The 109,031-nt window shown below is 67.3% G+C and carries 114 protein-coding genes, 1 tRNA gene, 1 pseudogene and 1 riboswitch (2 of these 117 only partly in view); of the genes and pseudogenes, 56 read left to right on the forward strand and 60 right to left on the reverse strand.

What is annotated here, in order from left to right:
- Window positions 1-101, forward strand: the 3' end of a protein-coding gene (locus tag ACSQ86_RS17995) for an endonuclease/exonuclease/phosphatase family protein (protein ID WP_436309358.1). It extends 727 nt beyond the left edge of the window; the window shows 101 of its 828 coding nt (coding positions 728-828); the start codon falls outside the window, past its left edge; it ends in the stop codon at window positions 99-101.
- Between the two features lie 12 nt (window positions 102-113).
- Here the strand turns inward: ACSQ86_RS17995 and ACSQ86_RS18000 are convergent, their stop codons facing one another.
- The 7 genes from ACSQ86_RS18000 to ACSQ86_RS18030 form a co-directional block, all read right to left on the reverse strand.
- Window positions 114-1,049: a tripartite tricarboxylate transporter substrate-binding protein gene (locus ACSQ86_RS18000; RefSeq protein WP_436306316.1), complete on the reverse strand. Its 936-nt coding sequence runs from the start codon at window positions 1,047-1,049 to the stop codon at window positions 114-116.
- A 90-nt stretch (window positions 1,050-1,139) separates the two neighbouring features.
- Complete coding sequence (locus tag ACSQ86_RS18005; RefSeq protein WP_436309359.1) at window positions 1,140-2,000, reverse strand: HpcH/HpaI aldolase/citrate lyase family protein; 861 nt, start codon at window positions 1,998-2,000, stop codon at window positions 1,140-1,142.
- Window positions 1,997-3,352 carry an MmgE/PrpD family protein gene (locus ACSQ86_RS18010; RefSeq protein ID WP_436309360.1) on the reverse strand — a complete coding sequence of 452 codons (1,356 nt, stop codon included), beginning with the start codon at window positions 3,350-3,352 and terminating at the stop codon, window positions 1,997-1,999. The genes ACSQ86_RS18005 and ACSQ86_RS18010 overlap by 4 nt, the downstream gene beginning before the upstream one ends.
- Before the next feature lies 1 nt (window position 3,353).
- The gene (locus ACSQ86_RS18015; RefSeq protein WP_436304587.1) at window positions 3,354-4,535 is read right to left on the reverse strand and encodes a CaiB/BaiF CoA transferase family protein; all 1,182 of its coding nucleotides are present in this window, start codon (window positions 4,533-4,535) and stop codon (window positions 3,354-3,356) included.
- A 13-nt stretch (window positions 4,536-4,548) separates the two neighbouring features.
- Window positions 4,549-5,718 carry an acyl-CoA dehydrogenase family protein gene (locus tag ACSQ86_RS18020; RefSeq protein ID WP_436304588.1) on the reverse strand — a complete coding sequence of 390 codons (1,170 nt, stop codon included), beginning with the start codon at window positions 5,716-5,718 and terminating at the stop codon, window positions 4,549-4,551.
- Between the two features lie 7 nt (window positions 5,719-5,725).
- Window positions 5,726-6,616 carry an FAS1-like dehydratase domain-containing protein gene (locus ACSQ86_RS18025; RefSeq protein ID WP_436309361.1) on the reverse strand — a complete coding sequence of 297 codons (891 nt, stop codon included), beginning with the start codon at window positions 6,614-6,616 and terminating at the stop codon, window positions 5,726-5,728.
- Between the two features lie 4 nt (window positions 6,617-6,620).
- Window positions 6,621-7,598: a tripartite tricarboxylate transporter substrate binding protein gene (locus ACSQ86_RS18030; protein ID WP_436304590.1), complete on the reverse strand. Its 978-nt coding sequence runs from the start codon at window positions 7,596-7,598 to the stop codon at window positions 6,621-6,623.
- A 131-nt stretch (window positions 7,599-7,729) separates the two neighbouring features.
- On the opposite strand from ACSQ86_RS18030, the gene ACSQ86_RS18035 reads away from it, so the two are divergent.
- Window positions 7,730-8,641, forward strand: a complete 912-nt coding sequence (locus tag ACSQ86_RS18035; RefSeq protein WP_436294518.1) for a LysR substrate-binding domain-containing protein — start codon at window positions 7,730-7,732, stop codon at window positions 8,639-8,641.
- On the opposite strand, the gene ACSQ86_RS18040 is transcribed toward ACSQ86_RS18035, so the two are convergent.
- Window positions 8,611-10,029 (reverse strand): MFS transporter, encoded by a 1,419-nt coding sequence (locus ACSQ86_RS18040; protein WP_436304591.1) that lies wholly within the window; start codon window positions 10,027-10,029, stop codon window positions 8,611-8,613. The two genes, ACSQ86_RS18035 and ACSQ86_RS18040, sit on opposite strands and share 31 nt — an antisense overlap.
- A gap of 290 nt (window positions 10,030-10,319) precedes the next feature.
- On the opposite strand from ACSQ86_RS18040, the gene ACSQ86_RS18045 reads away from it, so the two are divergent.
- On the forward strand, window positions 10,320-10,547 hold the full coding sequence (locus tag ACSQ86_RS18045; protein WP_093112001.1) for a CDGSH iron-sulfur domain-containing protein: 228 nt from the start codon (window positions 10,320-10,322) through the stop codon (window positions 10,545-10,547).
- Between the two features lie 159 nt (window positions 10,548-10,706).
- Here the strand turns inward: ACSQ86_RS18045 and ACSQ86_RS18050 are convergent, their stop codons facing one another.
- The 4 genes from ACSQ86_RS18050 to phaC all read right to left on the reverse strand — a co-directional run bounded on the left by ACSQ86_RS18050 (window position 10,707) and on the right by phaC (window position 15,054).
- A complete protein-coding gene (locus tag ACSQ86_RS18050; protein WP_436304592.1) occupies window positions 10,707-11,447 on the reverse strand; it encodes a Mut7-C RNAse domain-containing protein in 741 nt (246 codons plus the stop codon).
- Window positions 11,448-11,478: 31 nt separating this feature from the next.
- A complete protein-coding gene (locus ACSQ86_RS18055) occupies window positions 11,479-11,958 on the reverse strand; it encodes an aminoacyl-tRNA deacylase (RefSeq protein ID WP_436294521.1) in 480 nt (159 codons plus the stop codon).
- 153 nt (window positions 11,959-12,111) lie between these two features.
- Window positions 12,112-13,290, reverse strand: coding sequence for an acetyl-CoA C-acetyltransferase (locus ACSQ86_RS18060; protein WP_436304593.1), 1,179 nt, complete (start codon window positions 13,288-13,290; stop codon window positions 12,112-12,114).
- Window positions 13,291-13,329: 39 nt separating this feature from the next.
- Entirely contained in the window at window positions 13,330-15,054 is a 1,725-nt protein-coding gene (phaC, locus tag ACSQ86_RS18065) for a class I poly(R)-hydroxyalkanoic acid synthase (protein WP_436309362.1), read from the reverse strand.
- 112 nt (window positions 15,055-15,166) lie between these two features.
- On the opposite strand from phaC, the gene ACSQ86_RS18070 reads away from it, so the two are divergent.
- Window positions 15,167-15,463 carry a hypothetical protein gene (locus tag ACSQ86_RS18070; RefSeq protein WP_093111991.1) on the forward strand — a complete coding sequence of 99 codons (297 nt, stop codon included), beginning with the start codon at window positions 15,167-15,169 and terminating at the stop codon, window positions 15,461-15,463.
- Here ACSQ86_RS18070 and pgeF read toward each other — a convergent pair.
- Entirely contained in the window at window positions 15,395-16,141 is a 747-nt protein-coding gene (gene pgeF, locus ACSQ86_RS18075) for a peptidoglycan editing factor PgeF (RefSeq protein ID WP_093111989.1), read from the reverse strand. The genes ACSQ86_RS18070 and pgeF overlap by 69 nt on opposite strands.
- The gene (gene maiA / locus ACSQ86_RS18080) at window positions 16,138-16,776 is read right to left on the reverse strand and encodes a maleylacetoacetate isomerase (RefSeq protein WP_436310287.1); all 639 of its coding nucleotides are present in this window, start codon (window positions 16,774-16,776) and stop codon (window positions 16,138-16,140) included. The genes pgeF and maiA overlap by 4 nt, the downstream gene beginning before the upstream one ends.
- A gap of 104 nt (window positions 16,777-16,880) precedes the next feature.
- On the opposite strand from maiA, the gene ACSQ86_RS18085 reads away from it, so the two are divergent.
- The 5 genes from ACSQ86_RS18085 (at window position 16,881) to ACSQ86_RS18105 (ending at window position 21,078) form a co-directional block, all read left to right on the forward strand.
- Window positions 16,881-17,582 (forward strand): fumarylacetoacetate hydrolase family protein, encoded by a 702-nt coding sequence (locus ACSQ86_RS18085; protein WP_436304596.1) that lies wholly within the window; start codon window positions 16,881-16,883, stop codon window positions 17,580-17,582.
- Window positions 17,583-17,675: 93 nt separating this feature from the next.
- Window positions 17,676-18,227, forward strand: a complete 552-nt coding sequence (locus tag ACSQ86_RS18090) for an NUDIX hydrolase (protein ID WP_093111985.1) — start codon at window positions 17,676-17,678, stop codon at window positions 18,225-18,227.
- Window positions 18,224-18,694, forward strand: coding sequence for a CreA family protein (locus ACSQ86_RS18095; protein ID WP_436304597.1), 471 nt, complete (start codon window positions 18,224-18,226; stop codon window positions 18,692-18,694). Before ACSQ86_RS18090 ends, ACSQ86_RS18095 begins: the two co-directional genes overlap by 4 nt.
- A gap of 15 nt (window positions 18,695-18,709) precedes the next feature.
- Window positions 18,710-20,503, forward strand: coding sequence for an ABC transporter ATP-binding protein (locus ACSQ86_RS18100; protein WP_436309363.1), 1,794 nt, complete (start codon window positions 18,710-18,712; stop codon window positions 20,501-20,503).
- 62 nt (window positions 20,504-20,565) lie between these two features.
- Window positions 20,566-21,078, forward strand: coding sequence for a murein hydrolase activator EnvC family protein (locus ACSQ86_RS18105; RefSeq protein ID WP_436304599.1), 513 nt, complete (start codon window positions 20,566-20,568; stop codon window positions 21,076-21,078).
- Here the strand turns inward: ACSQ86_RS18105 and ACSQ86_RS18110 are convergent.
- Together ACSQ86_RS18110 and ACSQ86_RS18115 are read right to left on the reverse strand one after the other, a co-directional pair.
- A complete protein-coding gene (locus ACSQ86_RS18110; RefSeq protein WP_436309364.1) occupies window positions 21,075-22,697 on the reverse strand; it encodes a phospholipase D family protein in 1,623 nt (540 codons plus the stop codon). The genes ACSQ86_RS18105 and ACSQ86_RS18110 overlap by 4 nt on opposite strands.
- Window positions 22,687-23,124, reverse strand: a complete 438-nt coding sequence (locus tag ACSQ86_RS18115; RefSeq protein WP_436304601.1) for a DUF1810 domain-containing protein — start codon at window positions 23,122-23,124, stop codon at window positions 22,687-22,689. Before ACSQ86_RS18115 ends, ACSQ86_RS18110 begins: the two co-directional genes overlap by 11 nt.
- Before the next feature lie 120 nt (window positions 23,125-23,244).
- Between ACSQ86_RS18115 and ACSQ86_RS18120 the strand changes: the two genes are divergently transcribed.
- Window positions 23,245-23,514 (forward strand): hypothetical protein, encoded by a 270-nt coding sequence (locus tag ACSQ86_RS18120; RefSeq protein WP_436304602.1) that lies wholly within the window; start codon window positions 23,245-23,247, stop codon window positions 23,512-23,514.
- Here the strand turns inward: ACSQ86_RS18120 and ACSQ86_RS18125 are convergent.
- On the reverse strand, window positions 23,489-24,049 hold the full coding sequence (locus ACSQ86_RS18125; protein WP_244504133.1) for an NADPH-dependent FMN reductase: 561 nt from the start codon (window positions 24,047-24,049) through the stop codon (window positions 23,489-23,491). The two genes, ACSQ86_RS18120 and ACSQ86_RS18125, sit on opposite strands and share 26 nt — an antisense overlap.
- Window positions 24,050-24,101: 52 nt before the next feature.
- Window positions 24,102-24,971 (reverse strand): intradiol ring-cleavage dioxygenase, encoded by an 870-nt coding sequence (locus ACSQ86_RS18130; RefSeq protein WP_093111973.1) that lies wholly within the window; start codon window positions 24,969-24,971, stop codon window positions 24,102-24,104.
- 126 nt (window positions 24,972-25,097) lie between these two features.
- Between ACSQ86_RS18130 and ACSQ86_RS18135 the strand changes: the two genes are divergently transcribed.
- Window positions 25,098-26,162 (forward strand): maleylacetate reductase, encoded by a 1,065-nt coding sequence (locus tag ACSQ86_RS18135; protein ID WP_436309365.1) that lies wholly within the window; start codon window positions 25,098-25,100, stop codon window positions 26,160-26,162.
- Here the strand turns inward: ACSQ86_RS18135 and ACSQ86_RS18140 are convergent.
- Complete coding sequence (locus tag ACSQ86_RS18140; RefSeq protein ID WP_093112268.1) at window positions 26,159-27,073, reverse strand: LysR family transcriptional regulator; 915 nt, start codon at window positions 27,071-27,073, stop codon at window positions 26,159-26,161. The genes ACSQ86_RS18135 and ACSQ86_RS18140 overlap by 4 nt on opposite strands.
- A 124-nt stretch (window positions 27,074-27,197) precedes the next feature.
- Here ACSQ86_RS18140 and ACSQ86_RS18145 point away from each other — a divergent pair, with 124 nt between their 5' ends.
- The 8 genes from ACSQ86_RS18145 (at window position 27,198) to ACSQ86_RS18180 (ending at window position 35,938) form a co-directional block, all read left to right on the forward strand.
- A complete protein-coding gene (locus tag ACSQ86_RS18145) occupies window positions 27,198-28,154 on the forward strand; it encodes an AraC family transcriptional regulator N-terminal domain-containing protein (protein ID WP_436309366.1) in 957 nt (318 codons plus the stop codon).
- A 167-nt stretch (window positions 28,155-28,321) separates the two neighbouring features.
- On the forward strand, window positions 28,322-29,185 hold the full coding sequence (locus ACSQ86_RS18150) for a DUF2272 domain-containing protein (RefSeq protein WP_436304605.1): 864 nt from the start codon (window positions 28,322-28,324) through the stop codon (window positions 29,183-29,185).
- 118 nt (window positions 29,186-29,303) lie between these two features.
- On the forward strand, window positions 29,304-30,275 hold the full coding sequence (locus ACSQ86_RS18155; RefSeq protein WP_436304606.1) for a Bug family tripartite tricarboxylate transporter substrate binding protein: 972 nt from the start codon (window positions 29,304-29,306) through the stop codon (window positions 30,273-30,275).
- An 18-nt stretch (window positions 30,276-30,293) separates the two neighbouring features.
- Window positions 30,294-31,409: a DSD1 family PLP-dependent enzyme gene (locus ACSQ86_RS18160; RefSeq protein WP_436309367.1), complete on the forward strand. Its 1,116-nt coding sequence runs from the start codon at window positions 30,294-30,296 to the stop codon at window positions 31,407-31,409.
- Between the two features lie 23 nt (window positions 31,410-31,432).
- Window positions 31,433-32,887 carry an N-acyl-D-amino-acid deacylase family protein gene (locus ACSQ86_RS18165; RefSeq protein ID WP_436304608.1) on the forward strand — a complete coding sequence of 485 codons (1,455 nt, stop codon included), beginning with the start codon at window positions 31,433-31,435 and terminating at the stop codon, window positions 32,885-32,887.
- A 1-nt stretch (window position 32,888) separates the two neighbouring features.
- Window positions 32,889-34,028, forward strand: coding sequence for a DSD1 family PLP-dependent enzyme (locus tag ACSQ86_RS18170; RefSeq protein ID WP_436304609.1), 1,140 nt, complete (start codon window positions 32,889-32,891; stop codon window positions 34,026-34,028).
- 20 nt (window positions 34,029-34,048) lie between these two features.
- Window positions 34,049-35,020, forward strand: coding sequence for an ornithine cyclodeaminase family protein (locus ACSQ86_RS18175; RefSeq protein ID WP_436309368.1), 972 nt, complete (start codon window positions 34,049-34,051; stop codon window positions 35,018-35,020).
- Window positions 35,021-35,029: 9 nt separating this feature from the next.
- Window positions 35,030-35,938: a LysR family transcriptional regulator gene (locus tag ACSQ86_RS18180; protein ID WP_436309369.1), complete on the forward strand. Its 909-nt coding sequence runs from the start codon at window positions 35,030-35,032 to the stop codon at window positions 35,936-35,938.
- Between the two features lie 86 nt (window positions 35,939-36,024).
- Here the strand turns inward: ACSQ86_RS18180 and ACSQ86_RS18185 are convergent, their stop codons facing one another.
- Together ACSQ86_RS18185 and ACSQ86_RS18190 are read right to left on the reverse strand one after the other, a co-directional pair.
- Complete coding sequence (locus ACSQ86_RS18185) at window positions 36,025-37,857, reverse strand: histidine kinase (RefSeq protein ID WP_436304612.1); 1,833 nt, start codon at window positions 37,855-37,857, stop codon at window positions 36,025-36,027.
- A complete protein-coding gene (locus tag ACSQ86_RS18190; protein WP_436304613.1) occupies window positions 37,854-38,555 on the reverse strand; it encodes a response regulator in 702 nt (233 codons plus the stop codon). The genes ACSQ86_RS18185 and ACSQ86_RS18190 overlap by 4 nt, the downstream gene beginning before the upstream one ends.
- Before the next feature lie 152 nt (window positions 38,556-38,707).
- Between ACSQ86_RS18190 and ACSQ86_RS18195 the strand changes: the two genes are divergently transcribed.
- A complete protein-coding gene (locus ACSQ86_RS18195) occupies window positions 38,708-40,819 on the forward strand; it encodes a carboxypeptidase regulatory-like domain-containing protein (RefSeq protein WP_436309370.1) in 2,112 nt (703 codons plus the stop codon).
- Between the two features lie 104 nt (window positions 40,820-40,923).
- Window positions 40,924-41,985, forward strand: a complete 1,062-nt coding sequence (locus tag ACSQ86_RS18200) for an alpha/beta hydrolase (RefSeq protein WP_170855809.1) — start codon at window positions 40,924-40,926, stop codon at window positions 41,983-41,985.
- Here the strand turns inward: ACSQ86_RS18200 and ygiD are convergent.
- On the reverse strand, window positions 41,982-42,887 hold the full coding sequence (gene ygiD, locus ACSQ86_RS18205) for a 4,5-DOPA dioxygenase extradiol (protein WP_436310288.1): 906 nt from the start codon (window positions 42,885-42,887) through the stop codon (window positions 41,982-41,984). The two genes, ACSQ86_RS18200 and ygiD, sit on opposite strands and share 4 nt — an antisense overlap.
- A 218-nt stretch (window positions 42,888-43,105) precedes the next feature.
- Here ygiD and ACSQ86_RS18210 point away from each other — a divergent pair, with 218 nt between their 5' ends.
- Window positions 43,106-44,050, forward strand: coding sequence for a GAF domain-containing protein (locus ACSQ86_RS18210; RefSeq protein ID WP_093112220.1), 945 nt, complete (start codon window positions 43,106-43,108; stop codon window positions 44,048-44,050).
- A gap of 384 nt (window positions 44,051-44,434) precedes the next feature.
- On the opposite strand, the gene ACSQ86_RS18215 is transcribed toward ACSQ86_RS18210, so the two are convergent.
- The 5 genes from ACSQ86_RS18215 to istA form a co-directional block, all read right to left on the reverse strand.
- Window positions 44,435-44,797, reverse strand: coding sequence for a hypothetical protein (locus tag ACSQ86_RS18215; protein WP_436309371.1), 363 nt, complete (start codon window positions 44,795-44,797; stop codon window positions 44,435-44,437).
- A complete protein-coding gene (locus ACSQ86_RS18220; RefSeq protein ID WP_436309372.1) occupies window positions 44,772-45,218 on the reverse strand; it encodes a hypothetical protein in 447 nt (148 codons plus the stop codon). Before ACSQ86_RS18220 ends, ACSQ86_RS18215 begins: the two co-directional genes overlap by 26 nt.
- Window positions 45,212-46,204 carry a hypothetical protein gene (locus ACSQ86_RS18225; protein WP_436304616.1) on the reverse strand — a complete coding sequence of 331 codons (993 nt, stop codon included), beginning with the start codon at window positions 46,202-46,204 and terminating at the stop codon, window positions 45,212-45,214. The genes ACSQ86_RS18220 and ACSQ86_RS18225 overlap by 7 nt, the downstream gene beginning before the upstream one ends.
- Before the next feature lie 625 nt (window positions 46,205-46,829).
- Window positions 46,830-47,594 carry an IS21-like element helper ATPase IstB gene (gene istB, locus ACSQ86_RS18230; protein WP_436303544.1) on the reverse strand — a complete coding sequence of 255 codons (765 nt, stop codon included), beginning with the start codon at window positions 47,592-47,594 and terminating at the stop codon, window positions 46,830-46,832.
- The gene (gene istA, locus ACSQ86_RS18235; protein WP_436303543.1) at window positions 47,591-49,198 is read right to left on the reverse strand and encodes an IS21 family transposase; all 1,608 of its coding nucleotides are present in this window, start codon (window positions 49,196-49,198) and stop codon (window positions 47,591-47,593) included. The genes istB and istA overlap by 4 nt, the downstream gene beginning before the upstream one ends.
- 505 nt (window positions 49,199-49,703) lie before the next feature.
- On the opposite strand from istA, the gene ACSQ86_RS18240 reads away from it, so the two are divergent.
- Both ACSQ86_RS18240 and ACSQ86_RS18245 read left to right on the forward strand, forming a co-directional pair.
- A complete protein-coding gene (locus ACSQ86_RS18240) occupies window positions 49,704-49,868 on the forward strand; it encodes a hypothetical protein (protein WP_436309373.1) in 165 nt (54 codons plus the stop codon).
- On the forward strand, window positions 49,846-51,024 hold the full coding sequence (locus ACSQ86_RS18245; protein WP_436309374.1) for a Fic family protein: 1,179 nt from the start codon (window positions 49,846-49,848) through the stop codon (window positions 51,022-51,024). Before ACSQ86_RS18240 ends, ACSQ86_RS18245 begins: the two co-directional genes overlap by 23 nt.
- Window positions 51,025-51,262: 238 nt before the next feature.
- On the opposite strand, the gene ACSQ86_RS18250 is transcribed toward ACSQ86_RS18245, so the two are convergent.
- The 10 genes from ACSQ86_RS18250 to ACSQ86_RS18295 all read right to left on the reverse strand — a co-directional run bounded on the left by ACSQ86_RS18250 (window position 51,263) and on the right by ACSQ86_RS18295 (window position 59,792).
- Window positions 51,263-51,339: transfer RNA gene (locus tag ACSQ86_RS18250), tRNA-Pro, on the reverse strand.
- A 26-nt stretch (window positions 51,340-51,365) separates the two neighbouring features.
- A complete protein-coding gene (locus tag ACSQ86_RS18255) occupies window positions 51,366-51,827 on the reverse strand; it encodes a MerR family transcriptional regulator (protein WP_436304618.1) in 462 nt (153 codons plus the stop codon).
- Between the two features lie 63 nt (window positions 51,828-51,890).
- Window positions 51,891-52,262, reverse strand: a complete 372-nt coding sequence (locus ACSQ86_RS18260) for an integration host factor subunit alpha (RefSeq protein ID WP_093109753.1) — start codon at window positions 52,260-52,262, stop codon at window positions 51,891-51,893.
- Window positions 52,259-54,697 carry a phenylalanine--tRNA ligase subunit beta gene (gene pheT, locus ACSQ86_RS18265; protein WP_436309375.1) on the reverse strand — a complete coding sequence of 813 codons (2,439 nt, stop codon included), beginning with the start codon at window positions 54,695-54,697 and terminating at the stop codon, window positions 52,259-52,261. The genes ACSQ86_RS18260 and pheT overlap by 4 nt, the downstream gene beginning before the upstream one ends.
- 21 nt (window positions 54,698-54,718) lie before the next feature.
- A complete protein-coding gene (pheS, locus tag ACSQ86_RS18270) occupies window positions 54,719-55,795 on the reverse strand; it encodes a phenylalanine--tRNA ligase subunit alpha (RefSeq protein ID WP_436294546.1) in 1,077 nt (358 codons plus the stop codon).
- A 110-nt stretch (window positions 55,796-55,905) separates the two neighbouring features.
- Window positions 55,906-56,265, reverse strand: a complete 360-nt coding sequence (gene rplT, locus ACSQ86_RS18275; RefSeq protein ID WP_028253492.1) for a 50S ribosomal protein L20 — start codon at window positions 56,263-56,265, stop codon at window positions 55,906-55,908.
- A 24-nt stretch (window positions 56,266-56,289) separates the two neighbouring features.
- Window positions 56,290-56,493 carry a 50S ribosomal protein L35 gene (gene rpmI, locus ACSQ86_RS18280; RefSeq protein WP_028253491.1) on the reverse strand — a complete coding sequence of 68 codons (204 nt, stop codon included), beginning with the start codon at window positions 56,491-56,493 and terminating at the stop codon, window positions 56,290-56,292.
- A gap of 147 nt (window positions 56,494-56,640) precedes the next feature.
- The gene (infC, locus tag ACSQ86_RS18285; protein ID WP_093109756.1) at window positions 56,641-57,252 is read right to left on the reverse strand and encodes a translation initiation factor IF-3; all 612 of its coding nucleotides are present in this window, start codon (window positions 57,250-57,252) and stop codon (window positions 56,641-56,643) included.
- Between the two features lie 99 nt (window positions 57,253-57,351).
- Window positions 57,352-59,259 (reverse strand): threonine--tRNA ligase, encoded by a 1,908-nt coding sequence (gene thrS, locus ACSQ86_RS18290; RefSeq protein ID WP_436309376.1) that lies wholly within the window; start codon window positions 59,257-59,259, stop codon window positions 57,352-57,354.
- 221 nt (window positions 59,260-59,480) lie between these two features.
- Window positions 59,481-59,792, reverse strand: coding sequence for a putative quinol monooxygenase (locus ACSQ86_RS18295; RefSeq protein WP_093109758.1), 312 nt, complete (start codon window positions 59,790-59,792; stop codon window positions 59,481-59,483).
- A gap of 114 nt (window positions 59,793-59,906) precedes the next feature.
- Between ACSQ86_RS18295 and ACSQ86_RS18300 the strand changes: the two genes are divergently transcribed.
- Entirely contained in the window at window positions 59,907-60,869 is a 963-nt protein-coding gene (locus ACSQ86_RS18300) for a GlxA family transcriptional regulator (protein WP_436309377.1), read from the forward strand.
- Between the two features lie 64 nt (window positions 60,870-60,933).
- On the opposite strand, the gene aceA is transcribed toward ACSQ86_RS18300, so the two are convergent.
- Complete coding sequence (gene aceA, locus ACSQ86_RS18305; protein ID WP_436304622.1) at window positions 60,934-62,253, reverse strand: isocitrate lyase; 1,320 nt, start codon at window positions 62,251-62,253, stop codon at window positions 60,934-60,936.
- Window positions 62,254-62,469: 216 nt separating this feature from the next.
- Window positions 62,470-62,886 (reverse strand): gamma-glutamylcyclotransferase family protein, encoded by a 417-nt coding sequence (locus ACSQ86_RS18310; protein ID WP_436306319.1) that lies wholly within the window; start codon window positions 62,884-62,886, stop codon window positions 62,470-62,472.
- Window positions 62,887-62,921: 35 nt separating this feature from the next.
- Between ACSQ86_RS18310 and ACSQ86_RS18315 the strand changes: the two genes are divergently transcribed.
- Together ACSQ86_RS18315 and ACSQ86_RS18320 are read left to right on the forward strand one after the other, a co-directional pair.
- The gene (locus tag ACSQ86_RS18315) at window positions 62,922-63,848 is read left to right on the forward strand and encodes a DMT family transporter (protein WP_436304623.1); all 927 of its coding nucleotides are present in this window, start codon (window positions 62,922-62,924) and stop codon (window positions 63,846-63,848) included.
- Between the two features lie 182 nt (window positions 63,849-64,030).
- Entirely contained in the window at window positions 64,031-64,447 is a 417-nt protein-coding gene (locus ACSQ86_RS18320) for an SWIB/MDM2 domain-containing protein (protein WP_093109762.1), read from the forward strand.
- A gap of 60 nt (window positions 64,448-64,507) precedes the next feature.
- On the opposite strand, the gene ACSQ86_RS18325 is transcribed toward ACSQ86_RS18320, so the two are convergent.
- Window positions 64,508-66,232: a thiamine pyrophosphate-binding protein gene (locus ACSQ86_RS18325; protein WP_436309378.1), complete on the reverse strand. Its 1,725-nt coding sequence runs from the start codon at window positions 66,230-66,232 to the stop codon at window positions 64,508-64,510.
- Between the two features lie 93 nt (window positions 66,233-66,325).
- On the opposite strand from ACSQ86_RS18325, the gene ACSQ86_RS18330 reads away from it, so the two are divergent.
- The 16 genes and pseudogenes from ACSQ86_RS18330 to ACSQ86_RS18405 form a co-directional block, all read left to right on the forward strand.
- Window positions 66,326-66,973: a TetR/AcrR family transcriptional regulator gene (locus ACSQ86_RS18330; protein ID WP_436304626.1), complete on the forward strand. Its 648-nt coding sequence runs from the start codon at window positions 66,326-66,328 to the stop codon at window positions 66,971-66,973.
- 97 nt (window positions 66,974-67,070) lie between these two features.
- Entirely contained in the window at window positions 67,071-68,048 is a 978-nt protein-coding gene (locus tag ACSQ86_RS18335) for a tripartite tricarboxylate transporter substrate binding protein (protein WP_436309379.1), read from the forward strand.
- Window positions 68,049-68,072: 24 nt separating this feature from the next.
- A complete protein-coding gene (locus ACSQ86_RS18340) occupies window positions 68,073-69,236 on the forward strand; it encodes a Gfo/Idh/MocA family protein (protein ID WP_436294550.1) in 1,164 nt (387 codons plus the stop codon).
- Window positions 69,237-69,244: 8 nt separating this feature from the next.
- Complete coding sequence (locus ACSQ86_RS18345; RefSeq protein WP_436309380.1) at window positions 69,245-70,432, forward strand: dihydrodipicolinate synthase family protein; 1,188 nt, start codon at window positions 69,245-69,247, stop codon at window positions 70,430-70,432.
- A gap of 26 nt (window positions 70,433-70,458) precedes the next feature.
- Window positions 70,459-71,481, forward strand: coding sequence for an NAD-dependent epimerase/dehydratase family protein (locus tag ACSQ86_RS18350; RefSeq protein ID WP_436304629.1), 1,023 nt, complete (start codon window positions 70,459-70,461; stop codon window positions 71,479-71,481).
- A 2-nt stretch (window positions 71,482-71,483) separates the two neighbouring features.
- Window positions 71,484-72,551, forward strand: a complete 1,068-nt coding sequence (locus tag ACSQ86_RS18355; RefSeq protein WP_093109769.1) for a dihydrodipicolinate synthase family protein — start codon at window positions 71,484-71,486, stop codon at window positions 72,549-72,551.
- Between the two features lie 67 nt (window positions 72,552-72,618).
- Complete coding sequence (locus ACSQ86_RS18360) at window positions 72,619-73,629, forward strand: Bug family tripartite tricarboxylate transporter substrate binding protein (RefSeq protein ID WP_436304630.1); 1,011 nt, start codon at window positions 72,619-72,621, stop codon at window positions 73,627-73,629.
- On the forward strand, window positions 73,626-74,198 hold the full coding sequence (locus ACSQ86_RS18365; protein WP_436304631.1) for a tripartite tricarboxylate transporter TctB family protein: 573 nt from the start codon (window positions 73,626-73,628) through the stop codon (window positions 74,196-74,198). Before ACSQ86_RS18360 ends, ACSQ86_RS18365 begins: the two co-directional genes overlap by 4 nt.
- 21 nt (window positions 74,199-74,219) lie before the next feature.
- On the forward strand, window positions 74,220-75,746 hold the full coding sequence (locus tag ACSQ86_RS18370; RefSeq protein ID WP_093109772.1) for a tripartite tricarboxylate transporter permease: 1,527 nt from the start codon (window positions 74,220-74,222) through the stop codon (window positions 75,744-75,746).
- 16 nt (window positions 75,747-75,762) lie between these two features.
- Window positions 75,763-76,617 carry a sugar phosphate isomerase/epimerase family protein gene (locus ACSQ86_RS18375; RefSeq protein ID WP_436304632.1) on the forward strand — a complete coding sequence of 285 codons (855 nt, stop codon included), beginning with the start codon at window positions 75,763-75,765 and terminating at the stop codon, window positions 76,615-76,617.
- Window positions 76,610-78,034, forward strand: coding sequence for an enolase C-terminal domain-like protein (locus ACSQ86_RS18380; protein WP_436294556.1), 1,425 nt, complete (start codon window positions 76,610-76,612; stop codon window positions 78,032-78,034). The genes ACSQ86_RS18375 and ACSQ86_RS18380 overlap by 8 nt, the downstream gene beginning before the upstream one ends.
- A gap of 34 nt (window positions 78,035-78,068) precedes the next feature.
- Window positions 78,069-78,947, forward strand: coding sequence for a sugar phosphate isomerase/epimerase family protein (locus tag ACSQ86_RS18385; RefSeq protein WP_436309381.1), 879 nt, complete (start codon window positions 78,069-78,071; stop codon window positions 78,945-78,947).
- 25 nt (window positions 78,948-78,972) lie between these two features.
- Window positions 78,973-79,173: a lecithin retinol acyltransferase family protein gene (locus ACSQ86_RS18390; protein WP_436309382.1), complete on the forward strand. Its 201-nt coding sequence runs from the start codon at window positions 78,973-78,975 to the stop codon at window positions 79,171-79,173.
- A 43-nt stretch (window positions 79,174-79,216) separates the two neighbouring features.
- Window positions 79,217-79,822 (forward strand): type IV toxin-antitoxin system AbiEi family antitoxin domain-containing protein, encoded by a 606-nt coding sequence (locus ACSQ86_RS18395; RefSeq protein WP_436294559.1) that lies wholly within the window; start codon window positions 79,217-79,219, stop codon window positions 79,820-79,822.
- Window positions 79,819-80,727, forward strand: coding sequence for a nucleotidyl transferase AbiEii/AbiGii toxin family protein (locus ACSQ86_RS18400; RefSeq protein ID WP_436309383.1), 909 nt, complete (start codon window positions 79,819-79,821; stop codon window positions 80,725-80,727). The genes ACSQ86_RS18395 and ACSQ86_RS18400 overlap by 4 nt, the downstream gene beginning before the upstream one ends.
- A gap of 223 nt (window positions 80,728-80,950) precedes the next feature.
- Window positions 80,951-81,187: pseudogene (locus ACSQ86_RS18405) on the forward strand (hypothetical protein); the annotation flags it as partial.
- Here ACSQ86_RS18405 and ACSQ86_RS18410 read toward each other — a convergent pair.
- Entirely contained in the window at window positions 81,156-81,512 is a 357-nt protein-coding gene (locus ACSQ86_RS18410; RefSeq protein WP_436296329.1) for an ArsR/SmtB family transcription factor, read from the reverse strand. The pseudogene ACSQ86_RS18405 and the gene ACSQ86_RS18410 sit on opposite strands and share 32 nt — an antisense overlap.
- Window positions 81,496-81,957 carry an SRPBCC family protein gene (locus ACSQ86_RS18415; RefSeq protein ID WP_436294561.1) on the reverse strand — a complete coding sequence of 154 codons (462 nt, stop codon included), beginning with the start codon at window positions 81,955-81,957 and terminating at the stop codon, window positions 81,496-81,498. Before ACSQ86_RS18415 ends, ACSQ86_RS18410 begins: the two co-directional genes overlap by 17 nt.
- Before the next feature lie 166 nt (window positions 81,958-82,123).
- Window positions 82,124-82,280, forward strand: a riboswitch (FMN riboswitch).
- Window positions 82,281-82,369: 89 nt separating this feature from the next.
- Between ACSQ86_RS18415 and ACSQ86_RS18420 the strand changes: the two genes are divergently transcribed.
- From ACSQ86_RS18420 to ACSQ86_RS18430, 3 genes are all read left to right on the forward strand, one after another.
- A complete protein-coding gene (locus ACSQ86_RS18420; RefSeq protein ID WP_093109780.1) occupies window positions 82,370-82,882 on the forward strand; it encodes a 6,7-dimethyl-8-ribityllumazine synthase in 513 nt (170 codons plus the stop codon).
- 16 nt (window positions 82,883-82,898) lie between these two features.
- Window positions 82,899-83,573 (forward strand): glutathione S-transferase family protein, encoded by a 675-nt coding sequence (locus ACSQ86_RS18425; protein ID WP_436304636.1) that lies wholly within the window; start codon window positions 82,899-82,901, stop codon window positions 83,571-83,573.
- Window positions 83,574-83,683: 110 nt separating this feature from the next.
- Window positions 83,684-84,142, forward strand: coding sequence for a hypothetical protein (locus ACSQ86_RS18430; RefSeq protein ID WP_436304637.1), 459 nt, complete (start codon window positions 83,684-83,686; stop codon window positions 84,140-84,142).
- Window positions 84,143-84,163: 21 nt separating this feature from the next.
- On the opposite strand, the gene ACSQ86_RS18435 is transcribed toward ACSQ86_RS18430, so the two are convergent.
- Window positions 84,164-84,916: a sulfite exporter TauE/SafE family protein gene (locus tag ACSQ86_RS18435; RefSeq protein ID WP_436304638.1), complete on the reverse strand. Its 753-nt coding sequence runs from the start codon at window positions 84,914-84,916 to the stop codon at window positions 84,164-84,166.
- A gap of 88 nt (window positions 84,917-85,004) precedes the next feature.
- The gene (locus ACSQ86_RS18440) at window positions 85,005-86,246 is read right to left on the reverse strand and encodes an MFS transporter (protein WP_436304639.1); all 1,242 of its coding nucleotides are present in this window, start codon (window positions 86,244-86,246) and stop codon (window positions 85,005-85,007) included.
- An 89-nt stretch (window positions 86,247-86,335) separates the two neighbouring features.
- On the opposite strand from ACSQ86_RS18440, the gene ACSQ86_RS18445 reads away from it, so the two are divergent.
- The 3 genes from ACSQ86_RS18445 to ACSQ86_RS18455 all read left to right on the forward strand — a co-directional run bounded on the left by ACSQ86_RS18445 (window position 86,336) and on the right by ACSQ86_RS18455 (window position 89,702).
- Window positions 86,336-87,157 (forward strand): AraC family transcriptional regulator, encoded by an 822-nt coding sequence (locus tag ACSQ86_RS18445; protein WP_093109900.1) that lies wholly within the window; start codon window positions 86,336-86,338, stop codon window positions 87,155-87,157.
- 74 nt (window positions 87,158-87,231) lie between these two features.
- Entirely contained in the window at window positions 87,232-88,923 is a 1,692-nt protein-coding gene (locus tag ACSQ86_RS18450) for a SulP family inorganic anion transporter (RefSeq protein ID WP_436304640.1), read from the forward strand.
- Window positions 88,920-89,702, forward strand: coding sequence for a metallophosphoesterase (locus tag ACSQ86_RS18455; protein ID WP_436304641.1), 783 nt, complete (start codon window positions 88,920-88,922; stop codon window positions 89,700-89,702). The genes ACSQ86_RS18450 and ACSQ86_RS18455 overlap by 4 nt, the downstream gene beginning before the upstream one ends.
- A gap of 7 nt (window positions 89,703-89,709) precedes the next feature.
- On the opposite strand, the gene ACSQ86_RS18460 is transcribed toward ACSQ86_RS18455, so the two are convergent.
- From ACSQ86_RS18460 to ACSQ86_RS18485, 6 genes are read right to left on the reverse strand one after another with little or no spacing between them, the layout of a single operon-like run.
- Window positions 89,710-89,973: an FmdB family zinc ribbon protein gene (locus tag ACSQ86_RS18460; RefSeq protein ID WP_093109787.1), complete on the reverse strand. Its 264-nt coding sequence runs from the start codon at window positions 89,971-89,973 to the stop codon at window positions 89,710-89,712.
- 6 nt (window positions 89,974-89,979) lie between these two features.
- Window positions 89,980-91,392: a dihydropyrimidinase gene (gene hydA / locus ACSQ86_RS18465; RefSeq protein WP_436309384.1), complete on the reverse strand. Its 1,413-nt coding sequence runs from the start codon at window positions 91,390-91,392 to the stop codon at window positions 89,980-89,982.
- 26 nt (window positions 91,393-91,418) lie between these two features.
- On the reverse strand, window positions 91,419-92,354 hold the full coding sequence (locus ACSQ86_RS18470) for a dihydrodipicolinate synthase family protein (RefSeq protein ID WP_093109789.1): 936 nt from the start codon (window positions 92,352-92,354) through the stop codon (window positions 91,419-91,421).
- 11 nt (window positions 92,355-92,365) lie between these two features.
- Complete coding sequence (locus ACSQ86_RS18475; protein WP_436309385.1) at window positions 92,366-93,514, reverse strand: NAD(P)/FAD-dependent oxidoreductase; 1,149 nt, start codon at window positions 93,512-93,514, stop codon at window positions 92,366-92,368.
- Window positions 93,511-94,959, reverse strand: coding sequence for an FAD-dependent oxidoreductase (locus tag ACSQ86_RS18480; RefSeq protein ID WP_436304644.1), 1,449 nt, complete (start codon window positions 94,957-94,959; stop codon window positions 93,511-93,513). The genes ACSQ86_RS18475 and ACSQ86_RS18480 overlap by 4 nt, the downstream gene beginning before the upstream one ends.
- Entirely contained in the window at window positions 94,952-95,278 is a 327-nt protein-coding gene (locus ACSQ86_RS18485) for a (2Fe-2S)-binding protein (RefSeq protein ID WP_436304645.1), read from the reverse strand. Before ACSQ86_RS18485 ends, ACSQ86_RS18480 begins: the two co-directional genes overlap by 8 nt.
- Window positions 95,279-95,482: 204 nt before the next feature.
- On the opposite strand from ACSQ86_RS18485, the gene ACSQ86_RS18490 reads away from it, so the two are divergent.
- The 4 genes from ACSQ86_RS18490 (at window position 95,483) to ACSQ86_RS18505 (ending at window position 98,460) form a co-directional block, all read left to right on the forward strand.
- Window positions 95,483-96,316, forward strand: coding sequence for a transporter substrate-binding domain-containing protein (locus tag ACSQ86_RS18490; protein WP_436304646.1), 834 nt, complete (start codon window positions 95,483-95,485; stop codon window positions 96,314-96,316).
- A gap of 71 nt (window positions 96,317-96,387) precedes the next feature.
- Complete coding sequence (locus tag ACSQ86_RS18495; protein WP_093109793.1) at window positions 96,388-97,056, forward strand: amino acid ABC transporter permease; 669 nt, start codon at window positions 96,388-96,390, stop codon at window positions 97,054-97,056.
- On the forward strand, window positions 97,056-97,745 hold the full coding sequence (locus ACSQ86_RS18500) for an amino acid ABC transporter permease (protein ID WP_436304647.1): 690 nt from the start codon (window positions 97,056-97,058) through the stop codon (window positions 97,743-97,745). The genes ACSQ86_RS18495 and ACSQ86_RS18500 overlap by 1 nt, the downstream gene beginning before the upstream one ends.
- Window positions 97,723-98,460, forward strand: coding sequence for an amino acid ABC transporter ATP-binding protein (locus tag ACSQ86_RS18505; RefSeq protein WP_436304648.1), 738 nt, complete (start codon window positions 97,723-97,725; stop codon window positions 98,458-98,460). The genes ACSQ86_RS18500 and ACSQ86_RS18505 overlap by 23 nt, the downstream gene beginning before the upstream one ends.
- Before the next feature lie 15 nt (window positions 98,461-98,475).
- On the opposite strand, the gene ACSQ86_RS18510 is transcribed toward ACSQ86_RS18505, so the two are convergent.
- The gene (locus ACSQ86_RS18510; RefSeq protein ID WP_436309386.1) at window positions 98,476-99,270 is read right to left on the reverse strand and encodes a GntR family transcriptional regulator; all 795 of its coding nucleotides are present in this window, start codon (window positions 99,268-99,270) and stop codon (window positions 98,476-98,478) included.
- A 79-nt stretch (window positions 99,271-99,349) separates the two neighbouring features.
- Window positions 99,350-99,763 (reverse strand): alternative ribosome rescue aminoacyl-tRNA hydrolase ArfB, encoded by a 414-nt coding sequence (gene arfB, locus ACSQ86_RS18515; RefSeq protein WP_436304649.1) that lies wholly within the window; start codon window positions 99,761-99,763, stop codon window positions 99,350-99,352.
- Between the two features lie 93 nt (window positions 99,764-99,856).
- Between arfB and amrB the strand changes: the two genes are divergently transcribed.
- The 3 genes from amrB to ACSQ86_RS18530 are packed head-to-tail and all read left to right on the forward strand — an operon-like array spanning window position 99,857 to window position 102,233.
- Complete coding sequence (amrB, locus tag ACSQ86_RS18520) at window positions 99,857-100,663, forward strand: AmmeMemoRadiSam system protein B (RefSeq protein WP_436304650.1); 807 nt, start codon at window positions 99,857-99,859, stop codon at window positions 100,661-100,663.
- Window positions 100,660-101,745 carry an AmmeMemoRadiSam system radical SAM enzyme gene (gene amrS, locus ACSQ86_RS18525; protein ID WP_436309387.1) on the forward strand — a complete coding sequence of 362 codons (1,086 nt, stop codon included), beginning with the start codon at window positions 100,660-100,662 and terminating at the stop codon, window positions 101,743-101,745. The genes amrB and amrS overlap by 4 nt, the downstream gene beginning before the upstream one ends.
- An 11-nt stretch (window positions 101,746-101,756) precedes the next feature.
- Complete coding sequence (locus ACSQ86_RS18530) at window positions 101,757-102,233, forward strand: YbhB/YbcL family Raf kinase inhibitor-like protein (RefSeq protein ID WP_436309388.1); 477 nt, start codon at window positions 101,757-101,759, stop codon at window positions 102,231-102,233.
- 3 nt (window positions 102,234-102,236) lie between these two features.
- Here the strand turns inward: ACSQ86_RS18530 and ACSQ86_RS18535 are convergent, their stop codons facing one another.
- From ACSQ86_RS18535 to ACSQ86_RS18570, 8 genes are all read right to left on the reverse strand, one after another.
- Window positions 102,237-103,574, reverse strand: coding sequence for an amidase (locus ACSQ86_RS18535; protein WP_436309389.1), 1,338 nt, complete (start codon window positions 103,572-103,574; stop codon window positions 102,237-102,239).
- Complete coding sequence (locus ACSQ86_RS18540) at window positions 103,574-104,287, reverse strand: DUF2848 domain-containing protein (RefSeq protein ID WP_436309390.1); 714 nt, start codon at window positions 104,285-104,287, stop codon at window positions 103,574-103,576. The genes ACSQ86_RS18535 and ACSQ86_RS18540 overlap by 1 nt, the downstream gene beginning before the upstream one ends.
- 11 nt (window positions 104,288-104,298) lie before the next feature.
- Window positions 104,299-105,699, reverse strand: a complete 1,401-nt coding sequence (locus ACSQ86_RS18545; protein WP_093109802.1) for a TRAP transporter large permease — start codon at window positions 105,697-105,699, stop codon at window positions 104,299-104,301.
- Window positions 105,696-106,304, reverse strand: a complete 609-nt coding sequence (locus ACSQ86_RS18550) for a TRAP transporter small permease subunit (protein ID WP_093109803.1) — start codon at window positions 106,302-106,304, stop codon at window positions 105,696-105,698. The genes ACSQ86_RS18545 and ACSQ86_RS18550 overlap by 4 nt, the downstream gene beginning before the upstream one ends.
- Complete coding sequence (locus ACSQ86_RS18555) at window positions 106,304-107,380, reverse strand: TRAP transporter substrate-binding protein (RefSeq protein WP_436304656.1); 1,077 nt, start codon at window positions 107,378-107,380, stop codon at window positions 106,304-106,306. Before ACSQ86_RS18555 ends, ACSQ86_RS18550 begins: the two co-directional genes overlap by 1 nt.
- A 68-nt stretch (window positions 107,381-107,448) precedes the next feature.
- Window positions 107,449-107,829, reverse strand: a complete 381-nt coding sequence (locus ACSQ86_RS18560) for a cupin (RefSeq protein ID WP_436304657.1) — start codon at window positions 107,827-107,829, stop codon at window positions 107,449-107,451.
- Between the two features lie 151 nt (window positions 107,830-107,980).
- Window positions 107,981-108,898: a LysR family transcriptional regulator gene (locus ACSQ86_RS18565; protein ID WP_093109806.1), complete on the reverse strand. Its 918-nt coding sequence runs from the start codon at window positions 108,896-108,898 to the stop codon at window positions 107,981-107,983.
- A 45-nt stretch (window positions 108,899-108,943) separates the two neighbouring features.
- On the reverse strand, window positions 108,944-109,031 hold the 3' end of the coding sequence (locus ACSQ86_RS18570) for a hypothetical protein (protein WP_436309391.1). 245 nt of this gene lie beyond the right edge of the window; 88 of the gene's 333 nt are visible here — the last part of the coding sequence; its start codon lies off the right edge, out of view; the stop codon is at window positions 108,944-108,946.

Consider the following 109,031-nt stretch of genomic DNA (forward strand, 5'->3'; position numbering starts at 1 on the left):
TCGTCAGCGACGGCCTGGCGCCGCGCGTGCGCCGCATCGAGGTCGACCTGGTCACGCGCGCATCCGACCACCAGCCCGTGTTCGTCGAGTTCGGCGATTGAGGCCTAAGGTTCTCACTCACCTTGGATGCCGGCGGCGCGGATCACCTTGCCCCACTTGGCGGTCTCGGCCGCGAGGTGGCTGCGCAGCGCCTCGGGCGTGACCTTGTCCATGGGCACGATCTCCGAACTCAGGTCGGCCAGGCGCTGCTTGACCACCTCGTCCTGCAGGGCCGCGCGCAGGGCGACGTTGAGCTTCCCGGTCACGGCGGCCGGCGTGCCCTTGGGCGCGTAGATGCCGTGCCACACGCGCACGTCGAAGCCCTTGAGTCCCTGCTCGTCGAGCGTCGGGATGTCGGGCATGCTGGCCAGGCGCTTGGGCGTGGTCACGCCGAACACCTTGACGCGGTTGCCGTCCTTGATGACCGGCGCCGTCTGCGTGGTCTGGTCGCACAGGAGGTCGACCTGGCCGCCCATGAGGTCGTTGAGCGCCGGGCCGGCGCCCTTGTAGGGCACGGTCGTCAGGTCGACGCCGATCTGGCTCGCGAACAGCAGGCCGCACAGCTGCGAGACGGCGCCGATGCCGGCGTTGGCAAGCGAGACCTTGTCCTTGTTGGCCTTCACGTAGGTCAGCAGCTCCCTGAAGTTGTTGGCCGGGAAGTCCTTGCGCGACAGCAGCGTCATCGGCACGTCCATCACCTGCCCGATGTACTCGAAGTCCTTGAGCGGGTCATAGGACAGCTTCTTGTAGAGCGCAGGCGCGGTGGCCATGCCCATGTGATGGATGAGGATGGTGTAGCCGTCGGGCTTCGCCTTCGCGACCCGCGCGGGCGCGATGGTGCCGCCGGCGCCGACCGTGTTCTCGACCACCACCGTCTGCCCGAGCGACTTGCCCATCGGGATCGCCAGCATGCGGGCCACCACGTCGGTCGGACCGCCGGCCGAGTAAGGCACCACCATCGTGATGGGCTTGTCGGGCCACGCGGCCTGGGCCGCAGCGGGCGATTGCATTCCCAGCAGGCCCGCGGCCAGCGATGCGCAAAGCAGAACTTTGGATTTCAGTTCCATGTCGTCGTCTCCTGATGTCGATAAAAACCGGATTCAGACCGCGCCCTGCGCTTCCAGCGCGAGCAGGCGTTGCGCGAGCCGCAGCACGGGCGCGTCGACCATGCGGCCGTCGAGGCTGATCACGCCACCGCCGGCGGACTGCATGGCCTCGTTCACGCGCCGCGCCCAGGCCAGTTGCTCGGCACTCGGGCCGAGGGCCGCATGCACCGGACCCACCTGCTCGGGATGGATGCAGAGCTTGGCGCCGAAGCCACCGCGCCGCGCGCGTGCGCAGTCGAGCTGGAGCCGCTCCCGATCGCGCCAGTCGGGCGACACGCCGTCGATCGGTGCTGCGAGCCCGGCGCGGCGCGAAGCCAGCACCAGCGCAAGGCGCACCGGCACCAATTCGGCCTCGTCGGCTTCGCAGGCCAGACCGAGATCGGCCTGGAAGTCCAGATGGCCGAAGGCAAGCCGAAGCACCTGCGCTGCGTTCGCGAGCGCATCGAGCGCGGCGAGCCCGGCGGCCGATTCGATCAACGGCACAAGCACGCCCTGCGGCCCGACCGTCGCGACCAGCGCTGCGAGTTCTTCGGCACGCTCGGCCTTGGGCAGCACCACGCCGGCGAGCCCTTGCCGCGACAGCTGCGCCACGAGCGCGCAGTCTTCGTCGTGCCAGGCCGTGCCTGACGGATTGACGCGCACGAACAGGCGGCTGCGCTCGCCAGCGGACAGCGCCGCATGGCTGCGGGCGAGCTGCTCGCGCGCCGCCGCCTTGCGCTCGGGCGCCACCGCATCTTCGAGATCGACGATCACGGCGCCGGCGCCCGAAGCCAGCGCACGCGCATGGCGCTCGGGCCGGTCGGCCGGCACGAAGAGGAAGGTACGCGCCAATGCGAGCGGTGTAGCAGCCTTCATGAAGACGCTCCCAGCAGCATGCCGACCGAGGGCGCGCGCGCCACGTCCCAGAGCCGCTCGATGGCGTCGTGCATCTCCGCCTCGCTGGCGCCGCCGCTGTAGGCCGCGAGCCGCAGCGCCTTGGCCGTGATCTCCTCGCGGGAGAGCGTGTTGCCGGGGTCGCCCTTGGGTTCGTCGACGCGGCCCTGCAGCACGCGGCCGTCGTTCGTGTGCACCGTGACCTTGCCGATCCAGCGCTTCGGGTAGGCGCCATCGACCTCGGGGTCGAGCACCATCTGCACGCGATCGCGCAGCGCCACTGTTTCGGCATCGCGAAAATGCGCGTCGAACTCGGCCAGCCCGGCCTGCCCGAAGCGCGCCACCAGCGCGAGCACGGTACCCATCGAGAACTTGGACTGGTGCACCGTGGCCGGGTCGACCACCGGCCCCAGCACATCGATCGCACCCTGGTGCACATGCGTCGTGACGCGCGCCAGGTTCTCGGCACGCAGATCGTTCGCGCGCATGACTTCGAGCAGCGCATCGGCCGCCGGATGCGTATGGCGGCACGAGGCGTGGTACTTGAACGAGGTCTCGGCCAGCGCCCAGCGTGTGCCCAGGCCGTCGACCAGCCGCTCTGGATCGGCATCCTGCGACATGCCCGCGGCCATGCCCTGCGGGCCTTCGAGGATCTGCTGCGCCCCGGTGAAGCCGTCGCGCGCCAGCGTCGCCGCCATCAGCCCGGCCGCGGCCGCATGCGCGGTGTGCAGTTGCTTCGAATCGGCCGCGGTGCGCAGGAACTCCCAGAGCCCGGCCGACTGCGTGCCGGCCGAGCCGAAGGCATGCTGCATGCGTGCCGCGTCGAGCCCCAGCAGATGGCCGGCCGTGGCCGCTGCCGCAAGGGTGCCGGCCGTGCCGGTCGTGTGGAACACCTTGTAGTGCGAACGCCCGAGGAACTCGCCCACGCGGATGCCGACCTCGTAGCCCGCGACCGCCGCCGCGAGCAGTCGTTCGCCGCTGGCACCCAGCGCCTGCGCCCAGGCCAGCGCGACCGGGAAGACCACCGTCGCCGGATGGAACACAGAGCCGTTGTGCACGTCGTCCTGCTCGGCCACGTGCGAGGCCGCGGCATTGACCAGGGCCGCGAAGTACGGGCTCGTGCGCGTGCGACCCACCAGCACTTCGCTGCGGCCGTCCGCGGGCCCCATCTCGCGCGCGAAGGCGGCAATGGTCTCGACCGGCCGTGCGCCGCGCCCTGCGATCGCGGAGCCGAACCAGTCGACCAGCAGGTCTTCGGTGCGGCGAATCACGGGCGCCGGAATGTCGGTGAAGCGCACCCCGGCGGCGAAGCGTGCGAGGGATTCGGTGCTCATGTCAGATGGCCTCCGCGCCGCGCAGTGCGTGGATGTCGGCCTCGCTGCGGCCCATCGAACGCAGGATGGATTCGGTGTGCTCGCCGACTGCCGGAATCGCATCCATGCGGTAGTCGAAGGCGCTCTGCCGGCCCGGTGGCAGCAGCGCGGGAATGGCACCGGCCGGCGACTCGACCTCGCGCCAGCGCTCGCGCGCCTGCAGCTGCGGGTGCTGCCAGAGGCCCGCCATGTCGTTCATGCGCGCATTGGCGATCTGCGCCGCGTCGAGGCGTTCGAGCACCTGCGCCGTACTCAGCGCGGCGAAGGTCTCGAGGATCAGGGCCTGCAAGACCTCGCGGTTCGCATTGCGCTTGGCGTTGCTGTCGAAGCGCGGATCGGTCGCGAGCCCGGCCTGCATCAGCACACCTTCGCAGAAGGCCCGCCATTCGCGTTCGTTCTGCAGGCCCAGCATCACGGTGCCGCCATCGCCCGCGGCGAAGGGGCCGTAGGGGTAGATGGTGGCGTGCGAGGCCGCACTGCGCGGCGGCGGCGGCGCGCCGTCGTAGGCGTAGTACATCGGGTAGCCCATCCATTCGGCCAGCGACTCCAGCATCGAGACATCGATGTGCGAACCCTTGCCGGTCTTGCCCCGCTGCAGCAGCGCCGCGAGGATGCCGGTGTAGGCGTACATGCCGGCCGCGATGTCGGCGATCGAGTTGCCCGACTTGCAGGGCGCATCGGCCGTGCCGGTGATCGACAGGAAGCCCGCCTCGCTCTGGATCAGCAGGTCGTAGGCCTTCTTGTCGCGGTAGGGCCCGTCCTCGCCGTAGCCCGAGATGTCGCAGACGATCAGCGACGGATGCTTCGCCTGCAGCACCTCCGCGCCGAGCCCCATGCGTGCGGCGGCGCCGGGCGCGAGGTTCTGCACCAGCACGTCGGCGCCGGCGACCAGCTCCTGCAGCACGGCCTGCGCGGCCGGCTGCTTGAGGTCGAGTGTGAGACTTTCCTTCGAGCGGTTGACCCAGATGAAGTGCGAGGCCTCGCCGGCCACGCGCTGGTCGTAGGCGCGCGCGAAGTCGCCGCCGCCGGGCCGCTCCACCTTGATCACGCGAGCGCCGAGATCGGCCAGCTGGCGGGTGCAGAAGGGTGCCGCGATCGCGTGTTCGAGCGAGACGACGGTGATGCCGTCCAAAGGTCGTGTCATGACGGATCTCCGATCAGAAGGAGCGCGGCAAGCCCAGCAGGTGCTCGGCCACATAGGAATAGATGAGGTTGGTCGAGATCGGTGCCACCTGGTAGAGCCGCGTCTCGCGGAACTTGCGCTCGACGTCGTATTCGCAGGCGAAGCCGAAGCCGCCGTGGGTCTGCAGACAGGTGTTGGCCGCCTCCCACGAGGCCTTGGCCGCGAGGTACTTGGCCATGTTGGCCTCGGCGCCGCAGGGTTGGCCGGCGTCGAACAGCGCGCAGGCCTTGAAGCGCATGAGGTTCGCCGCCTCGGTCTCGATGTAGTTGTCGGCGATCGGGAACTGGATGCCCTGGTTCTGGCCGATCGCGCGGCCGAACACCTGCCGGTCGCTCGCGTAGCGGCGCGCGCGATCGATGAACCACCAGGCATCGCCGATGCACTCGGCCGCGATCAGCGTGCGCTCGGCATTGAGCCCATCCAGGATGTACTTGAAGCCCCTGCCCTCCTCGCCGATCAGGTTCTCGGCCGGGATCTCGAGGTTGTCGAAGAAGACCTCGTTGGTCTCGTGATTGACCATGTTGAGGATCGGCCGCACGGTCATGCCGCGGCCGATGGCCTGCTTCAGGTCGACGATGAAGATCGACATGCCTTCCGACTTCTTCTTCACCTCCGCGAGCGGCGTGGTGCGCGCCAAGAGGATCATCAGATCGGAATGCTGGATGCGCGAGATCCATACCTTCTGGCCGTTGACCACGTAGCGGTCGCCCTTCCTCACCGCGGTGGTCTTGAGTTGCGTGGTGTCGGTGCCGGTGGTGGGCTCGGTCACGGCCATGGTCTGCAGGCGCAGTTCGCCGGTCGCGATCTTCGGCAGGTACTGGCGCTTCTGCGCCTCGCTGCCGTGGCGCAGCAGCGTGCCCATGTTGTACATCTGGCCGTGGCAAGAGCCCGCGTTGCCGCCGGCGAAGTTGATCTCTTCCATGATCACCGAGGCTTCGGCCAGGCCCAGGCCGGAGCCGCCGTAGTCGGCGGGGATCAGCGCGGCGAGCCAGCCGGCCTCGGTCAGCGCGTTCACGAAGGCTTCGGGGTAGCCGCGCTCGTGATCGACCTTCTGCCAGTAGGCGGAATCGAAACTGCCGCAGAGCGCGCGCAGGGCATCGCGCATCTCCTGATGCGCATCGGGGGTGGGGATCTGGGTTTTCATGAGGCTCTCAGGACAGGGTGGCGGTGGCTTGCATCGCGAGCCAGCCGTCGGCGTCTTCGGCCCACAGCCGGAAGCTCTTGCCGTCGGCCTCGGGGCGGCCATGCACGCGGAAGGAAGCGGTGTCGAAGGTGGGTCGCACCGCGCGGAACTCGAACTTCGACAACGTGGCCTGCGGCTTCTCGCGCCGCAGCAGGTCGACCAGCAGCGTGGCGATCAGCGGGCCGTGCACGATCAGGCCCGGGTAGCCCTCGACCTCGGTCACGTAGCGCCGGTCGTAGTGGATGCGGTGGCCGTTGAAGGTGAGCGCCGAATAACGGAACAGCAGCACGTCGTCGGGCACGATCTCGCGGCTGAATGCCGCGTCCTTCGGTGCCGGGATGGGCGGCGGCGCGGCTTCGCCCGCGGCCGGCGCTGCACGGTAGACGATGTCGTGCTCCTCGGTCAGCACCAGGCCGCGCGCATTGCGGACCTCGTGGCGCACCAACACGAAGACCAGCTCGCCGCTGCGGCCTGCCTTGTGCGAGACCGAAGCGATGGTCGATGTACGTTCGAGCGCATCGCCGACCACGAGCGGATTGCCTGCCTCCCACGCCAGTCGACCGCCGGCCCACATGCGGCGCGGCAGCGGCACCGGCGGCAGGAAGCCGCCGCGCTTGGCGTGGCCGTCGGGGCCGATCTCGGATTGACGGTGGTGCGGCAGGAAGTAGAGCCAGTGCCAGAGCTCGGGCAGCCGCGTGCCCTGCCCGGGGGCAGGATCGTCGCGGTCCAGCGTGGCCGCCAGCGCGCGCACCGGCGCGGCCGTGACCTCGTCGGCCAGCGTTTCGCTGCGGCCCTGCCAGGCCTGCAGGCGGGCCAATGCCTCGGCATCGATCACTGAAGGGTGTTGAGAGAAGGTCATGCGTTCAATCCACGGCGGCGCCGGAAGCCTTGACGATCCGCGCCCACTTGGCGATGTCGTCCTGCAGCAGCTTCGTGAACTGCTCGGGCGAGGTCGGCGCCGCGATCTCGACGCCCTGCTGGTCGAGCTTTTCGCGCAGGTCCGGCGCGACCATGGCCTTCTGCGTCGCGTCCTGCAGTTTGGCGAGCACGTCCTGCGGCACGCCGGCCGGTGCGAACAGGCCGATCCACAGCGTGCCGTTGTAGCCCGGCACCGATTCGGCGATGGCGGGCACGTCCGGCAGCACCGGCGAGCGCTTGTCGCCGCTCACCGCCAACGCGCGCAGCTTGCCGGCCTTGATGTGCGGCAGCGCCGAGGGCAGGCTCGCGAACACGATCGGCAGCTGGCCACCGAGCACATCGTTGATGGCGGGCGCCACGCCCTTGTAAGGCACGTGCTGCAGCTGGATGCCCGCCATGCTGTTGAGCATCTCGCCGAGCAGGTGGTTGAGCGTGCCGTTGCCGGCCGAGGCGTACTGGTAGGCCGCGTCCTTGCGCTTCGCGAGCGCAAGCAGCTCGCCGAGCGACCTGGCCGGGAACGACGGGTTGACCAGCAGCACGTTGGGCACCGCGCCGATCAGGCCCACGGGGCGGAAATCCTTGACCGGATCGAAGCCCGGGTTCTTGTAGAGCGCGGGGTTGATGGCCTGGCTGCTGCTGATGGTCATGAGCAGCGTGTAGCCGTCCTTCGGCGCCTTGGCCACCAGCTGTGTGCCGATGTTGCCGCCGGCGCCGGGCCGGTTGTCCACCACCACGCTGGCGCCCAGCACCTCGGCGATCTTCTGGCCGACCAGGCGGCCGACGATGTCGTTGGTGCCGCCGGCCGCCTGCGGCACGACCAGCGTGATCGGGCGCGAGGGATAGCCGGTTTGTACGGCCGCGTGCCCGACCGGCCATAGCGCGGCAGCAGCAGCCAGAAGAAGCGCGAGTGCGCGAAAGCTCATTTGTGTCTCCGTTGCGTTTGGGCGTTCAAGCCACGCCCCCACCCGCATGGTGGCCATGGCGGCACCTGCGCGCAATCTTCGATTTCGAGACCGAGCCTTCAGGATTTCCGAAGGCTTGCTAGGATGCACCCATGCATTTCGACCTGACCGACCTGCGTCTTTTCGTCGCCGCGGCGGAGCTGGGCAGCCTCACGCGCGCGGCCGAACGCCAGCACCTGTCGCTGGCCGCAGCCAGCGCGCGCATCAAGGCGCTGGAGGCGCAGTCCGGGCTGGCGCTGCTGTCGCGCGAAGCGCGCGGCGTGCGCCTGCTGCCGCCGGGCGAGGCCTTTCTCCACCACGCGCGGCTGATGCTGCACCAGGCCGGGCAGCTGCGCTCCGAACTGGCCGAGTACGGCGAGGGCCTGCGCGGTCATCTGCGGGTGTTCGCCAACACCACGGCGGTCAGCGATTTCATGCCCGAGATCCTGCCGGGCTTCCTGGCCCGGCACCCGCGGATCAACATCGACCTTCAGGAAAAACCGAACACCCAGATCCCGCACGGCGTGCTCGACGGCCGCGCCGACATCGGCATCGTCGCCGGGCGCGTCGACACGCTGGGGCTGGAGGCGATCCACTTCAGTACCGACCGGCTGGTGCTCGTGACCTCGCGCAAGCACCGCTTCGCGCGGCGCCGCCGCATCGCCTTTGCCGAGACGCTGGACGAGGACGCCGTCGGCATGCAGCAGGGCAGCACGCTGCACGCCTTCCTGGCGCAGATCACTGAAAGCCTGGGCAAGAGCCAGAAGCTGCGCATCCAGCTCGGCGGCTTCGATGCCATGTGCCGCATGATCGGCAGCGGCGTGGGCATCGGCGTGGTGCCCGAGTCGGCCGCGCGCCGCAATCTCGAGAGCATGCGGCTCGCGTTGATCGAACTCAGCGATCCGTGGTGCGTGCGCGAGCGCTACCTGCTGGTCCGCGACCGCGCCACGCTTCCCACCTATGCGCAGGCCCTGGTCGATACCCTCTGCGCGCACTACGCGGCGCAAGACGCCTCTGCCGGCTGAGGCGCACACAGCAGCCGCTGGAACAGCGCCGCCACCGCCAGCGCGAGCAGCAGCAGGTAGACCGTCGAGGCGACGAAGGCGAGCCGCGGCTCCGTCCAGCCCGCGTAGAACAGGATGCCGATCAGCGCCACGCCGAGCGAGTTGCCGACCTGCTGCACGGTGGAAGCCACGCCGGCCGCCACGCCCGCATGGGCCGCGGGCACGCTGGCCAGCACCGCCGACATCAGCGGCGCGATGATCATGCCGAGCCCTGCCCCCTGCAGGCACAACACCGGCAGCAGCCAGGCCACCGCCCCGCTGCCGGGGTGCGTCAGCACGACCGCGATCATCAGCCCGTGTCCCGCGGCCAGCAGCAAGGCGCCGATCGCGATCGTTTGCGGACCGAGCCGAGCGGCCAGCTTCTTCGCCGTCATCGAGGTCGCGAAGAAGCCCACCGCAAGCACCGTGAAGACCAGGCCCGAGGCCAGCGCCTCGAGCCCGAGGGTCTGCTGCAGGTAGAGCGCGAGCACGAAGTAGAACGATGCATTGCCGGCAAAGAACGCGAGCGTCACGCCCAGCCCGATAACGAAAGCCGGCAGGCGGAACAGCGCCGGCGCGATCAGCGGATTGCCGCCACGCTGCTCCAGCCGGCGTTGATGCAGCGCCAGCCCGGCGATCAGCGGCAGCGCGACGATCAGCGTGAGCACGCTCCACAGGGGCCAGCCCTGCTGCCGGCCCTCGACCAGCGGCCACAGCACCGCGGCCAGTGCCAGCGCGACCCACAGCGCACCGGGCACGTCGAGCCGGCTGCGCGCCTCGGGCGCGAAAGGCGGAATAAAGCGCAGGCCGAACAGCAACCCGGCCAGGCCGATCGGCAAGTTGATCAGGAAGCACATCCGCCAGCCCAGCTGCGCGAAGTCGGCATGGATCAGCAGCCCGCCCACCAGCTGGCCGAGCGCCGCAGCCAGGCCCAGCGCCACGCCGTAGGCGCCGAAAGCCTTGGCGCGCGCCTCGCCGGTGAAGACCAAGCCCAGCATCGCCAGCACTTGCGGCTGCAGCAAGGCGCCGGCCAAGCCCTGCACGATGCGCGCCGCAATGAGCGTCGTCGTGCCCTGCGCCAGGCCACAGGCGGCCGAGGCAAGCGTGAACAGCAGCAGGCCCAGCATGAACATGCGGCGGCGTCCGAACAGGTCGCCGAGCCGCCCGCCGGTGATGAGCCCGGCCGCGTTCGCGAGGCCGTAGCCTGCGACCACCAGCTGCAGGGCGCTGTCGCTGGCCTTCAGGTCATGCTGGATCGAAGGCAGCGCGACGTTCACGATGAAGAAATCGAGCACCACCATGAAGGTGCCGCTCAAGAGCAGCAGCAGCGTGGGCCAGCCGGAGCGAGGGACGGGAAGAGCGGATGTCATGGGGCCACTCTCGCGCGCGGCGCGCGGCGCCGCAATGACCTCCAAGGTCAAGTCGCGCAGGCCCCTTTGTCGGCAGCCATGGTTAGTGCGCGTTGATGCTCGACCAGACTGCGCTGACAAGTCCGAGTTGCTGCTGGGCCTTTACTCCATCGTCCTAAGTAGGACGCGATCTTCGGAGCTTGAGCGGTGAGTATCAGGCGCTTGTCCCGGGCAGCGCGGACTATACTGAAGTGTCGACTCGGTTCACTCGAGTTGATCCTTTTGCTGCTTCTAACTCGTCGGAGGCAATCATGACAAGACTGGTGATGCGCACGCGCAGCAAACCCTATCCAGTGACCATTGGCGGCGAGACGAAATTCATCTGCGGCTGTGGCCTGTCGGCGACCCAGCCCTTCTGCGACGGTACGCACAAGCAGACTCGCGACGAGAAAGAGGGGACGATTTGCTGGTACGACGCCGACGTCGGTCGCAACGAAGTCGCAGATGCGTTCCCCAACATCCGCATCCCGAGCGAATAGTTGTCCCGGGGTCCCCTCGTTTTCAGTGCAATAACTGACGGTACGCAAGGCCAGTGCCCGACCACAGCCATCGAGCCAGTCGGCGGGCTGCCGATCATGGTCACGAAAGGCCCTATCCGGTGGCTACGAGGTCCGTGACGTTCCGAGCGCTGTCGGCCATCACTCCGCCAGCAACCCATCCACCATAACGCGCATGCGCTGCCAGTGCGACCCCTCCCAGAACACGCGACGGCAAACATCGCATACGCTGAAACGTTGGTAGCGCTCGCGCACCGCCGGTGGCAGCGTCGACGTGACCAGCGCCTTGTCGATCCCATGCAAGGGCGTGTTGCAGTTCAGACACAGCGTGAACGGCCGCGCACCACGCGCCAGGTCGAGTCGATCGAAGATCTCGCGCAACTGCTCGGCCGATCGCAAGGCATGCACGTAGCAGCCATGCGTGATCCCACGGCGCTTGAGCAGCTCCCGATCCCGCGTCAGCACGATGCGCCCCTGCGCTACAGCGATACGCTCGATCTCTTCGTCGCGGAAATGGTTGTCGTACAGGGTATCGAATCCGGTCATGCGCAGCAGGTGAGCGAGCCCGCCCAGATGCGCATCGGCGACGAAGCGCGTGACGCGCAGCGCATGCTCGCGAACGCGCAGCAGCGGCGTGACATCGAGCGCTTCGAACTTCGGAAACACGGCGACCCGATCGCCATCGCTCAGCAACACCCCGAATCCGGCCGACTCGCCGTTGACCAGCACCAGCTCGACCTCGGTGTGCGGCACACCGAGCGCCTCGATCATGTGCTTGGCGGTCGCCGCCCGCGCGCACGTGCAGGAGAACTCGTGCCCGCGCCGCTCGCGTGCCAGAAAGTCGTTCAGCTCCTCGTAGAACCGGAAGGTCGCAGTGACCATTGCCAGCCAATGACGGCTTCCGACATCGCACTCAATGCGTCGGCGACTTGCAGAAATTCCCGTGCGGCTGAGCGCGCATCAGCTCGTGAAACTGCTCGCGCGACATCCGCAGCAGCCGCTCGTGATCGCCGCCTTCCATGTAGACGACGTCGCTGGTCTCGAGTTCGTCGTCGACGATGGTCTGGATACCCCAGGCCATGCCGATCGGCGGTATCGCACCGGGTTCGCAGTCCTCGAACAGCGTCGCAACGCGGGCTTCGTCGGCCAGCCTCAGCCTGTGGCGGCCGAGTATGCGGGAGAACTCGCCCAGCATGACCATCTTGTCGGCGGGAACGACGGCCATCACGCAGCCCGTTTCGTCCTCGAGGATGACCGATTTGGCCAGTTGACCCGGAGGAACATGGGCGTTGTGAGCCGTCTCCGCGCTGGTGCGGCTGTGCTCATGCATGCAAACCTCGTAGCGTGTGCCGCGCTGTTCGAGGTAGTCGGACAGATGCGAAGGAATGGACATGGCATGCTCCTTGTGCGAAGCCACGGGCCCTGGTTCGAACAGCGGCTCGGCATGCTCGGCCCGGCCGTCTCCTCAGTTTGCTCCCGGCGCCAGCGGATCGCAAGTGAAAGCGCCGCGTGTTGCGCGGCGCTTTCAGGGGTGGTGATGGACGCTTCAGCGTTCGATCGTGAGCGCCACCCCCATGCCGCCACCGATGCACAGCGAGGCGATGCCCTTCTTCGCGTTCTGGCGCTGCATCTCGTGCAGCAGCGTCACCAGGATGCGACAGCCGGAGGCACCGATCGGGTGGCCAATGGCGATGGCGCCGCCGTTCACGTTGACCTTGTTCACATCCCAGCCCATCTCGCGGTTGACGGCGCAGGCCTGCGCGGCGAAGGCCTCGTTGATCTCGAGCACGTCGAGGTCCTGCGGCTTCCAGCCGGCGCGCTGCAGCGCCTTGGTCGAAGCAGGCACCGGGCCCATGCCCATGAAGGCCGGGTCGAGGCCGGTGCTCGCGTAGCTCGCGATGCGGCCGAGCGGTTTCAGGCCCAGCGCGGCCGCCTTCTTGGCGGTCATCACCAACACGGCGGCGGCGCCGTCGTTCAGGCCCGAGGCATTGCCCGCGGTCACGCCGCCGGCCTTGTCGAAGGCCGGGCGCAGGCCGGCCAGGCCCTCGGCGCTGGTCTTGCGATTGATGAACTCGTCCTGGTTGAAGACCAGCGGATCGCCCTTCTTCTGCGGGATGTTGACGGCGACGATCTCGTCCTTGAACTTGCCGGCATCCTGCGCGGCGGCCGCCTTGGTCTGGCTGCCGAGCGCGAGCTCGTCCTGCGCGGCGCGGCTGATGTCGTACTTCTTGGCCACGTTCTCGGCCGTGATGCCCATGTGGTACTGGTTGTAGACGTCCCACAGGCCGTCGATGATCATCGTGTCGACCAGCTTCCAGTCGCCCATGCGCTGGCCGTTGCGCGAGTTGGGCAGCACGTGGGGCGCCAGGCTCATGCTCTCCTGCCCGCCCGCGACGACGATCTCGCTGTCGCCGGTGGCCACCGCCTGCGCCGCCAGCATCACGGCCTTGAGGCCCGAACCGCACACGGCATTGATGGTGAGCGCCGGCGTTTCCTTGGTGATGCCGCTTTTCACGAGCGCCTGGCGCGCCGGGTTCTGGCCGGCACCCGCCGCCAGCACCTGGCCCATGATGACTTCGCCGATCTGGTCGCTGCCGACCTTGGCGCGCGCCAGCACCTCCTTGATGACGATGGCGCCGAGCTCGGTGGCCGAAATCCCGGCCAGCGATCCGCCGAACTTGCCGACAGCGGTACGTGCGGCTGAAACGATGACGATGTCTTCCATGGTGTGCTCTCCGAGGCTGCTATTGAAAAAAAGTGAAGTTCAGGCCTTTGCCTTGACGTAGCGACCGGGCGCCGGCTCGATCGCCTTGTAGGCGCTGCCCTTGCCGTAGGTCTTGGGGGCAGGGATCTGCTTGCCCGCATGGGTCTTGAGCCAGGCGGACCAGTCGGTCCACCAGCTGCCGGGATGCTCGGTCGCGCCGGCCAGCCACTCGGCCTGGCTCTTCGGCAGCTTGCCGTCGGCGCGGATCCAGTGGCTGCGCTTCTTCTTGGCCGGCGGGTTGATCACGCCGGCGATGTGGCCCGAGGCGCCCATCACGAAGCGCTTCTTGCCCGACAGCACCTGCGTCGAGGCGTAGGCGCCGCCGATCGGCACGATGTGGTCTTCGCGCGAGCCATAGATGTAGACCGGCGCCTCGATGCGACCGAGGTCGATCTTCTCGCCGGCCACGGTGAGCGCGCCGGGCTGGGCCAGCTTGTTCTCGTGATAGGTGTTGCGCAGGTACCAGCAGTACATCGGGCCCGGCAGGTTGGTGGCGTCGCTGTTCCAGTAGAGCAGGTCGAAGGGCGGCGGGGTCTCGCCCTTCAGGTAGTTGCCGACCACATAGTTCCACACCAGATCGTTGGGCCTGAGGAAGCTGAAGGTCGAGGCGAGCTCGCCGCCCTGCAGAAGGCCGCCCTGGCCCATCTGCATCTCGCGGAACTGCACGAAGCCCTCGTCGATGAAGATGTCGAGCACGCCGGTGTCGACGAAGTCGAGCAAGGTGGTCAGCAGCGTTACGGACGCCGCCGGCTGCTCGCCGCGCGCCGCCAGCACCGCCAGCGCGGTCGAGAGGATGGTGCCGCCGACGCAGAAGCCCAGCGTGTCGATCTGCCCACCCTTCTTGTCCTGGCCGGTGATCTCCCGCGTAACCTGGATCGCCTTGATCGCGGCGTCCTCGATGTAGCGGTCCCAGGTGTACTGGGCCATCGATGCATCGGGATTGCGCCAGCTCACGACGAACACGCGGTGGCCCTGCTCCACCGCATAGCGGATCAGCGAGTTCTCGGGCTGCAGGTCGAGGATGTAGAACTTGTTGATGCAAGGCGGCACCAGGAGCAGCGGCCGCTCGTAGACCTTGGCGGTGAGCGGCTTGTATTCGAGCAGCTGGAACAGCTCGTTCTCGAACACCACGGAGCCTTCGGTGGTCGCGACGTTGCGGCCGACCTCGAAAGCGCTTTCGTCGGTCATGCTCAGGTGGCCCTGCTGCACGTCGTGCAGGAGATTCTGGATGCCCTTGGCGATGCTCTCGCCCTGCGTGTCGAGGGCTTTCTTCATCGCCTCGGCGTTGAAAGCGAAGTAGTTGCTGGGCGCCGAGGCGGCCGTCCACTGCTCGACCGCGAAGCGAAGGCGGGAGCGGGTTTTCTCGTCGGCTTCGACGGCCTCGGCCATGCCGAGCAGCGTGCGCGTGTTGAGCAGGTAGACCGCCGCCGAAAAGGCCGAGACCGGATTGCTGCCCCAGGCCTCGCCCGCAAAGCGCCTGTCGCCGCCGGCGCGGGCCGCGAGGTCCTGGCGCCACAGCTCGGTGGCCTCTTCGACGTACTGCTGCTGCAACTGCTGCAGTTTCTCGGCGGACAGCGAGAACTTCGGCATCTCCCACGGGGCGCCCGCGTTGCCGCCGGCGCCGAGCGACTGGAAGGATTCGAGCGCCTTCCCCCATCCTTGGGTCAGCGCCTGCTGGAAGGGCGCGAAACTATCGGCTGCCGCGGCCTGTTGTTCTGGTCTCATGACGTCTCCTGGTTCCTCGCCTGACTCGCCTCATGGCAACGGGTTTTGAGTATGCTGCATTCGCAGGGGCCCGACCAGCAAGCCCCGCTATACCTTCCTGAAACAATCGTCTATGCACCTCGTCGTCATCGCCTGGCTGTATGTCGCCCTGATGATGGCGGTCGCAGAAGCCACCAACACCACCGGCACCGTGCTCGGCGCGGTCTTCACCTTTCTACTCTACGGCTTGGCGCCGGTGGCACTGGTGGTTTACCTGATGGCCACGCCGGCACGGCGGCGGGCGCTGCGCGAACGCGAAGCGGCCGAACGCGAAGCCGCGATCCGGGCTGGCGCGAACGCTTCAGCCGCGCCAGATGCAGGCCGCGAAACGCCCGCTGACGCGGTCCCGCCGGTGCGAGAAAAAGAGTAACGGGTTGTGCACCGTGCACCAAGCCTCGGAGCTGTCGTTGCCGTGAAGCTGCGTCACGCCGGCCGCACGCAGGCGCTGGCGGGCCAGGCCGGCCAGGTCGGCCAGCCATTTGCCGGGTTGTCCAGCGGACTTGAAGCATCGAGCGGCTTCAGGGGCGCCGGCATCGAAGGCCGCCTTCACCTCGTCGCCGACCTCGAAGGCATCGGGCCCGATGCAGGGCCCGAGCCAGGCCATGAGCCGGTCGTCCGCGCCGAAGCTCTCCACCGTCCGTTCGAGCACCCCGGCCGCCAAGCCGCGCCAACCCGCATGCGCGGCGGCCACGCGTCGGCCTTGTTCGTCGGTGAACAGCACCGGCAGGCAATCGGCGACCATGATCGTGCAGGCCACGCCGCTGGCGCTGGTGGTGCAGGCGTCGGCGGCCTCGCCATCCGGCGTGGACGCATCGAGCGGCAGCAGCTGCGTGCCATGCACCTGCCGGAGAAACACGGCCCGCGCGCCGATGGCCTGGCGCAGAAGCGCCCGGTTGGCTGCCACATCGGCCGGTGCATCGCCGACGTGATCCCCGAGGTTCAGTCCGCGGTAGTTGCCGCCAGAGACTCCGCCTCGGCGCGTGGTGCACAGCGCATGCACGCCAGCCGGCGCTGGCCAGTCGGGCACCAGCCAGTCGGCAGCGTTCATGCTTCTGCGTCGGGGCAGCGCGAGGGCTGGGCGCGCTGGAAGGCATCGAGCTGCATGCAGGCCTCGAAGGCCGCCATGGTACGCGGCAGGCCGCTGAAGTCGCAGTCGAAGCGCTGGCCGTTGAAGACCTGCGGCACCAGGCAGCAGTCGGCCAGCGTGGGCGCGCTGCCCCAGCAATAGAGGCCGGCGGGATGCTGCGCGAGCTGGCGTTCGAAGGCCAGCATGCCCTCGCGCACCCAGTGGCGATACCACGCGTTCTTGGCCGCCTCGTCGAGCTTGAGCTCGCGCACCAGGTACTTGAGCACGCGCAGGTTGTTGAGCGGATGGATCTCGCAGGCGATCGACTGCGCCAGCGCCCGCACGCGCGCGCGGCCCACCGGATCGTGCGGCAGCAGCGCCGGTTCGGGATGCACTTCGTCCAGGTATTCGATGATCGCCATCGACTGCGAAAAGCGCTCGCCCTCGTCTTCGAGCAGCGGGACCAGCATGTCGGCCGAGATGGCGGAGAAGGGCCCGGTCTTGTGCTCGCCGCGCGCGATGTGCACCGGGATGTAGTCGTAGTCGAGGCCCTTGAGGTTCAGCGCGATTCGTACCCGGAACGAGGCCGAGGAGCGGAAGTAGGAATGAAGCTTCATCATGGTGTGAAGCATAGCCCCGGCCCCGGGGGGGTGCCAAACCCGGGCAGCGCGCCCGGCCCTCTGGCACACTGCCGCTTTCGCTGAAAAGGACGTTTTTCCCCATGGCTTCCGAATACGTTTTCACGCCGCCGCCGGTGGTCTCCATTCCCGTGGTCGGCCAGGCAGGCCGCTTCCCCGTGCACCGCATCTACTGCGTGGGCCGCAACTACGAAGAGCATGCGAAGGAAATGGGCTTTACCGGCCGCGAGCCGCCCTTCTTCTTCATGAAGCCGGCCGACGCCGTGGTGGTGGTCGCCGCCGGCGAGACCGGCACCATGGCCTACCCGACTCTCACCAAGAACCTGCACCACGAGATCGAGCTGGTGGCGGCCATCGGCACCGGCGGAAAGAACATCCTGGCGGCCGATGCCCACAAGCACATCTTCGGCTACGCGGTCGGCCTGGACATGACGCGCCGCGACCTGCAGGGCGAGATGAAGAAGCAGGGGCGCCCCTGGGACATCGGCAAGAGCTTCGAGCAGAGCGCGCCGATCGGCCCGATCGTGCCGGTGGCGCAGGCCGGCGATGTCGAGAAGGCCGAGATCTCGGTGCAGGTCGGCGGCAAGGACCGCCAGCGCAGCAACGTGAGCAAGCTGATCTGGAGCATCGCCGAGACCATCGAGCACCTGTCGGCCGCCTGGGAGCTCGCGCCCGGCGATCTGATCTTCACCGGCACGCCCGAAGGCGTGGCCGCGGTGATGGCCGGCGACACGATGGTCGGCGAGGTCACCGGCCTGCCGACCCTGACTGTCAAAGTCATCTGAAGCAATGGGCCCCCACGCTCATCACTTCGTGTATTCGCTGCCCCCCGAGGGCGCGCAGCCCGCCCTTGGGGCGGCCCGGCGCGCGGGCTGAAGATGCTCCTGCGCGTCCCCATCAAGCATTGCAAGAACTGCGGGACCGCGGTGGTCTACCGCCTGCCCGACGACGGCGACACCAAGGAGCGCGCCATCTGTCCGGCGTGCCATACGGTGCACTACGAGAACCCGCTGAACGTGGTCGGCACCATTCCCGTGCTGGGCGAACGCGTGCTGCTGTGCAAGCGCAACATCGAGCCGCGCTGGGGCAAGTGGACGCTGCCGGCCGGCTTCATGGAACTGGGCGAGACCACCGAGCAGGGCGCGGCGCGCGAGACCGACGAGGAAGCCGGCGCCGAGTACGAGATGGAAGGCCTGTTCGCGGTGATGAGCGTGGTGCGCGTGGGCCAGGTGCATCTCTTCTATCGCGCACGGCTCCTGAGCGAGAAGTTCGATCCGGGCCACGAGACCCTCGAGGCCAGGCTCTTCACCGAGGAAGAGATTCCCTGGGAGGAGATCGCCTTCCGCACCGTTCGCGCGGCGCTGGAGCACTACTTCGAAGACCGGCGGCGCGGCAGCTTCGACCGCGTTCACACGCTCGACATCGTATGAGGCATCCTCTTCTCGCACTGTTGTGCTGCGCCGCGCTGGCCGCGAGTGCGCTGGCCGAACCGGTCGGCGAGGTCGACACCGCCTTCAAGCTGATCGGGCCGGACCACAAGATCGTGGTCGAGGCCTACGACGACCCCAAGGTGAGCGGCGTGACCTGCTATGTCTCGCGCGCCAAGACCGGCGGGCTCTCAGGTGCCTTCGGCCTGGCCGAGGACAAGGCCGAGGCCTCCATCGCCTGCCGCCAGGTCGGCCCGGTGCGCGTGACCCAGCCTTTGCCGAAGCGCGAAGAGGTCTACAGCGAACGGCTGTCGATCCTGTTCAAGCGGCTGCGCGTGGTGCGCATGGTCGATCCGGCGCGCAACACCCTGGTCTACCTCACCTACTCCGACCTGCTGATCGACGGTTCGCCGAAGAACAGCGTGACCGCGGTGCCGATCGACCGGGGCACGCCGATCCCGCTGAAGTAGCGGCGGCCGCCTGGCATGAGCGTTGCAGCTGCACCGGGCCATGCGATGGGCGCCATGGGCGAGCTCTACGGCGCGCTGTGGCGCCACGCCGAGGGCAAGCGCGGGCAGCTGCTCGGCGCGACCGCGCTGCTCACCGGCTCTCAACTGCTGCGGCTCACGATGCCGTGGCTCGCGGCGCAGGCCATCAATGCGCTGCAGACCGGCGACATCGCGCGCTCCGGACGCTGGATCGCGGCGCTGGCGGGGATCTACGTGCTGTCGTGGGTTGTCCACGGCCCAGGGCGCATCCTCGAGCGCAACGTGGGTCTGCGCGTGCGCGAGGCGCTGGCCGATGCGCTCTATGCGCGCATCGCCGCCGCGTCGCTCGCCTGGCACGATGGCCACCATTCCGGCGAGCTGCAGCACCGCGTGCACCAGGCGAGCCGCGCCTTGTCGGACTTCGCGCAGAACCAGTTCATCTACCTCACCAACATCGTCAACTTCATCGGGCCCTTGATCGCGCTCACGCTGCTCTCGCGCACCAGCGGCGCGATGGCGATCGCGGGCTACGTGGTGATCGCGATCGTCATCGTGCGCTTCGACCGCGCACTGATGCGGCTGGCCCGCGCCGAGAACGATGCCGACCGGCGCTACGTCGCGGCGCTGCTCGACTTCCTGGCCAATGCCTCGACCGTGATCGGCCTCCGGCTCTCGGCCGCCTCGCGCCTGCTGCTGGGCCGGCGCATGGCTGCCATCTCGGCCCCGCTCAAGCGCACGGTGGTGCTCAACGAGGGCAAGTGGTTCTCGGTCGATGTCATGGGGCTGGCGCTGACCTGGGGCCTGGTCGTGGTCTACGTCTGGCAGTCGCGCACGCCGGGCCAGACGGTGATGCTGGGTGCGGTGTTCATGATCTACCAGTACGCGCAGCAGGCCGCGAGCGTCGTGACCTCGATGGCGGCCAACTTCAGCTTCTTCGCGCGCATGCACACCGACTACGGCAGCGCGGCGCCGATCTGGCAGGCGCCGTCGCGCGCGGACGACCTGGCGCAGGAACGCATCGATCGCGATGCAGCCTGGCGCACGCTGCAGGTCGACGGACTGGTCTGGAACTACCGGCCGCGCGGCACCGAGGCGGTCACCGAGCATGTGCCGAGCGGCCTGCACGAGCTCGCGCTCATGCTGCGGCGCGGCCAGCGCGTTGCGCTCGTCGGGCCCAGCGGCGGCGGCAAGAGCACGCTGCTGCGCGTGCTGGCCGGGCTGTATGCGCCGCAAGGCGGCACGCTGGCAATCGACGGCGAGCCCACGGCCTGGCCGCGGCTGCGCAGCATCGCGACCCTGATCCCGCAGGAAACCGAGGTCTTCGAGGCCAGCGTGCGCGAGAACCTGGGCTTCGGCCAGCCGCTCGATGACGATGCGATCCGGGCCGCGCTGCATGCCAGCACCTTCGACGAAGTGCTCGCGGCCACGCGCGGCGATCTGGACACGCCGCTATCCGAACGCGGCTTCAATCTGTCCGGCGGGCAGCGGCAGCGCCTGTGCCTTGCGCGCGGCGTGCTGGCCGCGAAAGGCAGCTCGCTGCTGCTGCTCGACGAACCGACCAGCGCGCTGGATGCAGCGACCGAAGGCCGCGTGCTGGAGCGCATTGCGGCGGCCTTTCCCGAGGCCTGCGTGATCGCATCGGTCCATCGGCTGAGCCTGCTCGAGCGCTTCGACACCGTCGTGCTGATGGAAGCCGGCCGCATCGTCGATGCCGGCGCGCGCGCGGCGGTGCTGGCGCGCCAGCCGTCGCTCCAGGCGCCGGCCTCGCCCCCGGCGCGCGCACCGTGCTAAAAATGCGCCTCGGCCCGGATCCCGGTGGAACCCTTGGCGCCGAATCCGTTCCAAAAAAAGCCATGCCATCCAAGACCCTCGCTCTCCGCACCGGCCTCGTCGCTCTTGCAGTCGCCGGCCTCGCCGCCTGCTCGACGACACCGCTGCCTACGCCGCGCGCCGGCCAGCCCAACGTTCCCAGCAATCCGGCCCCACAAGCCCAGGCCGCCTTCATCCGACCGGCGGCGGGCCCGACGCTCTCGCGCTTCGACGGCAAGCGCAACAAGGGCCTGGACATCGCCGGCAGCATGGGCGATGCGGTGCTCGCCTCCGCCGACGGCCGCGTCGTCTATGTCGGCAGCGAACTGCGCGGCTACGGCAACATGGTGATCGTGAAACACAACGAAACCTACCTCACCGCCTACGCGCACGCTCAGAACATCCTGGTAAAGGAAAAGGACGTGGTGCGCCAGGGCCAGAGAATCGCCGAGATGGGCATGAGCGGCGCCGACCGCGTGAAGCTGCATTTCGAGATCCGCAAGCAGGGCGTGGCGGTCGATCCCGAGCCCTACCTCAGCGGACGCTTGATGCCCTAGAGCAAGCTCTCCGGCACCAGCGGTGCGAAAAACTCCAGCTTCAGGCGCGAGCCGAAGTCGGTTTCGGGCTCCTCGTGGAAGACGAGATCGGGGCCACCGTCTTCCGACGGACTCACCCATTCGATCTTGCCGCTGTCCCCCATCCGGACGCGGTAGGCCGCGTCCATGGTGATGAAGCCGATCAGGCTGGTGAGCTGCGCCGCAATCTGCGGGCTGTAGATGAACAGGCCGAGTTCGGTGTTGTGCAGATCGGAGCGCGGATCGAAATTCAGCGAGCCGAGGAACACCGCCTTGCCGTCGACCACCGCCGACTTGCCGTGCAGGCGCCCGGCGGCCGAGCCGAAGACGCCGAAGCGCTTGGTCTGCTCGACCCGCTTGGGGCTCAGTTCGTAGAGTTGCACGCCGACCTTGACCAGTTCGGGCCGGTAGTGGCGGTAGCCCAGGTGCACCAGCGATTCGTCGGTGGCCGCGAGCGAGTTGGTCACGAGCGTGAAGCGCACGCCGCGCTCGCGCAACAGGCGCACCGACTCCATGCCGCCGCGCCCCGGGATCAGGTAGGGCGTGGTGATCAGCGCCTCGCGCTCGGCCGAGCGAACCAGGCGGCGCACGTTGTACAGCACGCCCTCGGGCGCATCGGCCGTCACGCGCGGCCGGTCCTCGCGCGGGCCCAGTGCCTTGTGCGGCGCGTCGGCGTAGGCCTCGGCCCGCGCCCAGATCAGCGAGAGCTCGCCCTCCTCGAAATCCTCGCCCAGCGCCCGATAGCCCAGCAAGTCGCGCTCGATCGGTGCCGAGGGCATCCAGATGGCGGCGTCCCAGGTCATCTCCTCGAAGCGCTCGCGCAGTTGCCGCAGCGAGCCGCCGACGGCCGCCAGCGACTGGACGGGGTACACGTAAGGGCTGTTCCAGTAGACGTCGAACAGCGAGGAGAGCCTCGGGACCACCGCGCCCGTCACCAGCGTATCGATGTCGATGAAGTTCGATCCGGCGTCACGCAGGAAGTATTCGTTGGCGATGTTGCGCCCGCCGACCACCGCCATCGCGTTGTCGGCGACGAAGAGCTTGTTGTGCATGCGGCGATGGATACGGTCGATGTCGAACAGCGAGGCCGCAAGCCGCGTGACGAGGCGGTCGCGTCCTGCCGGGAAGGGATTGAACAGGCGCACCTCCACGTTCGCATGGGCGCCCAGGCCGGCCAGCAGCTCGTCGGCGCCGGCGGTGTAGAGGTCGTCGATGAGGACACGCACGCGCACGCCGCGCTCGGCCGCGTCGCGCAGGGTGCGCAGCAGGTAGCGGCCGGTCTCGTCGTTCTGCACCAAGTAGTACTGGATGTCGATGCTGCGTTGCGCGCGGCGCGCGAGTTCGAGGCGTGCATGCATCGAATACGCCGGCATCGGCAACAACCGGAAGCCGCTCAGTTGCGCGTCGGGCGCGCCCTTGGCGGCCATGCGCGCGAGCGCCGTGTCCGCCGTATCGGCCAGGGCGAAGGACGGCGGACGCTCGACGATCGCCGGAAGGCCGGCACAGCCCGTGACGAGAAGCGCGAGCACGATCGAAACGAGCCACGCGCCCACCCTGCCCCAGCCGCCCTGCGCCCGCCGCATCGAAGGATCAGCCGCCATGGCCGCTCTCGATCAGGGACAAGGTCCCCTGATCGGACCGGCCATCGAAGTACTTGTGCAGGCAGTCGAGGAACACCGCCTGCGACGGGTCGGCCTGGAGAAACAGCGTCATCGACGACCAGAACTTGAGATCGTCCGGCGCGCCGAAGATCTCGCCAATCGTGCGCCCCTGCACGGCCAGCACCAGCGCGCTGCATTCGCGCAGGCGCGGCCCGAGCAGCGCGTGCGCGAGGTAGGCGTGCGCTTCGTCCAGCGATGCGATCGCGTAGTGGCGCGCCATCTCGCTGCGGCCGAGGCCCGCCAATTGCGGAAAGACGAACCACATCCAGTGGCTGCGCTTTTTGCCGTCGCGCAGCTCGTCCCGGACGCGGTCGATCACGGCGTCCTGGGCATCGACGAAACGCTGCAAATTGAAGGGATCGTTCATGGGCAACAGGGAGCTCTCTGTAGGCGCTTTCTTTCTCCAGGTGGCGAAGTATGCCGCGCGGTTTTGCAATCGCAACGGCATGAAATCCATGCACACGAAAAAGAGAGCCCAGAGACTTTCATGAACTGCGAAGCAATCCATTGCACCGAGACGAAAACCGTCCGGTTCGCCATCTATCCCGACGGCCTCGACGGCCCCCGCATCATTGCCCACATCTCCGAAACCGCATTGCGCGGCCTGTCTCCAACCCTCGATGGCGACCTGACGGAAACCTGCGAGAACTACTTCGACTGCATCGAGGCCAAGGCCCTGGAGCGCTACCGCGCCGCGCCCTCCGCGCCCATCGTGCTGGACGCGACCGACGTCAGCTCATGCGCTTTACTGCACTGATCCACTTGTCGAAGGCGCGCATCTGGTCGCCGACGAACTTGCGGGTCGTCTCGTCGGTGCACTGGCCTGCCGCGTCGAACTTGGCGCCCGCGCCGCCGATGAACACCTCGGGCTTCGCCAGCACCATGGCATTCATGAACAGCATCACGCGGCGCAGGTCGTACTGAACGCGCGCGCCGCCGACCGGGCCGGGCGAGGCCGAAAGAATGGCCACCGGCTTGTGCGCGAAGGGCTGGTCCTCGCCGCGGCTCACCCAGTCGAGCACGTTCTTGAACACGCCCGGTATCGAGAAGTTGTATTCGGGCGTGGCGATGAGCACGCCGTCGGCGCGGCGGATGCGTTCGCGCAGCGCCAGCACGGCCGGCGGAAGGCCCCTGGCCAGTACGTCGCCGTCGAAGGGCGGTATTTCGCGCCATTCGATGGCGTCCATGCGCATGCTGTCCGGCATCAGCGATGCGGCCAGGTTCAGCGCCATCCGGTTGACCGAGTCGGCGCGCAGGCTGCCGCAGAGGCCGACGATATCCAATGTGCTCACGATGATTTTTCCTGCTGGTTGTGGAAGCTGGATTTGAACAGCGAAGCCGTCTTCATGCAGCCGCTACGGGATTCAGGATGAAATCGAAGTCGAGGGTGTAGTACGGCACCTCGCTGATCCCGCCGTCGGGCGTGGTGCCGGGCGGATGCTCCAGCCAGTCGGCGATCAGCGACCGGCGCACGCCGAAGACGGCGTCGGAGTCGAGGTAGCTGTCGCCGTCGCGGAACACGTGCGTGATCAGGCGCTCGAAACCCGGCGCGGTGATCATGAAGTGCAGGTGGGCGGGCCGCCACGGATGGCGCCCCAGCGCATCGAGCATGCGGCCGACCGGCCCGTCGTGCGGGATCGGATAGGCCTCGGCGCGTATCGACTTGAAATGGAAGTGCCCCTCGGCATCGGCATGCAGGGTGCCGCGGGCGCGGTGGCCGTGCTCGCCGGAATACTGCACGTCGTAGAGCCCGTCGGCATCGGCTTGCCAGACCTGCAGCTGCGCATTCGGCACCGGTGCGCCGTCGAGTCCGAGGACGCGGCCGCGCACGAAGCAGGGCTCGCCCCGCGCGCCATTGGCCACGTCGGCCCCGAGCGGATACTCGGGCGAGCCTTCGACGTGGAAGGGTCCGAACACGGTGGATTCGGTGCATTCGCGCGGCTTGCGGTTGTTGAGCGCCGTCACCAGCATCGACAGCCCCAGCGTGTCCGACAGCAGGATGAACTCCTGCCGCTTGTCGTCGGTGATGTGGCCGACTTCGGTCAGAAACTTGATGCCCGCAAACCACTCGGCCTCGGTCAGCCGGATGTCGCGCGCAAAGGCATGCAGGTGCTGCACCAGGCTGGTCATCACTTCGCGCAGCCGCGGGTCGGCGGCACCCGTGTGACGTGCCAGTACGGCCTGGGTGATGGTGTCTTCATCGAGGTTGCGCACGCGGGTCTCCTTGAACGTTCGGGCCGGACTATGGCATTGCCGCGCCACGCAAGGAAGGAGCTTGGCGGAAAACTGTTTTGCGCCGGCACGCCGCCTCCCGCGGGGCGTTCGGCCTACCATCCCCGCATGAAACCCTTGGCCTTCGTCTACACCAGCCAGCCGCAGCGCGTGGTCTTCGGCGCCGGCAGCCTCGCCCACCTGGCGCGCGAGATCGACGCGCTGGGCGCGCGCCGCGCGCTGGTACTGTGCACGCCCGAGCAGCGCGCCCAGGCCGAGCGCGTGGCCGAGCTGCTGGGCGCGCAGGCCGCCGGCATCTTCGACCGCGCCGCGATGCACGTGCCGATCGAGACCGCGCGCGAGGCTCGCGAGATCGCGCGTGAGCTCGATGCCGACTGCGCCGTGGCCATCGGCGGCGGCTCCACCACCGGCCTGGGCAAGGCCATTGCATTGGATTCGGGTCTGCCCATCCTGGCGATTCCCACCACCTACGCGGGCAGCGAGATGACGCCGATCTACGGCCTGACCGAAGCGGGCCTCAAGAAGACCGGCAAGGATCCCCGTGTGCTGCCGCGCACCGTGATCTACGACCCCGAGCTCTCGCGCAGCCTGCCCGTGGGTTTGAGCGTCACCAGCGGCATCAATGCGATCGCGCATGCGGCCGAGGGCTTGTATGCGCAGGACAGCAACCCGGTGATGGACCTGATGGCCGAGGAAGGCATTGCCGCGATCGCGCGTGCGCTGCCCGCGATCCGGCGCCAGCCCGAGGACATCGAGGCGCGCTCCGATGCGCTCTACGGCGCGTGGCTGTGCGGCAGCGTGCTGGGCAACGTCGGCATGGCGCTGCACCACAAGTTGTGCCACACGCTGGGCGGCAGCTTCAACCTGCCGCATGCCGAGGTGCACACGGTGGTGCTGCCGCATGCGATCGCCTACAACGCGGCCGCGGCGCCGCGTGCGATTGAGCGCATTGCGCGAGCGCTGGGCCGCGAGAACGCGGCGCAAGGGCTCTTCGAGCTGGCGCGCGACAACGGCGCGCCGGTCGCGCTCAAGGACATCGGCATGAAGCACAGCGACCTCGACCGCGCGGCGGACATCGCGGCGGCCAACCCGTACTGGAATCCGCGCCCGGTCGAGCGCGAGGCGATCCGCGCGCTGCTGCAGCGCGCCTTCGAGGGCGAGCCGCCGGCCTAGCTGGTCCACTTGCGCTGGTAGTCCATGCGCTCGAAGTGCTCGACCAGGAAGTCGATGAAGGTGCGCACCTTCGCCGACATGTGGCGCCGGCTCTGGAAGGCGATGTTGATGCGCAGGCGCGGCAAGTCCCACTCGTCGAGCACCGGCACCAGGCGGCCGGCCACGATGTCGTCATAGAGGATGTACTTGGGCTGCACCAGGATGCCGAGCCCGTCGAGCGCCGCCGCGCGCAGCACCTGGCCGTCGTTCGCCTCGAGCAGGCCCTTGACCTTGATCACGCGCCGCTCGCTGCCGCGGCGGAAGGCCAGCTCGTCGGGGTTGTGGCTGTAGGTGTAGATCAGCAGGTCGTGCGCGGCCAGCTCGTCCACGCTCTGCGGCGTGCCGCGCCGATCGAGGTAGCCCGGCGAGGCGGCGAGGATGCGCCGCGTCTCGGCCAGGCTGCGGATGGTGATGTTGGAGTCGTTCTCGTACTCGCGCGTGCGGATCGCGACGTCGATGTTGTTGTCGATCAGGTCGTAGTAGCGGTTGGCCGCGACCACCTGGACCGCGACCTTGGGATAGCGCTCGGTGTAGGCGCGCAGCAGCGGCGCGATGTGGTGCATGCAGAAGGACAGCGATGCGCTGATGCGCAGCGTGCCCATCGGATCGAGCGCCTGGGCATTGACCGCCGAATCGGCATCGCGCAGATCGGCCAGGATGGTCTTGCAGCGGTGGTAGTAGCTCTCGCCCGCCTCGGTCAGCGAGAGGCGGCGTGTGTTGCGCTGCACGAGCCGCACGCCCAGCCGCGCTTCCAGCGAGGCCAGGTGCCGGCTGGCGGCGGCGTTCGACAGGCCCACGGCCTCGGCAGCGCGCGACAGGCTGCCCTGCTCCGCGGTTTGTACGAACAACTCGATCTCGGTCCAGCGATCCATGCGGCATCTTAGTTGCGTGGCAACGGCCTCCCGGACTTGCAGGATCGCCGCGAGTTCTTGCCCGATCGTCCAAACCCTGCCGGCCGCGCGAGACAAACGCAGCAGGCTTGCCTAAGCTACGGACATGACCACCGTCTCCACTGCCGCCACCGCACGCGAACGTCCGGACCAGCAACTGCAACTGGTCCTCCGGCGCGCCGAACTCGCCGCGCTGATCGAGCGCTTTGCCGTCGCGGAGGGCACCAACCCCACCGCCGTTCCCGGCCTGGCGGTGTTCCGATCCACGCGCGTCGGGGAACCGCTTCATGGCGCCTACGAACCCGCCTTCTGCCTCATTGCGCAGGGGAGCAAGCGCGTCATGCTCGGCGACGAGCTGTTCGTCTACGACTCGTCCAGCCATCTCGTGGTGTCGCAGAACCTCCCGGTGACCGGACAGGTCATCGATGCGACCCCCGAAGCGCCCTACCTGGCCCTGCGCCTCGACATCGATCCGGCGGAGATCGCGACGATGATGCTGGAGGCGGACCACCTCAAGTCGCCGAAGGCAGCGGCGCGAGGCATCTTCACCGGCGAGACCTCCATCGAACTCCTCGACGCGGTGGTGCGCCTGATCCGCCTGCTCGACACGCGCGAGGACGTCCCTGCCCTCGCGCCGCTGGTCATCCGGGAAATCTACTACCGCCTGCTGAAGGCCGAGAACGGCTGGCGGCTCGGACAACTGGCGGTCGCGGGCAGCCAGAGCCAACGCATCTGCCGCGCCATTGCATGGCTGCGGGAACACAGCACGGCGCCACTGAAGCTGGAGGACATGGCACGGGCCGCGCACATGAGCGTGTCGTCCCTGCACCATCATTTCAAGGCCGTGACCGCGATGAGCCCGCTGCAGTACCAGAAGCAGTTGCGCCTGCAGGAAGCGCGCCGTCTGCTCTTCAGCGACATGGCGGACGCCGCGGAGGCCGGCTACAAGGTCGGCTACGAAAGCCCGTCGCAGTTCAGCCGCGAGTACAGCCGGATGTTCGGCGCGCCGCCTGCGCGCGACGTGCGGCGCTTCAGACAGGGTGAGCTGGGCGGCAGGCTTTGAGATCCGCAAGCGTTCAACTGGTTTTTTCCATCCGCCCTGTCATGGCACTCGCGAAGGCGGCGAGGTCGCCCCATCGCTGACGCCGAGCTGCTTGTCAGCCATTTGCGACTGGCTACGCCCGCGGCTTCGTGGTCAACTCGCCTGACCATGGAGACAAGGAGCTTCCGATGCAGAAACTCGTCAACGTCGAAGCGATCAATGTGCGGTCCGAGGCCAGGGTCGAGCCCGACACGCTGATCGGCCCCATCTTCCTCGGGCAGGCCGTCGATGACCTGGAAGACGGACCGGAGGGCTGGCATCACGTCCGCACCGCCGTCGATGGGAAATCGACCGAGGGCTTCGTCAAGGCCGCATTGCCGATCACCAAATTCGACTGGCAGCCGCCCGAGCAGCCCACCTTGCGCGACCCGGCCTCTCCGGCGCGGGAGGCGCTCGTTGCCGCGGCCGTCGAGCAATGGCTGCGCTTCGACAGAGGCGCCGGCAAGGAAGCGAAGGAGCCCTTCAGCGGCTTCATCGGCGAGATGTGGAAAGCGTTCGGCAAGCCGTTCACAGGCAAGACCGCCACGCAGCCCTGGTCGGCGGTGGCGATCTCGCTGATGGTGAGGACGGCGGCCAGGGAGTTCGACGAGTACAAGTCCTTCCAGCAGTCGATCGGCCATGCCGCGTACATGTGGGATGCGATCAAGAAGAACGCGAGCGGCGACCTGGCAGCGCCCTTCTGGGGCGTGCGGCTCGACAAGGCAAAACCCCAGGCGGGCGACATCATCGGAAGCTGGCGCGAGAAGCCGGCGAGCTACGACGACTACCTCAATGCCTCGAACAATCCCGAGTTGCCGAGCCATTGCGACATCGTCGTGGCCGTCGGGCCGGAGGTCGCATGGGCGATCGGCGGGAACGTGCAGAACTCGGTGTTCGCAACGGGCTATCAGCTGAGCTCGGATGGCACGCTGCTGAGCAATCCGAGGATCACCGCGGACGGCAAGCTCGTCGGCGAGGCGATCGTCCTCCTGGACAACAGGGTCAGCTCGTAAGAAAAATTGAAGGATAGATGTAGTTTCAGGTAGTTTATTTTTTGAATACGCAAACCTAGACTTGCCTCCAGGCCGTGCTTTCCGGCTTATCGATTCCACACTGCCGGAGGTCCGTGCCATGCGTCTGCGTTCTCTGCTGCCCTCTCTTGTTCTTGCCGCGCTGGCGGCCATTTCGATGCCGGCCCTGGCGGCCTATCCTGACAAGCCGATCCGCCTGATCGTGCCGTCGGCTCCCGGCGGTGCACCCGACGCGCTGATGCGCGCACTGGCCACGCAGTTGTCGCAGCAGATGGGCGTGCCCATCGTGGTCGACAACAAGCCCGGTGGCTCCTACACGATCGGCACCATGGACCTGGTCCGCTCTCCGGCCGACGGCTACACGCTGGCCTACGGCAACGTCGTCTCGCTGGCCACCAACCGCTCGCTGCTGAGCAATGTGCCGTACGACGTGGAGAAGGACCTGACGCTGGTCGCCAACACGCTGCGCCTGTCCAATCTGATGATCGTCAACAACGAGCTGCCGGTCAAAAGCGTGCCCGAGCTGATCGCCTATGCGAAGAAGAACCCGGGCAAGCTGGCTTTTGCATCCGACGGCAACGGCACCACCGCCCATCTGGGAGTGGAACTCTTCAAGTCCATGACCGGCACCCACATGCTGCATGTGCCCTACAAGGCCGGGACGGCAGGCCTCACCGACCTGATCGGCGGCGGCGTTCAGCTCATGATGATCAACACGCCGGTGTCCGGTCCGCCGGCCCAGGCCGGCCGCGTGAGAGCGCTGGGAATCTCGTCCGCCCAGCGCTCGCCCACCTACCCGGACATTCCCACCATTGCCGAATCCGGTGTGCCGGGCTTCGAGGTTGCGGCCTGGGGCGGCATCGTTGGGCCGGCTCGTATGCCCAAGGACATCGTGACCCGCCTCAATGCCGAAATCCGTACCGCGCTGGCCAACCCGGCGGTGCGCGAGCGCTTCAAGATGCTGGGTGCCGAGACCGACCCCAGCACGCCGGAGCAGTTTCTCGAACTCTCGCGCCGCGAGACGGTCAAGTGGGCCAAGATCATCAAGGACTCGGGCGCGAAGATCGACTGACGGTCGGGCTGATACACCATGACCCCCTGGAAAGCTGCAAGGCCCGGCGATCAGCTCAGCGCCATCGACACGCCCGCGCTGGTGCTCGACCTCGATGCATTCGAGCGCAACCTCGCGCGCATGGCCGAGGCGCTGCGCGGCACGAACGTGCGTCTTCGTGCCCACGCCAAGTGCCACAAGACCCCCGAGATCGCACTGCGCCAAATGGCTTTGGGCGCCGCCGGCATCTGCTGCCAGAAGGTCAGCGAGGCGGCGGTGTTCGTGGAGGCCGGCATCGAGGATGTGCTGGTCACCAACCAGGTGATGGGCGACACCAAGTTGCGCCATCTGGCAGCCTTGGCGCGCAAGGCGCGCGTGGGCGTGCTCGTTGATCATCCGCAACAGGTGCAGGCGTTGGCCACCGTTGCGCAGGCGCACGGCGTGGCGCTCGATGTCTATGTCGAGGTCAATGTAGGCGCGAACCGCTGCGGCGTCGCCCCCGGCGACGAGGCCGTGCGGCTGGCGCGGCAGATCGTTGCCGGCACGCCGCTGCGTTTCATGGGCCTGCACTGCTACCACGGCCCGGCCCAGCACATGCGCGCGCCGCAGGAGCGGGCCGCGGCCATCGCCGGCGCCGTGGAGGCCGCGCGCACCACCCGCGCGGCCATCGAGGCCTGCGGCATTGCCGTCGAGTGTGTAACGGGCGCGGGTACCGGCAGCTTCCTGCACGAACGCGATTCCGGCGTCTTCAACGAGATCCAGGCCGGCTCCTATGTCTTCATGGATCGCGACTATGGCGACAACCAGCGCGGCGAGAACGACGTCGCTTTCGAGCATGCGCTGTTCGTGCGCACCACGGTCATGAGCCGCGCGACGCCCGAGCGCGCCGTGGTCGACGCCGGCCTGAAGGCATCCAGCGTGGACTCGGGCCTGCCGACCGTGTGGCAGCGTGCCGACCTGCGCTATGTGAAAGCCTCGGATGAGCATGGCGTGCTGGCCACCCCCAACGGAGCCGCGCTTTCGCTGGGTGACCCGCTGATGCTGGTGCCCGGCCACTGCGACCCGACCGTCAATCTCTATGACGAACTGATCTGCGTGCGCGGCGAGCGGGTCGAAGCCCTCTGGCCGATCGCTGCGCGCGGCGCATTGCTGTGACCCTTTTCAACTCGAGATATCCGATGCAGGAAAAATTCGACCTTCTGATCCGCAACGCCAGCGTCGTCGACGGCACCGGCGCGCCCCGCTTCGCCGGCGACATCGGCATTCGCGGCGACCGCATCGCGCGCATCGGCGATCTGTCGGCGATGCACGGCGACGTCGAGATCGACCAGGGCGGCCGCATCGCGGCGCCAGGCTTCATCGATGCGCACACGCACGACGATCGCCTCATGCTCTCCAACCCCGACATGGCGCCCAAGGTCAGCCAGGGCATCACTACCGTGATCGCGGGCAATTGCGGCATCTCGCTGGCGCCGATGCCGGGCGGAATCACGCAGCCGGTCACGCCGCCATTGAATCTGCTCGACGAGGAAGGCGGCTGGTTCGCCTTCCCCACCTTCGCGTCGTACATCGAGGCACTGCGCGCCAAGCCCGCGGCGACCAACTGCGCGCTGCTGGTGGGCCACACCACCTTGCGCGTCGCGACGCTGGACGACCTGGGCCTGCCTGCCACCGAAGAACAAATCGCCAGCATGCGCGCGCTGGTACAGGAAGCGCTGGAAGCCGGCGCCATCGGCGTCTCCACCGGCTTGTTCTATGAGCCCGCGGTCGCCGCGCCGACCGAGGAAGTGATCGAGACCTGCCGCCCGCTCAAGGACTTCGACGGCGTGTACTGCACGCACATGCGCAACGAAGCAGACCAGGTGATCGACTCGCTCGAAGAAACCTTCCGCGTCGGCCGCGAGGTCGGCGTGCAGGTGGTGATCTCGCACATGAAGGTGGTCGGGCCCGCGAACCATGGCCGTTCGCAGGAGGCGCTGTCCTTCATCGAGAAGAACATGGCCACCCAGCCGATCTGCCTGGACTGCTACCCGTACACGGCCGGCTCCACCATCCTCTCGGCCGACCGCGCAGCGACCTCGTCGCGCGTGATCGTGAGCTGGTCGAAGCCCATGCCCGAACATGCGGGCCAGGACCTCGACGTCATTGCGAAGAAGCTGGGCGTCAGCGAGGAAGAAGCGATCCGCCGGCTCAGCCCCGCCGGCGGCATCTACTTCCGGCTCGACGAGAGCGACGTGCAGCGCATCCTGAAGTTCGACAAGACCATGATCGGCTCCGACGGCCTGCCGCACGACGCCTCGCCGCATCCGCGTCTGTGGGGCAGCTTCCCGCGCGTGCTGGGCCACTACGGCCGGCTGCTCGGGCTGTTCCCGCTGGAGACGGCCGTCTACAAGATGACCGGGCTCACGGCGAAGAACTTCGGCCTCAAGGACCGCGGCGTGCTGAAGGAAGGCGCGTACGCCGACCTGACCCTGTTCGACGCCGACAGCGTGGACGAAGCCGCGACCTACGAAACGCCGATCGCCCCGGCGCGCGGCATCGACGCGGTGATCGTCAATGGCGCGATGGTCTGGCAAGACGGCCGCCCGACCGGCGCGCGCCCCGGGCGCGTGCTGGCGCGGGAGGCCCACTGAAATGACGAATCAATTTCTCGAACAACTGGAGACGCCCGCGCTGCTGCTCGACGAGGCGCGCATGGACCGCAACATCGAGCGCATGCGCCGCCAGGCGCGCCGCCTCGGCGTCTCGTTCCGTCCCCACGTCAAGACCAACAAGTCGATCGAGGTGACGCGCCGGATCATGGAATCGCCGCAAGGGCCGATCACGGTTTCGACGCTGCGCGAGGCCGACTACTTCGCGGCGCACGGCGTCACGGACATCCTCTACGCCGTCTGCATAGCGCCGAACAAGCTCGACCATGTGATGAGGCTCCAGGACCAGGGCGTGCGGCTCACGCTGATCCTGGACAGCATCGAGGCGGCACGCATGCTCGCCGGGCGCGCGAAGGCGGCCCAGCGGCATTTCGACGTGCTGATCGAGATCGACTCGGACGGCCACCGCTCGGGCGTGAATCCCGATAGCGGCGATCTTCTCGAGATCGCGCAATTCCTCGAAGGCGCCGGCATTCCGGTGCAGGGCATCCTCACGCACGCCGGAAGCTCCTACGACTGCACATCCACCGAGGCGATCTGCGCAATGGCCGAGCAGGAGCGTGCGGCGGCCGTGCACGCGGCGCAGCGCCTGCGCGCGGCGGGCATCGCATGCCCCGTGGTCAGCGTCGGCTCGACACCGACCGCGCTCTTCGCCGAGCAGCTGGAAGGCGTCACCGAAGTGCGCGCCGGCGTGTTCGTGTTCTTCGATCTCGTGATGGCCGGCCTGAACGTCTGCCGGGTGGACGACATTGCCCTGTCGGTGCTGGCCACGGTGATCGGCCACCAGCGCGAAAAAGGCTGGACGATCCTCGACGCCGGATGGATGGCGATGTCGCGCGACCGCGGCACAGCCAGGCAGCCGGTCGACCAGGGCTACGGGCTGGTCTGCGACCTCGACGGGCGGCCGCTGGACGACCTCATCCTCGTGGGCGCCAACCAGGAGCACGGGATCATGGCGCACCGCTCCGGCAAGATCGAGGGCGCGCTGCATCTGCCGGTCGGCGCGCAGGTACGCATCGTGCCCAACCACGCCTGCCCCACTGCGGCGCAGTACGAGCACTACAAGGTGCTCGGCGCCGGCCACGAGATCACTGCGACCTGGCAGCGCTTCAGCGGCTGGTGAAGCGCAAACAGGAAGACACGATGTTGATCATCTCGGAGCAGGAAGCCCGCGCGCTGGTGAGCGTCGAGGACGCCATTGCGGCGGTCGAACAATGCTTCGCCGCCATGGCAGCCCAGGCGGCGCGCAACTACCCGGTGGTTCGCGAGGGCGTGGGCTACCAGGACGCCGTCTTCGGCGTCAAGGCCGGCTGCGACGCCAGCGCACCCATTCTCGGCCTCAAGGCGGGCGGGTACTGGCCGCACAACATGGGCAAGGGCCTGAGCAACCATCAGTCTTCGACCTTGCTCTTCGACGCGGACACCGGCCGCGCTTGCGCACTCGTCAGCGCGAACTACCTGACCGGCGTGCGCACCGGCGCGGCCAGCGCCATCGCGACCAAGCACCTGTCGCGTCCCGACAGCAGCGTGCTCGGCATCATCGGCGCGGGCGCGCAGTCGCAATACCAGCTGCGCGCGACACTGGCCGTGCGTGCCATCCGCCGGGTCCATGCGTGGAATCGCTCGGCCGAGAACCTGACAGCCTTCGGCCGCATCGTGGAGCAACTCGGCCTGGAGTTCGTCCCGGAAAGCGGCGCCCAGGCCGTGGCCGCCCACGCCGACATCCTGATCACCGTGACGCCCTCGCAGAAGGCCCTGGTCGAGAAATCCTGGGTGCGCCCCGGCACCCACATCAACGCGATGGGCGCCGACACCCGGGGCAAGCAGGAGCTGGATCCGGCGCTGGTGGCGACGGCGGCCCTGTTCGTCGACGAGACCGCACAGGCCATCAGCATCGGCGAATGCCAGCATGCCTACGACGCGGGCCTGATCACGGATCGGAGCTTCCGCGGCAGCATAGGCGCGGTCATCGAAGGCCTGTGCGACGGCCGCCGCACGGCGGACGAGATCACGCTCTTCGACGGAACGGGCGTGGCGCTGCAGGATCTGGCCGTGGCCGATCTCGCCGTGCGCGCGGCCGCGAAGCGGGGACTCGGCAGCAACGTGGACTATTAGTATCGAAGGATGTCGCACGACATCACCGACCTGCGCTTCTTCGTCGCCATCACCGAAAGCGGCTCCCTCGCGGAGGCCGCGCGGCGCATGGACGTGACGGCCTCGTCCGTCTCGCAGCGGCTGCGGCAACTCGAAAGCCGCCTGGGCTTGCACCTGGTCCATCGCAGCACGCGCCGCTTCAGCCTCACCGACGAGGGCGAGCTCTTCCATGCGGGGGCCGTGAGCCTGCTCGCCGAACTGGATGGCCTGATCGACAACCTGCGCGCCCGTTCGGGCGAGGTCGCGGGGACGCTGAACGTGTGCGGCCCCTTGGGCTTCGGCCGGCATCACCTGGCAGCCGCCATCGCCGACTTTCATACGCGGCACCCGGGGCTGAAGGTTTCCCTGACGCTCAGCGACGTGGTGTCGGCGGCCGACGCGAACCGCTTCGACCTGATCGTGCACATCGGCAACCTCGCGAATTCGAGCATGGTCGCCTACCCCATCGCACCCAATGCGCGCTTCGTCTGCGCCGCGCCCGGCTACCTCGCCCGCCGCCCTGCGCCGCGCACGCCGCAGGAGTTGGCCGGGCACGACTGCATCGCGCTGCGCGAAAACCAGGAAGACGTGACGCTGTGGCACTTCAAGAAGAAGCGCAGTGAAGTCGCGGTGCGGGTGGCGGCGACCCTGAGCAGCAACGACGGCGACGTCGTGCGGCAGTGGGCGCTGAAGGGCAAGGGCCTGATCATGCGCTCGGAATGGGACATCGCCGAGAGCCTGGCCTCTGGGCATCTGGTTCGGGTACTGGAGGACTGGAGTCTGCCGGCCGCCGACGTGGTGGCGCTGGTGGCGCAGCGCCTTGGCATGTCCGCCAGGGTGAAGCTGTTCCTGTCGTTCCTGCAGCAGCGCTTCAAGCCGGTGCCGCCATGGCGCAGCTAAGGTCCCAACGCCGTACGCTGCGGAGCGCTTCAGCAAAGCATCAACGCTGCATCAAAGTTCCCTCCGGCTTTGACCACTCCCGCTAGTCACGCCATTTCGAGCTGAACGACCGTGCGACCCGGTCGGCTTTCGAGCACGAGCCGGACTCCCATCGCCTGGGCGCGCTCGCGCAGCGACCGCGGCGCGCGCGAGGCGTCGTAGCCGCGGCCGTCGTCGATCACGCTGAGCCGGACCGCCGTGCCCACCATCGCTGCCTCGATGCGCAGCACCGTGGCCTGCGCATGCTGCAGCACGTTGGAGATCGCCTCGAACAGCAGGAACTGCAGGTGGCGCATGGCCTGGGCGTCGAGGCGCTCGACCGGCACCAGTTCGTCGACCGCCCACTCCAGGGCGATGCCCGAGGCGTCGAAGCGCGGCGCCAGGCGGTAGCGCAGGGCCGCCAGCAGCGCGCCCACGTCGCCGTCGGGCAGGTGAATCGAATCGATGGTGAGCTTGAGTTGGTCCAGGGAATCGCGCAGCGTGCGCAGCAGCTCCGGCTGGCTGCCCTCCCCCGCCTGCAGCTGGCGAATGGCCGCGCTGATGTGCGAGCCGACGCCGTCGTGCATGTCGCGCAGGATGCGTTCGCGCTCGTGCGTGCGGGCCTGCTCGCGCGCCGCCTGCTCGAGCCGGCCATAGGTGCTGGCCAGTTCCTGCTCGCGCTGTGCCACTCGGGCGGCGAGCGTGCCCAGCAGCTCGCGCGCCTGGCCGCTGGCCTCGCGGAAGCGCAGCAGCACGATGTAGAGCAGTGCCAGGCCGAACACCACCGAGACGTAGCGGTTCCAGGTGATGACGCCGAAGCTGTCGCTGAGGCGAATCATCACCCAGTCGCGCACGCCCACCGCCACGTTGAGCATGCCGGCGCCCGCCACCAGCCAGCGGGCGGTGGTCGGATGGCGCAGCGTGGCCACGAAATAGAAGCAGGCGTAAAGCGCCGAACTCAAACTCGCGAAGCCGAGCCAGGCGGTGAGGAACACAGGCTGGTGCTGCGCGAACGACAGCCAGGAAGCCAGCACCCCACTGGCGAACAACGCCGCCGTCGCGACCTGCATCCATCGCATCGAGCGGTGCGCACGCCACCCCGCAACGTGGTGGCAGAACAGCAGCACGCCGCAGATCCAGCCCGCGTAGGACGCCGTCAGCACCACGCCCCACAGCGGCCAGGCCAGCGGCGGCTCTTGGATCACCGCGTCGCCCACGCGCAGCGTCCAGCACAGCTCGGCCACGCCGGCCCAGAAGTAGACGCTGTCGCGGTGCAGCCGGCCGTCGGGCGCGAGCTGGCGCTGCGTCGCCCAGCAGGTGAACGCGATGAAGGCGACCAGGAGGCTGAACATGCCCAGCAGCAGCGAGCCGGTCACCCGCCACGCGTAGGCGTGGGAAAAAACGTTGTCGCGCATCTCATGGGAAGGCCCGAGGCGGATGGTCGACAGGCCGCCGCGCCGCCCCCCGTCGGCCCGGATGTGCACCCGCAGCAGGTTCTCTTTCTGCAGCATCGCCGGCGGTACCGCCACGTAGCGCGGCGCCTTGGCGTAGTCGTCGCGGTTCGGCGTTGCGACGTCGCCGAAGCGCGCCAGCAACTTGTCGTTGAGCCAGATCTCGGCCGCATTGCCCACGACCGGGAAGAACAGGCCGTAGGGCTCGGAGGGCGCTTCGGCGAAGTCGAACGGAATCTCGAAGCTCGCGTGCCCGGGCACGTTGCGGTGCACGCGGTCCCAGTGATAGGGCAGCATCGTGTCGCGCCAACCCGGTGGTTCGTCGGGCTGCATCACATTGACGCGCGCCTGGCGCAGTTCGAGCACTTCGGCCCGCGCGCCGGGCGCCGCCGCCCAGGCGGCCAGCGCCAGCAGCAGCAGCGCCATCAGCCGGCGCGCAGTGCCGGTCATGGCAAGAGGCCGAGCCGCGTCGCCTCGAACACCGCCTCGTTCTTGGAGTGCACCGCCAGCTTGCCGTAGAGGTTCTTGATGTGCGTTTGTACCGTGTGCACGCTCAGCGTCTTGAGTCGCGCGATCTCGGCGTAGGAAAAGCCGCGCGCGATCAGCGCCAGCACCTCCTGCTCGCGCACCGAGAGCAGCGACGGTGCTTCCGGAGCCACCGCAGGTGCGGGCCCGCGCTCGAGCCGCAAGCTGCGGTACTTGGCGAGCACGCGACGCGCGATCATCGGCGAGATCGGCGAGGCGCCCGCCTTCATCTCCAGGATGGTGTGGGCGATGTCCTCGGGCGCGGCATCTTTATGGATGTAGCCCACGGCTCCGGCCTCGATGCTGGCGAGCACGTTGTCCTCGTCGCCGAACACGGAAATCACCAGCGGCTCGCATTCCGGAAAACGCGCCACCGCAGCGCGAATCACATCCAGCCCGCTGCCGTCGGGCAGGCCCAGATCGGCCAGCAGCACGTCGGGAATCTCGTCGGCGTCGGCCAGCCAGGCCAGCGCTTCGCGCACCGTGCCCAGGCCGTCCAGCCAGCGCAGCTGGGGGCTGCGCCGCACGCTGGCCTCGAAGAACGCGCGCGCATTGCGATCGTCCTCGACCACCAGCACGTTCCAACGGCTCGGCGTCTCCGCCTCGGATCCCTCTGTTTGCATGGCGGTGAGCATAAAGCCACAGAACCCGCCGCAGGCCGCCCTCGCCTCACTCGTTCATGGGATGCGCTCTCGCCGACCCTGCCTCGACACTCGCGTCGCTTCTTTTCATGCAACCACCTGTCAACAACCCAAAACCACGAGGAGTTCTTTTCATGACATCCATTTCCCCCAAGATCCGTGCCGGCTGGGCCGCGGCACTGGTGCTCTCGCTGGCCGCCTGCGGAGGCGGCGGAGGAGGCGGAGGTGGATTCCCGACCGCCGCCGGCAGTACGGGCAGCACCGACACCGGCGGCACCACGACGGCCGCCAAGCTCAGCGGCGTGGCCGCCACCGGCGCGGCGTTCAGCGGCGCCACGATCACCGTGGTCGACCAGACCGGCAGCACGGTCTGCACGACCCAGACCGACAGCGCCGGCGCCTACGCCTGCACCTTGCCGGCCACCACCAAGGCACCGCTGGTCATCAAGGCCGTGCGCGATGACCAGACCTTCTACAGCACCACGGCCAGCGCGGCCGGGGGCACTGCCAACGTGACGCCGCTGACCACCATCATCGTGGCCGAGCTCTCGCCCGACGGCAACCCGGCCAGCCTGGCCGGCGCGATCCAGACCAATCCCAGCGCCGTGACGGCCGAGACCATCAAGAAGCAGACCGACGAGCTGGTGGCGGCCATCACCCCGCTGTTGTCGGCTCTGGGCCTGGCGGCGATCGACCCGATCTCGGGCAGCTTCGCGGCCGACGGCACCGGCCAGGACAAGGTGCTCGATTCGATCTCGGTCAGCGTGCTGCCCGACGGCACCGCCGCCAACATCGAAATCACCGTCAAGGCCACGCCCGCGGACGACGGCAGCGCGCCGCTGTCCATCAGCTACAGCACCAGCAGCGCCATCACGCCCGTGCTGCCCACCGTCACGGCCAGCGCGCTGACCAACACGCCCTCGCCGGCGACGGTCGCGGACCTCTTCACGCGCCTCACGGCTTGCTATGCGCTGCCGCTGTCGCAGCGGGTCAACGCGCCGAACGACACGGCCGCCGTCACGGGCGGTCCGGCCGACGTGATCGCCCCGGCCTGCCGCACGCTGTTTGTCGGCGACGATCCGTCCACCTACTACAACAACGGCAACACCGTGGGCCGCACTGCCAGCAACCGGGGCGCATTCAACAGCCTGTTCCGGCCCGGCCCCACCGGCCTGGTGTGGGACCGCGGCAACTTCGAGTTCGTGCGCGCCAACGGCGACCTGGTGCTCAGCTACCGCTGGACCGACACGGCCGGCAACGCCGACAACGACACCATCATTGCGCGCAATGTCGGCGGCACGCTCAAGCTCGCGGGCAACGGCAACGACCACAGCGCCAGCGTGCGCCCCTTCTCGGAGCACCGCGACCTGATCAACACGCCGAACTTCAACTCCTACACCACCGGCTACAACATCAACATCGACAACAAGACCGACGGCAGCGGCAACCCGATCTTCAGCAAGGTGCTGGTGACCGCGCCTGACGGCGTGGTGCGCACCTTCGTGCCGCAGTCGGGCTTGTCGTACCTGGTGGTGATGAAGGACGACGGCGTGACGCCGAGCGGCAGCCCGATCGTTCGGCTCGCCGGCGCCTACCAGAACACGGCCACCGCCGGCAACCCGGCCGACAAGGAGCTCGGCCTCTATTTCGTGGGCACGCAGTACACCGACGCGCAAATCGCGGCGCTGCAAAACCAGAGCGTGTGGACGCTGGAGTTCTTCGACACCAGCAACGCCAGCGTCGCGACGCAGAAGTACCGCACCCTGGCCCGCGCGCAGTCGGTCGCCGAAATCCGGCAGCTCACCTTTGCGAACATCACCGCGACGATGCGTGCCGGGTTGCTCGCTGAAACCGACATCGCGACCGACGGCGCCAGCATCTACGGCGCGCCCAGCCAGAACGATCCGAACAACGTCGACTTCAGCGCCGACGGCCAGCTGGACGCCTGGACCGTGCCGCAGGGCGCGCTGGCGCCGACCTCGTTGGCCGTGTACGGTCGTGCGCCCTTCGGCAGCACCACTGCCGGCCAGCCGGGCGCGCGCTTCAACGACAGCACCGGCGTAGCGAGTTCGGCGCGCAAGGCGATGGTGTTCTGCTCGACCCAAGGCAGCAGCGACAAGCATTGCGACAACACCTTCGGCCAGCAGTACGCCGAGGGCACATCGATCAACACCGTCGAACTCTGGGCCCGCAACGCGCGCCAGGTGGAGATCAGCAAGAAGATCGGGTTCTACAAGCTCCAGTAGCAAGCCGCGGCGGCTTCGCAATCCAGCCCCGCTTGCGGGGCTGTTTTTCTTTGAACGCACCTGCGAGCAGGTGCAGAATGCGCCCCAAAACAACTGGAGGACCCATGCTGATCTTCACGAATCGCTTGTTGACCACTGGCACGGACGAAGCTGTTTTTAGCACCAGCTTCATCGAGCAGTCGGATCGCCTCGGGTTGGCTACGGTCAAGAAGACCAGCAAAGGCTGGAGCGTCTCCGGCGTGGACAACGATGTCGACAACCAGGACTCCATGGGCGCCCTTCGGCCATTGTTCGAGGGAAGTCGCCCCGTTCTGGTCTATCTCCATGGCAACAACAACACGCCAGCCAAGTGCTTCGCGCGATGCGCAACGCTGGAGGCAATGTACAACGTCGAAGTCGTCGGCTTTTCCTGGCCGTCGGAGGGCTACCTCTCCAACGGCGACAAGCTCCCGGAGGTCGAGCCCGACACAGAAGACGGCGATGAGGACGACCTTTCCGGCGTGGCCGTCGGCAAGCAGAAGCCGTCACGGATCAAGTCGAAGATCCTGCGGTACCAGAGGGCCAAGACCAACGCCATCAATTCCGGGGAAGCTCTCGCGCGATTCTTCCGCATGGTCGCCGCAGCCAGGCTGTTCATCAATCGTCAGCCGTTCACCATCGCTGCACACAGCCTCGGCGCGCACTTCCTTCAGTACTCGCTCGACGTCGCGGGCGCCACGGAATCCGTGGCGGCCGCGCAGAACGTCGCACTCTTGGCGCCTTGTGTTCGCTCGAGCGGACATCGCGACTGGCTTGCGAACGTGCGGCCCAAGGGGCAGGTCTTTGTCACCTTCAACAAGAACGACACCGTGTTGGCCGGAGCCTTCATTGCCGACAAGAGTCAGTTCAAGCTCGGCGCCGCTCCAGGGAGCGAACTGCTTCGAGCTCCACACATGCGGTACGTCAATTTCACGAACGGCGAAGTTGGAAAGGGGGGCCATGGCTACTTCGTGAACGACGGCATGCCCAAGAAGATGAAGCTCCTGTTCGAACGGGTGTTCTCGTCTGAACGGGATCTGCAAGGGGACGAGGCCCCCAAGAAGGTGTATCTGGTCGGCTGCGACGCCGATGGCCTCACCTGCTACATGGGTGCGCCGGGAATTCCGGGGATCGCAGGGCAGCCTTAACCGAACTGGAGGCAGCGCATGCTCAAGGTCCCCGACTGGAACCCTTCATAGATGGTCTGCGCGCGCTCGTTGGCGCTGGCAGCGCCCAGCGCGTACAGGAAGGGGTAGTAGTGGTCGGGCGTGGCGACGGCAATGGACGCGCCTTCCAGTTTCCCGTAATTGAGGAGGGCCTGGTCGTCGCGGCCCAGGAGGGCCGCCTTGACTGCATCGTCGAACGACTGCGCCCAGGGCCGGCTTGCCCTGAGGCCATCGGGCGTGCCGCGGTCGGTCGCGCGCAGGTTGTGCACGACGTTGCCGCTTCCCAGCACCAAGACGCCCTTGTCGCGGAGGGCGGCCAGGTCGCGACCCACCGCATAGTGGAAGGCCGCCGGCTTGTCATAGTCGATGGACATCTGGAAGACCGGCACGTCAGCCTTCGGGTACAGGTATTTCAGGACGGTCCAGCTGCCGTGGTCGAGGCCCCACTCCTGCGTGGGGATGACCTTGGCCTGCTTCACGAGGCTCGCCGCCTCCTGGGCAATGGCCGGATGGCCCGGCGCCGGGTACTCGATGTCGAAGAGCGCTTGAGGAAAGCCGCCGAAGTCGTGAATCGTCTTTGGCTTCTCCTGGATGCCAACGCCCGTCGCCCCCGAGCTGAGCCAGTGCGCGGAGATGCTCAGGATCGCGGTCGGTCGCGGCAGCGCCCTGCCCCAGTCGATCAGGCGGCGGGTGAACGCGTTCTCGCGGATGGCGTTCATGGGACTGCCATGGCCAATGAAGATGACCGGCATGCGGCTCGAGGGTTTGCCGGCCTTGGCGGCCGCGGCGTGAGCGTACGACGACAGGGAGGCGAGCGCGGCCGTGGCGCCGAGCGCCGTGGTGTTCAGAAGGAAGCCGCGGCGGCGCAGGTCAGCAGAAAACATGATTTCAAGTGAGTGGCTCGGTGCACGGCTTGGAGGCTCGCCGAACAATCTGCGTGCGTGGACCCAAGGTCTTCGCAACGCAGTCGTTCGTGCCTTGCCGCCGCCGGATCATAGCGACGGATGCATGGATTCGGCCTCGACAGTCGTGGTGCGAAGACCCGCCACCCGGTAGCCATGGCTTGCAACTTGCTTTGGATTGTTCGTATGCAGGTCGCAGCATGACTTCAACATTCATCAAGGCCGCAGAAGTCTGGTTGCCGAGCGACGACGGCTCCCTGCTCGAGTTCGGAAGCGGCGCATTCGGTGCCGCCAGGCGATTCGCGGCCATCAGCCGGGAGATGTGCTTCGGCCCAGGGGAAGGTTTGCCGGGTCGCGCCTGGGACGAAGGCAGACCGATCCTTCTGCGTCAGTTCGAAGGCTCGAACTTCCGCCGCATTTCGGCCGCCCGCGACGCCGGCCTGGACTGCGCCATCGCGCTGCCGCTTTTTGTGCATGACCGCCTCACTTCGGTGCTCGTGATCTTCTGCGGACACGAGGCCGCCGCAGCCAGCTGTTTGGAACTCTGGCATCACGACGCACGCATCACCAGCGACATGAGACTTGTCGATGGTGCGTTTGGCGCGAACGCTCAAGCCTTCGAATCAGCCTCGCTCGAGACCTACCTGCCGCGCGGCGTGGGCCTGCCGGGGCTGGCCTGGCAACGCGGCGAAGCAGTGTTCATGGAAAACCTGCCTACCACCGGACGGTTCCTGCGCGCGCATGAGGCGGCCGATGCAGGCCTTCTGCGGGGTCTGGCAATCCCAGTTGGTTCGCGGCTCGATGACAGCCATGTCGTGACCTTCCTTGCCGGTGCGACGTTGCCGCTGGCGCGCCGCATCGAGCGCTGGGTTCCCGCTGCGCCAGGCGGCTTGCTGCAGCGCGTCTACGCCTTCAGTGAACTCCATGGTGGTGCCTCGCTGATCGAAGCGACGCTGCCCTTGTCAGCGCCGATGGGATCGATCGCCAGGGCCTGGCTCAGCGGGGTGCCGGCGATCAATGACTGGCCGGCTTCCGAACCAGGCGCTCCCGCTGCTGCCGCGACGGCGATCGGGTCCTGGGCGCTGTTGGCAATACCTGTGGTGTGGGAGAGCGAAGTGGTCGAGGTGGTGGCGCTGTACCTCTAACTGCCCGCCGCGGCCCCGAAAATTGAGACAGCCGCCGGCACCGAGGATGCCGCCCGATTCGGTCGGGCGCCGAAGCCACCTCTACCAGCACCAGCGCCGGACGACTGTCAGTCGGAAGCATGACGCATCAGTACTACGCCGGGATCAAGTGACGGCTGTCGGTTTTCAACTTAGCATGAACTTTTTGGAGCTTTTGGTTTGAACTCCTCCTGCCCCCAAGAGATGGTCGGCGGAGGAGGGCCACGCCGATCGCTGCTGCTGCGCTCCGCGGCGCGCCGCCCCCGCAGCAGGGCCCGCCATATACGTGCGAAAGGTCTTCTTCTTGTCTGTCTGCTTGGTACCGGCGCACCAGTCCTTGAATAAGGCCATGCCACCTCCCCCTTCTCACTTCACCGCCTGTGCCGGCAGTTCAATTTCATAAGCTTGGGCGATCCGTCCGACCAGTTCGGCGATGGTGACAGCGCCGAGTTGCAGCGCCTTCGGATCGATGGTGGTGTCGGCGGCCACCGCGGTCAGGAACCGCGCCATGTCCTCCCCGACCTTCCGGTCGAGCGCAATGCGTGTGGCGGGCGCCAGCAGTTGCGAGAGGCGCAGCACATCGTTGAGGTGCTTGCGCACATCCTTGGCGTCCACCTTGGCACCCTGGTCCTTGCGCGCGCTCAGTTCCAGCCACGCGATGGCCTTGAGGGGAATCAGGCGGTCCTCGCCGACCCATGGCAGGTCATCTTCTTCGCGACGGCCCGCCATGATGAGCGCAGTAGACCTCGTCCAACAGGATGGCGGACAGGCTGGAGACGGCTTCGTCCAGGGGTATCGGAGTGAGTTGGCTGCCCTCCGCCAGCTGCAGTCCGTCGGGCGCTCTCGCAAAGAGCTCGACCATTGCCGGGAATCGTTCGTCGCCGGGCTTCTGAAAGCGGTAGAAGATCGGCTTGCCCGTGTCGCTGGCTTGGCGGATTTCGTAGCGGCCCGCGTCGACGAATTTCCAGAAGGCCTCCCCGAAGGCCGGCGTCAGCGCTTCCACATGTAGGACGATGTCGAGGTCCTTGGTGGCGCGAAATGCCAGCCCGGCGCCTTCCATCGTCAAGGTGGCGGCCGTGCCGCCAATCAGAACGTACTGGTCGGCGTAGGCCGCGAACCATTCCTTGAAAACGTCTAGCCCTCTCACCATGGTAGGTGTCCTTTCAGTTCGTCCAGCGCAAGCTGGATCCGGTCATCGGTGTTGTCCTGCAGGCTGAGCGTCAGGGAAAGCGGGTCTACCGTGGCGGCGTTCGGCAGCAACGCCGGGCTGTAGCTCCACAACTGCCATTCCTGCGCGCCGGCGACGGGTTCAGGCAGCTCCCGAATGCCTGCCTCCGTGGTTGCCTTCCAATCGGAGCCCGTCATCGCATACACCGGCCATTGGGGCTCGGCCAGCATCGAGTACCGTGCGAGCGCGCTCAACCCGGCCAAACGGCCATGCACGTTGGCAAGGACGCTTTCGGGGGCAACCCACACCGTTTGCCTGACGGGTGTTCGCAGTACAGGTTTCGCCCGCTCCCAGACCTGCTCTGGAGGGCCTCCCATGCGCAGCAGGCGCACGCGGCCCACAGCGTGCACGCTCGCGAGCCCGGCCGCGGTCAGCTCCTTCACCACGCGCGACAGCGTCATGGGCGTGTAGCCCAAGGCTATTGCCACCTTGGAAGGTTGCCACTCGGGTTCCCACGGCCGGCGCAGCAGCGCCGTGATCAACATGGCTTGTGCAGACGGGCTCAGCGCTTCCGCAGCCGGAGCGCGCTGGCGAAAGTATTCACGCAGGTCGAGACCGAGGTCCGGCAGGTAAAGCTGATTGCCCGGAACGATGAACGGCACCTTGTAGTCGATCAGGCGCCTCCGTTCGTGGGAAGCGAGGGCATCGGTGACGTAGACCGCCGGCTGGCCAGCGAGCGCCCTGACCTTGGTCAGCCAGGTTCGGACCTCGCTGAGGGAATACTTGCGCCCAGCGCGTCCCACTGCCAGCACAATAGGCTGCCCCAGCAGTTCCAGCTCACTGAACTGAAACGCGTCCCGCAGGAAATACGGCAGTTCGTCGGCGCGCGCCCACGGCTTGACGCCGGGCGCGGCAATGCCCAAGACCTCATGGAGGTAGTGTCGAACGGCGGTTGTGAGGGCCGGCACGGCTGATTCCTATGTAACATCGGTTCCGCACGATAACACAGGCACTGTTATCGTGCGAATTTGTGTTACTCAAGGTTGAACCGGCTCTCCCCTGGATCGGCCCCCAAAGCCTGTGCGTCCCTCAGCACGCCCCTCCACGCCCGCACGCGCCCACTGTTCGACGTTGGAACGGGCCAATCAGCCATCTCCGTCTCGCGCGGCGCCATCGAATCGCCCTGGAGCGCAAATCCCCGCTCCCCACGACTGGGCGACAATGGAGGCAAGGATCCATGCCCCAAACATTCCCACGCCGATAGACATCATTCGCCCAGTCCCCCAATGAAAAAGGGCGTCCGGTGGATGAAACCGGACGCCCTTGGACGTTTTGTTGGTCTGTGAAAGGATCCATATTTCGACCTGCAGCCCGCGCCACTACTGCCAATCAACGTCTTGGTTGTAGAAATTGCCCCCATAGCTGCCCCCACGATGTTCTGGTGCAACACCGCCTCGTTACCGCACGAGAAATGACCGTTCAAACGCATCGGGACTCTCGGCGCGGTAGTGTGACATTGCCTCTGCCCCCCGATGGCCACCCCAAACTGCTCCACTTATGGCCGGTCAAACTGCTCCAGGCAGGACGGTCGGATTATGACGATTCGGGTGTGATGGCGATGCGCGCGGCGGCCTCCTTCAGACGGTAGCTCTTGCCCTCGAACTCCAGCATTGCGCAGCGGTGCATGAGCCGGTCCAGGATGGTGGTGGCCATGGTGGCGTCGGCGAGGTACTTGCCCCAGTCCTGCACCACCCGGTTGGAGGTGATGACGATGGCGCGGCGCAGCTTGTAGCGCTGGTGCACGATGGCCTGCAGCAGTTCGGCGCTCACGTCGGCAATGCGCCGGGCCAGGAACATGTCATCAAGGACCAACAGGTCTGGCTCGATCCAGCCCTTGAGCTGTTCGGCCTGTTCCGCCGTGCTGGCCAGCCCGTAGCGGGCGAACTCGGAGTCGGCCTCCACGTAGCGCACGTCATAGCCCTGCAACGTGGCCTGGTAGGCCACCGCCTTGGCCACGTGGCTCTTTCCGGTGCCGGGCTTGCCGACGATCAATGCGTTGGCCCCCTCGCCGATGAACTTCAGGGTGTGCAGCTCGAAGCAGGCGTTGCGCGGCAGCTTGGGATTGAAGCGCCAGTCGAAGTCCGCCAGCGTCAGGCGCTCGGCCAGGCCTGAGCGCTTGAAGCGGCGCTCCATCAATCGTGAGCGGCGCCGGTCGAGCTCGTCTTGCAGCATGGCGGCCAACGTCTCCAGGAAGGGCTGCTGGGCGGCCTGGGCCTGCATCACGCGGGTGGACAGGGTGTCGGCGATGCCGGACAGGCGCAGCTCGCGCAGGGCGCGTTCGATCTCGGTCATGTTCATGGCTGGGCGATCTCAGTGGGGTGGGAGGTTGTGCCGCCCGAGGTGGCGGTGGCGGCGTGGGCGAACAGATCGCCGTATTCGTCGGCGCTGCGAATGAGCTCGTGCTGCTGGGTGAGCGTTGACGCCGACTGTGTCGGCGTGCCGGCCTGCAGGGCGGCCAGCGCGTCGGCCACCAGCCGCTCGGTGAGTGCCTTGACGTGGCGGTAGCTGTGTACGCCTTGCTCCATGGCGGCAGCGCAGGCCGCGTCGATGAAGTGATTGGGGTAGCGCTTGGCCAGATTGACGATGCCCCAGAGCTTGCGCTGGCCCACGCGCCCCTCGATGGCGAACAGCATCTGGCACAGCCGAGAGGCCTGCGGCCCGATGGCTCGGGCCTGGGCCAGGATGAAGCGCGTCTCGCGAGAGGGGTTGAACACCCGCTCGGCCATGGGCAACACCACGGTGCCGGGGCGATCAACCCGGGCGTGGGTGCGCAGCAAGGCCTGGGTGCGCAGCTCGCGGATCTCGATGCGCCGCTCGAACAGCCGCACCAGCACCTTGGTGCCAATCGGGGCCGGGCGCGCGGCGTAGCTGCTGTGGTCGATGCGCACGCAGCTGTCGTCGCAGACCGTGCGCTGCACCTCGGTGAAGTACTGCATGCGCGTGGCTGGCAGCGGCTGCAGGTGGGCGCGCTCCTCCTCGAACATGGCCTGCACCTGACGCCGCTCGGCGCCGTGGATGCGCGAGGCGGCCCACTTGGACTCCCAGTGTTCCAGGAAGGCGTTCTGCTCTTCGATGGTCTCGAAGCGCCGCCCCTTGAGCGCGGTGGACTGGGTATGTTGGATCGCGTTCTCGACCGTCCCCTTGCGATTCGGATCCCGGACCCGAGCCGGGTCGGCCACCACCTCGTAGTGGGCCAGTGTGGCGGCGTAGACCGGATTGAGCGCAGGCTCGTACAGGTCGGGCTTCAAGACGCCCTCCTTCAAATTGTCCAGCACGACGTAGTGGGTCGACCCGCCAAAGTAGGCCCAGGCCTGCTCGTGCAACTCAGCCCAGACTTGCTGGCTGGACTTCCAGATCACGCGGCGGAAGCTGCGCCGCGAGTAGCGCAGCGTGGCCACGAACAGGCGGGGTTTGCGCCAGCGCTCGGTGCTCGGCACCCGGGTGGGGGCGCCTTCACCGTAGTCGACCTGCATCTCCTCGCCGGGCGCAAAGCTCAGACGATCGAACTGCTCGGGCTCCTTGTGGCGAAGCTGGGCGCAGAAGCGCTTGACGGAGTTGTAGGCGCCGTCAAAGCCATGTTGGTCGACCAGGTCCTGGTAGATGGCCGTGGCGTTGCGGCCCAGGCGCAACTGGGCGTCGATGAAAGCGCGGTGGGGTTCGCACTTGGAGGTGGCCAGCGGCGGCGCTACCGACCTGGAAGTCGGTGGCCAGGGTGGAGCAGTTTGACCACCGGAGTCGGTGGCCACCCCGGGGCAGTTTGCCGGATCGGCGGCGAAGCGCTGCTGATACGCCCGGATGGTGTGGCGCGAGATGCCGGTGATTCGCGCGATCTCGCGCTGGGTGGCGCCGCCCTTGAGCAGCGTCCAGATGGTGGTTTGCAGATGTGGCTTCAAGACGTTCACTCCGTTGTTCCCCTCGCTCAGAGGGGGTGGAAAGTAACGTCCTGCCTGTCGAGCTTCGCGGCGCCCGACGCACCGTGTTCAATGCGTCAGATCACCGTGGCCAGGGTGGAGCAGTTTGGGTGGCCATAAGTGGGGCACTTTGGGTGGCCGCCGGGGCTCTGCCTGCACGAACTCATGGACGTGCGCCTTTCGCACAGGCCCTCACCCGATTGATTCCAAGAACGCGCGCCCTCGCGCATGACGCTCGGCTCGGATCGAATGCGGGGACGTGCGACCGGGCAATCGACGGGTCGATCAGGCGTTCCGCCGGTCAAATCGGAGGCCTTGCTGTATCGCGGATGGCCACTCGCCCGTGCGCGTCTCCGCGCCTCGTCTCACTCAGTGTCGCACGGCACCATGCGTGCCGCGAGGTCGCTAGAACGGAGCGTCTCTGGTCGTGTGTGGCGCTGGAGGGGCTAAATGCTGGCGCAACAACTGGTGAAGGGCATCCCAATCGGAAATCCAAGTGGAAACCAAACCGGTAAACCAACCGGAATCCACGCCAGCCAGCTTCGTCTCTAACCCGTTGTTTCGTATGACTTTTTCATCGACAATACCGGAAACAGAACCGGAAATCATGTCAGAAAAACCCAAGACGATTGCCGCCTATGACCCAACCCCACCAGTTTGAGCCGCTGTTACCAGCGCTGAACCTGGACGGGTTGATTGAGGCCACGCGCCGCGTCTTCGAGAAATCGGCGCAGCTGCGAGCCTCGGCAAGCCCAGAAGCACGAGATGCCCTGCGCGCAATTGTCCGCTCGATGAACTCCTACTACTCGAACAGCATCGAGGGCCAGGGCACGCACCCTGCGAACATCGAGCGGGCGCTCAGGCACGACTTTTCCGAGAAACCCGACGTGGCCATGCGCCAGCGGGTGGCCGTGGCGCACATCGAAGCGGAACAGGAGCTCGAGCACCTCGTGACGACGGAGGCGGCGGCCCTGAGCAGCGATTTTCTCTTGAGGGCGCACGCAAGTCTGTACGGCAGGCTCTCGGAAGAAGACCGGCGCACCGACGATGGACGCATTGTTGTTCCGGGAGAGCTCCGGAAGCACGACGTCGCAGTCGGCCGACATCAACCTCCGACCTGGCAGTCCGTCCCTCAATTCCTAAAGCGGATGGATGAGCGATATGGCCAGCTCAAGGGCGTCGACGCCGTTCTCTACGCCATTGCGTCCGCCCATCACCGCATGGCGTGGACTCATCCGTTCGAGGACGGCAACGGGCGTGCTGTTCGACTGCAGAGCCACTGCGCCCTGTTTCCCCTCAGCGGCGGCTTATGGTCCCCAAATCGAGCGCTGGCACGCCAGCGACAGCGCTATTACGAAATGCTCGACAACGCCGACAGTGCCCGGCAGGGCGACCTCGATGGCCGCGGAAACCTCAGCCAGAAGATGCTTTGGGAGTGGTGTCGTTACTTCATCGAGCTGTGCGAGGACCAGGTCACGTTCATGGCCACCATGCTTGACCTTCCGAAGCTCAAAGATCGCATTCGGGCTTACGTGCTCGTGAGAGGGACCACGGACGGCATCTCGGAGTACCGGGAGGAGGCGGTCTTTCCGCTTCAGACGGTCGCAACGACGGGTTCGGTCGCGCGGGGCGACTTCATCAGAATGACCGGCTTGGAGGAGCGAACAGCCCGCAAGGTCGTGTCTCGATTCCTCGCCGACGGGTTGCTGAAGAGCGACGGCCACCGGTCGGAACTCAGCATTGGATTCCCCATGTCCTCGCTCAACATCCTGTTCCCAAACCTGTATCCAGAGGCCGCCACGGCGGCGCTCGAATAGATAGCCGGCTACGCCCGCGAGGCGCGAGGCGGCCTCTGAGAAGGCGCAAAAAGACATGTGCCAAGGTTCCTACGAGCCTGGATTCTGAGCCAGCCCTTTGACGTTCAGATTTCCAGCTGCCCCCACAGGCGCCGGATGCCGCCGAATCCCGGCGGACAAACCCGGACAAAGAAAAAGCCCTTAAGCGTTGATTCTTAAGGGCTTTTCGGAGCTTGCCGGATTACGCCGGACTTTAAATTGGTCGGTGTGAAAGGATTCGAACCTTCGACCCCTTGCACCCCATGCAAGTGCGCTACCAGGCTGCGCCACACACCGAAGCTCTCGATTATAGCCGTGCGTTTTCAGTGACCTGGACTCAGCAGTTCGCGAATTTCGTACAGTTCGCGCCGCAGGTGGAGTAGCTGCGACGGATCGATGGTCCGGTCTGCGCCTTGCGGCATATCCGTGCCTTCCTTGAGTGCGGCTTCGAACTCTTCCTGATCGATCTCGACCGCCTCCATGCCTTCGAGCGGCACTTCGCCAGCCTTGCGGCGGTCGCGCTCCGACTGGACCATTTCCTGCAGCTTGTTGCGCGCCCCGCTGATGGTGAAGCCCTGGTCGTAGAGCAGGTCGCGGATGCGGCGGATCATCAGCACCTCGTGGTGCTGGTAGTAGCGTCGATTGCCGCGCCGCTTCATCGGGCGCAACTGCGTGAACTCCTGCTCCCAGTAGCGCAGCACGTGCGGCTTGACGCCGCACAACTCGCCGACCTCACCGATCGTGAAGTAGCGTTTGACAGGAATCGGTGGGAGCGTTTTCTCCATTGAAATCAAGACGGTGCGAGGGAAACCTTAGAGATTACTCCACGCACCGCGCGCGACCAAGCACTATTCGGCGCCGAGACTCCACTCCACCTCTTGCGGCCCCTCTTCGCCGATGCTGCCGTGAATTTGTTCCTTCAGCTTGGCACTGGCGTGAAAGGTGGCGACGCGGCGCTCGCCGATCGGAATGGCCTCGCCGGTACGCGGATTGCGGCCAGGCCGTGGCGCCTTGACGCGGATCTGGAAATTGCCGAAGCCCGAGATCTTGACGTCCGTGCCTTCGATCAGGCTGGCCGCGATCAGGTCGAAGAAGGCTTCGACCATGTCCTTGGATTCGCGCTTGTTGAGGCCGATCTGCTCGAACAGCAGGTCGGCCAGGTGCGCCTTGGTGAGCGCGGGCGTTTCGAGGACTTCGAGCGTGAATTCCATGGCGTTCATACCCGCAGATGCGCGCCGAGCCGCGCGCTGAGTTGCTCGAGGATCGTGGCCACCGCCGCTTCGACCTGCTCGTCGGTCAGAGTGGCGCTGTCGCTATTGAAGCTCAGGCGCACGGCCATGCTCTTTTCGCCTTGCGCCAGGCCGCCGGGCGCGACAGTGCCGTCGCTCGCCACGGGCGGCCGGTAGATGTCGAACAGCACGGCGTCGCGCAGCAAGCTGGGATCGGCGGCCGCGCGGATGGTACGCATCAGCGCATCGTGCGTGATCGCTTCGGCCACCACGACGGCGATGTCGCGCTCCACCGCCTGGTGCTTGGGCACCGGTTGGGCTTCGGGCAGCGGCCGCGCGGTGACGGCATCGAGCTCGAGTTCGAACAGCACAGGCGCCTGGGCGAACTCCCATGTCTGGCGCCAGCGCGGGTGAAGCTCGCCCACCACGCCGATCGCACGGCCGTCGAGCAGCACGCGCGCCGCGCGGCCCGGATGCAGCGCGGGATGCTCGGTCGCCTCGAAGCTCGGCACAAGGGGCGCGAGCAGCGCTTCGACGTCGCCCTTGATATCGTAGAAGTCGACGCGCTGCGCCTTGCCGTCCCAGCGCGCGGCCTCGGCATCGCCCCAGGCCAGGCCTGCCACGCGCATGGGCTGGTGGATGCCCTTCACGGTGCTGTCGGTGGTGACGACTGTGTCGTCGCGCAGGAACACGCGGCCCAGCTCGAACACGCGCACGCGCGGCGCCCGGCGGTCGAGGTTGAACTTCAGCGCCTGGAGCAGCGAGCCGATCAGCGACGAGCGCATCACGCTCATCTGGCTCGCGATCGGGTTCAGCAGCTTGATCGGGTTGGCGTTGCCCGCGAGCTCCTGCTCCCAGTGCGCCTCGACGAAGCTGAAGTTGATGGTTTCCTGGTAGCCGAGCGCGGCCAGGCGATGGCGCACGGCGAAGCGGCTGCGCTGGACCTCGGGCCGCACGCGCGCGGTGATCGGTGCCAGCGGGGCCACGGTCGGCAGGTTGTTGTAGCCGACCAGGCGGGCAACCTCTTCGATCAGGTCTTCTTCGATCTGCAGGTCGAAGCGGTGCGGCGGCGGCGTGACGACCAGCGTGCCTTCGCCCTCTTCCATGGGCAGGCCGAGCCGGCGCAGCGCGTCGCCGCACTGGGCCTGGGTGAGCGGCATGCCGATCACGCGCGCAGCACGCGCCACGCGCAGCGTGACGGGCTTGGCTTCCGGCAGGCGCAGTCTCTGGTCGTCGATGGCGCCGGCCTGGCCGCCGCAGATGTCGACGATCAGCTGCGTGATGCGCTCGATGATCTGCACCGTGCGGCTCGGGTCGACGCCCCGTTCGAAGCGGTGCCCCGCGTCGGTGTTGAAATTGAAGCGGCGCGAACGGCCCTGGATGGACTCGGGCCACCAGAAGGCCGCTTCGACATAGATGTTGCGGGTGTCGTCGGACACCGCCGTCGCATCGCCGCCCATGATGCCGGCCAGCGATTCGACCTCGCCGCGCTCGTCGGCGATCACGCCGACCTTCTCGTCGACCATGACCGTGTTGCCGTTGAGCAGCTTGAGCTGTTCGCCCGGCTTGCCCCAGCGCACCGTGAGGCCGCCGTGGATCTTGTCGAGGTCGAAGATATGGGACGGCTGCCCGTACTCGAACATCACGTAGTTCGAGATGTCGACCAGCGGCGACACGCTGCGCTGACCGCAGCGCGCAAGTTGATCGACCATCCACGCCGGCGTGGCGGCCTTCGTATCGACGCCGCGGACGATGCGGCCCGAGAAGCGGCCGCACAGATCGGGGGCTGCGACCTGGACCGGCAGCTTGTCCTTCAATGCCACCGCCACCGTGGCGATGGCAGGTGTCTTGAGCGGTGCACCGGTCAACGCCGAGAGTTCGCGCGCGATGCCGTAGACGCTCAGTCCGTGCGCCAGGTTGGGCGTGAGCTTGAGCGTCAGCAGCGAATCGTCGAGCTTCAGCACCTCGCGCACGTCGGCGCCTACGGCCGCATCGGCCGGCAGTTCGAGCAGGCCGCCGTGGTCTTCGCTGAGCTTGAGCTCGCGCGCCGAGCACAGCATGCCCTGGCTTTCGACGCCGCGCAGCTTGCCCAGCTTGATCAGGAAAGGTTGGCCGTCATCGCCCGGCGGCAGCTCCGCGCCGACCAGCGCCAGCGGCACCTTGATGCCGGCGCGCGCGTTGGGCGCACCGCACACGATGTTGAGCAAGCTGCCCTGCCCCGCGTCGACCTGGCACACGCGCAGCCGGTCGGCGTTGGGATGCGCACCCGCTTCCTTGATCTCGCCGACCACGACCTTGGTGAAGGGCGGCGCCACCGGCCGGCGCTCCTCGACCTCGAGCCCGCCCATCGTGAGCGTCTCCGCCAGTTCTGCGCTGGAAAGCGGCGGGTTGCAGAACTCGCGCAACCAGGACTCTGGAAATTGCATCTCGTCGTTCTCGTTCTCTGTTTACTGGAATTGGCTCAGGAAGCGCAGGTCGCCATCGAAGAACAGGCGCAGATCGTTGACGCCGTAGCGCAGCATCGTGAGCCGGTCCGGGCCCATGCCGAAGGCGAAGCCGATGTAGCGTTCGGGGTCCAGGCCCATGTTGCGCACCACGTTCGGATGCACCTGGCCCGCGCCCGAGACCTCGAGCCAGCGGCCGGCCAGGGGGCCGGTCTGGAACTGGATGTCGATCTCCGCGCTCGGTTCGGTGAACGGGAAGAAGCTCGGACGAAAGCGCAGCACCAGGTCGTCGGTCTCGAAGAAGGTGCGGCAGAAGTCGGTGAACACGACCTTGAGGTCCTTGAAGCTCACGTTCTCGCCGAGCCAGAGGCCCTCGCACTGGTGGAACATCGGCGAGTGCGTGGCGTCGCTGTCGACGCGGTAGGTACGGCCCGGCGCGATCACGCGGATCTCGGGCGCCTTGACCGTGCCGGTGGTGTCGGCCGCCGCGGCTTCGAACTCGGCCGCGTACTTCTTGACGTGCTGATGCGCATAGCGCACCTGCATCGGGCTGGTGTGGGGGCGCAGGTTGTACGGGATGCCGTCTTCGCCGTTGATGTCGACGTAGAAAGTGTCCTGCATGGAGCGCGCGGGATGGTTCGGCGGGTTGTTGAGCGAGGTGAAACTGTGCCAGTCGCTCTCGATCTCGGGACCGTCCGCGACATCGAAGCCCATGCTCGAGAAGATCGCCTCGATGCGCTCCATCGTGCGGCTCACCGGATGCAGGCCGCCGGGCGCACGCTGGCGGCCGGGCAATGTGACATCGAGCGCCTCGGCACGCAATTGGACGGCGAGTTCCTCGTCGGCCAGCTGCTGGCGGCGCTCGGTGAGCGCGGCTTCGATGGCCTGCTTGGCAACGTTGATCGCCGCGCCGCGCGACTTCTTCTCGTCGACGGAGAGCGCGGCCATGCCCTTCATCAACTCGGTGATGCGGCCGGCCTTGCCGAGGAACTGCGCCTTGGCGTTCTCGAGTTCGGCCGGGGCCTTCGCCTTCGCGAAGGCAGCACGTGCGGTGTCGACCAGGGAGTCCAACTCGTTCATGGGGAATACTTCGAGGTGAAAGAAAAAAGGGCTGGAGCCCTTTCAAGCGCCAGCCCTTGTGCCGTGGGCGCAGGCCGCTGTCCCGGAAGACGGCAACCCGCTGTGCAGGATCAAGCAGCCAGCTTGGCCTTGACCTGCTCCACGATGCCGGCAAAAGCGGCCTTGTCGTGCACGGCGATATCGGCCAGGACCTTGCGGTCGATCTCGATACCGGCTTTGCGGATGCCGTTGGCGAACTGGCTGTAGGTCAGGCCCAGTTCGCGCGAAGCGGCATTGATACGGGCAATCCACAGTTGGCGGAACACGCGCTTCTTGGTGCGGCGGTCACGGTAGGCGTATTGGCCTGCCTTCATCACCGCCTGCTTGGCGATGCGGAAGACATTGCCGCGGCGACCGCGGAAACCCTTGGCGAGTGCGAGAACCTTCTTGTGGCGGGCGCGAGCCGTTACACCACGTTTGACGCGAGGCATGTGTGTACTCCTTGTTCGTCTGGATTAAATGCCGCTGCCGGGCAACATGGCGGCCATCGAAACCATGTTGGTCTCGTGCACTGCCGTTGCACCACGCAGGTGACGCTTGTTCTTGGTGGTCTTCTTGGTCAGGATGTGACGCTTGAAGGCTTGACCGCGCTTGACGGTGCCACCGGGACGAACGCGGAAACGCTTTTTCGCGCTGCTCTTGGTCTTCATTTTGGGCATGTGAATGCTCCTTTAGTTTGTGCTCGTGAGGCGCCGCGGATATTCCACGGGCTTGTTGGCCCCGAGACACTTCTTTATCCCGCCCTTGCCTGCACCTTGGAGTGCTGACAAGGGCGAAATCCCTTCGAATCCTTCTATCTCTTCAGCTCAGGCCGCGGCGGGTGCGGTTGTCGACTCAGCCGCCGGTTTTGCCGCGCCACCCGCCTTCTTGCGGCCCGGCGCGATCATCATGATCATCTGCCGGCCCTCGAGCTTCGGAAACTGCTCGACCACGATCGCGTCGCCGAGATCCTCACGAATGCGCTGCAACAGCGCCAGACCGAGTTCCTGGTGCGTGATCTCGCGCCCCCGGAAACGCAGCGTGATCTTGCACTTGTCACCCTCGTCAAGAAAGCGCCGGATGTTGCGCATCTTGATGTTGTAGTCGCCTTCGTCGGTACCCGGCCGGAACTTGATTTCCTTGACCTCGATGACCTTCTGCTTCGATTTCGCTTCGGCGGCCTTCTTCTGCTCGTGGTACTTGAACTTGCCGTACTCGATCAGGCGGCAGACCGGCGGATTGGCCGCCGCGACGACTTCCACCAGATCCACGTCTTGCTCACCAGCCAGGCGCAATGCCTCGGCAAGACTCACGACACCCAATTGCTCGTTATCGGGCCCGATCAGGCGGACTTCCGGGGCCATGATTTCCCGGTTCAGGCGGTGTTGGCGTTCCTCGCGGTGGCGGCGGTCGCGAAATGCAGTAGCGATGGTCAGAATCCTTCAATCAATCTGCTACAAAAATTGTAGCGAACGCCGTAGAGTCCACGCCCACAAGCAGCCTGATTGCTCAAAATCAGCCTTTGAACCAGTTCAAATTCAAAGCTTGTGTTGGATGTCGGCGGCGATCTTTTGGGAGAACGCCTCCACCGACATGGCACCGAGATCAAGATTGCCCCGGGCGCGCACTGCGACGGCACCTGCTTCCTTCTCCTTGTCGCCCACGACGAGGATGTAGGGAAGCTTTTGCAACGAATGCTTCCGTATTTTATACGTAATCTTCTCGTTGTGCAGATCGCGCAAAACTCTAAGCCCTTGATTTTGCAGCGATTTCGCAACTTGAGATGCGTAATCCGCCTGTCCTTCGCTGATATTGAGCACCGCGACCTGCACCGGCGCCAGCCAAGCGGGCAGTGCGCCGGCGTGATGTTCGATCAACATGCCGATGAATCGCTCGAGGCTGCCGACGATCGCGCGGTGCAGCATGACCGGATGTGCGCGGCCGCTGGACTCGGTGACGTACTCTGCGTCCAGGCGCTCAGCCATGTTGAAGTCCACCTGCATCGTGCCGCACTGCCACTGGCGGCCGATGGCGTCTCGCAGCGTGTATTCGATCTTCGGCCCGTAGAAGGCGCCTTCGCCGGGCGAGATGACGAATTCCACACCCGATCGGCGCAGTGCCTCCATCAGCGCATGCTCGGCCTTGTCCCAGAGTTCGTCGGCGCCGATGCGGTTATCGGGCCGTGTTGCCACCTTGTAGAGGATCTCGGTGAAGCCGAAATCGGCATAGACCTTGAGCAATTGCCCCGTGTAGGCCACGCATTCCTCGAGGATCTGGTCTTCGGTGCAGAAGATGTGGCCGTCGTCCTGCGTGAATCCGCGCACCCGCATGATCCCGTGCAAGCCGCCCGAGGGCTCGTTGCGGTGGCACTGGCCGAATTCGCCGTAGCGCAACGGCAGGTCGCGGTAGCTGCGCAGATCGGACTTGAAGATCAGCACATGGCCCGGGCAGTTCATCGGCTTGAGTGCGTAGTCGCGCTTTTCCGACTCCGTCGTGAACATGTTTTCGCGGTAGTTCTGCCAGTGGCCCGTTTTTTCCCACAAGCTCTTGTCGAGGATCTGCGGTCCTTTGACTTCCTGGTAGCCCGTGTCGCGGTACACCTTGCGCATGTACTGCTCGACCTGCTGCCAGATCGCCCAGCCCTTGGGATGCCAGAACACCACGCCGGGCGCCACCTCGTCGATGTGGAACAGATCGAGCTCCTTGCCCAGCCGGCGATGGTCGCGCTTCTCGGCCTCCTCGATGCGCTGGACGTACTGGTCCAACTGCTTCTTGTCGGCCCAGGCCGTGCCGTAGATGCGCTGCAGCTGCTCGTTCTTCGCATCACCGCGCCAGTAGGCGCCGGCCAGCTTCGTGAGCTTGAAGACCTTGAGGAAGCGAGTGTTCGGCACGTGCGGGCCGCGGCACATGTCGACGTACTCCTGGTGGTAGTACAGGCCCATCGCCTTTTCGTCGGGCATGTCCTCCACCAGCCGCAGCTTGTAGTCCTCGCCGCGGGACTTGAACACCTCGATGACCTCGTCGCGCGGCGTCATCTTCTTGACCACGTCGTAGTCCCGCGCGATCAGCTCGCGCATGCGCGCCTCGATCGCCTCCATGTCCTCGGGCGTGAAAGGGCGCTCGTAGGCGATGTCGTAGTAGAAGCCCTCCTCGATCACCGGACCGATCACCATCTTCGCCGTCGGGTAGAGCTGCTTCACTGCATGGCCGACCAGGTGGGCCGTCGAGTGGCGGATGATCTCCAGGCCCTCGTCGTCCTTGGGCGTGATGATCTGCAGCTTCGCGTCATGCTCGATCAGGTCGCTGGCATCGACCAGCTGGCCGTCGACCTTGCCGGCCACGGTCATCTTCGCGAGGCCGGGGCCGATGGACTTGGCAACGTCGGCCACCGAAACCGGGCCGGGAAACTCGCGGCGCGAGTTGTCGGGGAGAGTGATCTGGATCATGGGAAGAAAACCTCGGCGAGAAAACAAAAAAGCGCGGTCTGGGACCGCGCTTGGCTGTGGTTTGAGTGCTGGATGCTTCCAGCGTGCGCGGACTACCGGCCTCTTCCTTCAAGGAAAAGACCGCTCATTGCTTGCGGTGTAGTTCGCGGTGTCATAACCAGGGTGCCTTTCTCGCTCTTGTTGCTGCTGAGACGGAGCTGCCGATTCTATCCGCAGCCCGCTCAGGACGCGGGCGCTGCATTCTTGAGACCCAGCACCTCGATCGGCTCGATGGCCGGCGGTTTGGCGAACAGCTCTGGCGCCTTGGCCATCAAGGCCTGGGCGATCGGGCCGTTCAGATGCGCCTGGCGACCGGCCTCGTCCTCGAACGCGTCGAAGACACCGAAGGTGGTGGGCGAAATGCGCAGGGCGAACCAGATCGGCGTGGTCTTCTCGTCGCGCGCCATGGAAAGCCCCGCTTCGAGAAACTGCTGGACCTCGGCTTCCTTGCCCGGCTTGGCTTCGAGGCGGGCGAACAATGCGAACTTGATCATGAAGGTCTCCGGTGGACACGGAAGCGCGGGATTGCGCGTCCATGGTGGTGACTCTAGGCATGCCGCGGCATGGGACCTATTGGCATTTTTGACATCTTTGATATCGTTGTTGCCATGAAGGTCAACATCCTCGCACTCGACGGCGTGTTCGACACCGGTCTGGCCACGGTACTGGACGTGTTCACCACAGCCAACGAACTGGCCGGCATGCTCAGTCTGGATGTCGCGCCTTTCGAGGCAAAGCTCACCGGCGTGAGAAAGAGGGTCCGCACCTCGCAAGGCCTGAGCGTGCCCGTGGCCTCATCGCCCGATGCCGGCAAGCCGGACTGGATCGTCGTGCCCGCGATCGGCGAGAAGATGCCCGACGGCCTCCAGTTCGCGCTGCAGCGGCGCGACGTCGCAGAGGCTGCGGCCTGCCTGCGCGCGCAATCCGGACGAGGTGTCCGCATCGCCGCAGCCTGCATCGGCACCTTCGTGCTGGCCGAGTCGGGGCTGCTCGACCACCAGCACGCCACGACCACCTGGTGGCTGGCCTCGCTGTTTCGCCAACGCTATCCCTGCGTGAAGCTCGACGAATCGCGCATGTTGGTGAGCTCCGGCGCCTTCGTCACGGCAGGCGCCGCGCTGAGCCACATCGACATGGCGCTGCTGCTGGTGCGCCAGGCCAGCCCCGAACTCGCGGCGCTGGTGGCGAAATACCTGATCGTCGACTCGCGGCCTTCACAGTCCGCCTACGTGATCACCGATCACCTGAGCCACTCGGACCCGACCGTGGAGCGCTTCGAACGCTGGGCTCGCGGCAGGCTGGCAGACGGGTTTTCGCTCGACGAGGCAGCCGCGGCGGCGGGCACCAGCAAACGCACCCTGGCGCGCCGCATGCAGCAGGTGCTCGGCAAGACGCCGCTGTCCTACTTCCAGGACCTGCGCGTGGAACGCGCCGTGCATCTGCTCAAGACCAGCGACAAGAGCTTGGAACAGATCGCGACGCTGGTGGGCTACGCCGAGGGCGTGACGCTGCGCGCACTGCTGCGCCAGCGCCTGGGCCGCGGCGTGCGCGAGCTGCGCATGGTCGACTGAGGCGAGACGAAAAAAATCCCCGCGGATTGCTCGCGCGGGGACAAAACTCAAGCGCCGACGAAGATCAGTGGAACTGCTCTTCCTCGGTCGAACCGGTGAGCGCCGTCACGCTCGACTTGCCGCCCTGGATCACGGTGGTCACTTCATCGAAATAGCCGGTGCCGACTTCCTGCTGGTGCGACACGAAGGTGTAGCCGCGGTCGCGCGCCGCGAACTCGGGCTCCTGCACCTTCTCGACGTATGCCGACATGCCGCGCTTCACGTAGTCCTGCGCCAGGTCGAACATGTTGAACCACATCGAGTGGATGCCGGCCAGCGTGATGAACTGGTACTTGTAGCCCATGGCCCCCAGCTCCTTCTGGAACTTCGCGATGGTCGCGTCGTCGAGGTTCTTCTTCCAGTTGAACGAAGGCGAGCAGTTGTACGCCAGCATCTTGCCGGGATGCACCTTGTGCACGGCTTCGGCGAACTTGCGTGCGAACTCGAGGTCGGGCGTGCCGGTCTCGCACCACACCAGGTCGGCGTAGTGGGCGTAGGCGACGGCGCGCGAGATGGCCTGCTCGATGCCTTTCTTGGTCTTGTAGAAGCCTTCGGCGGTGCGCTCGCCCGTGAGGAAGGGCTTGTCGTTCTCGTCGTAGTCGCTGGTCAGCAGGTCGGCCGCTTCGGCATCGGTGCGGGCGATCACGAGCGTCGGCGTGCCGCAGACGTCGGCGGCCATGCGCGCGGCAATCAGCTTTTGCACCGCTTCGGTGGTCGGGACCAGCACCTTGCCGCCCATGTGGCCGCACTTCTTGACCGAGGCGAGCTGGTCTTCGAAGTGCACGCCGCCGGCGCCGGCCTTGATCATCGCCTTCATCAATTCGAAGCCGTTGAGCACGCCGCCGAAGCCTGCTTCGGCATCGGCCACGATCGGCGCGAAGTAGTCGACATAGTCCTTGTCGCCGGGGTTGCCGCCCTTGGACCACTGGATCTCGTCGGCGCGGCGGAAGGTGTTGTTGATGCGCTCGACCACCGTCGGCACCGAGTCCACCGGATAGAGCGACTGGTCGGGGTACATCGATGCGTAGCTGTTGTTGTCGGCGGCGACCTGCCAGCCGGACAGATAGATCGCCTTGACGCCCGCCTTGACCTGCTGCATGGCCTGGCCACCGGTGAGCGCGCCGAGGCAGTTGACGTAGGGCTCGTTGTTCACGAGATCCCAGAGCTTCTCGGCGCCGCGGCGTGCGAGGGTGTATTCGATCGGGAAGGAACCGCGCAGGCGCACCACGTCGGCTGCGCTGTAGCCGCGCTTGATGCCTTTCCAGCGCGGGTTGGTCGCCCAGTCTTTTTCGAGGGCGGCGATTTGCTGTTCGCGGCTCAGTTGTTCAGTGATGGTTTGGGGCATGGTCACTCCGAGGGTTGATTGAGAGGTGGCGCTGCGGCCGTGGACTTACTGTACGACAAGGCCACACTCTTATGTCTTATAGAAGACATATTTTTCACCGTTTAAAATCAACCACTTACGCGATGTTTTCTCAATGCGGAATAAATTTTCTTGTATTGAGAAAAAATATTGCGTCGCAGCATGCACGGATTTCGCGATGCGCAATGAACTCTTCGCTCATGAAATCGGGGGCATGTGTGCCAGCCAGTCGCCGCTCGCGATCACCGGCCTGCCCACGATGCGCTTCGGATGAATCTCGTAGACCAGGCACACGAGTTCCTTCGCGCCGGCTTGCACCTTCACTTCGCGCTTGATGTATTCGCCGCTGTCATCGGGCTTCACTTCTTCGAGCAGATCGAGCTGCGCTTCGAGCGCCGATGCGATCGCGTAGATCTCTCCGACCACCCGCGCAGTCCCGCCGAGCACGGCGCCCGGATAGCTGCCCAGGTCGTACAGCGTGCCGGCGATGGAGGCATCGGCCACATGCGCGGGCGCCGGCACAAAGCGTGCGATGTCGTTGCGCCCGCCACGGCGCAAGGTGCCGTAGACGAACACATGGCGGGCCGGGTCTGCAGGCGCTGCGGATTGGGGCATCATCGAATCACTCCTCGCACAACGCGCCCAGTCTATTGAACACCGCCCTCCCCGCGCCCGGCCGCTTCGTGGCTTACGGTTGCCTGGCCCTGAGCATGTCGCTCGTCGGCAGCTACGTCGCGCTCTCCAAACCCCTGGTGGTCGCCTTCCCTGTGCTGCTGCTCGCCTGGCTGCGCTTCGGCATCGCCGCCTTGGCGATGCCGCACTGGCTGCGCCGCCCGAGCGACGAACCCGCGATGACGGCGCGCACGCGCGGCCTGGTCTTTCTCGAGTCCTTCCTCGGCAACTTCATGTTCTCGATCTGCATGCTGTTCGGCGTGAGCCTGACCAGCGCGGTGTCGGCCGGCGTGATCATGGCGTCGATCCCCGCTGTCGTTGCGCTCACAAGCTGGCTGTTTCTGCGCGAGCGCATCACGCTGCGCATCTGGATCGCGATCGCTTGCGCGGCGCTGGGCATCGGGCTGCTCGCGTTCGCGCCGGCGCCTGCGCAAACCCATCCGGGCAGGGACGCCTCCGCACCGCTGCCCTGGCTCGGCAACCTGCTGGTCTTCTGCGCGGTGCTCTGCGAGTCCGCGTACGCGGTGATCGGCAAGTCGCTCACCGGGCGGCTCGGACCCAAGCGCATCTCTTCGCTGATCAACCTCTGGGGCTTCGTGCTCTCGACGCCGCTGGGCATCTGGTTCGCGCTTCGCTTCGACTTCGGCGCGGTGTCGCTCGGCCTCTGGGGCCTCCTGATCGTCTATGCGCTGGCCGCGAGCATCTGGACGGTGTGGCTCTGGATGACCGGTTTGAAGGGCGTGCCGGCCTCGCAGGCCGGCGTGTTCACCGTGATGCTGCCGGTCAGCGCGGCCGTCGTCGGCGTGCTCGTTCTCGGCGAGAGTTTGTCGATGCTGCAGGTCTGCGCATTCGCGCTCGCGCTGCTCGGCGTGGTGCTCGCCACGTGGCCTTCGCGCCGCTCCTGAGACAGCTTGCGCGCCGCTCAGAGGGAAAACGAGCGCTTCTCTCCTCTGAAAAAACAACAGCTCCCAATGAAAAAACCGCTTTTTCCCTTGGAAACGCGTTTTTTCTCCTTTAGCATCCGCAATGCCAGTGGAGACACCGCTTTTCATTGGTGAAAGTATCCAATCCAAAAAGGAAATCAACCATGGCAACTGCAAAGAAGGCTCCGGCCAAGAAAGCTCCTGCGAAGAAGGCCGCTCCGGCCAAGAAGGCGGCTCCTGCCAAGAAGGCTCCGGCGAAGAAGGCAGCTCCCGCAAAGAAGGCCGCTCCCGCCAAGAAGGCTCCTGCGAAGAAGGCAGCTCCCGCCAAGAAGCGCACCCCCAACGCTGCGTTCATGAAGGCACTGACCCCCAGCCCGGCACTCGCTGCCGTGGTCGGCTCGACGCCTCTGCCACGCACCGCTGTCGTGAGCAAGCTGTGGGACTACATCAAGAAGAACAACCTTCAAGACAAGGCCAACAAGCGCAACATCAACGCCGATGCCAAGCTGAAGGAAATCTTCGGCAAGCCGCAAGTGTCGATGTTCGAGCTCGCCTCGCTGATCGGCAAGCACGTCAAGTGAGCCTCGGGCGCCATCGGTGCCCGAATGAAGAAAGCCGGCGCGAGCCGGCTTTTTTTTGCCCTACGCGATCGGTCGCGCCTGCGCGGCCTTGGTGATCGACGACAGCGTGCCGCGCGTGGTGATCACCTCGGGGTCCAGCGGGATCTCGATCAGCGTCCCCGTATCGGCCGCCAGCGCCCGCAGCAGTGCCGCTTCGAACTGGGCAGTCTCGGTCACACGTTCGGCCGCATAGCCGTAGGCGCGGGCCAGCGCGCAGAAGTCCGGATTGCGCAAGGCCGTGCCGCTCACCTTCGCCGGGTACTCGCGTTCCTGGTGCATGCGGATGGTGCCGAACATGCCGTTGTTGAGCAGCACGATGATGCTCTTGCCACCATGCTGCGAAGCGGTGGCGAGTTCCTGGCCGTTCATCAGGAAGTCGCCGTCGCCGGCGATGGTGAAGGCGATGCGCCCGGTCGCGATGTTGGCCGCGATGCCGGCGGGAACGCCATAGCCCATGGCGCCGCTGGTCGGCGCGAGCTGCGTCTTGTGGCCCTTCACGAGACCGTGGTAGCGGAAGTAGCGATGCACCCAGCTCGCGAAGTTGCCCGCGCCGTTGGTGATGGCCGCATCCTGCGGCAGGTGCTGCTGCAGCAGGCGGACCACCGCCGCCATGTCGACCGCGCCGCGCGGCGTCTCCACCGGCAAGCCGGCGAGAGCCTGAGGCTCGAGGTTCGCCAGGTAGTCCGCGTTGGCCTGCGCGGTCCACGCCTCCCATGGCAACTCGGCCGGCGCACTCAGCACCTCGAGGCTGCGTGCGGCCGCGCTCATGCCGGCATTGATGGCCAGGTCGGCCTGGTAGACGCGGTTGAGCTCTTCGGCGCTCGCATGGATGTGCACCAGCGTCTGCTTTGCCTTCGGCGCTTCGAGCAGCGTATAGCCGCCGGTGGTCATCTCACCCAAGCGCGGGCCGATCGCGAGGATCAGGTCGCTTTGCTTCACGCGTTCGGCCAGCTTCGGATTGATCGCGATGCCGACGTCGCCGGCATAGAGTGGGTGGTGGTTGTCGAAGGTGTCCTGGAAGCGGAAGGCATTGGCGACCGGCAGTCTCCAGTTCTCGGCGAAGCGCTGCAGCGCCTGCGCCGCCTGGACGGTCCAGCCGCCGCCGCCGGCGATCACCAGCGGGCGTTGGGCCTTCATCAGCAGCTCGCGCAGCGTGCGCAGCGCGCCGGGGTCGCTCCAGGGTTGCACGGCCTCCACGCGCGCCAGCGGTCGCGCCGAGGTCATGGTGCGCAGCATGTCCTCTGGCAGCACGAGCACCACCGGACCCGGACGGCCGTTCATCGCCGTGGCGAAGGCGCGCGCGATGTACTCGGGAATGCGGTTCGCATCGTCGATGCGCTCCACGCGCTTGGCAAAACCCTTGGTGCTGGGGCCGAAGAAGCTGCCGTAGTCGACTTCCTGGAAGGCCTCGCGATCGCGGAAGTCGCTGCCGACATCGCCCACGAAAAGCACCATCGGCGTCGAATCCTGGAAGGCGTTGTGCACGCCGATCGAAGCGTTGGTGGCGCCCGGGCCGCGGGTGACGAAGCAGATGCCCGGCCGGCCCGTGAGCTTGCCGTGCGCCTCGGCCATGAAGGCGGCCCCGCCCTCCTGGCGATTGACGATGAAGCGGATGCGCTCGCCGTAGGCATGGAAGCCGTCGAGCACCGCCAGAAAACTCTCGCCCGGGACGCCGAAAGCCAGCTCCACGCCTTGCTCGACCAGGCACTCGACGATCAAATGGCCTGCGGGTTGCGATGAACTCATGGACGTGATGCCTCTGTTGCAATATCGGTGCGCGGATTATCTGCGCGCCCCGAAACCTCTTGCCTTAATTCACCAACTGGTTAAATTCCGCCCATGAAAGCCCCATCCCCTGTGCCCGCCGAACCGCGCTCGCGCGATGCCGATCGCTCGCAGCTCGCGATCCTCGCCTCGGCGCGGGACGAGTTCGCGCAGCGTGGCCTCGCCGGCGCGCGCATGGACAGCATCGCGGCGCGCGCCGGGCTCAACAAGCGCCTGATCTACTACTACTTCGGCAGCAAGGACGACCTGTTCCTGGCCGTGCTCGAACGCACCTATGCCGACATCCGCGAGGCCGAGCAAAGGCTGCACCTCGACGAGATCGAGCCTGTCGAAGCAGTCCGCCGGTTGATCTCCTTCACCTGGCACTACTACCTCGAGCATCCCGAATTCATCACGCTGCTCAACAGCGAAAACCTGCACCGCGCGGCGCATCTCAAGCGCTCGGACCGCATCCAGGACATGAACTCGCCACTGGTCCAGCTGCTCGACACCGTGCTCGAGCGCGGCCGGCGCGACAACCTCTTCCGCGCCGGCGTCGACCCGGTGCAGCTCTACATCTCCATCGCCTCGCTCTGCTACTTCTACCTCTCGAACAACGACACGCTGTCAGCCGTCTTCGGCCGCGACCTGCGCGCGCCCAAGGCCATGGCGCAGCGTCTGTCGCACATGACCGACCTGGTGCTGGGCTACGTGCTGCGCTGATACGGGTATCTCCTAGGGTCCGGCCGTTGACGAGCCGGCGAGTGGCTTCCTAGAATCTCTAATTCACTTTTTGGTGAATTGCACACAGGAGACTCCCATGCGACCCACCACCCGACGTACCGCCCTCATTGCCGCGCTCGCGCTCTGCACCTCGTTCGGCGCCGCGGCGCAGGGCGTCTACCCCAACAAGCCGATCCGCGTGATCGTGCCTTTCGCCGCCGGCAGCACCACCGACATCATTGCGCGCGCCATCGCCGACAAGATGGGGGCCAGCATGGGCCAGACGCTGGTGATCGACAACCGCGGCGGCGCCAGCGGCACCATCGGCCAACAGGCCGTGGCCACGGCCGCGCCGGACGGCTACACGATCATGATCCACTCGTCCTCGCACACGGTCAGCCCCTCCACCTTCGCCAAGCTGCCCTTCGACACGGTGGGCGACTTCGCCGGCGTCACGCCGATCTCCTCGCTGCCCAACGCGCTGGTGATCTCGCCTTCTAAGAACATCAAGACGCTGAAGGAGCTGATCGCCGCCGCCAAGGCCAAGCCCGGCACCATCAACTTCGCATCCGCGGGCCAGGGCAGCGCCACGCACCTGAACGCCGAGAAGTTCAAGCTGGCGGCCAACATAGATGCCACCAACATCCCGTTCAAGGGCTCGGCCGAGGCCGTGACCGAAGTGCTGGCCGGCCGCGTCGACTACTACTTCTCGCCGATCGCGCCGGTCATCGGCCAGATCAAGGACGGCCAGCTGCTCGCGCTGGCCGTGGGCTCGCCCAAGCGCGCGGCCGCGTTGCCCGATGTGCCGACCACGGCCGAGGCCGGGGTGCCGGGCTCCGAATTCAACTTCTGGATCGGAATGATGGCGCCGGCCAAGACGCCGCGCGAGATCGTGAACCGGCTGCACGACGAGGTCGCGAAGGCGCTCGCCAGCCCGGAAGTCAAGGAACGCTTCCTGAAGCTCGGCGCCGACGCCTGGACGCTCAAGCCCGAGCAATTCGATGCGTACATCAAGGAAGAAATCGCCAGCAACGCCAAGCTCGTGAAGGCCGCTGGCCTCACGCCGACGCAGTAAGAACCCAGGGAAGGAAACACATACATGGCACAGCAACGACTCGGACTCATCATGCACGGCGTCACCGGACGCATGGGCATGAACCAGCACCTGATCCGCTCGATCGTCGCGATCCGCGCGCAGGGCGGCGTCCCGCTCTCCAACGGCGACAAGGTCATGCCCGATCCGATCCTCATCGGCCGCAACGCCGAGAAGATCGAGGCGCTGGCCAAGGCGCACGGCATCGAGCGCTGGGGCACCGACCTCGACCGCGCGCTCGAGAACAAGGACGACACGATCTTCTTCGACGCCGGCACCACGCAGATGCGCCCCACCCTGCTGGCCAAGGCGATCCGTGCCGGCAAGCATGTCTACTGCGAGAAGCCGATCGCCACCAACCTCAACGAAGCCGTCGAGATCGCGCGTCTGGCAGAGGGCTCGGGCCTCAAGCATGGCGCAGTGCAGGACAAGCTCTTCCTGCCCGGCCTGCGCAAGCTCGACATGCTGCGCCGCGCCGGCTTCTTCGGCCGCATGCTCTCGGTGCGCCTGGAGTTCGGCTATTGGGTGTTCGAGGGCGACCTGCAGCCGATCCAGCGCCCCTCGTGGAACTACCGCAAGGAAGACGGCGGCGGCATGATCCTGGACATGATGTGCCACTGGCGCTATGTACTGGACAACCTGTTCGGCGAGGTGCAGTCGGTCTCCTGCCTGGGCGCCACGCACATCCCCAAGCGCTGGGACGAGGACGGCAAGCCCTACGAAGCCACCGCCGACGACGCCGCCTACGCCACCTGCGAGCTCAAAGGCCACAACGGCGAGCCGGTGATCGCGCAGCTCAACATGAGCTGGGCCACGCGCGTGCGCCGCGACGACCTCGTGACCTTCCACGTCGACGGCACCGACGGCTCGGCCGTGGCCGGGCTCTCGTCGTGCCGAGCGCAGTCGCGCGTCGCCACGCCGCGCCCGGTGTGGAACCCGGACGAGAAGCAGAGCATGAACTTCTTCGACCAGTGGCAGGAGATCCCCGATTCGCAGGCCTACGACAACGGCTTCAAGATCCAGTGGGAGCACTTCATTCGCCACGTGGTGGAGAACGCGCCCTACAAGTGGACCTTGCCCGAAGGCGCCAAGGGCGTGCAGCTGGTGGAGGCCGCGCTCGAATCGTGGAAGGACCGGCGCTGGATCGACGTGCCGGCGCTGAAGATCTGAGGATTGCGATGACCCTCTCGCTCACGCTTCCCACCACCAGCGGCAAGCTCGCGCCCTACACGCTGCGCGGCACGACACCGGTCAAGCCGCCGCCGGGCGTCCGCTTCAACCGCATCGCCTACTCGGCCGCACATGTGGTGGCCGATCCGCTGGCCGCGATCGATCCGTGGCTGGAATGCGCGGTCGACTGGGACGCCACCATCGCCTACCGCCGCCATCTCTGGTCGCTGGGCCTGGGCGTCGCCGAGGCCATGGACACCGCGCAGCGCGGCATGGGCCTGGACTGGCCGACCTCGCTGGAGCTGATCCGCCGTTCGCTCGACGCGGCCAAGGACGTGCCGGGCGCACTGGTCGCCTCCGGCTGCGGCACCGACCATCTGAGCCTGATCGACGTGAAGAACGTCGACGACGTGATCCGCGCCTACGAAGAGCAGATGGAAGCCATCGAGGCGCTCGGCGGCAAGCTGATCGTGATGGCCAGCCGCGCGCTGGCCCATGTCGCGAAGAGCCCGGCCGACTACGAGCGCGTGTACGACCGCATCCTCTCGCAGGCCAGGCAGCCGGTGGTGCTGCACTGGCTGGGCGACATGTTCGACCCGGCGCTCGCCGGCTACTGGGGTACGAAGAATGTCGACGCGGCGATGGGCACCGCGCTCGGCATCATCGCCGCCCATCCGCAGAAGGTCGACGGCATCAAGATCTCGCTGCTCGACAAGGACAAGGAGATCGCGATGCGCCGCCGCCTGCCGGCGGATGTGCGCATGTACACGGGAGACGACTTCAACTATGCCGAGCTGATCGCGGGGGACGGCTTCGGCAGCGAGCCCACGCATGGAAAGAGCGATGCACTCCTGGGCATTTTCGACGCCATCGCGCCGGCCGCGAGCGCTGCGCTCGGCGAACTGGCGCAGGGCCACACCGAGAAGTTCCACGCGATCCTGGGCCCCACGGTGGCGCTGTCGCGCCACATCTTCGCGGCGCCCACGCGCTTCTACAAGACCGGCGTGGTCTTCATGGCCTGGCTCAATGGCCACCAGAAGCATTTCGCGATGGTCGGCGGCCAGCAGAGCACGCGTTCGCTGCCGCATTTCGCCGAACTGTTCCGACTGGCCGATGCGGCCAATCTGCTGGAGCAGCCGGAGTTGGCTGTGTCGCGCATGAAAACGCTGCTCGCGATGCACGGCGTCGACAGCTGATTGCACACCACCCGGGAGTCGCCATCATGCCGTTGCCCGACCGCTTCGAAGACCTCGAGCAGCTCGAGGACCTGATGTCGCAGCCTTCCGCGGCGCTCGTGCAGACGCTGCAGAAGATCGAGGGCGACATCCTGGTGCTGGGCGTGGGCGGCAAGATGGGCCCCACGCTGGCCCGCATGGCCAAGCGCGCGACGCCGGGCCGGCGCGTGATCGGTGTCGCGCGTTTCTCCGAACCCGGCCTGCGCGAACGGCTCGAAGGCCACGGCGTCGACTGCATCGAAGCCGACCTGCTCTCGCGCGAGGCGCTGGCCGCCCTGCCCGATGCACCGAACGTGGTCTTCATGGCCGGGCGCAAGTTCGGCTCCTCCGGCAGCGAATGGCTGACCTGGGCGATGAATGCCCATGTGCCGGCACTGGTGGCGGAGCGTTGGCGCAGCTCCCGCATCGTGGCCTTCTCGACCGCCTGCGTGTACCCGTTCGCCGATGTGCACGGGCCGGGCGCACGCGAAGAGGTGCCGCCCACGCCGCCGGCCGGCGAATACGCGAACTCCTGCGTCGCGCGCGAGCGCATGTTCCAGCACTTCTCGCACCTGCACGGCACCGCGGGGCGGCTGATCCGACTCTCGTACGCGATCGACATGCGCTACGGCGTGCTGCACGACCTGGCGCAGAAGCTCATCGCGCGCGCGCCGATCGACTTGGCCATGGGCCATGCCAACATCATCTGGCAGGGCGAGGCCAACGACTGGTCGCTGCGCGCCCTGGCCCACTGCGACACGCCGACCTCGCCGCTCAACCTGAGCGGGCCGGCCATTTCCATCCGCGAGGCCGCGGAAGGACTCGCGCAGCGCCTCGGCGTCGAAGCGGTCTTCACCGGCCGCGAGGCCGACACCGCCTGGCTGATCGACTGCAGCCGCGCTTTCGAACTCTTCGGCCCGCAGCAGGTCACGCTCGCGCGCATGCTGGACTGGACGGCCGACTGGACGCGTCGCGGCATGGCCAGCCTCGGCAAGCCCACGCACTTCGAGGCGCGCGACGGCAAGTACTGACCATGCACTACTCCGAAATCCCGCCCGCCTCGCTCGCGCTGCTCAAGCGCGGCGCAGTGATTCCGGCGCACCTGCTGGCACTCGATGCCGATCGCAAGCTCGACGAGCGCCGCCAGCGCGCGATGAGCCGCTACTACCTCGACGCCGGCGCCGGCGGCCTGGCCGTGGGCGTGCACTCGACGCAGTTCGCAATCCGCGAGGCGGGCCTCTACAAGCCGGTGCTCGAGCTCGCGATGCAGGAAGCGCTCACCTGGGAAACGCTGGACGGCAGGCGCCCGCTCTTCATGGTCGCCGGCCTGGCCGGCTCGACCGCGCAAGCCGGCGCCGAAGCGATCACCGCACGCGGGCTGGGCTACCACGCCGGCCTGCTGAGCCTGGCCGCGCTGAAGGGCGCGAGCGAAGACGCGCTCATCGACCACTGCCGCGCCATCGCCGAGCTCATGCCGCTGGTGGGCTTCTACCTGCAGCCCGCGGTCGGTGGCATCCACCTGCCCACGAGCTTCTGGCGCCGCTTCGCCGCGATCGACAACGTGGTGGCCATCAAGATGGCGCCCTTCAACCGCTACCGCACGCTGGACGTGCTGCGCGGCGTGGTCGAGGCCGGCGCCGAGGCGCGCGTCACGCTCTACACCGGCAACGACGATCACATCGTGCTGGACCTGCTCACGCCCTACCGCTTCGTGCGCGACGGCAAGGAAGTGACGGTGCGCATCAAGGGTGGGCTGCTCGGCCACTGGAGCGTGTGGACGCGCCGCGCCGTGCAGCTGCTGGCGCGCATCCACGACATGGTTCCGTCCGGCGCCGTGCCCGCCGACATGCTCGCGCTCGACGCGCAAGTGACCGACTGCAACGCCGCCCTGTTCGACGTCGCCAACGATTTCCGCGGCTGCATCGCCGGCTGCCACGAGGTGCTCAGGCGCCAGGGCCTGCTGGCCGGCACCTGGTGCCTCGATCCGCAGGAAGGCCTGAGCCCGGGCCAGGACAGCGAACTCACGCGCGTGCACGACGCCTACCCCGATCTGCACGACGACGGCTTCGTTGCCGAACACCTGAAGCGCTGGCTGAGCTGAGCGCCGCTTCACTTTTCAAAGGTTCCCGCATCCCGTTTCCCCAGTCCAACTCACCCCAGGAGACACCATGCAGAAGCGCACCTTGATCCGAAGCATCGCCTTCGCCGCGGCACTCGCCGCGCTGGGCGGGCCCGTCCTGGCCCAGCAGTGGAAGCCCGAGCGGCCCATCACCATCATCGTGCCCTGGGCCGCCGGCGGCTCCACCGACCAGGTGACGCGCGTCACGGCGGCGGAGATCGAAAAGACGCTGGGCCAGAAGGTGGTGATCGTCAACCAGCCCGGCGCCTCGGGCTCGATCGGCAGCAAGAGCGCGCTCGACGCGCCCAAGGACGGCTACACCTGGACGGCGGGCGCAGCGCAGGACCTGGGCTCCTACGAGACGTTGGGCATGCTCAAGACCAAGATCGCCGACTGGCACCTGTTCCTCAATGTCGCCAACGTCCAGGTCATCGGCGTGAATGCGGCCGCGCCGTACAAGAACGCCAAGGATCTGCTGGACGCGATGAAGGCCAAGCCCGGCCAGATCAGCGTGGCCACCGCGGGCGTGACCTCGGCCGGCCACAATGCGATGGAGCTCATCGCCAAGATCACCGGCGTCAAGTACCGGCACGTCACCTACGACGGCGGCAACCCGGCGGTGGTGGCGACGGTGGCCGGCGAGACCGAGGTCACGACGCAGCTCGCGGTCGAGCAGGCCGACATGATCCGCGGCAAGCGCATCCGGCCGCTGGCCACGGTGAGCGACAAGGCGCTGGAGCTCGAAGGCTTCGGCACCATCGAGCCGCTCGCCAAGACGCTGCCCGGCTTCAAGGCGCCGGCCAACTATTTCGGCATCTTCATTCCCAAGGGCGTGCCCGACGAGGTGGTCAAGACGGTCGAGAAGATCTGGGTCGACAACGTCTCCAAGAGCGAGGTGCTGAAGAAGTACGCCACCAGCCGCGGCGCCCTCTTCGCGCCGCTCCACGGCGCCGAGGCGCAGACCGCGGTCACGCCGGCCATCCAGGCCAATGCCTGGCTGCTCTTCGACAGCGGCAAGGCCAAGGTCTCGCCCGAGACGCTCGGCATCGCGCGGCCGTGACGACCGACACCGCCCACAGCGCCGAACGCGCCGCGGCGGAGGCCGAGGCCGCGGCGCACGAGCGCAAGACCTCGCCGCGCGCGGACCTCTGGCAGTCGCTGGGCTGGATCGCGCTCGGCATCGCGACCACCATCGGCTCGCTGCGCATGGACCGGCTCGAGCGGCAGGACATCAACCCCTACACCGTGCCGGGCCTGCTGCCGGGCTTGCTCGGCGCGGCGATCGTGTTCTTCGGCCTCTTGATGCTCTACCGCTCGTGGCGCCGGTTGGCCAAGGCGCCGCACGTGCCGCACGCGCGCACCGAGGCCGACCGCGCCGAGATGCGCCGCATGTGGACCGTGCTCGCGCTGTGCATCGGCTTCGCGGCTGGCCTGGTGGGCCATGGCCTGCCCTTCTGGCTCGCGGCCGCGATCTTCGTCACCGTCACCATCAGCCTGCTGCAGTACGCGGAGCGGACGGCGAAGAACCAGCGCCTCCGCGGCCTGGCCTTCGCGCTGGCCGTGGGCCTGGGTGCCGGCGTCATCGTCACGCTCGTGTTCCAGGAGTTCTTCCTGGTGCGCCTGCCCTGACGCGCAGACCAAGGAGACGGCATGTTCGAAGGCTTGCAGATGCTGGGGCACTCCTACCTCAGCTTCCTGAACTTCTGGTCCATCACCTACGGGCTTGGCGGGGCACTGCTGGGAATCCTGGTGGGCTGCATGCCGGGCCTGTCGGCCACGCTGTGCATCGCGCTCTTGACCACGCTCACCATCAAGATGGCGCCCAACGACGCCATCCTGATCCTGATCTGCGCCTACGTCGGCACGCTCTACGGCGGCAGCCGCAGCGCCATTCTTCTCAACATTCCCGGCACCGCGGCCAACGCAGCGTCGTGCGCCGACGGCTATGCGCTCGCGCGCAAGGGCGAGGCCGGCCGCGCCATCGGCATCGCGACCTCGGGGGCCTTCACCGGCACCTTGTTCGGCGTGCTGTGCCTGGCGATGTTCACGCCCGCGCTGGCCGAGATCGCGCTGTCCTTCGGCGCCTTCGAGTTCTTCTGGCTCGCGCTCTTCGGCGTGGCGATGTCGGGCAGCATCGTCGGCGAAGACCCGATCAAGGGCTGGCTCATGGGCTGCCTCGGCCTCCTGGTCGCGCAGATCGGCCAGGAAGGCCTCTACGCCTACGACCGCTTCACCTTCGGCTGGGACGAGCTCTCCGGCGGCATCGCGCTCATCCCCGCCTTGATCGGCGCCTTCGGTTTCGCCGAGGTGCTGACCTCGCTGGCCGATCCCATCGAGCGCAAGATCGTCGAGATGAAGGACTCCGTGCTGCCGCGCTTCCGCGAGGTCGTGAAGTACTGGCGCACCGTGATCCGCTCCGGCGTGATCGGCGTGGTGACCGGCATCCTGCCCGGCATCGGCGAGGACTCGGGCGCGTGGATGTCCTATGCGGCCGCCAAGACGGTGAGCCCCGAGCGCGAGCAGTTCGGCAAGGGCTCGATCGACGGCCTGATGGCGGCCGAGACCGGCGACATGTCGGCCATTCCCGGCGGCATCATTCCGGCGCTGGCGCTCGGCATTCCGGGCTCGGCGCCGGCGGCGGTGCTGATGGCGGCGATGATCATCCACGGCATCCAGCCCGGCCCGATGCTCATGATCAAGACGCCGCAGTTCGTCTACGACGTGGTGGCGATGACCACGCTGGCCACCTTCAGCATCCTGATCTTCGGGCTCTTCCTGGTGCGGCCGCTGCTGCACGTGCTGCGCGTGCGCCGTTCGGTGTTGATGCCGGTGATCTTCGTGCTGTGCACCGTGGGCGCCTTCGCGATCGCCTCGCGCCTGTTCGACGTCTATTGCATGCTGGCCATCGGTGTCGGCGCCTTCTTCCTGCGCCGCCGCGGCTACGAGATGGCGCCTTTCGTGCTGGGCCTGGTGCTGGGCGAGCTGCTGGACAAGAGCCTGCGCCGCGGCCTGGTGCTGTCCGACGGCAGCATCGCGCCCTTCTTCACGCGGCCCATCTGCGCGGCGCTGGCTGCCGTCACCATCCTCACCATGCTGATGTACATCCCGGCGGTGAACGTTCGCCTGCGGCGTGCCTGGGGCGGCGCCAAACGCTTCGTGTTCCGCCGCAGTGCCTGAACGAAGACTGACGCCGATGAAGTTCTCTCTTTGCAACGAGGTTCTGAAGCAGATGCCCTTCGAGGCGCAGTGCCGCGCCGCGGCCGCCCTCGGCTACGACGCACTGGAAGTGGCGCCCTTCACGCTCGCGGTGGACCCGATGGCCATCGGCGACGCGCAGGCGCGCGCCTTCGGCCGCATGGCGCGGGACCACGGCATCGAGATCAGTGGACTGCACTGGCTGCTGGTCGCGCCCGCGGGCCTGTCGATCGTCAGCGCCGACGCCGCTTTGAGGCAACGGACCACCGCCGTCATGCAGCGCCTGGTCGAGCTCTGCGCGCTGATGGGCGGGCGCTACCTGGTGCACGGCTCGCCGAAGCAGCGCTCGGTGCCACCGGGCGATACGCAGGCGGCGGCGCTCGAACGCGCACGCGAATGCCTGGCGGCCGCCGCGCGGTCCGCGCAGCAGTGCGGCGTGGTCTATTGCATCGAGCCGCTGTCCACAACCGAGACCGACCTGCTGAACACCGTGGCCCAGGCGGTCGAGCTGGTGCAAGCCATCGCCTCGCCCGCCTTCAAGACCATGATCGATTGCAGTGCTGCAGGCCAGGTCGAGGCCGAAGACGTGCCCGCACTGATGCGCCGCTGGATGCCCACCGGCCACATTGCCCACGTGCAGGTGAACGACCCCAACCGCCGCGGGCCGGGGCAAGGCGAGATGCGCTTCGCGCCCATCCTGGCGACCGTGCGCGAGATGCAGGACAGCGGCCACTACGAGGGCATCGTCGCGGTCGAGCCTTTCGACTACGTGCCCGACGGCATGGGCTCGGCCGCGCGGGCCATCGGCTATTTGCGCGGGCTCGAGGAAGCCGCAGGAACTCGCCATGGTTGAGGCACCGCGCTTCGTGATCCGCGAGATCGCACTGTACGAGCGCCCGGTGGTGCTGCGCCTGCCCTTCCGCTTCGGCGTGGTGACGCTGACCGAATGTCCCCAGGTCTTCGCGCACGTTCGCATCGTGTTCGCCGACGGGCAAAGCGCCTGGGGCGCCGCCGCCGAGCTGATGGCGCCCAAGTGGTTCGACAAGAACCTCGCGCTCAGCAACGAGGACAACTTCGACCAGCTGCGCCGCGTCACCGCCCTCGCGCGCGAGGCCTACCTGAGCGACGCCACGCCCGGGAGCGCCTTCGGCCACTTCGCGCGGCACCACGATGCGCACCGTCTGGCCGCCGGGCGGCTCGGCTTCAATCCTCTCCTGGCCAGCTACGGACCGGCGCTGCTCGACCGCGCGGTGCTCGACGCGCTGTGCCGCGCGCTGCAGATGTCCTTCTACGCAGCGGTGCGCAGCAACGCGGCCGGCATCGGGTCGGCGCGGCCCGAGTTCGACGGGTTGGGGATGGACGCTTTCCTCGCCGGTCTCGCGCCCGCCGCGCACATCGAGGCACGCCACACCGTCGGCATGGTCGATGCCATCACTGCGACCGAGCTGAAGGAGCCCGTGGCCGACGGCCTGCCGGAAACGCTCGAAGACGTGGTGCGCGTCTACGGCCACCGCTATTTCAAGCTCAAGGTGGGCGGCGACATCGATGCCGACCTCGCGCGCCTCGGCGCGATCGAAGCCGTGCTGGACCGCACCGCCGAACCCTACTTCGTCTCGCTCGACGGCAACGAGCAATACACCGACGCGGCCGGCATCGCCGAGCTGATGGCGCGGATGCGCGAGACGCCTGCGCTCGCGCGCCTCTACGCCTCGATCCTTTTCGTCGAGCAGCCGATCGCGCGCAAGCTCGCGCTCGAGCGCGACCTTCGCGACCTGCGCAGCGCGAGCATCGGCAAGCCGGTGATCATCGACGAGTCCGACGGCGAGCTCGACAGCTTCGTCCAGGCCCGGGCGCGCGGCTATGCCGGCGTGTCCTCGAAAACCTGCAAGGGCTTCTACAAGTCGCTGCTCAATGCGGCGCGCTGCGCGGCATGGAACGCCGAGCCCTCGCAGATCCGCTACTTCATGTCGGCCGAGGACCTGACGACGCAGGCCGGCCTGGCCGTGCAGCAGGACCTGGCGCTGGTCAACCTGCTGGGCATCACGCACGTGGAGCGCAACGGCCACCATTACGTCAACGGCATGGCCGCGCTGCCGGTCGAAGAGCAGCGAGCTTTTCTCGATGCGCACGGCGATCTCTACGAGCGCTCGCACGGCGCGGTGCGCCTGCGTATCGCGAACGGCCGCATCGCCCTCGCCTCACTGGACTGCCCTGGTTTCGCGAGCGCCGCGATGCCCGACTTCGACGCCATGACGGCGCTCGCCATCTGATTCTTCACCACCCCTTCGCTTCGAATTTTTCCCCATGCGCGATTTCTCTCAACACCACGAGTGGCTCTCCATCAACACCGCCACCGTGCGCAAGCAACGCGGCGCCGAAGTGGCGCTCGACCGCATCATCGACCAGTGCGCCGCGCGCGGCATCCGTGCCATCAGCCCCTGGCGCGACCAGGTCGCCGCCGCCGGCATCGACAAGATCGCGAAGCAGCTCAAGGCGCACGGCATCGGCCTGTCGGGTTACTGCCGCGGCGGCTTCTTTCCGGCGCCCGATGCGGCCAGCCTCGCGGCCGCGCTGGACGACAACCGCCGCGCCATCGACGAAGCCAAGCTGCTGGGTGCGCCCTGTCTCGTGCTGGTGGTCGGCTCGCTGCCCGGCGCGCTCGAAGGCAATGCGGCCTACAAGGATCTGTCTCGCGCGCGCAGCGAAGTGCACGACGGCATCGCCGCCTCGCTCGACTACGCGCGCGAGGTCGGCATGCCGCTCGCCATCGAGCCCCTGCATCCCATGCAGGCGGCCGACCGCGCCTGCATCAACACGCTCGAGCACGCGCTGGACCTGTGCGACGAACTCGATCCGCAGCGCTCGGGCATGCTCGGCGTCGCGCTCGACATCTACCACGTATGGTGGGACCCGAAGCTGCAGCAGCAGATCGCGCGCGCCGGCAAGCAACGCCTGCTCGCCTACCACGTCTGCGACTGGCTCACGCCCACGCGCGACCTGCTGAGCGACCGCGGGATGATGGGCGACGGCGTGGTCGAGCTGAAGAAGATCCGCGGCTGGGTCGAGGCCGCCGGCTTCGACGGCTTCAGCGAAGTCGAGATCTTCTCGGCGCTCGACTGGTGGCAGCGCCCCGGCGAGGAAGTGCTCGACACCTGCATCGAGCGCCATTGCAGCGCGGTCTGAGCCGCGCTGCACGCGGCAGGCGGTTGTGCTGCAATCCGCCGCATGGCTGAACCAGATTCGGTGGCGCGCTCACCAGTCGGTCGGCCGCACGCCGCCCTACGACCTGTGGAATCGCAACTGTGAGCACTACGCCACCTGGCTGATGAGCGAGAAGCCACAGAGCCCACAAGTGAACGGTGCCGTCGTTCTCGGGCTGCTCGGTACGGTCCTCTGGTTGGCGGAATGACGCATGACTTGCTGACAAGTGATGCGTACATTAAACTTCCCAGGTGCCACTTACCCAGACCGCACGCATACTCGAACTCGCCCGCCGCCAGCGACTGCTGAGTGCGGCTGATCTGCGCTCGCACGGCTGGTCGCCGCAACTTCTCCTCAAGCTCCACCGGACCGGTCAGCTCCAACGCGTCACCCGCGGCCTCTACAGCCTGCCAGACAGCGAGATGACCGAGCACCAATCGCTTGTCGAAGTCTGCCGGCGTGTGCCCAAGGCCGTCATCTGCCTGCTCTCCGCGCTGCAGTTTCACGAGATCGGCACGCAGCTCCCCCATGAGGTCTGGATAGCGCTGCCCGAGGCGACGCAGACGCCCGCCATCGACTATCCATCGCTGCGCATCGCGCGCCTGCGCGGCAAGGCCTACAGCGAAGGCATCGAGACCATCGTCGAGCATGGCTCGACGATCCGCGTCTACAGCCTGTCCAAGACCATCACTGACTGCTTCAAGTTCCGCCACAAGGTCGGGCTCGACGTGGCTCTTGAAGCGCTCAAGGAGGCCTGGCGCCAGCGCAAGCTGAACATCGATGAAGTGACACGCTACGCCAAGATCAATCGCGTGGCCCAGGTCATGCAGCCCTACCTGGAAACCGTCGTCGCATGACGGCAAACCTCGGGGCCTCGGTGCTTGCCCGCCTGTTGAACCTGGCGAAGCAGCGCGGCGACGACTACAACCTGCTGCTGAACCGCTTCGCGCTGGAACGACTGCTGTGCCGCGTCGCTGCGTCCGCGCACGCGGAGCGCTTCCTGCTCAAAGGTGCCCTGCTCTTCTCGCTCTGGTACGACCAGCCCCACCGTCCGACGCGTGACGCCGACCTGCTGGGCTTTGGCCCCGACGACGCCGAGACACTGATCGCGACCTTCCGCGATATCGCCGCCATCGACCTCCACGACGGCATCGCCTTCGATCCCCAGTCTGTTCGCGCCGATGTGATCCGCGAGGACAACCGCTACGGCGGACTGCGCGTGCGCCTCACCGGCCGCATCGGCAACGTGCGCTGCGCTCTGCAGATTGACGTCGGGTTCGGCGACGCAGTCACACCCGAGCCCCAGACCATCGTGTTCCCGGTGCTTCTCGATGACTTGGCCGCGCCCACGCTCAAGGTCTACCCAATCTATACCGTCATCGCCGAGAAGTTCCACGCGATGACAGTGCTCGGCTTGGCCAACACCCGCATGAAGGACTTCTTCGACATCGCCTTCATCGCGCAGCGGACCGATCTCGACGGCGCCACGTTGGCGCGCGCCATTGCGGCCACCTTTGCGCGCCGCGGCACCGCCCTGCCCACCCAGGCTCCGACTGCGCTGACCCCGGCATTCGGCGATGACGACGTCAAGCGTCGCCAATGGCAGGCTTTCCTGAACAAGAGCCGCATCGCTGTCGCAGCCGGCACCCTGCCGGAGACCGTCACTCTGCTCCATACCCTGCTGTGGCCGGCGACCCAGGTCGCCGGCAGCGGCAGCAACGCCACCGCTGCATGGAAAGCTCCGGAGAAGCAGTGGCGCTGATAGGTCTGACAGTGATGTCAGACCGCTTTCGCTCTTAGCGTGCAGGCGCTGGTGTAGGCGCACGCGGCAGGAATCGGCCAGACTCCAAGAGCACGGCCGCGAGCTTGTAGAGCATCGTCTTCTGTGCAACCCCATGCCCGGTCGTGACGATCACCGCTGAGGCGTTCGGCGTGGCCAAGATCACGTCCCCGCGAAGATAAAACGTCCACGCCGGCTCGCGCCTGCGAAACGCCAGTTCGGCTACTACGCGCTGCCCCTGTTGTGGCACGACCGCGTGATCGGCTGGGCCAACGTCACGGCGCGCGAAGGCCGGCTGCAACCGGCCTTCGGCTATGCCGGCGCGAAGCCGCGCGACGCGGCCTTTCGCGCGGCGCTCGACGACGAGCTGCAGCGCATGAGCGAGTTCATGGCCAGGCGGCCACCGGCGCTCAATCCTCGACGGCCAGCTTCAGCCGCATGAGCGCCTGATCCCACTGCTGGGCGATGGCGTCGAGCGAACGCCGGCCTTCTTCCAGCCGCGCCCGCTCGAGCTCCCAGAGCCGTTCGCGCCCGACCTTCAGGTCATGCACCAGACCCGCGCCGGCCAGCACCTGCAGGTGCTTGGTGACGGCTTGCCGCGTGATCTCGGTGCCGGATGTGAGCTGCGCGATCGACATCGCGCCGCCGGCGCACAGCACGGTGACCAGGCGCAGGCGCGTCTCGTCGCCCAGCGCCGCGAAGATCGACGCCGAGTTCTTCAGGGCCGGCTTCTTCAGCTTCACCGGCGCGCTAGGGCGTGGCGACATGCTTCTCGATGTTCTTCATCTGCTCGTCCCAGCCGCCGCTGTTCATGCGGAAGGCCTCCAGCCGGCGTTCCGGCGGGATCTTGTCGAAGCCGGATTCGACCAGCGTGAGCAAGGTGCCGCCCTCGACTTCGGTCAGCTCGAACTCGACCAGCGTGGTCGGCTCCTTCGAATAGTCGACAGCGGGATCGATCGCGGCCGGATGCCAGCGCAGGGCCAGCAGGCGCTCCGGTTCGATGCGCTCGACCAGCACATCGAAGACCAGATGTTCGTAACCCGGATAGGTGATGTGTCCCCGTGCGCGCTGGCCGGCGACGAAGGCCTGCCCCTTCAGCGACACGCGAAACCATTCGCCGAACTCCTCGGCGTTCGACAGCGCGCGCCAGACCCGCGAGCGCGGGGCCTTGAGCAGGATCTTTCTTTCGATGCGGTCCGTGGATGCGTTCATATGCAACCTCCTGGCTGCATATTAGGCAGTGCGAACGTCAAACGCAACCATTTCATTGCATTTCTAGCGAAAGCCCCGCGCCACGCGAGGTCTGCCGCACGCGCGACAACCGGCTCGCCGCCCGGCTTCTAGAATCGCCGGGCCGCCGCACGAAAGCGCAGCGGCAAAGCGTTCTCAGGGCGGGGTGGAATTCCCCACCGGCGGTGATGGCGACACGTTCGCACGAGCCCGCGAGCGCCTGCGGCGTGCAATGCGCCGCAGGGTCAGCAGACCTGGTGAGATCCCGGGGCCGACGGTCACAGTCCGGATGAAAGAGAGCGCGATCCCGTTGCCGGGCAGGCGCGTTCGCGCGCGTGCCGGGCCTCGGGTTCGTGCGCCCTGATTCAGGAAACCCTTCTTCAAAAGGCAAACCATGAGTCAGATCAACGACCTTCCCCTCTCCGCCGTCGCGTCGACGGAAGCACCGCGCGGCCGGCGCATCGCCTTCGTGCAGGCGCAATGGCATTCGGATATCGTCCACCAGGCGCGCGACGCCTTCCTCGAGGAAATGCAGCGCCAAGGCGTGCCGCAGGACAGCATCGACATCTTCGACGTGCCCGGCGCCTTTGAGATCCCGCTGCATGCCAAGCGGCTCGCCAACTCGGGGCGCTATGCCGGCATCGTCGGCTGCGCGCTGGTGGTCGACGGCGGAATCTACCGCCACGAGTTCGTCGCCAGCACGGTGGTCCAGTCGTTGATGCAGGTGCAGCTCGAGACCGACGTGCCGGTCTTCTCGGCCGTGCTCACGCCACACCACTTCCACGAACACATCGAGCACCGCAAGTACTTCCACCGCCATTTCGCGGTCAAGGGCACGGAAGTGGCCGAGGCCTGCGTGAAGACCCTGGAGGGATTGCGGCGCGTCGATGCGCTGCTCGCCGCCTGAGCCCTAGGCTTTCGCGATGAACACCATCGCCAAGCCCTACACCCTCTACGGCGCGCCCGGTTCCGGCGCGACGCCGGCGCATGCCGCGCTCACGCTCATCGGTGCCCCCTGCACCATCGTCGACGTCGCGCCCTGGGAGAGCGAAGCCGAGCGCGACCGCCTGCTGCCGGTCAACGCGATGCGGCAGGTGCCGGTACTGGTGCTGCCTTCGGGCGAGCTCATGACCGAGAGCGCCGCGATCCTGGTCTGGCTCGGCGACCGCCATCCGGAGGCGGGTCTCGCCCCCGCCATCGACGATCCGCAGCGCGCGCAGTACCTGCGCTGGATGAGCTTCGTCTCCGCGGCGATCTATTCGCTATTCTGGGCGCGCGATGTGCCGTCGCGGCTGGCGGCCGATGCGGCGGCCGAGAAGGTGATCCTCGAGCGCACGGAAGAACGCATCGCCGAATGCTGGCGCCTCATGGATGCGCAGATGCCGCGCGGCACACCCTATCTGCTGGGCGACACCATCGGCATGCTCGACCTCTACGTGACGGTGGTCTCGCGCTGGACGCCGCGACGGCTGCGCTTCTACCGCGAGGCGCCGCGCATGGCCGAGGTGGTGCGACGCGTCGACGCGGAGCCGCGCCTGGCCCAGTTCTGGGCCGCGCGCTATCCCTTCACGCCCGGCTGGGAGGCCGCGGAGCCCTGAGCCTCCGTGAGGCCATCCAAGGGTTTGCGCTGACAAGATGGGGGTCAAACCCTGTTCCCGAGTCCCGTAAGAATTGCGTAAGATTCGCGCCCACGCCAACCAGGATCCCCATGCTCGACATCGATTTGCCCGTGCCTGCTGCGGCGGTTCGCAGCCTTCTTGCCAACCACGGGATCGTCCCGGCGCTGGCCCTGCTCAACGACCGGACGCTCTATCGGTTCACGGCGATCTACAAACTGAGCGGCGAAGTGATGCATGCGGCGCACGCTTTCGACCGCATTTCCGAATACCGCAGCTGGCTGAAGGTGGTGCCGCTCGGCAGGAGCTTCTGCCAATATGCGATCGAGCATGGCGAGTTCGTGACCAGCGATGCCTCCAAGGACCAGCGCCTGACGAACCGCCCCTACGCCGGCTTCGTCGAGTCCTACTACGGCCAGCTGCTGACGCGCGCCGACGGCACGCCCTATGGCACCTTCATCCATTTCGATCTGGAGCCGCGCAGCATTCCGGCGGAGGAAATCACCTTCCTGCGCGAGGTGATCCCGGAGTTCATCGACTACCTGGAATGAACTAGGGCCTGTTAACAGGCCCTAGCCGATCCGCGCCAGCAGCACCGGCACCGAGGACGCCAGCAGCGCCACGCCCGACAGCGTCAGGAGCCCCAGCACGACCTGGCGGAAGCGCGCCTCGCTGATGCCGATGTAGAGCCGCGCGCCGAGCAGCACCGGTACCAGCACCGCGATTGCGACGATGCCGAGCAGCGGCAGCGTCTCGGTAGCGACGAAGCCCGCGCCGAGGTAGAACGAGAAGGCCACCACCAGCATCGAGAGATTGAAGTTCTGGATCACCGAGCGCTGCACGTCCTTCTCGAGGCCGCGCAGCGTGCACCAGAGCGTCGGGATCGCGCCGGTGAAGCCGCCGAGGCCGCCGCAGACGCCGCCTATCAGGCCGATCACCGCGTCGGCCGCCCGGCCGCCCGCGCTCACCCGCGGCAGATTGCGCGCCATCAGCATGGCCGGGCACCAGAGCACCAGCAGGCCGCCGAGGCACGCCTTGAACAGCGGCACATCGAGCCGCGGCAGCAGCCAGACGCCGAACGGCACGCCGACGAGGCCGCCAAGGATGAAGGGCAGCAGCAGCGCCCAGTTGAAACCGCGGCGCACCGTGACGGCCGCGATCACCTGGCCGGCGAGCGCGCCGAAGGTCGCGAGCACCGCGGCCAGCTTCGGATCCACCGTCCAGGCCCAGAAGGACATCGCGACCAGCCCGAAGGCGAAGCCCGACAGGCCCTGCACGAAGCCGGCCACGACCGCGCCGAGCGCGACGATCAGGTAGAGAGACAAGCGAATCGGCCGACGCAGGGCCGCCCCAAGGCGGCTGCGGCCCCCTCGGGGGGCAGCGAGGACACGCAGTGCCGAGCGTGGGGGCTCGTCATGCCGAGGCAGGAACCAAGGCCTCGCGCCGCACGCGCCGCACATTGAACGCGCTGGCGATCAGCACCGCCTGCACCACCGCCAGCCCGACGATCACGCTCGCGTACTGGCCATGGTCCATCAGCCGGCCGAAGATCAGCGGCGCCACCGCCTGGCCGATATCCAGGCCCGCGTAGACCACGCCATAGACGCGGCCGGATGCATTGGCCGGCGTCGAGCGCTTGACCAGCAGGTCGCGCGAAGGCCCTGCGATGCCCGAGGCGAAGCCCATCGCGCCGAACATCACCGGCACCACGATGGGCGGGAAGTCGGCCAGCGCGAGCACCAGCGCCAGCACCGCGGCCACACCGAAGGCGGCACCCACGATGCGCTCGCACCGCGAGGGGTCGGACGCCAGGAAGCCGCCCACCACCATGCCGGCGGCGCTGGCCACCATGTAGATCGTGAGGCACACCGCGATCAGCGCCACCGGCACCGCGTGCAGATGGCCGGCCGCGGCCGGAGCGAAGGTCTGCACCACGCTCAGCGCCATCGCATAGAAGAGGAAAAAGCCGAAGCACATCCAGACCGCCGGGATCTTGAGGAAGGTGAATTCGCTGCCCGCGGCCGCGTCCGATCCGGTCGCCTTGTGCACTGCCTTCACATCGAGCGCCAACACGCTGCGGTTCCACCACAGCACCGCCAGCACCACCAAGGCCACCGCGCCCGCCGAGGCCAGCGCCACGCGCCACGAGAAAGCGATGGCCAGCGGCACCACGAAAGCCGGCGCCACCGCCCAGCCCAGGCTGCCGGTGATGCCGTGCACGCTGTAGGCATGGCCCAGGCGCGTGGGCGCCACCTTGCGATTGAAAAGCGTGTAGTCGACCGGATGGAACACGCCGTTGCCGACGCCCGCAACCACCGCGCTCGCGAGCAGCATCCAGTAGCTCTGCGCCAGCGCATAACCCACGGCGGCCAGGGCCAGCAGGCCGAGCCCCACGAACAGTACCGGCCGCGGACCCAGCTTGTCGACCACGAAGCCCGAGGCCGCCTGCACCACGCAAGAGACCACGAAGAACACGGTGAGCACCGCGCCGAGTTCGGTGTAGCTCACGTCGAAGGCGTCCTTGAGCCACGGAAACAGCGGCGGCAGCACGAGCTGGGCGAAATGGCTGATGGCATGCGCCAGGCCGACCAGGCCGATCAGCTTGGCGTCGGAGCGCAGGGTGGGCGTGGCGGCGGAAGCGTGGGATGAAGACATGAATTGCAACAAGAAACTGGAGCGGGCACCGATCGTATTCCCGGATGCCGCGGCAGAATGCCGATACAGAGACAACATTTGTCGAAATCATGCCGCCCCTTGCCGCCACGCCGATCTACAGCGTCGCCTCGCTCACGCCCCATCTCTATGCGCCAGACGCGCTGCGCCCACTGCGGGCCAAGGAACACTTTCTCAAGGCCGACACCCTCGTCGAGCTGCACTCCCATCCCTGGCCGCAGCTGACCTTCTCGACGCGCGGCGTGATCCGCCTGAGCACCGAGGACGGCAGCTACATCGTGCCGCCCTCGCGCGCGCTCTGGGTGCCAGCCGACATGCCGCACAGCGTCACGCTGATCGAGGACGCCGAGCTGCGCACCGTCTACCTGCACAGCTGGCTCGGGCCGGCCTGGGAGAAATGCGAGGTGCTCGAGATCAGCCCCTTGCTGCGCGCCCTGATGCTCGCGCTCGACACCACGCCCGACGGCCTGCCGCCGTCCGACCCGCATGCGGCGCAGCGCGAGCGCTGGATCGCGCCGCTGCTGGTCGACGAGCTCGAGCGCGCGACGCAGATCCGCATCGATGTGCCGCTGCCGGCCGACAAGCGCCTGCGCCAGTTGTGCGAGACGCTGCTGCGCAACCCGGCCAGCCGCGCCACGCTGGCCGAACGCGCCGAGGCCATCGGCGCCAGCGAGCGCACCGTGGCGCGGCTGTTCCGCGACCAGCTCGGCATGAGCTGGCAGCAATGGCGCCAGCAGGCCGTGCTCGCGCATGCGCTGCCCCTGCTCGCGCGCGGCATGGCCGTGAGCCAGGTGGCGTCGGCCAGCGGCTATGCGACCGACAGCGCCTTCTGCGCGATGTTCAAGGCCGCGACGGGGAAATCGCCGACGGCGTTCCAGCACAAGAAGAAGTAGCTGCCGCGGCGCCTCGGAAGCGCTTTCGTATCATCGGCCGGTGCACCTCGAACAACATCCCGCGCGCTGAAGGCATGGCCCTCCACCGCGACCAGCTCGTGCGCTGGCTTCCCTTCCTCGGCTGGCCCCGCCCGAGTCGCGCGCTGCTCACCGGCGAGGCGCTGGCCGGCGTCACCGTGGCGCTGATGATGATCCCGCAGGGCGTGGCCTATGCGGCGCTGGCCGGGATGCCGCTGGTCACCGGCATCTACGCCTCGCTGCTGCCGGCGCTGATCGGCGTGCTGTTCAGTGCATCGACGAGGCTCTCGGTCGGGCCGACCGCCTTGTCCAGCCTGCTGGTCGCGGCCTCGCTCGGGCCGCTGGCCATTCCGGGCAGCGCCGAGTGGGTGACGCTCGCGGTGTGGCTCTGTCTCATGTCCGGCGCAATCCAGCTGGTGCTCGGACTCGGCGGTTTCGGCTGGGTGCTGCGACTGGTCAATTCGCCGGTGCTGATCGGCTTCACGCAGGCGGCCTCGGTGCTGATCATCCTGTCGCAGCTGCCGGCGCTCTTCGGCTTCACGGGCCGTAGCATCGGCCAGCTGCTGCATGGCGCGCCGCCCGACTTCCTGGCCATTGCCTTCGGGCTCGGCAGCATCGCCGCGCTGTGGCTCGCCAAGGAGCGCTGGCCGCGCTTTCCGGCCGCGATGATCGTGGTCGGCGCCTGCGCGGCCATCAGCGCCGCCATCGGCTATGCGCTGCGCGGCGGCGCCGTGATCGGCACCCTGCCCTCGGGCCTGCCGGCCTTCTACTGGCCCGGCCCGCTCCCGCTCGGCAGCTTCGGCACGCTGCTGCTGCCGGCCCTGATGATCACGCTGGTGAGCTTTCTCGAAACCGCATCGAGCGCCAAGGTCGACAACGCGCGCGCCGGCAAGCTCTGGAACGAAAACCAGGACCTGATCGGCCAGGGCCTGGCCAAGATCGCCTCCGGCTTTTCGGGCGCCTTCCCCACCAGTTCCTCGTTTTCGCGCTCGGCCATCAATCTCTACGCCGGTGCGCAGACCGGCTGGGCCACCGTGTTCTGCGTGCTGCTGATCGGCGCCGCGCTGCTGTGGGCGATGCCGCTGCTCTACCACGTGCCGCAGGCGGTGCTCGCGGCGATCGTGGTCATCGCCATGCTGGGGCTGGTGCGGCCGGGGCAGTTCGTATCGCTCTGGCGCATCTCGCGCGTCGAAGCGGTCACGGCGCTGGTCACCTTCGTGCTCACGATCGCGACCGCGCCCTCGATCTATTGGGGCGTGCTGGCTGGCCTCTTGATGAGCCTGAGCCACTACATGTACCGGCACCTGCATCCACGCATCATCGAGGTGGGCCTGCATCCCGACGGCAGCCTGCGCGACCGCCACCTGTGGAACCTGCCGCCGCTGGCGCCGCAGCTGCACGCGATGCGCATGGACGCCGAACTCGACTTCGCCACCGCGAGCACGCTGGAGCGCGCCATCACCGTCACGCTGGCGATGCGGCCCGAGCTCACCGACATCTGCCTGTTCGCGCAGCCGATCAACCGCATCGACGTGACCGGCGCGGAGGTCTTCGGTGCCATCCGCCGGCTGGTGGAATCCAAGGGCGTGCGGCTGCACCTGAGCGGGCTCAAGCTGCCGGCGCAGCAGGTGCTGGAACGCGCCGGGCTGCTGGCGCCGGGGCCGATGCTCTTCGTCTACCGGACCGACAGCGACGCGCTGGCCGCGCTGGCCGATGCGTCGGTCCTGCAGCAGGAGAGCGTCGCATGAAACTCCACATCCTCTCGGACCTGCACCTGAGCCGCGGCGTGCTGCCGCATCCGCAAACCGATGCCGATCTGGTCATCCTGGCCGGCGACATCGCGCGCCCGGCCGAAGCGATGGCCTGGGCCGCGGGCTTCGACAAGCCGGTGCTCTATGTGGCCGGCAATCACGAGTTCTACGGCGCCAGCATCGACGGCACGATGCGCGAACTCAAGGCAGGCGCGGCCGGAACGCGCATCCGCGTGCTCGACGACGAGGAGGTCGTTGTCGACGGCGTGCGTTTTCTCGGCAGCACGCTGTGGACCGACTACATGCTGTTCGGCGCGGGTGAGGCGCGCACGTCGGCGACGGCCCTGGCCGCCCAGTTCATGCGCGACTTCAGCCGCATCCGGCTGAACGAGGATTCGCCTGCCCTCTTCACGCCGGCGGACGCGGCCGCGCTGTTCCGGCGCCACGCGGCCTGGCTGGCGGGCAAGCTGGCCGACCCAAATGCAGGGCCGACCGTGGTCATCACGCACCACGCGCCTTCGCCGAAGAGCATTCATCCGCGCTTTGCCGGCTCGCCGATCAACGCCTCCTTCGTGTCCGACCTGCAGGCGTTGATGCCCGGCGGCGGGCCCGAACTCTGGATCCACGGTCACACGCACGACAGCTTCGACTACCGCGTGAACGACACGCGCGTGCTGTGCAACCCGCGCGGCTATGCGCGCGACGGGGTCAACGAGAACGCGCTCTTCGACCCGCTGCTCGTGGTCGAGGTCGGCACGCGGAACACCGGCCGCTGACGCGGCCTCAGGCGCGGGTCCGCAGCGCCGGCGGGCAACAGCCGCAAGCGCCGCCATGCCGCAGGCGCTGGTAGCCCGAACCGGCGCCCTGCTCCGACCGCAGTCCGGATCTTGGCTCCCGGCTGCCCATGCCCAGCGAAACCGGAACACTCAGCGCGCGGCCGGACTCGGCGCCGCATGCAGGGCACGGGGCGGGCTGGTCGAACAGCGCCAGAGGCCGCCGCGCGGTGAAGGGACCGCAGCGTGCACAAGCGTAGTCGTAGGTGGGCACAGGCGTTTACCAGCCGCCCGATTCGCCGCGCGGCACGTAGCGGCCGCTGCCGGTCTTGCCGAGCCAGTGCTCGCCATCGACGATGAGCTCGCCGCGCAGCAGCACCTTGCTCACCCGGCCCGTCACGCTGCGGCCTTCGAAGAGCGTGAAGTCGCAGTTGCCGTGCTGCGTGTTCGCCGAAATGACATGCTGGGCGCCGGGATCGAAGAGCACCAGATCGGCGTCGCTGCCGACCGCGATGGTGCCCTTGCGCGGAAACAGGCCGAAGAGCTTCGACGGCGCCGTCGAGGTCAGCTCGACGAAGCGGTTGAGCGAGATGCGGCCGGAGCGGACGCCGCCGTCGTAGAGGGTTGCCATGCGTGTTTCGACGCCCGGCACGCCGTTCGGGATCTTCGAGAAATCATTGCGGCCGTACGGCTTCTGGTTGACGCGGCCCAGATGCCCTTCCTTCATGCAGAACGGGCAATGATCGGTCGACACGAGCTGCAGATCGTCGGTGCGCAGTGCGGTCCACAGCGCCTGCTGCGACTCCTTGGAGCGCAGCGGCGGACTCATGACGTAGCGCGCCAGGTCGAAGTCCTCGCTGTCGTAGGCGCTCTCGTCGAAGAACAGGTAATGCGGGCAGGTTTCGGCGAACACCGGCACGCCCATGTCGCGCGCCTCGATCACATGCTTGAGCGCTTCCTTGGCCGAGAGATGCACGAAGTACACCGGCGCATCGGCGAGTTCGGCGAGCTTGATGCCGCGGTGCGTCGCTTCCCCCTCCATGAGGGCCGGCCGCGTGAGCGCGTGGTACTTGGGCGCGGTGTGGCCCTGCGCCAGCGCTTCCTGGATGAGAAGCTCGATGATGGTGCCGTTCTCGGCATGCAGCGCGATCATGCCGCCGTGCTGGCCGACCATGCGCATGGCCCGGAAGATGGCCGCGTCGTCGACCATGACCGAGCCCGGATAGGCCATGAACATCTTGAAGCTCGAGACGCCTTCGTGCCGGATCGCGTGCTGCATGTCGGCCAGAGCCTGGTCGTCGACCGCGGTCACGATGACGTGAAAACCGTAGTCGATGCAGGCGCCCTCCACGCCCTTGGCCTGGGCGCGTGCTATCGCCTCGAGCACGCTCACCTCCTTGCGCTGGAACGCGAAGTCCACGATCGTCGTCGTGCCGCCGAAGGCGGCCGAACGCGTGCCGGACTCGAAACTGTCGCAGGTGGTGGAGTCTCCGAAGGTGTTGTCCATGTGCGTGTGGCAGTCCACGCCGCCCGGCAACACAAGAAGACCGGTGGCGTCGATGACCGCGGCGTCGGGGCCCGCGTCGAGCGAGCGGCCGATGGCGACGATCCGGCCGTCATCGACCAGCAGGTCTGCGGTGTAGTCGTCCACGGCCGTGACGATGCGGCCGTTGAGAATGATTTTGCGGGACATGGGTGTTGACTCCTGAAAAATCCGAGCTACGCGCTGACGCCGGCTTCGGCCAGCGCACGCTCCAGGGCGGCGACTTCCTCGGCCGGCAGCGGCCCCATCGGCAGCCGCATGGCATCGCTCGGAAAACGTCCGAGCAGCTTCAGGCAGGTCTTGAGCCGTGCCGTCGCGTAGCCGCCCGGCGCCGTGCCGTAGATTGCCTTGGCAAGCGGATAGATGCGCTCGTTGAGACGGCGCGCCTCGTCGAGATCCTTGCGCCGGATGGCCTGGTCGAGCGCGATCACGAGCTCCGGTACCACGACGGCCAAGCTCACCAGGCTGCCCTCGGTGCCGATGGCGAAGCAGGTGAACAGGTGTTCGTCGCCCGAAGCCATCATCGCCACCTGCGGCGCCACGCGCTTCACCAGGCGGCGGTTGGCCTCGTAGGCCGCAGCCTCCCAGCTGCCCTCCTTGACGCCGACCACGTGCGGCAGCTGCGCGAGCTCGGCGAGCACCTCCGGCGGATAAGCCATCGCGCCCGCATTGACGCCGGCCTGGTAGAGCATCAAGGGCATCTGCGCGTTGGCGTTGGCCGTCTTGTGGTGCGTCACGGCCATGCGCGAATCCTGCGAAAGCGCCCAGGAGAACGGCGGGAAGACCAGCACCGCGTCGGCACCGGCGGCCTTGGCATCGTCGACATGGTGCCGGGCCTCGAGGCTGTCCTCGGCGTTGATGCCGCAAACCAGAATGGCGCGCTGGCCGCAGACCTCGAAGGCGATCTCGGTCACGCGGCGCTTCTCTTCGCGCGAGAGCAGGAAATTCTCGCCGGCGTGTCCGTTGATCAGCAGGCCCGTCATGCCGGGCACGGAGGCGTTGGCCTCCAGGTGGGACGCCAGCGTGGTCTCGTCGATGCGGCCATCGCCCTGCAGCGGGCACAGCGTGGCGGCATAGATGCCGTGAAAAGGGTCAGGTCGTTGAGGAATCATGGAGGGGCATTTCAAGTGCCGGACATCGGCATGCCCAGCAGGCGGGCGGGATCGAAAAGAGGCAGGTCGGGCTCCTGGCCGAGGATGTGCTGGGCCATGATCCGGCCCATGAACGGGCCGCTGGTGTAGCCCGAGTGCGCGCTGCCGACCACATAGGCCTGCGGCACGCCGGGCACGTCGCCGATGATGGGCATCGCATCCGCGGTCTCGGCCTCGAGGCCGAGCCAGATGCGCGCGATGCGGGCTTCGGCCAGCGCCGGTACCGCGTAGGCCGCGAGGCGCACGTTGCCCACCAGGTTCTGCGGGCGGGCCTCGACGCCGCCGCGCTCTCGGTCGCCATCGCCCTGCCAGCCGCCGCCGATCAGCACGGTGCCGTTGGCGAACTGCTTGAGCGAGAGCAGACCGCTCGCGACGCTGAGCACGGTGCGCATCACGGGGCGGATGCGCTCGGTGATGATGAGTTGGTTGATCAACACCTTGATCGGAATCTGCACGCCGAGCCAGGCCAGCATGTTCTGGATCCACACGCCGCCGGCCAGCACCACCCGCTTCGCGTGCAGCGGTGCGCGGCCGGCGGCGGCGTCGAGACGAATCACGTGGCCCGCATCGCCCGAATCGATGGCCGCAACCGGCGCGTTTTCGAGCACCTCGACGCCGGCGTGCGTGAGCGCATGGCGGAACGCCCGGCCCGTGAGGTAGGCGCTTGCGAAACCATCGATCTCGCAGTAACCCGCCTTCAGCAGGCCGGAATGCAGGCCGGGCTCGATCTCCCGCGCACGCTCGGGCGTGATCACCTCGATCGGCGCGCCATACGCGCGGCGGGCCTTGGCGCGCAATTCGACCAGTTCGCACTCCGCCTCGGTGAAGGCCAGCGTGAGCCCGGGCACGTGGGTCGCGAGCACCCCCATGCCGAGCCACTTCTCCGCATCCATCCACATCTGCCACGCGCGCATGGCATAGGGCACGAGCGCGGCGCGCGTCATGTGCAGCGTGAGCGTGCCGGCGTTGACGCCCGAGGCTTCGCGGCACAGCGGTCCGCGATCGACCACCGCCACCCGCATGCCGCCCTCGGCCAGATGCAGGGCGGTGGCGCAGCCCATGACCCCGCCGCCGATCACGACCGCGTCGTAGGCCGCCGCATGGCGCGTGGCCTCGCTCACAGCGGGGCCGCCTTCGGAATGGGGATGTCGGCGTAGGTGTAGTCGCCCGCCACCTCGGCGAGCGAGACCGGACGCAGCGGCGCGCGGCCCGTGAAGCAGCCCACTGCCTCGCGACTGCCGACATGCGCTGCGAGCAGTGCCCCGGCCACATCGCCGCAGCTTCGGCCCTGGCACGGTCCCATGCCGCAGCGGGTCCAGGCCTTGAGCTGGTTCATGTCGCGTGCACCGTCGCGCGCTGCCGCATCGATCTCGGCGCGGGTCACGTCTTCGCAGCGGCACACGATGGTGTCCGCGGCAATGCCGGCAACCGTGCCTTCGCGGAGTGCCATCAGGCCCGCCATCGCACGCCCGAATCGTGCAGGCCTGTGCCATTGCGCCAGCAGGCGGGCGCGTTCGCTTGCATGGACCTCTGGCACCAGCCGGCCGAGGTCGTGCGCACAGGCCAAGGCTGCCAGTTCGCCATGGGCGCCGGCCGCGGCGGCGCCGGCAATGCCCGCGCCGTCCCCTGCGACGTAAAGGCCCGCGACCGAGCTGCGGCCGTCGGCGTCGGTGTCGGCGATCCAGCCGCCGCGTTCCGCGGCATAGCGATGGCGGGCGCGCAGCAGCCGGGTCACGTCGGTGCCCGGTACCAGGCCGTGCCCGACCGTCACGCCGTCGGCCACGAACACGGCTGACGGGACATCGGCAATCGGCTTGCCGGCCGCATCGACACGCAGCGCACGTACCTGAAACCCATTGCCCACCGCCTGGACGGAATGGATGCCGTGCCGGTGGAGCACCGGCACACCGGCGATGCGCAGGCTGGCGTACCACTGCGCCCCTCGCCACAGCAGATCGGGGCGGCCAGTGAGCGACGGCAGCGCACGCAGCCAGTCGGCCTGCCCGGCCAGGTCGAGCACCGCGGCCACCTCGCCGCCTGCCTTGAGGATCCCGTTCGCCACCGCCAGCAGCAGCGGCCCGCTGCCTGCCACCACCGTACGGCGCCCCGGCAGCATGTTCTGCGACTTGAGCAGGATCGTCGCGGCGGCCAGGCCCATGACGCCCGGCAGGGTCCAGCCGGGAAAGGGCACGACGCGCTCGGTCGCTCCTGTCGCCACCAGCAGCGCACGCGGCTGCCAGCTGACGGTGCCATCCGGACCGATCAGGTCGGTGCGCAGACTCGTACCGACGTTCCACACCTTGTGGCCGAAGAGGCAGCGCACGCCGGCCCGGCGCAGTTCTTCGCGCAGGGCATCGCCCTGCCTCGCCTCGGTCGACAGCGCGGTGCCGCTTGCACGTGTGAATCCTGCGGGAAGCGGCCGCCACACCTGCCCGCCCGCGTCGTGGTTCTCGTCGACCAGCAGTACGCTGAGGCCGCAGCCCTGCGCGCGCAGCGCCGCCCGCGCGCCGGCCGGACCGGCACCGATCACGAGCAGATCGACGGACTGGAGCGCTGCCTCAGCCATGACGCTCTTCCCTGAAGGGGAGCGTTTCGACCTCCAGCCCGCCGGCCACCGGCACCTGGCAGGCGAGCAGCTTGCGCGCACCGACCCACACCAGGCATTCCTGGCAGGAGCCCATGAGGCAGAACAGGCCGCGGGGCGCCCCGTCGCGCGGACTGCACCGCAGCTCGCGCCGGCCCGCCGCGAACAGCGCCGCGGCGACGCTTTCGCCCCCGAATGCCCGGACGGTGCAACCATCGACAAGGAACTGCACCGCCGGCCCCCGCTGCACCGCCTGATCGGCACGCAGTGCCGCAGGCGCGGAATAGGAAGACTTCGTCATGAAGAAAAAGCGTCGGATGAGCGATTGAAACAAGCCGGGCAAGTCCAGGCTGGACCCGCTGGATTTTATTGTATACATTTCATATATCGATGTTATTTCTTTTGCAGACATCGATCGAACTGGCATTCGTCTTGCGTTCGTTCCCGCTCTGCGAACCGCGATCGGCGGTTCGATCCAACCATCCATCTCTAGGAGTTCTTCTCGATGAAGCAAATCAGGAACGCAGTCCGCCGCACCTTGCTGGCGGCCGGATCGCTCGCACTCGGCTCGACCCTGCTGGGGCTGCCGGCGTCCGCGTCGGCGCGAACGCTCGACGAGATCGTTGCCAGCAAGAAGATCGTCATCGGCGTCAATCCCACGCTGCCGCCGCTGGGCATCTTCAACGACAAGAATGAGATCGATGGTTTCGACGTCGAAATCGCACGCAAGCTCGGCGAGCTGCTGGGCGTGAAGACCGAAATCGTGCAGGTCGGCTCGCCCGATCGCATTCCCTTCGTGAGCAGCGGCAAGATCGATGCCGTGCTCGGCGCCATGACGATCACGGCCGAACGCCAGAAAGTCATCGACTTCACCGTGCCGCTGCACACCGAGGTGTTGGGCGTCCTGACGACCAAGGCCAAGCCGTACAAGGACTGGATGGAGCTCAACGACCCCTCGGTCAAGCTGGTCGAGGTGCGCGGCGCCACCCCCGTGAAACTGGTGCAGGAGAAGCTGCCCAAGGCCCAACTGCTGCTGCTGGACAACTACCCCGACGCGGTGCGTGCGATCGCCCAGGGCCGCGCCGACGCGATGATCGACGTGATGGACTTCATGACCGAGCACACCGCCAAGCACAAGATCGACTGGCGCATCGTGGACGCGCCCATCGACGTCTATTTCTGTGCCATCGGCGTGCAGAAGGGCAACGACGCGCTGCGCGAGAAGCTGAGCGGCGCGATCAAGGAACTGCACCGCAACGGTTATGTGGACGAGCGCTGGAAAAAATGGTTCGGCGGCCCCATGCTGCATGACCCGCGCACCGCGCCGAGCTACAAGTAGGCGTCGCGCCGAATGATCCCGCGCCGCGCGCAGCCTGCCTGCGCGCGGCGCGCATGCACGACCGAGATCCCATGCAATTCGACTACACCCCGGTCCTCGAACGTCTGCCCTACCTCATCGGCGGTGCGTGGCTGAGCCTGCAGATCGCCTTTCTCGCTTTCGCTTTCGGCATGCTGATCGGCCTGGGCGGCGCGTCGGTGCGCGCCTACGGCCCGCGCTGGGCGCGCCGCATCGTCGGCGCCTACGTGGTGTTCTTCACCAACACGCCGCAGCTGGTGCAGATCTTCTTCATCTTCTTCGCACTGCCTGACGCGGGCATCCTGCTGTCGCCCTACCAGGCGGTGCTGATCGGTATGACGCTCAATGCCGGTGCCTACCTCACCGAGATCCAGCGCGCGGGCTTCGAATCGGTGCGCCTGCCCGAGCTCGAGGCGGCGGAGACGCTGGGCTTTTCGCGCCTCCAGACCATCCGCCACGTGATCGTGCCGCACATCGTGCGCGTGCTGTTCCCGCCGCTTTCGAACCAGTACATCCTGATGACGCTCGGCACCTCGATGGCCGCTGTGTTCGGGGTCGAGGAACTCACCGGCCGGGCCTTCAACATCAACTCCGAAACCTTCCGCTCGATCGAGGTGTTCTCGGTCGCCGCGGTGCTCTACATCGTGATCACGCTGATCGCGACGCTGTCGCTCGCCTTCGTCGGCAAGCGCTTCTTCCGCGCCAAGATGAGGTGGTTCTGATGTGGGACCAGATCATCGAAGAGCTGCCGCGCTTCTTCGGCTACTACAACCTGATCTTCTTCGCCAAGGCACTGGGCGCGACCTTCGCGCTGTCGGCCATCGGCTGCATCGTGGGCTTCTCGCTCGGCTTCGTGCTCGCGGCCGTGCGCCTGAGCACGCGGCCTGCGGCGAGGCCGCTGCGCGTGGCGGTGACGATCTTCACCGAGCTGTTCCGGCGCATCCCCTTCCTCGTGACGCTGATGCTGGTGTTCTTCATCTTCCAGGGGATGCATGCGGACCTCAGCATGTTCGCGGTGGCGCTGATCAGCGTGTGCCTGATCGCCACGGCCTTCATCGCCGAGATCGTGCGCAGCGGGCTCGAATCCGTGCACCGCAACCAATGGGACGCCGCCATCACGCTGAACTTCAGCTACCTGCAGACGCTGCGCCTGGTGATCGTTCCGCAAGCCTGGAAGATCATCCTGCCGCCGGTGTTCGGCTTCTTCGTGCTGTTCATCAAGGACACGGCGCTCGCATCGCAGATCGGCGTGGTCGAACTGGCCTTCGCCGGCAAGACGATGAACAACAAGGGCTTCTCGGCCACGCTCGTCTACGGCACGGTGCTCGCCCTCTATTTCATGCTGTCCTATCCGCTGGCGCGTTTCGGCAAATACCTGGAGAGAAAGCTTGCCCCAACTCGAAATCGTTGACCTCAAGGCCAACTATGGCGCGCACACCGTGCTCGAGCGCATCAACCTGTCGGTCGAGAAGGGCGAGATCGTCAGCCTGATCGGACCCTCGGGCTCCGGCAAGAGCACGCTGCTGCGCGTGCTGATGGGTTTGCTGCCGCCGATTTCCGGCCAGGTGCGCATCGACGGCCAGGCGCTCGACTACAACGACCGCGGGCAGCTGCGCCGCATCCGCTCGCAGATGGCGATCGTGTTCCAGCAGTACAACCTGTTCCAGAACATGACGGTGCTCGACAACGTGACCGTCGCCCCCATCAAGGTGAAGGGGCGGCCGCGCAAGCAGGTGGAAGCCTATGCGACGCAACTGCTCGAAAAAGTCGGCATGGGCAGCAAGCTGCAGTCCTACCCCGACCAGCTGTCGGGCGGCCAGCAGCAGCGCGTGGCCATCGCACGTGCGCTCGCGCTGCAGCCCGGCATCGTGCTGCTCGACGAGGTGACGGCTGCGCTCGACCCGGAGCTCGTCAACGAGGTGCTGGACACGGTGCGATTGCTGGCAGCCGACGGCATGACCATGTTCATCGTCTCGCACGAGATGGGGTTCGTGCGCGAAGTGTCGAGCAAGGTCGTGTTCATGGACGGCGGGCAGGTGGTCGAGGTCGGCGACCCGAAGCAGATCTTCGATCAGCCCCGCGAAGCGCGCACGCGCGAGTTCGTCGGGAAGATCCTGCGGCACTGACCGCGTTCGCCCGGGCTATGGCGAGAACTCGCTCACCAGCCCGTTGCTGAGCCGCGAGAGCGTGTAGCGCGCGAGATTTCGCAGGTGCGCCACCACGGCCTCCTCGGCCGCCTTTTCGTTGCCCGCGATGTACGCGTCCAGGATGGCCAGATGCTCCTTGCGGTCGTCCTCGATGCGCTTGAAGGGATCGACCACCTCGAACAGGCGGCACAGCACGCGCAGATGGGCGATGGTGTCGGCCAGCATCGCATTGCCGGAGGCGCGCGCGAACAACCCGTGGATCTCGTCATCGGCCTGCCAGTGGCTGGAGCCCTGCTGGCTCGAGTCCAGCGACAGGATGCTGGCGCGCAGGTTCCGCACCTCTTCGGCCGGCACGCGCCCCATGGCAAGCGACACCGCCTGCGACTCCAGGCGTTCGCGCACCTGCAGGCACTGGAAGTAATGCGACGCCGCGATGCGCCGCACCGCATAGGAGCGCGCATTGGCCCGCACCAGCAAACCCTCGCCTTCGAGCCGCAGCAGGGCCTCGCGCAGCGGCGTGCGCGACATCTGGAGCCGCTCGGCCAAGCGCCCTTCGACCAGCACTTCCCCACCCGACAGCTCCCGCTCGAGAATGAGCCGCCGCACGACGGCATAGGCCCGATCGGTCAGGTTCGTCGACAACTCGGCCGGCGCCTCGGGCGCCGCGGCCTTGCGCGACGGCTTTGCAGGCGTGGCATCGGCAGCCGCGCGAGCGGCGGATTTCTTCGGCCGACCGGGCTTCCTGGCCTCCTCATGCACCGGCGCCTTGGCCGTGACTTTGGATTTCATATGCTTTGTCTACAAATTGTGTGCAATCGAGCGATGCCACAGCATACGGTGTTCTCGCGACCGGCGCCAAGCGCCTGCCTCAATCCTTCACCGGCCCGCGCAGGCTCTTGATCTCCGAACGCTGGCTCTTGCCCTCGAGCCGCCGCTGCTTCGCGCCATAGCTGGGCTTGGTCGGCCGGCGCACGCGCGGCGGCGTGGCGACGCTGTCGACCAGCTCCTGCAGCCGCGCCAGCGCGTCGGCGCGGTTCATGTCCTGGCTGCGGTGCTTCTGCGCCTTCAGCACCAGCACGCCTTCCTGCGTGATGCGGCTGTCGCGCAGCGCGAGCAGGCGTTCCTTGACGTCTTCGGGCAGCGAGCTCGCCGCGATGTCGTAGCGCAGGTGCACCGCGCTCGATACCTTGTTGACGTTCTGCCCGCCCGCGCCCTGCGCGCGGATGGCGCTGAACTCGACTTCCAGAGGGTCGATGAGGATGGGCGGACGCGGCGCGGGCATCCGCTATTTTGGCTTGCGCGGTGGTGCCTTCATCTCGAGCCGGTTGACGCTGACCCGCGGTGAGTCCATATTCATCGCAGGAGGTGTGATGCCGTGCCTGCCGTTCGCCCCGCCGCGGTCGCGGGGACTTTCTACCCCGGCGATGCGCTGCAGCTGCAGCGCGAGGTCGGCGATTGCCTCGCCGCTGCCGGCAGCGCTGTCGCCGAGTCCACGAAGCCACCGAAGCTGCTGATCGTTCCGCACGCCGGCTATGTGTATTCCGGCGCCGTCGCGGCACAAGCCTATGCCCTGCTCGCACCATGGCGCGAGCGGATCACGCGTGTCGTGCTGCTCGGTCCGGCCCATCGCTGCGCGGTGCGCGCGCTGGCGGCACCGGAAGCGGACGCCTTCGATACGCCGCTCGGTCGCATCGCACTGGAACATGCGTCCCTGGCCCTGCTCGGCAGCCCGCCGCAGGTCGTGCACGACGACTGGCCTCACGCCTTCGAGCATTCGCTGGAGGTGCAACTGCCGTTCCTGCAGACGGTGCTGAACAACTTCGCGCTGGTCCCCCTGCTCGTCGGCAACGCAAGTCCCTCCGAGGTCGCGGAGATTCTGGAACGGCTGTGGGGCGAAGACGAAACGCTGATCGTCGTCAGCTCCGACCTGTCGCACTACCTGCCGTACGCGCAGGCCCAGGCGCGCGACCGCGCGACGGTGCAGCGCATCCTCGCCTTCGACGGCGCCCTGGTTCCCGAAGAGGCTTGCGGCGCACGGGCGATCAACGGTGCGCTGCAGGCGGCACGCAGCCACCGCCTGCAGCCGCGCCTGCTGGACCTGCGCAATTCCGGCGATACCGCGGGAGACCGCCGCCGCGTGGTCGGCTACGCGGCGATCGCGTTCGAGGCGCCGGCATCATGAGCGCGAGCCATCCCGGGCGCTGGTGGCACAGGTTGGACGACGGGCGCATCCAGTGCGACCTGTGTCCGCGCGACTGCCGGCTGCACGAAGGCCAGCGCGGGATGTGCTTCGTGCGCCAGCGTGTCGGCGACGAAATAGTGCTGACGACCTACGGGCGCAGCTCGGGCTTCTGCCTCGACCCGATCGAGAAGAAGCCGCTGAACCATTTCCATCCCGGCTCCAGCGTGCTCTCCTTCGGCACCGCCGGCTGCAACCTGGCATGCAAGTTCTGCCAGAACTGGGACATCTCCAAGAGCCGCGAGATGGACCGGCTGATGGATGCCGCATCGCCGCAACGCATCGCCGAGCTGGCGCGCCAGCGCGGCGCCCTGAGTGTGGCCTTCACCTACAACGACCCGGTGATCTTCGCCGAGTACGCGATGGACGCCGCCGATGCCTGCCATGCGCTGGGCCTGTTCAGCGTCGCCGTGACTGCGGGCTACATGCACGCCGCGCCGCGGCGCGAGTTCTACGCCAGGATGGACGCGGCCAATGTCGACCTCAAGGGCTTCACCGAAGCCTTCTATTTCCAGCAGACCGGCGCCCACCTCGCGCCGGTGCTCGACACCCTGCAGTACCTGCGCCACGAGACGAGCTGCTGGTTCGAGATCACGACGCTCTTGATCCCCGGCCACAACGACAGCGATGCCGAGATCGAGGCGATGAGCCGCTGGATCGCCGAGCACCTCGGGCCGGACGTGCCGCTGCACTTCACCGCCTTCCATCCGGACTACAAGATGATGGACGTGCTGCCGACGCCGCCTGCCACGCTGACGCGCGCCCGCGCCATCGCGCTCGCCAACGGGCTGAACCATGTCTACACCGGCAATGTCCACGACGTGGAAGGCGGGACGACCTGGTGCCCGCATTGCCGCGCGCCGCTGGTGCGCCGCGACTGGTATCTCGTGCTGGACTGCGAACTCGATGCGCGCGGCGAATGCCCGCACTGCGGCACGCCGATCGCAGGCCGCTTCGGCGCCTTCAGCCACGGCTTCGGCCGGCGGCGCATCCCGGTGCGGGCAGCGCAATCACTGCCATCATAAAGGAGACCTCCATGAGCCTGACCCTCACTTCCACCGCGTTCGCACCGGACGGCGCGATACCGCCCATCCACACCTGCGAAGGCAAGGACGTGTCGCCGCCGCTGGCGTGGAGCGGCGCACCCGCGGCGACCGTGAGCTTCGCGCTCATCGTCGACGACCCGGATGCGCCCGATCCGGCGGCGCCCAAGATGACATGGGTCCACTGGGTGCTCTACAACATCGGCGCGGAGGCCGGCGAGCTTCCCGAAGCGGTCAAGCCGGCGGCATTGCCGGCGGGCACGCGCGAGGGCGTCAACGACTGGGGCCGCACGGGCTATGGCGGGCCTTGCCCGCCCATCGGCCGCCACCGCTACTTCCACAAGCTCTACGCGCTCGACGCCGTGCTGCCGGAACTCGAGCGCCCGGACAAGGCCACGCTCGAGAAGGCGATGAAGGGACACGTGCTCGCACAGGCGGAGCTGGTGGGCACGTACGAGAAGCGTCGATAGGCGCTACTTCAGCGCCGCCTCCACCGCCAGCGCCACCGCGGCCAGCCGCGCATCGTCGCCCTGCACCGAGGAGAGCATGAGTCCCACCGGCAATTCGCCCGCGCGGTGGCAAGGCAGGCTGAAGGCGCAGCCGTCGAGGTAGTTGATCGCAAAGGTGTTGCGCAGCAGCAGGCCGTTGGCCTTGAAGAAAGCCTCGTCCGAGCGCACCAGTTCGTCGATCGGCGGCGCGACGATGGGCACCGTCGGGCACAGCAGCGCATCGAAGCCTTCGAGCGCGCGCTCGGTGCGCGCGATCCAGGCGCGGCGCTTGTCCTGCATCGCGATGTAGTCTGCCGCGCTCGCCGCGGCACCGGTCGCGATGCGCGCGGCCACGCGCGGGTCGAATCGCTCGCGCGCCTGCGCCAGGCGCTCGCGATGCACCGCATGCGCCTCGACCGCCGAGAAGCCGCCGGGCGCGTTGAGCTGCGCGATCTCGGCCAGTTCCGGCAACCCGATGTCGACGATCAGCGCGCCGGCCGCGGACAGGATCTTCAGCGCACGGTCGAAGGCGCTGGCCACCGCGGGCTCGATGCCGTCGAACATCAGCGTCTGCGGCACGGCGAAGCGCATGCCCGCGAGCGGCCGTTGCCGCACGGCCAGCGGCGCATCGGCGATGGCGGCGTCGACCCGCAGGCAGTCCTTCACGCTGCGCGCCATCGCGCAGACCGTGTCGAGCGTGCGCGACAGCTCCAGCGCGCCGGTGCGTGGCGTGCGCGCCTGTGTGCTCTTGAAGCCGACCAGCCCGCAGAGCGCGGCCGGAATGCGGATCGAGCCGCCGGTGTCCGAGCCCAGGCCGGCGACCGCCAGCCCCAGCGCCACCGACACGGCGGCGCCCGAGGAGGAGCCGCCCGGGATGCGCGCCACCGCGGCGTCCGCCGGATTGCGCGGCGTGCCGTGGTGCGGATTGATGCCCACGCCCGAGAAGGCGAACTCCGTCATGTTGGTCTTGCCGACGATGGCGGCGCCGTTCGCGCGCAGCCGCGCCACGGCCGGCGCGTCGGCCACAGCCGGCAGCTCGTCGCGGCAGACGATGGAGCCGGCCATGGTGGTCTCCCCGGCCACGTCGTAGAGATCCTTGACCGACACCGGCAGGCCGGCGAGCGCAGGCAGCGCGACGCCCGCGCGCAGCGCCGCATCGGCATGGCGCGCCGCGGCCAGCGCGGCCTCGGCATACAGCTGCGTGAACACATGCTGCGCGCCCGAGGCCGCGGCGCCTTCCAGCGCCTGGGCGACGAGATGCTCATGCGAGAGTTCGTCGCGCGCCATGCGGCTGCGCAGCGCGGCGATCGTCTCGCCACTCATCACGCCACCACCGGCAGCGGCTGGACCGCATAGCGATGCACGATGCTGCGCTTCAGGCGCGGATCGTGGATCTCGATCTCCATTTCGGGCGCGGGCCGGATGCCCTCGCCGCGTGCGTTTGGCAGCGCGCCCAGCGTGCCGCAGGTCATGAAGCATCCCTCTTCGCTGTCTTCGAAAATGCCGTCGCGCAGCGAAGCGAGCGGCCGGATCGCCGCCAGGCTGCCCTGCTGGTAGCTCACCCACTTCCCATCCTCGAGGATGCGCGAGCGCAGCTGCAGTTCGTCCTGGTAGTGGGCCACGTCGGCCCAGCGCCATGCGGCCGTGGCCACCGGCTTGGCGCACATCTGCTTGGAGACCGCGACCGAGTAGCCCTCCACCTTGCGGTCGGTGTGGTCCGAGCCGACGCTGAGCCACCATTCGCCGCGCGCGAAGAACAGCACCGGCTCGGCCTCGCCGGAACTCTGCTCGCCGAGCGCCTCGATCGCGGGCGCCTGCGTCAGCAGGTTGGCGCCGACGCGGTAGTAGAGCGGCACGCCCGAGGGACGCGGCACGCCGATGGCCTCCAGCTCCTCGATGTGGTGTGCGATGGCGGCGGCGTCGCGGCCGGTCCAGCCCGCGACCACCAGGCGTTGCGGCGCGCTGGTGATCAGTTGCGCGGAGCGCGTGCCGTCGGCAGCGACCGACTCGCAGGCGAAATGAAGCTTCGATGACATGAATGAAAGTCCTAAATAAGCACGCCCGGCAGCCACAGCGCGATGGCGGGGAACACCATCAGCACGATGATCGCGAGCATGTAGACGCCCATGAAAGGCAGAACGCCGGAGAACACGTCGGTGATCGGCCCGGGCTGCCGTCGCATGCCCTGCAGCACGTAGAGCACGGTGCCGTCGGGCGGGCTGATCATCGCGATCTCGACCAGCATGGTGATCACCACGCCGAACCACACCGGGTCGTAGCCCAGCGCCGTCACCACCGGAAAGAGCAGCGGGATGGTGGTGATCACCATCGACATGCCTTCCATGAAGGTGCCCAGCGCGAGGTAGAAGCCGATGATCACCAGCATGATCACCCAGCCCGGAAAGGGCAGCCCCGTGAGGAACTTCGCCAGCATCTGCGGAATGCCCAGCGAGGAGAGGATGTAGTTGAGGAAGTAGGCGCCGAACAGGATCAGCGCGATCATCGAGGTGGTGCGCGCGGTGGCGCGCATCGATTCCGCCATCATCTTCCACGTCAGCTTGCGGTCGGCCAGCGCCAGCACCACGCTGCCGGCCACGCCCAGCGCGGCCGATTCGGTGGGCGTGGCCCAGCCGGCGTAGATGGTGCCGAGCACCAGTGCGATCAGCAGGGCCGTCGGCACCAGATCCGACAGGCTCGCGATGCGATGCTTCCAGGTGATGGCCTTGGAAGCCGCGTCGCCGTGCAGCTCGAGCTTGAAGCTGTAGTAGAGGATCACCGCCGTGAACAGCAGCACCACCAGGATGCTCGGCCCCACCGCAGCGAGGTAGAGCGCACCCACCGAGGTCTCGGTGATCAGCCCGTAGATGATGAAGGTGATGCCCGGCGGGATCAGGTTGCCCAAGGCACCACCGGCCGCCAGCGAGCCCAGCACCAGCTTCGGGGGGTAGTGGCTCTTCTCGAAATACGGCAGCGCGACCGAGCCCATGGTCGCGGCCGTCGCCACGCTGGAGCCGGCCACCGCCGAGAACACGCCGCAGGCCATGACGTTGGTGTGCAGCAGGCCGCCGGGCAGTCGGCCCATCCAGATGTTGAGCGCGCGGTAGAGCCGCTCGGAGAGCCCGGCGCGCAGCATGATCTCTCCCATCAGCAGGAAGAGCGGGACCGACACCAGCACGAAGTTGGTCGAGGGCCCCCAGATCATTTCGCCGATGAAGTTCCAGAACGGCCGGTCCGACAGGCCGAAACCCGCCAGCAGCGAGAGCACGGCCAGCGCGGCGCCGACATAGATCCCGCCCGCGAAGAAGCCGACGAAGGCGAGCAGCACCGCGGCCAGCGCCCACCAGGGCACGCCGGCCGAGGCCACGGCGGCGGCATGGCCCTGCACGCCGAACAAGGAAGCGCCGCCGATCAGGAGGCCGATCGCGACGATGAAGACGATGGCGATCATCGGGTGGCTCCTGCGGCGGCGACGGGCTGCATGCCCTGCTGCGCTTCGGCCACGGCCTCGAGCGTTTCGGCGGCTTCGTCGATGTAGGTGCGCGCCATCAGCATGCGGTCCATCGCATCGGCATCGCCGATCGCCAGCTGGCGCAGCGCGCGCGCCGCGATGGCCAAACCGGCCAGGAGCAGCAGCGCCAGGCCCGCGGCCCACAAGCCCTGCGGAATCGCCAGCGGCGTGTGCAGCGCCGACAAGTCGGTGGCGCCGAAGTCCCACGAGTCCTTGGCGAGCGAGAACGCGCCCCAGGCGAAGAAGCCGGTGGCGACCAGCAGCGCGAGCAGCGAAGCGAGGTGCAGCCACACGCGCATCTTCAGCGGCAGCTTCTGCACCAGCACGTCGATGCGCACATGGCCGCGCTCGAACAGCGTGCCGGCCAGGCCCCAGCTCATGCCGATGGCCATCAGATAGCCGGTCACTTCGGTTGTCGCCTCGGTCGAGAAGCCCAGCAGGCGCCGCGCGCCGATGTCGAAGCAGATCAGCACCGTGATGACCAGGTAGCACCAGCCGGCGATGGTCATCGCCTTGCCGCTGACCCATTCGAGCGCGCGGAACATCAGCGGCTCGCGGCGTACTTGATGCCGGTGATCGGCGCGATCACGTCGTTGTAGACCGCCACGCAGCGTTCGCCGCAGCGCTTGATCCAGCCGGGCAGCACGTCATCGGCGAGCTGCTTCTTGAGGGTGGCGCTCACGTCGCCCTGCGGCTTGCCCTCCACCATCGGCTTCTTGACCAGCGTGTGCAGCTTGCAATCGGCCGCGCGGCCGACATTGCAGGCGATGCCGTCGTTGGTGGCTTCGACACCGAGCTTCCACTGCGCCTCCTGCACTTCGGACATCGTCTTCTCGAACTGCGCGCGCACGGCGGGGTCGAGCTTGTTCCACCAGGCCAGGTTGACGAAGTAGCCCGAGGTGGACCACGAAAGCGGCAACGTGTAGAGGTGCGTCGTGACCTCGGGCCACTTCACGCCGTTGCCCGACCCCGCGCCGGTGATGCCGCAATCGACCGTGCCGCGCTCCAGCGCGGTGTAGACCTCGCCGAAGGCCAGCGACACGGGCTGCGCGCCCAGGCCCTTCATGAGGTCGGCCGCCGAGGGACCGTTGGTCCGCACTTTCAGGCCCTTCAGGTCCGCGAGGCTCGCCACCGGCTTGCGGCAGAACAGCATCTGGCCTGAGAAGGGATAGGTCGCGACCAGCTTGATGCCCAGGCGTTCGAGTTCCTTGTTGGCGACCGGCACCATCGCATCGGCCACCTTGCGGGCCTGCGCGATGTCGGCGTTCATGCCGGCCAGGTCCACGCCGTCGAGCATGGGCACGTCGCCCGACACGGTGGTCAGCGGCGCGGCGGCGATGTCGACCTGGCCCGAGCGCACCAGGCGCAGCACTTCGGGGCCGTTGACGTTGCGTTCGGGCCAGGACGAGAGCGTGACTTCCACGCGCCCGTTGGTGGCCTTGGTCATGCCGTCGCGCAGCATCGGCTGGTCGACCTTGGTGTACTGCGGCAGGTTGGGCGCCACCTGGGTAATGGCCTGCACGGCGATCTTCGGACCGGCGGGCACCTGGGCGAAGGCAGACACGGCAGCCAGCATCGCGGCGGCTGCGAGGCATGCAAGAGGAGGCAGGGAACGCTTCATCGGGAACTCCTGGAGGGAAAACGAAGAAAGGGAACGAACGATCGGGGAGCGGCAGGCCGGTCGCTGCCTCACCCGTAGTACTGGAACTCGAGCAGCACGCAGCCCACCGGCGACGCGAAGGGGCCGTGCCAGACCCCCGGCGGGCGGCAGGCGAAGGTGTAGGGGCCGAAGGCTTCGCCGCCCTGCCCTTCGGCATTGCAGCCGACCACGAGTTCGCCTTCGACGATGAAGACCTCCTCGTGGAAGTCATGGATCACCGGCCGGTCGATCAGCGCGCCGGCGGCCCAGCGTGCGAGCCGCGTGCGCGAGCCGGTGCGGGCCGCCGCGTCGAGGTTGTCGGCGAGCACCAGTTCCTCGATGCGGCCGGCGGAAGAAGGCACCGGCACCCAGGCGGTCGATGCCGCATCGAGCCGGATCGCGAAGAACTCGCGATGTAATTTGCTTGACATGGCCTTGTGCATGGCGCGCAGTGTTGTCGCGCACCCCCGCCCGGTCAAACGGGAAATTTTTTTGGAGGCCGATAGGATTTTCTGATGCACGGCCCTGGCGCATGCCGCCGCCCCAGCAACGGGCGCGCGGTGTACCGAATGAGGGCAGACTCTAGGGCGCGAGCACGTCGTCGCGGCTGTTGGCGACGAACTGGTCGCAGGCCGCCTGGGCCATGTTGACCAGCGCCTCGGCCAGCGGCGAGGCGGGTTCCAGCCGCATGCTGGCAACCAGCGGCAGCGGGATCGGCAAGGGGTCGACGTCGAGCACCACGAGGCGCCCGAGGCGCAAGTCTTCCTGGATCACGGCGAGCGGCAGCAAAGCCGTGCCGAAGCCCGTGCGCGCGAGGTCGACCATGGCGCCCAGCGACGAGAAGTAGCTCACGCGCAGATTGGCGCAGCCGCTCGCGCCCTGTGCGATGTTGCGGTAGACGCCCGACTCGCGATGGAAGGAAATGATGGGCTGCTCGGCGATGTCGGCAAAGGACAGCAGCTTGCGCGCCGGCAGCTTCAGCGCCAGGCTCGGGCTCGCGACCCAGCGCATCGCGAAGTTCACCATGCGCCGGTTGTCGATGAAGCCCGGCGTGATCTCCTCGGAGAGGATGGCGCAGTCCAGCGTGCCGCGCAGCAGGTCGTCGCGCAGGTGCGGCGTGATGTCCGAGTCGAGCTCAAGCGTGGCGTTGGGGTAGCGCTCGGCAAAGCGCGACAGCAGGTCGGGCAGCCAGGTATGGACCACCGTCTCGATCACGCCGATGCGCAGCATGCCGGAGAAGGCATCGGCCTGGCCCATGGCACCGATCATGCGTGCCTGCATCTCGATCATGCGTTCCGCATAGGGCATGAGCTCGGTGCCGTGGTAGGTGAGCATGACGCCGCGGTGCTCGCGGTCGAAGAGCTTGACGCCGAACTGCTGCTCCAGCGTGGCGATGCGGCTGGAGATGCCGGCCTGCGTGGTGTGCATCTTGTCGGCAGCCGCCTTGAAGCTGCCGAGCTTGGCAACCCAGACGAAGGCCTCGAGAAAACGCACGTTCATGGGCGGAGTCTAGGCGACCCGCCGCAGTGCGGACGATGGGGGGTTCTACTCGCCGCGCGACACCGGACGGGCTTCCACGTCCGTCACACGGCCCGGATCGCGCAGGCGAACGGGGCTGTCGGCGGCTTCGCCG

The sequence above is a fragment of the Variovorax sp. LjRoot130 genome, from assembly GCF_964253755.1.
Lineage (GTDB): Bacteria > Pseudomonadota > Gammaproteobacteria > Burkholderiales > Burkholderiaceae_C > Variovorax.

Excerpts from the sequence above, each read along its gene's own strand:
- ACSQ86_RS18000 (WP_436306316.1), bottom strand. The coding sequence starts at position 1,049 with ATGCAATCGCCCGCTGCGGCCCAGGCCGCGTGGCCCGACAAGCCCATC.
- ACSQ86_RS18005 (WP_436309359.1), bottom strand. The coding sequence starts at position 2,000 with ATGAAGGCTGCTACACCGCTCGCATTGGCGCGTACCTTCCTCTTCGTG.
- ACSQ86_RS18010 (WP_436309360.1), bottom strand. The coding sequence starts at position 3,352 with ATGAGCACCGAATCCCTCGCACGCTTCGCCGCCGGGGTGCGCTTCACC.
- ACSQ86_RS18015 (WP_436304587.1), bottom strand. The coding sequence starts at position 4,535 with ATGACACGACCTTTGGACGGCATCACCGTCGTCTCGCTCGAACACGCG.
- ACSQ86_RS18020 (WP_436304588.1), bottom strand. The coding sequence starts at position 5,718 with ATGAAAACCCAGATCCCCACCCCCGATGCGCATCAGGAGATGCGCGAT.
- ACSQ86_RS18025 (WP_436309361.1), bottom strand. The coding sequence starts at position 6,616 with ATGACCTTCTCTCAACACCCTTCAGTGATCGATGCCGAGGCATTGGCC.
- ACSQ86_RS18030 (WP_436304590.1), bottom strand. The coding sequence starts at position 7,598 with ATGAGCTTTCGCGCACTCGCGCTTCTTCTGGCTGCTGCTGCCGCGCTA.
- ACSQ86_RS18035 (WP_436294518.1), top strand. The coding sequence starts at position 7,730 with ATGCATTTCGACCTGACCGACCTGCGTCTTTTCGTCGCCGCGGCGGAG.
- ACSQ86_RS18040 (WP_436304591.1), bottom strand. The coding sequence starts at position 10,029 with ATGACATCCGCTCTTCCCGTCCCTCGCTCCGGCTGGCCCACGCTGCTG.
- ACSQ86_RS18045 (WP_093112001.1), top strand. The coding sequence starts at position 10,320 with ATGACAAGACTGGTGATGCGCACGCGCAGCAAACCCTATCCAGTGACC.
- ACSQ86_RS18050 (WP_436304592.1), bottom strand. The coding sequence starts at position 11,447 with ATGGTCACTGCGACCTTCCGGTTCTACGAGGAGCTGAACGACTTTCTG.
- ACSQ86_RS18055 (WP_436294521.1), bottom strand. The coding sequence starts at position 11,958 with ATGTCCATTCCTTCGCATCTGTCCGACTACCTCGAACAGCGCGGCACA.
- ACSQ86_RS18060 (WP_436304593.1), bottom strand. The coding sequence starts at position 13,290 with ATGGAAGACATCGTCATCGTTTCAGCCGCACGTACCGCTGTCGGCAAG.
- phaC (WP_436309362.1), bottom strand. The coding sequence starts at position 15,054 with ATGAGACCAGAACAACAGGCCGCGGCAGCCGATAGTTTCGCGCCCTTC.
- ACSQ86_RS18070 (WP_093111991.1), top strand. The coding sequence starts at position 15,167 with ATGCACCTCGTCGTCATCGCCTGGCTGTATGTCGCCCTGATGATGGCG.
- pgeF (WP_093111989.1), bottom strand. The coding sequence starts at position 16,141 with ATGAACGCTGCCGACTGGCTGGTGCCCGACTGGCCAGCGCCGGCTGGC.
- maiA (WP_436310287.1), bottom strand. The coding sequence starts at position 16,776 with ATGAAGCTTCATTCCTACTTCCGCTCCTCGGCCTCGTTCCGGGTACGA.
- ACSQ86_RS18085 (WP_436304596.1), top strand. The coding sequence starts at position 16,881 with ATGGCTTCCGAATACGTTTTCACGCCGCCGCCGGTGGTCTCCATTCCC.
- ACSQ86_RS18090 (WP_093111985.1), top strand. The coding sequence starts at position 17,676 with ATGCTCCTGCGCGTCCCCATCAAGCATTGCAAGAACTGCGGGACCGCG.
- ACSQ86_RS18095 (WP_436304597.1), top strand. The coding sequence starts at position 18,224 with ATGAGGCATCCTCTTCTCGCACTGTTGTGCTGCGCCGCGCTGGCCGCG.
- ACSQ86_RS18100 (WP_436309363.1), top strand. The coding sequence starts at position 18,710 with ATGAGCGTTGCAGCTGCACCGGGCCATGCGATGGGCGCCATGGGCGAG.
- ACSQ86_RS18105 (WP_436304599.1), top strand. The coding sequence starts at position 20,566 with ATGCCATCCAAGACCCTCGCTCTCCGCACCGGCCTCGTCGCTCTTGCA.
- ACSQ86_RS18110 (WP_436309364.1), bottom strand. The coding sequence starts at position 22,697 with ATGGCGGCTGATCCTTCGATGCGGCGGGCGCAGGGCGGCTGGGGCAGG.
- ACSQ86_RS18115 (WP_436304601.1), bottom strand. The coding sequence starts at position 23,124 with ATGAACGATCCCTTCAATTTGCAGCGTTTCGTCGATGCCCAGGACGCC.
- ACSQ86_RS18120 (WP_436304602.1), top strand. The coding sequence starts at position 23,245 with ATGAACTGCGAAGCAATCCATTGCACCGAGACGAAAACCGTCCGGTTC.
- ACSQ86_RS18135 (WP_436309365.1), top strand. The coding sequence starts at position 25,098 with ATGAAACCCTTGGCCTTCGTCTACACCAGCCAGCCGCAGCGCGTGGTC.
- ACSQ86_RS18140 (WP_093112268.1), bottom strand. The coding sequence starts at position 27,073 with ATGGATCGCTGGACCGAGATCGAGTTGTTCGTACAAACCGCGGAGCAG.
- ACSQ86_RS18145 (WP_436309366.1), top strand. The coding sequence starts at position 27,198 with ATGACCACCGTCTCCACTGCCGCCACCGCACGCGAACGTCCGGACCAG.
- ACSQ86_RS18150 (WP_436304605.1), top strand. The coding sequence starts at position 28,322 with ATGCAGAAACTCGTCAACGTCGAAGCGATCAATGTGCGGTCCGAGGCC.
- ACSQ86_RS18155 (WP_436304606.1), top strand. The coding sequence starts at position 29,304 with ATGCGTCTGCGTTCTCTGCTGCCCTCTCTTGTTCTTGCCGCGCTGGCG.
- ACSQ86_RS18160 (WP_436309367.1), top strand. The coding sequence starts at position 30,294 with ATGACCCCCTGGAAAGCTGCAAGGCCCGGCGATCAGCTCAGCGCCATC.
- ACSQ86_RS18165 (WP_436304608.1), top strand. The coding sequence starts at position 31,433 with ATGCAGGAAAAATTCGACCTTCTGATCCGCAACGCCAGCGTCGTCGAC.
- ACSQ86_RS18170 (WP_436304609.1), top strand. The coding sequence starts at position 32,889 with ATGACGAATCAATTTCTCGAACAACTGGAGACGCCCGCGCTGCTGCTC.
- ACSQ86_RS18175 (WP_436309368.1), top strand. The coding sequence starts at position 34,049 with ATGTTGATCATCTCGGAGCAGGAAGCCCGCGCGCTGGTGAGCGTCGAG.
- ACSQ86_RS18180 (WP_436309369.1), top strand. The coding sequence starts at position 35,030 with ATGTCGCACGACATCACCGACCTGCGCTTCTTCGTCGCCATCACCGAA.
- ACSQ86_RS18185 (WP_436304612.1), bottom strand. The coding sequence starts at position 37,857 with ATGACCGGCACTGCGCGCCGGCTGATGGCGCTGCTGCTGCTGGCGCTG.
- ACSQ86_RS18190 (WP_436304613.1), bottom strand. The coding sequence starts at position 38,555 with ATGCAAACAGAGGGATCCGAGGCGGAGACGCCGAGCCGTTGGAACGTG.
- ACSQ86_RS18195 (WP_436309370.1), top strand. The coding sequence starts at position 38,708 with ATGACATCCATTTCCCCCAAGATCCGTGCCGGCTGGGCCGCGGCACTG.
- ACSQ86_RS18200 (WP_170855809.1), top strand. The coding sequence starts at position 40,924 with ATGCTGATCTTCACGAATCGCTTGTTGACCACTGGCACGGACGAAGCT.
- ygiD (WP_436310288.1), bottom strand. The coding sequence starts at position 42,887 with ATGTTTTCTGCTGACCTGCGCCGCCGCGGCTTCCTTCTGAACACCACG.
- ACSQ86_RS18210 (WP_093112220.1), top strand. The coding sequence starts at position 43,106 with ATGACTTCAACATTCATCAAGGCCGCAGAAGTCTGGTTGCCGAGCGAC.
- ACSQ86_RS18215 (WP_436309371.1), bottom strand. The coding sequence starts at position 44,797 with ATGGCGGGCCGTCGCGAAGAAGATGACCTGCCATGGGTCGGCGAGGAC.
- ACSQ86_RS18220 (WP_436309372.1), bottom strand. The coding sequence starts at position 45,218 with ATGGTGAGAGGGCTAGACGTTTTCAAGGAATGGTTCGCGGCCTACGCC.
- istB (WP_436303544.1), bottom strand. The coding sequence starts at position 47,594 with ATGAACATGACCGAGATCGAACGCGCCCTGCGCGAGCTGCGCCTGTCC.
- ACSQ86_RS18245 (WP_436309374.1), top strand. The coding sequence starts at position 49,846 with ATGACCCAACCCCACCAGTTTGAGCCGCTGTTACCAGCGCTGAACCTG.
- ACSQ86_RS18255 (WP_436304618.1), bottom strand. The coding sequence starts at position 51,827 with ATGGAGAAAACGCTCCCACCGATTCCTGTCAAACGCTACTTCACGATC.
- ACSQ86_RS18260 (WP_093109753.1), bottom strand. The coding sequence starts at position 52,262 with ATGAACGCCATGGAATTCACGCTCGAAGTCCTCGAAACGCCCGCGCTC.
- pheT (WP_436309375.1), bottom strand. The coding sequence starts at position 54,697 with ATGCAATTTCCAGAGTCCTGGTTGCGCGAGTTCTGCAACCCGCCGCTT.
- pheS (WP_436294546.1), bottom strand. The coding sequence starts at position 55,795 with ATGAACGAGTTGGACTCCCTGGTCGACACCGCACGTGCTGCCTTCGCG.
- rplT (WP_028253492.1), bottom strand. The coding sequence starts at position 56,265 with ATGCCTCGCGTCAAACGTGGTGTAACGGCTCGCGCCCGCCACAAGAAG.
- rpmI (WP_028253491.1), bottom strand. The coding sequence starts at position 56,493 with ATGCCCAAAATGAAGACCAAGAGCAGCGCGAAAAAGCGTTTCCGCGTT.
- thrS (WP_436309376.1), bottom strand. The coding sequence starts at position 59,259 with ATGATCCAGATCACTCTCCCCGACAACTCGCGCCGCGAGTTTCCCGGC.
- ACSQ86_RS18295 (WP_093109758.1), bottom strand. The coding sequence starts at position 59,792 with ATGATCAAGTTCGCATTGTTCGCCCGCCTCGAAGCCAAGCCGGGCAAG.
- ACSQ86_RS18300 (WP_436309377.1), top strand. The coding sequence starts at position 59,907 with ATGAAGGTCAACATCCTCGCACTCGACGGCGTGTTCGACACCGGTCTG.
- aceA (WP_436304622.1), bottom strand. The coding sequence starts at position 62,253 with ATGCCCCAAACCATCACTGAACAACTGAGCCGCGAACAGCAAATCGCC.
- ACSQ86_RS18310 (WP_436306319.1), bottom strand. The coding sequence starts at position 62,886 with ATGCCCCAATCCGCAGCGCCTGCAGACCCGGCCCGCCATGTGTTCGTC.
- ACSQ86_RS18320 (WP_093109762.1), top strand. The coding sequence starts at position 64,031 with ATGGCAACTGCAAAGAAGGCTCCGGCCAAGAAAGCTCCTGCGAAGAAG.
- ACSQ86_RS18325 (WP_436309378.1), bottom strand. The coding sequence starts at position 66,232 with ATGAGTTCATCGCAACCCGCAGGCCATTTGATCGTCGAGTGCCTGGTC.
- ACSQ86_RS18330 (WP_436304626.1), top strand. The coding sequence starts at position 66,326 with ATGAAAGCCCCATCCCCTGTGCCCGCCGAACCGCGCTCGCGCGATGCC.
- ACSQ86_RS18335 (WP_436309379.1), top strand. The coding sequence starts at position 67,071 with ATGCGACCCACCACCCGACGTACCGCCCTCATTGCCGCGCTCGCGCTC.
- ACSQ86_RS18340 (WP_436294550.1), top strand. The coding sequence starts at position 68,073 with ATGGCACAGCAACGACTCGGACTCATCATGCACGGCGTCACCGGACGC.
- ACSQ86_RS18345 (WP_436309380.1), top strand. The coding sequence starts at position 69,245 with ATGACCCTCTCGCTCACGCTTCCCACCACCAGCGGCAAGCTCGCGCCC.
- ACSQ86_RS18350 (WP_436304629.1), top strand. The coding sequence starts at position 70,459 with ATGCCGTTGCCCGACCGCTTCGAAGACCTCGAGCAGCTCGAGGACCTG.
- ACSQ86_RS18355 (WP_093109769.1), top strand. The coding sequence starts at position 71,484 with ATGCACTACTCCGAAATCCCGCCCGCCTCGCTCGCGCTGCTCAAGCGC.
- ACSQ86_RS18360 (WP_436304630.1), top strand. The coding sequence starts at position 72,619 with ATGCAGAAGCGCACCTTGATCCGAAGCATCGCCTTCGCCGCGGCACTC.
- ACSQ86_RS18370 (WP_093109772.1), top strand. The coding sequence starts at position 74,220 with ATGTTCGAAGGCTTGCAGATGCTGGGGCACTCCTACCTCAGCTTCCTG.
- ACSQ86_RS18375 (WP_436304632.1), top strand. The coding sequence starts at position 75,763 with ATGAAGTTCTCTCTTTGCAACGAGGTTCTGAAGCAGATGCCCTTCGAG.
- ACSQ86_RS18380 (WP_436294556.1), top strand. The coding sequence starts at position 76,610 with ATGGTTGAGGCACCGCGCTTCGTGATCCGCGAGATCGCACTGTACGAG.
- ACSQ86_RS18385 (WP_436309381.1), top strand. The coding sequence starts at position 78,069 with ATGCGCGATTTCTCTCAACACCACGAGTGGCTCTCCATCAACACCGCC.
- ACSQ86_RS18400 (WP_436309383.1), top strand. The coding sequence starts at position 79,819 with ATGACGGCAAACCTCGGGGCCTCGGTGCTTGCCCGCCTGTTGAACCTG.
- ACSQ86_RS18410 (WP_436296329.1), bottom strand. The coding sequence starts at position 81,512 with ATGTCGCCACGCCCTAGCGCGCCGGTGAAGCTGAAGAAGCCGGCCCTG.
- ACSQ86_RS18415 (WP_436294561.1), bottom strand. The coding sequence starts at position 81,957 with ATGAACGCATCCACGGACCGCATCGAAAGAAAGATCCTGCTCAAGGCC.
- ACSQ86_RS18420 (WP_093109780.1), top strand. The coding sequence starts at position 82,370 with ATGAGTCAGATCAACGACCTTCCCCTCTCCGCCGTCGCGTCGACGGAA.
- ACSQ86_RS18425 (WP_436304636.1), top strand. The coding sequence starts at position 82,899 with ATGAACACCATCGCCAAGCCCTACACCCTCTACGGCGCGCCCGGTTCC.
- ACSQ86_RS18430 (WP_436304637.1), top strand. The coding sequence starts at position 83,684 with ATGCTCGACATCGATTTGCCCGTGCCTGCTGCGGCGGTTCGCAGCCTT.
- ACSQ86_RS18440 (WP_436304639.1), bottom strand. The coding sequence starts at position 86,246 with ATGTCTTCATCCCACGCTTCCGCCGCCACGCCCACCCTGCGCTCCGAC.
- ACSQ86_RS18445 (WP_093109900.1), top strand. The coding sequence starts at position 86,336 with ATGCCGCCCCTTGCCGCCACGCCGATCTACAGCGTCGCCTCGCTCACG.
- ACSQ86_RS18450 (WP_436304640.1), top strand. The coding sequence starts at position 87,232 with ATGGCCCTCCACCGCGACCAGCTCGTGCGCTGGCTTCCCTTCCTCGGC.
- ACSQ86_RS18455 (WP_436304641.1), top strand. The coding sequence starts at position 88,920 with ATGAAACTCCACATCCTCTCGGACCTGCACCTGAGCCGCGGCGTGCTG.
- hydA (WP_436309384.1), bottom strand. The coding sequence starts at position 91,392 with ATGTCCCGCAAAATCATTCTCAACGGCCGCATCGTCACGGCCGTGGAC.
- ACSQ86_RS18470 (WP_093109789.1), bottom strand. The coding sequence starts at position 92,354 with ATGATTCCTCAACGACCTGACCCTTTTCACGGCATCTATGCCGCCACG.
- ACSQ86_RS18480 (WP_436304644.1), bottom strand. The coding sequence starts at position 94,959 with ATGGCTGAGGCAGCGCTCCAGTCCGTCGATCTGCTCGTGATCGGTGCC.
- ACSQ86_RS18485 (WP_436304645.1), bottom strand. The coding sequence starts at position 95,278 with ATGACGAAGTCTTCCTATTCCGCGCCTGCGGCACTGCGTGCCGATCAG.
- ACSQ86_RS18490 (WP_436304646.1), top strand. The coding sequence starts at position 95,483 with ATGAAGCAAATCAGGAACGCAGTCCGCCGCACCTTGCTGGCGGCCGGA.
- ACSQ86_RS18495 (WP_093109793.1), top strand. The coding sequence starts at position 96,388 with ATGCAATTCGACTACACCCCGGTCCTCGAACGTCTGCCCTACCTCATC.
- ACSQ86_RS18500 (WP_436304647.1), top strand. The coding sequence starts at position 97,056 with ATGTGGGACCAGATCATCGAAGAGCTGCCGCGCTTCTTCGGCTACTAC.
- ACSQ86_RS18510 (WP_436309386.1), bottom strand. The coding sequence starts at position 99,270 with ATGAAATCCAAAGTCACGGCCAAGGCGCCGGTGCATGAGGAGGCCAGG.
- arfB (WP_436304649.1), bottom strand. The coding sequence starts at position 99,763 with ATGCCCGCGCCGCGTCCGCCCATCCTCATCGACCCTCTGGAAGTCGAG.
- amrS (WP_436309387.1), top strand. The coding sequence starts at position 100,660 with ATGAGCGCGAGCCATCCCGGGCGCTGGTGGCACAGGTTGGACGACGGG.
- ACSQ86_RS18530 (WP_436309388.1), top strand. The coding sequence starts at position 101,757 with ATGAGCCTGACCCTCACTTCCACCGCGTTCGCACCGGACGGCGCGATA.
- ACSQ86_RS18535 (WP_436309389.1), bottom strand. The coding sequence starts at position 103,574 with ATGAGTGGCGAGACGATCGCCGCGCTGCGCAGCCGCATGGCGCGCGAC.
- ACSQ86_RS18540 (WP_436309390.1), bottom strand. The coding sequence starts at position 104,287 with ATGTCATCGAAGCTTCATTTCGCCTGCGAGTCGGTCGCTGCCGACGGC.
- ACSQ86_RS18545 (WP_093109802.1), bottom strand. The coding sequence starts at position 105,699 with ATGATCGCCATCGTCTTCATCGTCGCGATCGGCCTCCTGATCGGCGGC.
- ACSQ86_RS18550 (WP_093109803.1), bottom strand. The coding sequence starts at position 106,304 with ATGTTCCGCGCGCTCGAATGGGTCAGCGGCAAGGCGATGACCATCGCC.
- ACSQ86_RS18555 (WP_436304656.1), bottom strand. The coding sequence starts at position 107,380 with ATGAAGCGTTCCCTGCCTCCTCTTGCATGCCTCGCAGCCGCCGCGATG.
- ACSQ86_RS18560 (WP_436304657.1), bottom strand. The coding sequence starts at position 107,829 with ATGTCAAGCAAATTACATCGCGAGTTCTTCGCGATCCGGCTCGATGCG.
- ACSQ86_RS18565 (WP_093109806.1), bottom strand. The coding sequence starts at position 108,898 with ATGAACGTGCGTTTTCTCGAGGCCTTCGTCTGGGTTGCCAAGCTCGGC.